We start from the raw sequence: 115,343 nt of genomic DNA, 5'->3' as shown, positions 1-115,343 counted from the left end.
CGACGACCTCCCGGCTGGATTCAATCCACCGCACTGAGATTCTTATAGAACCTTTCGTTTCGTTTAGACATTTTTATTTACATAATTGATACAAATTTGCAGCATAAGTAACATTTCACGAATCATTTATTGGCGAGTGACGGAAACAAAAAACCCGCCGGCCGGCGGGTTCAGTCGTGATAAGCGGGGAACTCAGCGCTTGCGCGGCATCATGCGCAGCAGCGTATTATCTTTCCATAAATAGTGATGCAGCAGCGCCGCCAGCGCGTGCAGGCCAATCACGAAATAGCCGATATTGGCAAGTAAGCCGTGCAGCCCCTTAAGGCTGTCCACCAAAGCGAAGTTGCTCTGCGCCGCAAAGGGCATTGTCAGGCCGAAAGCAAACCACGGGTTACCGCGGTAATACATCATTACCATGCCAATCGCCGGTAGCGCGATAAACAGCAGATAGATCACCAGATGGCCAAGATGGGCGAAACCGGTCATCATCGGCGAGGGTTTAGGAACAATCGGCGGCGCCGGAGACTTCAGGCGCACCAGCAGGCGTGCGATCATCAGGACAAAAATGGAAATACCACAGGAGACGTGGATCATGTTTATCACCGGGCGGTCGCTGCGCGGAAAGAAGCCGCGCAGTTCCATCGCCGCATAGGCGACGATAACCAGTAAAAAGACCAGCCAGTGTATTCCTATCTGCAGGCCAGAATATTTATCGCGCATGAACAAACCTTAATGGAAGTGTGATGTTGTTAACATAACCGCCTTCCCTTAAATTTTCATTAACCTTTACCGAGGATTAAACAACAGCGTTGGCGCGAATTGAAGATCATAGGGCTCTTTTGCAAAGAGCCCAGGGCAATGTTACTGCTCGGTGAGCTGCAGTTCTGCAATGACCGGCAGATGGTCGCTGGCCGCTGACCAGTTAAATTCCGGCGAATTATGCGGGATCTCCAGCTTCTTCACATCCCACTTTTGCCCTTTGAAGGTGAAAATGTGGTCGATATCAATGGCCGGGTTAACGGCAGGCCAGCTACGCGTATCCGTCCCCTGCTTCGACACTTCGTTAAAGAAATAACCGATCTCTTTCACCGGCTGTTCTTCACGGGTTGAATTAAAATCGCCGGCCAGGATCTTAATTGAGGAGGCGATATCTTTAAAATCAGACGCCGCATCGCCAATACTCAAATCGAGCAGATAGCGAGCCTGCTCGGTACGCATGGTGGGGTCTTTTTGCCAGTCAAGATGAGTCACCATGATAATCGGCGCGGAATCAAAGCCAGGTACGTCGACCTGCGCCAGCAGCGCCACACGCTGTTCCGCATTGCCTGATGGCAGCTTCACCACCTGCGAATGCAGGATTTTGTATTTTGACAGCAGCCCCAGACCGTACTCTCCGCCATCGAAATCTAACGCTTTACCAAAGGCATAATGCATGTTGTTGGCATCGGCAATCGTCTTAAGCTGATCGATTTTCTGGCTGCGCTGAGTTTTGTTATCGACTTCCGGGACGGCAATAATATCGGCGTTAATTTTTTTAATCGCTGAATTAAGTGCCGTAAAATCGGCCACATTATCAGAAGCTTCATTCTTGCCGATATTATAGGTTGCTATGCGCAATTTCGGCTGATTTTGGGTATAGACTTTATCTGGCACCCCGCCTTTTTGTACTGCAAGTATTTCATTACCCGCAAGTTTCTCAGCCGCCAGAACGTTAGCCGACAGACACGCCAGCGCCACCATCGTCAGTGCAATGCTCTTTTTCATTGGTATGTTATTCCCCTATTTAAGTATTCTTATATTAGGGTACCGAGTGAAGACATTGATTATCGTGATGTATGGCGCAAACTTATAACGCAGAGTGAATTAAGTATCCCGAAACATTTTAGGTTATCCACAAAACGGGTCAGTATCAGATCGCATAGTTTGTGGATAACTCGCCTCAGACCGCGTCAGCTCTACCCTCACGCCATATGTTCATTATTCAACCACATACGCGTGCATGCAGGATGGACGCCTGCCTAAATACCGTAACGACATGTAGGTAATGTTTACCATTTAACGCCGCATGATGAAGCAGGCAGGGTTATACTTCCTTCGCACCATCTCGCTCCACGTGACAGTGACCGAAGACGCTTAAGGTAGATAACTTAGCCATTGGAACACCGCGGTGAATAGCTAAGTCAATGAAAGGAAGAGATATTTCCTTCCCCACTCTATCTGAAGATAGTTTTAATGTATCAACTTCACCACCAGGAGAGTACCCATGAGTAAACTTGGTATTAATGGATTTGGTCGTATTGGACGCTTAGTACTTCGTCGTCTGTTGGAAGTAAATAGCCCGCTAGAGGTCGTAGCCATCAACGATCTCACCTCGCCGAAAGTCTTAGCCTATCTGCTTAAACATGACTCTAACTACGGCCCTTTCCCATGGAGCGTTGATTTTACAGAAGATGCGCTAATCGTTGATGGTAAGAAAATTACCGTTTATGCGGAAAAAGAGGCCCAGCATATTCCGTGGAAAGCCGCGGGCGCAGAGGTGATTGTTGAATGTACCGGCTTCTATACGTCGGCTGAAAAATCGCAGGCGCACCTGACCGCCGGCGCGAAGAAAGTGCTGATTTCCGCCCCTGCCGGCGAGATGAAAACCATCGTTTATCACGTCAATGACGACACCATGAGCCCGGATGACACCATTATTTCGGTTGCATCCTGCACCACTAACTGTCTGGCGCCAATGGCTAAAGTGCTGAACGATGCTTTCGGCATTACCGTGGGCACCATGACCACTATTCACGCTTATACCGGTACGCAATCGCTGGTCGACGGACCCCGTGGCAAAGACCTGCGCGCCTCGCGAGCGGCGGCGGAGAACGTTATACCCCACACCACCGGCGCGGCAAAAGCCATCGGTCTGGTGATCCCGGAACTCAGTGGGAAACTGAAAGGTCACGCCCAGCGCGTGCCGACTAAAACCGGCTCAGTCACTGAGCTTGTGTCCGTGCTGGCGAAGAAAGTCACCGCGGAAGAGGTTAATCAGGCCATGAAAAATGCGGCGGCGAACAACGAGTCTTTTGGCTACACCGAAGAAGAAATTGTCTCCTCCGACATTATCGGCAGCCATTTCGGCTCAATCTATGATGCGACCCAGCTGGAGATCGTAGAGGCCGGCGGCGTACAGCTAGTGAAAACCGTGGCCTGGTACGATAACGAGTACGGTTTTGTCACCCAGCTTGTCCGCGTGCTGGATAAATTCGCGAAGTAATCCCAGAATCTGCGGATAGCTGCGGCTATCCGCCTTTCTCCCTACCCCAGCGTTCTGGCGTTCAGCGCCTGGCTCAATAGCGTATCTGCACGCAAGCATTGCCACGCCGCGCTAACATCGCGTGGGAAATCGACATGGGCAATAAAATCTTTACCGTTGGGGCCATAACCCTGCGGGTTATCCAGCAAACGCGGCAGCTCGCCAAGCAGCAGTTCCAGATAACGCCCCACCGGCCACAGTCCACTATCATCTCCGCTGAATCTCAGGCCAGTAGCGCTATTTTCGAGCCGCGGCGAACAACCGGGGTAGCTCCACCAGTGCGGCGGCGCCGGAGCATCCTGCCAGACGCGGGCAAACGTCGCCATCGTCCGACGCTGCATGGTCGGATCCTGAATCACCACGCCCGAGGTATGATCCAGCCCACGCTCTTCCAGTAACCGGCGGGTAAACCACGCGTTTTCGCCGCAGTTGGTTGAACGGTCTTCCACCACAATGCGATCGCGCGGTATTTGCCAGAAACGTTCGGCGATATCCGCCAGGATATGTGATTCCGGACGCCCCTCTACCTGCAGCGCCTGATAGTGCGGATGCTTTCGTACAGCGTCATATAAAAAGGTCGTCGAATGACCAATACCGCCGCTTATCAGCAACGGGACCTGCGCCTGCGCCGCCAGGTGACAGGCGGCATCAATCGTCGGGATCACCGCATTGCCGGCCAGCACGACAATTTTCGGCTGTGACTCCTGCGGTAAATCATCCTGCGCCAACCAGGCGCCAATCTGATTGGCCGCCGCTAACGTCTCGAGCGAAAGCGCCGGGAAATGCTCTGTCATACCCTTTCCTTCTTTTGTCCTGGTCCAACGATGGAGTGCCGGGCGACATCATAAACCGCGCTAAGGCGAAAAGGAAAATCCGGCAGCCACGCTTAAGCTGCCGGGTATCATCAGGCGCTGACATTATCCAAAGCCAGTTGCCCTTCGCGCTTCTGTTTCACTTTCCAGAAGCACCATAGCGCGATAAACCACACCGGCGAGGCCATCAGCGCCAGCAGCGTATCCGGGTCGAAAATCATAATGAAGATCGAGAAGGCGAAAAACAGCAGGCTCAGCCAGCACATCACCACTCCCGCCGGCATTTTGAATTTCGACTGCGCGTGCAGGTCCGGGCGTTTATGACGATACACCAGATATGCCACGAGGATCATACCCCAGCTGAAAACCACCATGATCGCCGCCAGCGTCGACACAATGGTAAATAACGTCATCACGTTTGGCACCAGGAACAGCAGTAACGTGCCGCTTAGCATGCAGAAGCAGGAGAACAGCAGGCTACGTACCGGAATGCGGGTATTACGCGACAGAATACGGAACTGCCAGTGCGCATGTTTTTCCACCGACAGGCCGTAGAGCATGCGGGTACTGGAGTAAACGCCGCTGTTCGCCGACGACATGGCCGACGTCAAGGCGACAAAGTTAATTACCGCGGCGGCGGCAGGCAGCCCGGCCTTGGCGAACAGGGTCACGAACGGACTGGCATCCGGCGAGACGCCCGGCCATGAAGCCACGGCAATAATCACCACCATCGACAGCAGATAGAAAATAATGATGCGCAGCGGCAGCGCGTTAATCGCCTTCGGCAGGATGCGCTCAGGATCGCGTGTTTCCGCCGTCATGGTGCCGAGCAGCTCAATACCGGTGAAGGAGAAAATCGCTATCTGGAAACCGGCGAAGAAACCGGTCACGCCGTGGGGCATAAAGGCCGTCGGGTCGGTAATATGGCCTAAAGAAGCCTTCACGCCATCCGGCGAAGTCCAGCCAATAGCAATCATCCACGCGCCGGTCAAAATCAGCGCGATGATGGTGATAACTTTAATCAGCGCAAACCAGAACTCGGCCTCGCCGAACATCTTTACCGACAACAGATTAAACAAGAACAGGATCCCAAGCGTACTCAGCGCGGGCATCCACGCCGACATCTCCGGGAACCAGTACTGCATATAGCTGCCGCAAACCACCACGTCGGCGATACAGGTCACCACCCAGCTAAGCCAGTAGGTCCAGCCCAGATAGAAGCTGGCCTGCGGGCCGAGATAATCGCCGACGAAATCCGCAAACGAACGATAATCCAGGCGGGTCAGCAACAGCTCCCCCATCGCCCGCATCACCATATAGGTAAAGAAACCTACCAGTAGATAAATAAGCAGAATGGACGTTCCGGCGACGGCGATGTTTCTGCCCGCCCCCATAAACAGTCCGGTGCCGATAGCGCCGCCCAGCGCAATCATCTGAATGTGCCGGGCGCCAAGGCCGCGTTTGAGCTGCGACGGGCACTCCCCGTCGGCGGCAGGATGAACCTGCCCCTCACGTTGATGTTCAGTCATGTTGATTCCTTCAAGCAGGCATGGAAAGGCTTGGCGCGGTAGCGGTCAACAGCAGCCCGGCGCGTTGACCGGCGGCGACGCCCGCATTCGGAAACAGGATGTAGGGGGCGTCGGCATTGACCACCCAGGTTTTCTGCGCTTGACGGGCGATTTCATAGCCTGCCGGCAGCGCGGTAAAGTTTTCAATTTTCGGGTCGAGATTAAGGGTGAAACCGTTCTCGCTCTTGATGATGCTCTGCTGCACCACAAAGTATTCGACCGGCGCTTTGCTGCGCGGCGGCATGATGCCATCGGCGATCAGCGCACCGATGGCCAGTTCGGTGGCGGCAAACAAGCGCAGATCATTTTCACCGAATGGCATCACCTTCCCCAGTTCCAGCGTGGCGCTTTGCGCGCCAAACTTCTCGCTGGTGAAGTGGGTAAAGGTGCCGCCCGGTTCGGTATGGCGCACGATGGCGTCCATACCGCTGGCCTGTAACAGCTGATAAAAATCCGCGCCGTAGTCGCCATCATGAGCGGGCAGCAGCGCAAACTGCCGATATTTCGACCCGCGAATGGCGGTATGCAGATCGAGATGCGTGCGCGGCACCTTGCCGTGGACATCGGCGCTACGGAAGAAGGCCTGTACGGCCATCTCCAGTTCAAAAGCGCGCCGCGATTCGTTACCGGGCATCGCCGCCAGATGGCGACCGCCAAACAGCCGGTTGAGATCGTTATGCAGATAGCGACGGCCGGCGCGAATGGCGGGCAGATTGCCGAACACCACCAGTAGCGCGTGGGTCAGCGGCTGTTCGCCATGGCTTAACCCCTGCAGGATCTGCAGCAACATTTCAATCGGCGCGGTTTCGTTACCGTGCACCCCGGCGGAAAGCACCGTCGCCTGTCGCCAGGGCGTTTTTGGCAGCAGTTGCAGAATGCCATCGCCTAACCAACTGGCTTCGATAGTCGGCGGAAAGGTCCATGTCTGCAGTTTACAATGCAGTAAATCGTTGACGTTTTGTTCCATTCCCGGCCCCTTATCGCTGGAAGTCATAAATCGCACCCAGATGTAAAATCTGCGTCAGCTCGTCCAGCGCCTGATAAACCTCGCGCAGTAGCTGCGGGTCGGCGAGATCGCTGGCATGCAGGCGGTCGCGATAATGCTTTTCAACCCACGCGGTCAGCTGCCGGTAGCGTTCGTCATTCATCAGGCTGTGAGCGTTGACCGCCGCGCGCTCAGCATCGTTAAGCACCACCCGCAGACGTAAACAGGCCGGGCCGCCGCCGTTGCGCATGCTTTCACGTAGATCGAATGCCGCCACTTCATCGATAGGCGATGCGCTATCGGCGGCGAGAGCGGAGAGATAACGCCAGACGTTTTCACGCTGACGACACTCTTCCGGCACCACGATCAGCATTTTGCCATCGGTTTTGCTCAGTAACTGGCTGTTGAACAGATAAGAGGCCACCGCGTCATCGAGGCTAACCTGCTCGTCCGGCACTTCAACGCTGGTAAATGGAATATTCAGACTGGCGTTTCTCTCCTTCAGCGTCGCCAGCACCTCCTGCTGTTGCAGGAAGGCGTGTTGATGATGGAACAGTACGTGACGGTTGCTGACGGCGATAACATCATTGTGGAATACGCCATGGTCGATAGCCTGCGGATTTTGCTGAGCGAATACGGTGTACTGCGGGTCGAGCTGATGCAGACGCGCCACCGCTTCGCAGGCCTCCAGCGTCTGGCGTGCGGGGTATTTTGCTGGCGTAACACCGCCGCTGGCGCGCTTACCGTAGACAAAAAACTGCACGCCCTGGCGGTCATAATGCCCGCAGAAACGGTTATGGTTAGCGGCCCCTTCATCACCTAAATCGCCATGCTGCGGCAGTGCCGCGTGATGCGCAAAGTAGCGCTCATCGGCGAAGGTCGCCCTGAGGATGGCCGAGGTGATCGGCGCTTCCTGCATGCGGTGCAGCTTATTGTTGAGGTTCGCCACCGTAAAATGCACTTTTCTATCAGCGCTATCGGCCGACGGCGACACGGTGGCGGCGTTGGCGGTCCACATCGAGGAAGCGGAGCTAAAAGCCGATAATAACTGCGGGGCCTCTTTGGCCGCACGCTGGATCACCTGCTCATCGCTGCCCTGAAAACCAATGCTGCGCAGCATCGTCATATTTGGCCGCGGCTGCGGCGGCAGAATGCCCTGTACAAAGCCACGATCGGCCAGGGTCTTCATCTTATAAAGTCCCTGCAGCGCCGCCTTCTTCGGGTTAGATAAACCGTCACGGTTGTTTTGTGACGCTTCGTTGCCTACCGACAACCCGGCGTAGTGGTGCGTTGGCCCCACCAGGCCGTCAAAATTCGCTTCAAATCCAGACATAGTGTCCTCACAAAAACGGTTATCAGAATGGCAGACCTGGCGACGTCGTCGCCGGAAGCGTCAGCGTTTCGCTGACCAGAGAAGCCATCGGCCAGGCGCAATAATCGGCGGCATACCACGCCGAGGCGCGATGGTTGCCGGAGGCGCCGACACCGCCGAATGGCGCTTTGCTGGAGGCCCCGGTGAGCGGTTTGTTCCAGTTAACGATCCCGGCGCGCGCTTCGTCGGCCAGCTTGTCGAACAGCGCCGGGTCGGCGGAAATAAGCCCGACCGCCAGACCGTAGCGGGTGTTATTAGCAATCGCGATCGCCTCATCGAACCGGTCGTATCGAATCACGGTAAGCAGCGGGCCGAAGTACTCTTCATCCGGCACCGCAATCCCGGTAACGTCGATAATCCCCGGCGTTAACACGGTAGAGTGAGGATCTGGCTGGCTCATGCGCAGCAGCACTTTGCCGCCCAGCGCTTCCAGCTTCGCCTGCGCCGCCAGCATACCCTGCGCGGCGGTTTGCGAAATCACCCCGCCCATAAACGGCTGCGGTTCGGCGTCCCATTTACCGGCGCGGATCTGCCGGCTGGCATCAATCAGTTGTTCGACTAGCGCATCGCCCTGTTCGCCGCGCGGTACCAGTAAACGACGCGCGCAGGTGCAGCGCTGCCCGGCGGAGATAAAGGCCGATTGAATAATCACGTTCAGCGCCGCAACGCTATCGGTAACGTCGGCCACGATCAGCGAGTTATTGCCGCCCATTTCAAGCGCCAACATTTTCTCCGGCTGACCGCCGAGGTAACGGTGGAAGTGGAAGCCAGCGGCGGCGCTACCGGTAAACAGCACGCCGTCGATATCGCGATTTTCCAGCAGCGCCTGGCCGGTATCTTTCGCCCCCTGCACCAGGTTTAGCACCCCATCCGGGATCCCAGCCTGCTGCCATAGCTGAACGGTGAGTTCCGCGGTCGCCGGCGTCAATTCGCTCGGTTTAAATACCACGGTGTTACCGGCGATCAGCGCCGGGATAATATGGCCGTTCGGCAGATGCCCCGGGAAGTTGTAAGGGCCAAACACCGCCATCACGCCGTGCGGCTTATGGCGCAGCAGCGCTTTGCCATCCGGCATAGCGGACTCGCGATAACCGGTGCGTTCGGCGTAGGCATCAATGGAAATCCCGGCTTTGCCGATCATCGCCTGTACTTCAGTGCGGGTTTCCCACAGCGGCTTGCTGGTTTCACGGGAAATTAACGTCGCCAGCGCCTCTTTATTCTCTTCCAGCAGCGCCGCGAAACGCTGAACCACGGCAATGCGTTCGCTTAATGGACGATGCGACCAGCCATAAAACGCCTCGCGCGCGGCGGCGCAGGCGGCCTGCACGTCGGCCGCGCCCGCACTTTGCGCCTGCCATAAAACGGACTGGTCTTCCGGCGCCAGCTTAGTTAACGGCGCGCCTGCGCCCTGCTGCCACTTACCTGCTATAAACTGTGCATTTACCGCCATGATCTGTTTTCCTCTGGATTGAGTGTCACCGCGTGAACCCGGTCGGTGGCATTGACCTGCAGGGCGTCCAGCGCCTGCTGATCGAGCGCTCCCGGCGTCTCTTGCGCGATGAGCACCGCGCGGAAATTATCAAACTGTCCGTTGGCGACGATGGTTGGCGTCGCCTGCGGCGTCATGAGTTGCAGCGCCGGCAGCGAATAGCTCTCTCTGATAGCGCGAATATTATCGGTTTCAGCTTCCAGTACCGGGCCGGCATCGAAGATGTCGACGGACCCGCGCCAGCTAAACCCTTCTTTTTCGAGAATAGCCCGCGCCGGCGCGGTGTTAGCATGAACCTGGCCTATCACCTCGCGGGCATCATCCGGCAGCAGCGAGATGTAAATCGGGTAAGCTGGCATCAGTTCGGCGATAAAGGTTTTCATCCCTGTACCGGTGAGGCGATCGGCATCGGCGAAAGGAATGTCGAAAAAGTGGTGCCCCAACGCATCCCAGAATGGCGAATTACCCTGCTCGTCGCTGCGCCCGCGCAGCTCGGCAAACAGATGAGGCGAAAACCACTCGCGGAACGCGGCAATAAAGACAAACCGCGCTTTGGAGAGCAGCAGGCCGTTGCGGTTCTTCTGGTACTCCGGGTCCAGAAACAGGGTACAGAGTTCGCTATGGCCGGTATGGTCGTAGCTTAAATTGAGCAATTCCTGATGCTTGTATACCCCAAGCTCTTTAGATGCCCGTACCGTCTTTTGAATACGAAAATTGTAGAACGGTTCGTCGAGCCCCACCGCGACCTCAATGGCGCTGACGCCGACAACCCGGCTCAGTTCGGTATCTTCCAGAACAAACAGAAACCCCTGTTCGCCGCGCGTCAGCTTGCCGGCAAAGGTTTCTACGCTGCGTTTGATCCGTGCGGCGAGGCGCACGGCATCATTGGGCAGCGATGTCATTCCCACGCCCGCCCGGGAGGCCAGGCGGACAATATCATCAAGGTCGTTTTCCCGTACGGGACGAAATAACATCATAGGCCGTCTCCCGGATTAGCTGGTTAAGCGGGCGACGGCGCGCTCAAGGCGCACGAAGGCTTCATCAATATCCGCCAGGGGAATATTGAGCGCCGGGGCGAAACGCAGTACGTCCGGCCCGGCTATCAGCGCGATCAGCCCCTCTTCCGCCGCCAGATTGGTCAGCGCTTTGGCTTTGCCGCGCAGATGGCTAGCCAGTTCGGCGCCAATCAGCAGCCCCATCCCACGCACGTCGCTAAAGACATCATATTTGGCGTTCAGCGCATTGAGTTTATCGACGATAAGGGTATGGCGTTCGCCCACGCCCGCCAGCAGCGCGCTATCCATTTGCGCCAGCACGCTATTAGCGACGGTCGCCGCCAGCGGGTTGCCGCCGAAAGTCGTGCCGTGAGTACCGGGCTGGAACACCTGCGCCCAGGCCTCTTTCGCCAGCATCGCGCCAATTGGGAAGCCGCCGCCCAGCCCTTTCGCGCTGGTGAGAATATCCGGAACCACGTTGTAATGCTGGTAAGCATACAGTTGGCCCGTACGCCCGGCGCCGGTCTGCACTTCATCAAAAATCAGCGTTGCTTCATGCTCATCGCACAGCTCGCGCAGCGCCTGCAGGAATTGCGGATCCGCCGGCATGACGCCGCCTTCGCCGATAATCGGTTCGACGATGACCGCGCAGGTGCGGGAAGAGAACGCCGCTTTCACCGCGTCGATGTCGTTATACGGCAGATGGGTGATGTCCTGCGGTAATGGCGCATAGTCGCTGGAATACTTCGGCTGTCCTCCCACGGTGACGGTAAACAGAGTGCGCCCATGGAAAGAGTTCTTGAAGGCGATGATTTCGCTCTTGTCGGCGCCGAATTTGTCGTGCGCATACTTGCGCGCCAGCTTCAGCGCGGCTTCGTTGGCTTCAGCGCCGGAGTTACAGAAGAAAATTTTATCGGCGAAGGTCGACTCCACCAGCGTTTTCGCCAGCTGCAGCACCGGTTCGTTGGTATAGCCGTTGCCGATATGCCACAGCTTATCCAGCTGCGCTTTCAACGCGTTAGCCAGCGCCGGATTCGCATGACCCAGCGCGTTAACCGCAATGCCGCCAGCCACGTCAATGTACTCTTTGCCCCGCTGGTCCCAGACGCGGGAGCCCGCTGCTTTCACCGGGATAAACGGCGCGGGAGCGAAACACGGAACCATATAAGCATCAAAATCTTCGCGAGTGATACTGCCTGACATAACAATTCTCCGGAACGAGGATCGGCGGCATAAATTGGCCAATCGTGAATAGTCGAATTTAACAATTTCCCTTTAGCCGTTTTCAGGGCGCACACGTCCCGCTGCGATGACAAATATTTTCACCACAACTGAAATAAGCCATTTTATTTGTATGGGTATATGTTAATTCACGGTTAATACCTTGTGTATTGCGTGAGCTAATGCTGGGCCCTGACGCGCAACAAAGTCAATACAACCACGAATCATTTTATTCACTTTTAGAGGATCATCAAGATAATGAAAAATATGAAAAAATTATTTCAGTATTCACTTATCTGCATAAAATATGCATATTGATGCATGACATGCAGGCGCCAGAGTGTGCTTATTTATTCAAATGCAACCCCAAAAAACTAACAAAAATGTAAAATTCGGAATAGCCGTCAAATACTGGTTTATAAAATTGGTGATAACATTCATCACACAGATTTTACTGCTGTACCTATTCCACGGTTTTACACGACACAAATAACATTGAGATACAGGACTCTTATGGAAAAGTTATCTTACGCATCTGAAAGTAGTACATCTCCATGGACCACTTACCTGCGCCAGATCGACCGCGTCGCGCCGTATCTGGGCGACCTCGCCTACTGGGTGGAAACCCTGCGCCACCCGAAACGCGCGCTGATCGTTGATATTCCAGTGCAGATGGATGATGGCACCATCCGCCATTTCGAAGGCTATCGCGTACAGCACAATCTATCGCGTGGACCGGGTAAAGGTGGTGTTCGCTACCATCCGGATGTCGATCTTAACGAGGTAATGGCGCTTTCTGCCTGGATGACCATCAAGTGCGCCGCGGTCAATATTCCTTACGGCGGAGCCAAAGGCGGCATCCGCGTCGACCCGTTCTCACTGTCTGAAGGCGAGCTGGAACGTCTGACCCGTCGCTATACCAGCGAAATCGGCATTATCATTGGACCACAGAAAGATATTCCGGCGCCGGACGTAGGCACCAACGGTAAAGTGATGGCGTGGATGATGGACACCTACTCCATGAACCACGGCACCACTATCACCGGCGTGGTTACCGGTAAGCCGATTCATCTCGGCGGTTCGCTGGGGCGTGAAAAAGCTACCGGCCGCGGCGTCTTCGTCACCGGTCGTGAAGTGGCTCGTCGTAACGGTATCGAAATCGAAGGCGCGAAAGTCGCGCTGCAAGGTTTTGGTAACGTCGGCAGCGAAGCCGCTCGTCTGTTCGCCGACGTTGGCGCGCGTATTGTCGTGATCCAGGATCACACCGCGACCCTGTTCAACGAAGGCGGCATCGACATGCAGGCGCTGACCGCATGGCAGGCCGAGAACAAGAAGATCGCCGGCTTCCCGGGCGCGCGTGAAATCGCTAAAGAAGATTTCTGGACCACCGAGATGGATATCCTGATTCCGGCAGCGCTGGAAGGCCAAATCACCCGTGAGCGCGCGGAAAAAATCAGCTGTAAGCTGATCCTCGAAGGCGCCAACGGCCCGACCTATCCGGACGCCGACGACGTGCTCGCCGACCGCGGAGTGATCGTGGTTCCGGACGTTATCTGTAACGCCGGCGGCGTGACCGTCAGCTACTTCGAATGGGTTCAGGATATGGCGAGCTTCTTCTGGAGTGAAGAAGAGATCAACGCCAAGATGGACCGCATCATGACCGATGCTATCGTTCACGTCTGCGATAAAGCCGCCGAGAAAGCCTGTTCTCTGCGTACCGCGGCCTATATCGTCGCCTGTGAGCGCATCCTGCTGGCGCGTAAAGATCGCGGCATCTATCCGGGCTAATGTCCAGGTAATCCAGATACGAAACCCGGGATCGCCCGGGTTTTTTATTTTTTCTCCACGTGTCAGCCGGCCTTTTCCACAAAAAACGCACATTGCGTTAACCTATTTTTATCTTCGTGACTTGAAATCGGTAAATTGCCGCGCCTAAAATCATTAGAGCTCTAATGAATTTGCAGGCGGAACATGGATAACCGACAGCTTAACTTTTCCCATCTCTTATACTTAACCGCGCATCACTGGCGGCTGGCGGTTAACCGGCGGTTGAAAAATCTTGGCATGAGCCAGGCGTCATGGGTGGCGGTCTCAGCCATTGCCCGCAACGAGCAGCCCCTCTCGCAAAGCGAACTGGCGCAGGAGCTCGGTGTTGAAAGCGCCACCATCGTCCCGCTCATTAACCGTCTGGTCGAACTTGAACTGGTGGAGCGCGTTAAACCTGACAGCGATAAACGTAAGCGTCTGCTGGTCGCCACTGCAAAAGGGATGGCGCTTTTCCATCAGGTGAAAGCGGTCGCCGACGACCTGCGCGAGGAGATCCTCACCGCCATCACTGCGGAAGAGCGTGAGCAAACCCACCGGGTACTGGAAAAGCTGCTGCACGAGGTGGAAAAGAAATAATGCCTCGTCGCGAAGCTAATCCTTATGTGCCCCACGACTGGGCGCCGCATGAAAAGCCGGCGATGCTCGGTTCGCCGTCGACGCCAATCCACAGTACGCCGAAACGCGTCGCTTACGGTATCGTCGGGCTGTTGGTGTGTCTGACCGGCGCGCTGGGTAATGCCGTCGTTACCGCCAACCTGCAGCTGCTGCAGGGCACTTTTGCCGCCTGGTCTACGGAAATTGCGTGGCTGCCGGCGGTCTACGTGATGACTAACGTTTCTATCAACCTGCTGCTGGTGAAATTTCGCCAGCAGTTTGGCCTGCGCGCCTTTACTGAAGGCTTCCTGGTACTGTATGTACTGGTCACTTTCTTCCACCTGTTCGTCAACGACCTCAGCTCGGCAATGATGGTGCGCGCGGCGCACGGCATGGTGGCAGCGGCGCTGAGTTCTCTGGGGATTTACTATCAGGTACAGGCCTGGCCGGCGCGCCACCGTCTGAAGGCGTTGACCATTGGGATCACCGGATCGTCGCTGGCAATCCCACTGGCGCGTCTGTTTTCGACTGAACTGCTGCAGATTGACGAATGGCGCGGGCTCTACTTCTTTGAGCTCGGGCTGGCGCTGGTGTCGCTGGCCTGCGTCATCGCGCTGAAACTGCCGCCAAGCGACCGCAAAAAGGTGTTTGAGAAGAAGGATTTTATTACCTTCTTCCTGCTGGCTCCCGGCATGGCTTTGGTCTGCGCGGTGCTGTCGCTGGGCCGGCTGGACTGGTGGTTTGAGGCGCCGTGGCTTGGCTGGTCGCTGGCGGGGGCGGTGGTGCTGATCGTTTCGGCTATCGCCTTTGAACATAATCGAACGAATCCGCTGCTTAACACCAAATGGCTTTCCAGCGGCAGTATCATTCGTCTGGGGCTGATTATGCTGCTGATTCGTATCGTACTGGCGGAACAGAATACCGGGGTCATCGGCTGGCTGCAGTACGTCGGCTTGCAAAACGAGCAGATGACTAACCTGGCGTGGTCGATTTTCGCCGGTATCGTCTGCGGTATCGTCGCCAGTTGTCTGACGCTTAACCCGCAGCGCCTTTACTGGCCCACCGCGACCGCGCTGGCGTTGATCATGATTGCCTCATTGCTTGATAGTCAGTCCACTGCCCTGACCCGTCCGGAACAGTTAATGTTCAGCCAGTTTTTACTTGGTTTCGGCAGCGCCTTCTTCCTCGCGCCGGCCATGCTGGCGGGAATTGGCGGGGTGATTGCCGACCAGCGCAATCTGGTCAGCTTCTCGGTACTGTTTGGCATGAGCCAAAATATCGGTGGCCTACTCGGCTCAGCTATCCTCGGTACCTTTCAGACCTGGCGCGAAAAATTTCATTCCAGCCAGTTGGCCGATCAGATAACCACGCTGAACCCGTTGATCGCCGAGCGACTGCAGCAGTACAGCCAGATGTATCAAAGCCAAATTGGCGACAGCACGCTATTGAACGTGCAGGCTACCACGTTGCTGCAAAACGCCTCGACGCTACAGGCCAATATTCTCGCCTACAATGACACTTATCTCCTGACGGCGGCGATCTCTGCCGCAACGCTGGTGTGGATTTTCTGGCGCTTAATCAGATTGCGAATCACCGCCCGTATCGCGTTAAAACGCGCAACCGGCAACAAATAATAAGATAATTTTTACTCTGGAGTGGTTATGAGTCAGCAGGATGCGGCCAGGCAACAGGCCAATACCCGAAACAACATCCGCGTGGTGTCTATTTTTACCGCCGCGGCGATCGGCATCGTCGGTGTATTGGTTATTCTTTACGCCTGGCAGTTACCCCCTTTCACCCGGCATAGTCAGTTCACCGATAACGCTTATGTGCGCGGTCAGACGACGTTTATCAGCCCACAGGTTAACGGGTATATCACCGCGGTGAACGTCAAAGATTTTGATACCGTTCAGCCGGGACAGGTACTGTTCCAGATTGACGATCGCATCTATAAGCAGCGGGTACACCAGGCGCAGGCGACGTTGGCGATGAAACAGGCGGCGCTGAAAAACAACCAGCAGCAGCGGAAAAGCGCCGAAGCGACGATCGCCAAAAACGAGGCCGCCTTGCAAAACGCCCGCGCGCAGAATCAGAAAACTCAGGCCGATTTAAAACGCGTCCAGGAGCTTACCGCGGATGGGTCGTTATCCATTCGCGAACGCGATTCCGCGCGGGCCAGCGCGGCTCAAGGTGCTGCCGATATCGAACAGGCGAAAGCCACGCTGGAGATGTCGCGCCAGGATCTGCAGTCCACTATCGTCAATCGCGATTCGCTGGAGGCCGATGTAGCCAGCGCCAAAGCAGCGCTCGAGCTTGCCGAAATCGACCTGCAGAATACGCGGATTATCGCCCCGACGACCGGGCAACTGGGGCAAATCTCCGTACGCCTTGGCGCTTATGTCAGCGCGGGGACGCATTTGACCTCGCTGGTACCGCCTCAGCATTGGGTTATCGCCAACCTGAAAGAGACGCAGCTCGCCGAGGTGCGCGTCGGCCAGCCGGTTACCTTCTCGGTCGATGCGCTGAATAGCGAAACCTTCCACGGCAAGGTACAAAGTATTTCGCCAGCAACCGGCGTCGAATTCAGCGCGATCTCGCCGGATAACGCGACCGGCAACTTTGTCAAAATCGCCCAGCGAATTCCTGTCCGTATCGCGGTCGATGAGGGGCAGAAAAACAGCCACCGCCTGCGTCCGGGTATGTCGGTGCAGGTGACGATTGATACCCGCGCGGAGAATAAACAATGATCCGCCCGTTAACCCTTGCCGTGGCGCTGGCGCTGGTCGGTTGTCAGTCTGCCGATGTACCACGCGCGGAGCCCACGCTGGCGATCCCTGCCGCCTGGCGGGCCGATGTGGGTCCATCCAGCCCGGTAGAAGGCGTGTGGTGGCGTAATTTCCACGACAGCGCCCTTAATCAGCATGTCGATCGGGCGTTGCGCTACAACAGCGACGTCCTGATCGCCCGTGAGCGGGTTAACGAGTATCAGGCGCGTGCCTACGCTGCTAATAGCAGCATATTCCCCTCGCTTGATGCCAGCCTGACCGGTACCCGCGCTCGCGCACAGTCCGCCGCGACCGGCCTGCCCATTCACAGCACGCTGTACAAAGGGGGCCTGACCGCCAGCTATGACGTCGATATATGGGGAGCCAACCGCAGCGCCGCCAGCGCCGCCGAGGCCAGCCTTGAAGCGCAGAAAGCCGCTGCCGCCGCGGCTAATCTGACCGTGGCGACATCGGTCGCCGTCGGCTACGTCACCTTGTTGTCATTAGACGAGCAGTTGCGGGTCACCCGCCAAACGCTGAAATCGCGAGAAGATGCGTGGAATCTGGCTAAACGGCAGTATGAAACCGGCTATACCTCGCGCCTGGAGCTCATGCAGGCGGATTCAGAGCTACGCTCCACGCGGGCGCAGATCCCGCCGTTGCAACATCAAATTGCCCAGCAGGAGAACGCCCTGAGCGTGCTGTTGGGCGACAATCCCGGTACGGTGAAACGCAATGAATTCGCGCAACTTACCCCACTACGGCTGCCCTCGCAGCTGCCATCATCGCTAATGAGCCGCCGTCCTGACATTGTACAGGCTCAACGACAGCTGGTGGCCGCCGATGCCACCCTTGCCTCGTCGCAAGCGCAGTTGCTGCCATCGATTAACCTGACCGCCACCGGCAGCCTGCAGGACCGGACGCTGCCGGAACTGCTCGATAATCCGCTGCGGCTCTGGAGCATCGGCGGCAGCATTCTGGCGCCGTTACTCAACCGCCAGGCGCTAAATGCGCAGGTTGATGTCTCGATGGCCCAGCGCAATCAGGCGCTGTACGGGTATGAGAAAACGGTACGCGGCGCGTTCAAAGAGGTGAACGATAGCCTGGATGCCATCAGCCGCTACGGGGAACAGTTAACCGAGCTCAAGGAGCAGGAATCGGTCGCCGCAGAGACGTTGCGTATCGCGCAGAACCGCTATCGTAACGGCTACTCTTCTTATCTGGACGTGTTGGATGCGCAAAGAACGTTGTTCTCCACTCAATTAAGCGTGGTGCAGGTGAAAAATAATCTTCTGCTGGCGCAGATTGATTTGTACCGGGCGCTGGGAGGCGGCTGGTCTGACTCATCAGGGAGCTGAAACGCAAAGCATTCTATGCAACAACGTAGGTTGAAGTAGCCAATTTTGCCTGAGGATAAATCCCCGGACCGATGTTTCCGCATCGGTCCGGTTTAAGTACGTATTATTATTAGCCAAAATTGTCGTTATTGGTAATACGTAAACTTATAGCTCACCCTTTCGGTTTTTGACTGACTCTCGCCAAATACATCTACGCAGTTGCCTCCCCGATCCCAGGCCAGGCATCGGGATTCTCTTTTCCCTGAATAGTCAGTCTGCGTCTCACTTGATAACCAGCGCCCCTGCTCATCCCAGCGCAGCGTCGACGTGGAATCAGAAGAAGAAATACGGCTTAAGTACTTTCCTTTATAATCATAATTAAAAGATAGACTCGCTATCATTCCCCCACGAATCATTCTACTTACCATTTCATGTTGGTCGTTATAGCTATAGACGATCGAGCTCATCGCTCTCGGGGACTCAATACCGGTGATAACCCCACTGGAACTAATAATGCGCCCCAGCTTGTCGGTATCATAACGCTCGGTCATAATTAATTTAGACATTTTCCCGGAGGCACTCCGGGTGAGTCTAATCCATTCTGTAATCCACCCTTTACCTTTTTGCCAGCGGGCTTTATTTCTGAGTGTTTTTGCTTCAGTCGACGTACTACTTTTGCTTTCTCGCTCAAAAGTTCCCAACCTTCCGCACTGGGCAAAATTAATCACGGTAGAAATATTATCCGGCGACTCAATAATGCGTACCGTTTGTACATCCCCTTTAAAAGGGACTATATTCGTCAAGACATAAAAATTGGCGTCGTTGATAGATCGCTGCTTGTCGTCGCAGGGCTGCTGTTGTTCAGAAAAGAGCGGCTTGCAGGATGTCGTGGCCAGGAGAGCTATCGCCACTATTATTTTCCTGTACATATTCATATTCATTAAATAAAGAGGGTTAATTACAATATCAGTATTAATGGTAACAGGATAGAGTAAGCGTACAGGTGAAAACGATATCCTTCCCAAATATGCCACGGCAAGTAAATTATCAAAAAAAGCACGCCGCCTTTTTTTATTTTATTTGCCCCATGAATAACGCCATTTTCATGTGTTTATTTTCCTAAGTTTGCCTTATTGTAATAATAATTCAATATTACCATAAGATTCCCCACGAACAGTGTCCGTGTGGGAATGATGTACAGCAGGAGATAAATGATAAACACAGCTATCGACTGTCCCCGGTGACCATTGCGCCACCGGGGACAGTCAGGCTACGGCGTAATTTGCTCCATCGCCTGCAATACGCGTTTGTCCGAGATCGGATACGGAGTACCCAACTGCTGAGCAAAGAAGCTGACGCGCAGCTCTTCGATCATCCAGCGGATCTCCTGTACGTCGTCATCATCACGGCGATTCGGCGGCAGCTTATTCAACCACTGCTGCCACGCCTGTTGCACGCTCTCGACTTTCAGCATCTGGGCGCGGTCACGGTGTGGATCGATTGCCAGCTTCTCAAGACGCTTTTCAATTGCCTGCAGATAACGCAACGTATCGCCGAGACGGCGGAAACCGTTGCCGGTCACAAAGCCGCGATAAACCAGACCTGTCATCTGCGCTTTAATATCCGAAAGCCCCAGGGCCATCGTCATATCTACCCGCCCTTTCAAACGCTTATTGATGTTAAATACCGCCGTCAGGATCTGCTCGACCTGCTTCGCGATATCGACCACCGTGTCGTTCAGTTCGGCGCGCACTTTATCGTGCAGTTTACTAAAGCCCTCTTCAGTCCATACCGGGCCGCCGGCTTCATCGATAAGCTTGTCAACGCCGCAGGAGATGCAATCGTCAATCAAATCCAGCACCTTGCCATAAGGGTTGAAATAGAGTCCCAGCTTGGCTTTGTTTGGCAGTTTCTCGTGCAGATACTTAATCGGCGACGGAATATTGAGCAACAGTAAACGGCGTAAACCACGCCACATCGCCTGCTGCTGTTCCTGTGGATTATCAAACAGTTTGATGGCTACGCTGTCACGCTCGTCCACCAGCGCCGGCCAGGCTTTCACCTTATAATTACCGCGCTTCTGTTCGTAACTCTCCGCCAGCGTGCCGAAACTCCAGATATGCAGCCCACTTTGTTCAATACCGTCGTCGGCCACCGCCGATAGCGTCTCCTGAACTTTGCCTTTCAGCGCGTCCTTCAACGCCTGCAAAGAGCGCCCTTCCTGCAGTTTCTTATTTTTGTCATCCACCACCCGGAAAGTGATTTTCAGGTGATCGGGCACCTGATCCCACTGCCAGGACTCGCGGTCGATAGTCACGCCGGTCATTTTACGCAGCTCACGCTCCAGCGAATCCAGTAACGGCAACGCCAGCGGCGTCGCGCGGCCTAAAAAAGCCTCCGCATAGTTTGGCGCCGGGACAAAATTCCGTCGTACCGGTTTCGGTAGAGATTTGATTAACGCAATGACCAGCTCGCGACGCAGGCCGGGGATCTGCCATTCAAACCCGGCTTCCTCCACCTGATTGAGCAGCGGCAGCGGGATATGCACCGTTACGCCATCGGCATCCGCACCGGGCTCAAACTGATAGCTGAGACGCAGTTTAAGATTGCCCTGATGCCAGAAGTTCGGGTAGTCCAGTTTACTGACCTGCTCCGCCCCTTCTTTAATCAGCATGCTCTTTTCAAAATTGAGCAAGTCTGGCGTTTCGCGGCTGGCCTGCTTCCACCACTTATCAAAGTGGCGAGCGGAGATGACATCGTGGCTAATGCGCTGGTCGTAAAACTCGAACATCGTCTCGTCATCCACCAGGATGTCGCGACGACGTGACTTATGCTCCAGCTCTTCGATTTCAGCGCGCAGCTTCAGGTTATCGCGGAAGAAAGCATGCCGCGTCTGCCAGTCGCCCTCTACCAGCGCGTGGCGGATAAACAGCTCACGGCACAGCGCCGGGTCAATCTGGCTATAGTTCACCTTACGCGCGGCGACGATCGGCAGACCGTAGACGGTAACTTTTTCTGTCGCCATGACCGCGCCCTGCGACCGTTCCCAGTGCGGTTCGCTATATGAGCGTTTGATCAGATGCTGCGCCACCGGTTCGACCCACTCAGGCTCAATGCGGGCGGCAATACGCCCCCACAGCCGGCTGGTCTCCACTAGCTCCGCAACCATCGTCCACTTCGGCGGTTTCTTGAATAGACCGGAACCTGGGAAGATAGAGAACCGGGCATTACGCGCGCCGGTGTACTCCTGTTTATCGGAGTCTTTCATCCCGATATGCGACAATAAACCGGTCAGCAGCGCGGTATGAATCTCCCGGTACTCCGCCGGCTCACTGTTGATAGGCAGGCCGAGTTCTTTCACGACCTGGCGCAGTTGGGTGTAAATATCCTGCCATTCACGCACGCGTAAATAGTTGAGGAAATCCACCCGGCACTGGCGGCGGAACTGATTCGACGAGAGCGCCTTTTGTTGTTCGCCGAGATAGTTCCACAAATTAACAAACGCAAGGAAATCAGACTCTTTATCGTGGAAACGGCGATGTTTCTCATCAGACGCCTGCTGCTTGTCCATGGGACGCTCGCGCGGATCCTGAATCGACAGCGCGGAAGTGATGATCATCGCTTCACGCACGCAGCCATGTTTCTGCGCTTCCAGCACCATCCGCGCCAGACGCGGATCCACCGGTAGCTGGCTGAGCTGACGGCCCAGTGGGGTTAGCCTATAAGCCGTTGCCTGCTCATCGGTGGTGATGGCGCCGAGCTCTTCCAACAGGCGTACGCCATCCTGGATGTTGCGCTTATCCGGCGCTTCGACAAACGGAAACGCGGCGATATCGCCCAGCCCCAGAGCGGTCATTTGCAGAATGACCGAGGCCAGGTTGGTACGCAGAATTTCCGGGTCGGTAAATTCCGGCCGCGACAGGAAATCGTCTTCCGAATAAAGACGAATACAGATACCTTCCGATACGCGCCCGCAGCGACCTTTACGCTGATTAGCGGAGGCCTGTGATACCGGCTCGATTGGCAGACGCTGCACTTTGGTGCGATAGCTATAGCGGCTGATACGCGCGGTACCCGGATCGATAACGTATTTAATGCCCGGTACCGTCAGCGACGTTTCGGCAACGTTGGTCGCCAGGACAATACGCCGCCCGCTATGCGACTGGAAAACCCGGTTTTGCTCGCTGTTAGATAAACGCGCATATAGCGGCAGCACTTCGGTATGACGCAAATTGAGCTTATTCAATGCATCAGCGGTATCGCGGATTTCCCGCTCGCCGCTCATAAAGATCAGGATATCGCCGGGGCCTTCTCGCCCCAGTTCATCGACGGCATCAAAAATCGCCTGCAGCTGATCGCGTTCGGTATCGTCTGCCTCTTCAACAATGGGACGATAACGCACTTCAACCGGATAAGTCCGCCCGGAGACTTCGATAATCGGCGCATGATTAAAATGGCGCGAAAATCGTTCCGGATCGATGGTGGCGGAAGTGATGATAATTTTCAGGTCCGGGCGCCGTGGCAACAGCTCTTTGAGATAGCCCAGCAGAAAATCAATGTTCAGGCTGCGCTCATGCGCTTCATCGATAATGATAGTGTCATACTGCATCAGCAGGCGATCCTGCTGGATTTCCGCCAGCAGGATACCGTCGGTCATCAGCTTAACCATGGTGTTTTCGCTGACGTGGTCGCTGAAGCGGACTTTATATCCGATACAACCGCCCGGCTCGCTCTGCAGCTCTTCAGCAATGCGGTTAGCGACGGTTCGCGCCGCCAGTCTACGCGGCTGGGTGTGGCCAATCAGGCCTTTCAGGCCGCGCCCCAGCTCCATGCAGATTTTAGGTAACTGAGTGGTTTTACCTGAACCGGTCTCACCGGCGACGATCACCACCTGGTGATCGCGCACCGCTTCGAGAATCTCTTGTTTTTTCTGGCTAACCGGCAGGTTTTCCGGATAGGTAATCGTCGGACGCGCGGCTTCTCGCAGCAGGACTTTTCCTGCTGCTTGTTCTATCTCCTGCGTCATCTCCTGCAGAATGGCCTGCTGAGCATCAGGATTTTTAACCTTCTTTACGCCATGCAGGCGACGGCTGTAGCGCGATTTATCGCGCAGCATCAGGTCATCAAGCCGTGCATAAAGCTGCGAGAAAGTAATTTTTTGTTGTTCTGTCATAGCGTTATCGGGCAGTGCTCTGCCGGAAAAATCTCTTATGAAATATTTCTGTAGATTACCACATCTGTTGAACTCATGCTTTGTTCAAAAAAACTGAACATAGGATTCGATATATTGCGCTATCTCTACGGCATGATTGTGAATACAGTGTCACCAGGCACCAGGGCATTGTCCCGTCAATCACATTAAAAAGGAAACACCCATGAGCAAAGTATTAGTTCTGAAGTCCAGTATTCTTGCAGGGTACTCACAATCTGGCCAGCTGTCCGACTATTTTGTTGAACAATGGCGCGAAAAACACCCGGGCGACGTGGTCACCGTGCGCGATCTGGCGGCAAATCCGATTCCGGTACTGGATGGTGAACTGGTTGGCGCGCTGCGTCCGAGCGATGCTCAGCTGACTGCGCGTCAACAGGAAGCGCTGGCGCTCTCCGATGAGCTGATTGCTGAACTGAAAGCTAACGATGTGATTGTTATCGCTGCGCCGATGTACAACTTCAACATCCCGACTCAGCTGAAAAACTATTTTGACCTGGTTGCCCGTGCAGGCGTCACCTTCCGTTACACCGAGAAAGGCCCTGAAGGTCTGGTTACCGGCAAACGTGCAGTGGTTCTGACCAGCCGCGGCGGTATCCATAAAGATACGCCAACCGATCTGGTCACGCCGTATATCTCTACCTTCCTTGGCTTCATCGGTATCACCGACGTGAACTTCGTGTTTGCAGAAGGCATTGCCTATGGTCCAGAAGTTGCGGCCAAAGCACAGTCCGATGCCAAAGCGGCAATCGACAGCGTGGTTGCAGCCTGATAAAACCAACCTCCCGCACCAGCGGGAGGTTTTATTCTTGCCAATAATTAAACGCTAACGCCATGTGCTGAAGCCAGCGCAGCAAGACCGCCAGCAAATCCCTGACCAACCGCTTTAAATTTCCATTCCGCACCGTGACGATAAAGCTCGCCAAAAATCATCGCCGTTTCCGTTGATGCATCTTCGGATAGATCAAAGCGCGCAATTTCCTGGCCATTATCGTGGTTATACACCCGCATATAGCTGTTCTGCACCATGCCAAAGTTTTGTTTCCGCGTTTCTGCGTCGTAGATGGTGACGGAGAAAACCAGCTTCTTGACCTCAGCGGCCACCTGGGAAAGCGTGATTTTGACCTGCTCATCATCGCCATCACCTTCACCGGTGCGGTTGTCGCCCTGATGTTCTACGCCGCCGCAAGGACTCTTCTTATTATTGAAGAAGATAAAATTCGCATCCGATAGCACCTTGCCATCTTCGCCAACCATAAAGACCGATGCATCGAGATCGAAATCTTGCCCATCCGTTACTCGCGCATCCCAACCCAATCCCACCATCGCAATATTCATCGACGGCGCTTCTTTAGTGAGTGATACGTTACCGCCTTTAACGAGGGAAACAGCCATTTTAAACCTCCTGTTATAAACTACTGTATGGCCCGACGGACGGTCGGGCTGCTCGGTTTTTAAGATGCATTAATGCCATACTGGGCGCAGACGCTGGATAATCCGCCAGCGTATCCCTGCCCAACGGCGCGGAATTTCCACTCGCCGTTATGGCGATAAAGTTCACCAAATAGCATTGCCGTCTCGCTGGAAGCGTCTTCCGTCAAATCGTAACGGGCCACTTCAAGTTGTGAATCGTTGTTGACCAGACGAATAAAAGCGCCTGACACCTGACCAAAACTCTGACGACGCATTTGTGCATCGTGAATGGTAACCACGAAGACGATTTTGGCGACGTTGGCCGGGATCATATCCAGTTTGATGATTAGCGATTCATCATCGCCATCGCCTTCCCCGGTGCGGTTGTCGCCGGTGTGGGTGACCGAACCGTCTGCCGATTTTAAGTTGTTGTAGAAGATGAAATCGCTATCGCTGCGCACCTTTCCCGTCTCTGATAACAGGAAGGCAGATGCATCGAGGTCAAAATCCTGGCCGTCGGTAGTGCGGACATCCCACCCTAATCCAACCAGCACGTTTTTCATTGACGGATCGCTTTTGCTAAGAGAAACGTTACCGCCTTTTGACAGTGATACGCTCATATTAAATCCTTTTTAAAGTGAACATGAATAAGGACAGCGCGAGGAATTAATGCTCCCCTGGCTGTTCCTCGTTTTTATCCTGAAAGACAAAACTGGCGACAATACCAACAATAAGCACCAGTAGAACGACATACAGACTGGCGGTCGCCGAAATACTATAGCCATGGTGCCAAAGATGATCGGTGGCGTTCAGACCAAGCTTAAAGGCAATAAAGAAAAGCAATACGATGACCGCTTTTTCAAGATGCACTAAATAATGTTTGAGTGCCTCCAATACAAAATAAAGCGTACGTAGGCCAAGGATGGCAAACATCATCGCGCTATAGACAATCAGCGGCTCCTGGCTTATTGCAATAATGGCCGGCACGGAATCAAAAGCAAACATCACATCAGAGAGTTCTACTACTGCCACGCATAGCATCAGCGGCGTTGCATATAACGCGACGCGCTTTCCGGTGCTGATAATGAGATCTTTATTTTCCGGCTTCGCCCGTTCACGCTCGACCTCTTTCGCGGTAAGTAAAAAAGCATGCCCCACTAATTTTGGCCAGATAGGGAATACACGTTTTACAAGACGGTAAGCGAGATGCTGCGAGTAATCTTCAATTTCATCGCTCTCCTCCCCGCTTTTTAACATCATGACGGCCGTCCAAAGCACAATTAAGGCAAAGACTATTTCAACATACGGGCCCAGCGCTAATAGTCCTGTGCCAATGGCGACAAAAATAGCGCGGAAAATAATCGCGCCGATCACTCCCCAGTAAAGGACGCGATGGCGATAGCGTTCCGGGATGCCAAACCAGGAGAAGATCGCCATCATCACGAAAAGATTATCGACCGAAAGCACTTTTTCTAAGGCGTAACCAGTAACAAATAAACTAGCCACTTCCGCGCCGTGGTGCACCAGTAGAAACCCGGCAAAAACCATCGCCACCGCAACCCAAAATAGTGACCATAACGCCGCGCTTTTCAGCGATATGACGCTATCGTTACGATGCATTACGAGGTCAATAACGATCGCCCCAATGGCGAGAATAATAAAAACGCTCACCGTTTCAACGGGAAAACCTAAATGAGTGGAGACCATGAAATACCTTTAAGTGCTGTGGTTAAAGACCAAACTCTTCAGCGTTAAAACCGAGCGCAGCGATTATTTCTCGGGTTGCCGCCTGTTCATCCGGGTCGAAATTACCATCGCTTTTACCCACCGCAATTCCTACCCGTACAGCCAATTGCGCAGCTTCTGGCTGATCCTTTAAGGCCAGAATATATTTCATGGTTTCACCTTTGCCGATTTCCATATCGAAATCGAAGCTGGATACCAATTTATTAAAAAAGTCGATTACTTCGTTGGTATCAAAAACTTTCATTTCTTCCGACGAGCGCAGAAAACCCATCATTTTCTGTTTTTCTTCGGCGCTAACACCATCACTGGAAACGGCAATACGAGCACATACCGCAACAGTTCCTTGCATGAATTTCTTATTTTTAAATCGCCCAACCTGTTTGACCAGTTCTACGCGGCTGGCGCTCAATGTCGATTTTACTTTATTGAATAATCCCATCGTTCCCTCACTTGGTTTTCTTTATTTTGAACCGGCTCGCCAGCGGAATCCCCAGCCGAATGCGCGATCCATCTCTTTATGGCCGGTGAAATATTGATTTATACGCTCTACTTTTATGGCGCCGTTATCATTGACTAAGCGAGCAATAGCGCACATTGTTCGACGATTATTGCCTTCGGTCAGTCGGGTTTCGATTGGCGGCTGCCCGGGAACATGTAGCGTGACGACACCATCTGTTTTATCCCAACTGGCGACCCCCTCATAAATAAAGGCATAGATTAATATCTGGTTAATTTTTTGCCATTCGCTACCATTGATCCAGATCCATTCTCCATCGTTAACCGCCCCCGTGCGATCGTCACCCTGAAGCTGAATAAAAGGCGGTTGTTGATATCGCCCAAATGCATTACCCAGTGCTTGTACTACGCTTAAATCGCCATTTTTTAATTCGACAAAAGCGCCCAGATCCAGATCAACGCTGCTGGCGCCTGCCCCTAATAATGAACCAAATAAACCTGTAGCCGAGCTTTGGCGATGCCAATTCAGATTTACGCGTATCTCGCCATAATCGTCACGTTTAGCGAGGCTGATTGCCGGTTTCTCTTTAGTCAAAGTGACCTTACTGAGGTTCACTTTCATGGGTTCATCTGCAGGGGGCAAGGCTTCATCGGCAATATCAACGCCATAGTATTCAGCGAGCGGTTTTAGGCCGCCAGTAAATCCCTGGGCGACAAAACGAAACTTCCACTCGCCATTACGCCGATAAAGTTCGCCCAGTATCAGCGCGGCTTCATTTCGACCGTGAACATCGACCTGACACTCAATCAGCGTAGTACCGTTATGCTCCACCGCGATCGTCAAATGGCCTAATTCACCGATAGTCCTGTTATTATCGCAGGTTGCGGTAAAGGCCACTTTCTGGACATCCGCCTGCAGCAGCCCTAATGCTACCTGAAATACAGTAGCGGTATTATTAGTACTCAGCTCAATGGTATTATCATCATTTCGCGGCTGGCCGTAAAAACACATATCCGCATCGCCTCTTACCTTATTATTGGCATAGAGACGAAATGACGACACATCAATACTACTGCCCGCGCTTATTTTGATACTAAGGTTAGCAACAGGAACCGCGCTATTTCCTCCGGGTAATAGTTTCATTAGCGCACCACAATGCGTAATACGTCACTTTTCATATCGTCGATGGTGCGCCCCTGAGCTGCTTGACCATGGGCGGTAAAATCCCAACTGCCGTTCTGGCGGCTTAATGAAGCAATAATAATGCCGGTATGAGAACCTTGCTCGGTTAGCTGATAGCGGGCCAATTCCTGATTATTTTGATCGAGCACGCGGCAATGGGCATTCTCAACTTCGTTAAACGTTTGGCCGCGAAAACTATTGACGGTAAAGGCCAGATATTCCACGTTAGCGGAAAGTTTCTCCAGATTAACGCGAATGACTTCATCATCACCGTCACCTTCTCCCGTTAAGTTATCGCCGCTATGCACGACAGCGCCACAGCGAGATTTCAGCTGGCCAAACCAAATGGTATCCAGCACGTTGCCATTCTTGTTCAATAGAATGCAGCTTGCATCAAGGTCGATAGAACCTGCGCCACCGGAGAACAACCCGCCGAATAGCCCTTTTTTCTTCGCCCGCAGAGGATCCCAGCCCAGACCAAAAGTCAGCTGCGATAATGCCGGAGATACTTTGCTTAATGATATTGTCTGATTTTTAGTAAGTGAGACCATTTATTCTTCCCTATTAAATACATTTAGCAAATCAATATGCGTTAAAGACTCAAAAAAATCATATCATGATAAAGAACTGACACAAGGCAATTTAGAAAATTAAGAAAAAGAAAAACTCGCCGATGATAAATCATTTTAAAAATCATTACGGAGATATGAATACATTCATTTCATAAATAATCATTCCGAAAACAAAAAAAGCGCCTCATATTATGATTGACATGCCAACATAGCGCTTTTAGACTCCAGTTAAATTTAACGCTGGACGCGTGGAAATAATATCAATGGAAAGAAAAATATGGATTATGGAGGGACTATCCTCCCAACGCGATATCATTTTCGGCATTAATGGTTTCACAATCAATAATAACGAACATCCTATAACCACCTACGCCTCACACAGTCAACCCCGACATGAAATATTATCAACGGCACATTTTTCATTAAGTGAACCCACCGACATCAATTCACGGATGCCATTTATTTCATCAATAGTAAAAGAGTATGGCATTGCCGCAATTCAGGTTGGCAAAGCGTGCCGCTGGTACGAACAGCACCGACGGCAGATTGAAGCGCTGGGCGTGACTCTCACCACGGGCGCCCGCCAGGTGTCCACATTTGATATTGCCGATGACAAAGTCAACTTTGCAAAAGCCATGCAAGCATGTGGGCTTCCCGTGGTGCCATCCATACGAGTCAATGATGCCAACACGCTGGAATATCTACTCAAAGCTTCGCCTTTCCCCGGCAGCCGCCTATGTGTGAAACCCGTTACCGGCATTTATGGCGCGGGGTTTTGGCTATTTGATGAGCACGCGCTTTCTACAGGTATTATTAATCATCCGGAACAGCGACGTATCCGCCCGGAACAATATATTGAAGCCGTTAAGACCAGTGAGACGTTTACTCCACTGGTACTCATGCCCTGGCTTCCAGGTCCAGAATACTCTGTCGACATGCTGCTTAGTCATGGCAAAGTACTGACAGCCATTGGCAGGCGAAAAGAAGGTGCATTGCAGTATCTGGAAAATAAAGGAGCGGCGATCGAACTTGCCTGCGCCTGCGCCGAATCACTGCATGCTGATGGTATGGTAAACGTACAGACTCGTCACAATACAGAGGGCAAACCGCTTTTACTGGAGATTAATCTACGCCCCTCCGGTGGTATTGGGTATACCCGCCACAGCGGCGTGAATTTGCCCGGGTTGTTCGCCGCGCAGCGGCTGGGTTTACTGACGGCGGATGACATTGTGCAGCGCGTAGCGCATCAATTCACCCCTGCAACCATCAGAGTCATGACAGAGAGCTGTCAATATCCTCAGCAACTCAATAATGCGCTTGCGCCTTCGCATAATGCGGAGGTGAAATGATGAAAAACGAAAACTGCTACCTCCGTCAGCTCTCAAGTGGCGAATTACGTGTGTTTCACCACGGCGAGGAAAACGAACTTCATGCACTGTTCGACATCGCTGAACGGCGCAACCCTAAAAGGGCGTTTCTCTTTGTCAGCCATGTTTTAGGTCGGCATATTCCTGTTTCGCCCGCAACCATGCGCGCAGTTTACCAGCGACTTGCCGTAAGTTTCCCCGCCGACCTCGCCGGTCCGGTGTTGTTCGTCGGGATGGCTGAGACTGCCGTTGGTCTCGGCGCTGGCGTGTTTGACGAACTCCGCAAACGCGTTGACCGGGCAATCTATCTCACCTCTACGCGTCATCCGCAAGAGGCGGAACTACTGTGCGAATTTAAAGAAGCGCACAGCCATGCCACGGACCATTTGATTTATCTCCCCCACGATCGAGAGATGCGCCGACGGGTGCTGGAAGCTAAAACTCTGGTGCTCATCGATGATGAAGCCACGACCGGCAATACCTTCATCAATCTCGTGTCCGCGTTACACCCGCACCTGACACATTTGCAAAGTGCTGTCTCCGTGACGCTTACCGACTGGAGCGGCGATGCCTTCGCCAGGCGTTGTAACCTGCCGGTGAGCCAGATCGCGTTAGTTAAAGGACGTTGGGAATGGCATCCGCTGTCCAACGCTACGCCTCCCGACATGCCTGCCGTCAATATCACCTCGCGTGGGGAGTATGCTCTTTCCCGGCGCCAGACGTGGGGGCGTCTGGGAATGATACGTCCCGCGGCAGACCTTGGCATCGAGATCAACGCAACCACAGGAGAGACTATCCTGGTACTGGGCAGCGGTGAGTTTGTCTGGGAACCATTTTTGCTGGCCGAACGCCTTGAGCAACAAGGCGCCACTGTTAAGTTCAGCGCGACCAGTCGCTCGCCGATTGCGCCTGGCATGGCGATCCAATCGCTGTTGTCATTTAACGATAATTACGGGCTGGGCATCCCAAACTTTGTCTACAACGTCGCCCACCAGCGTTTCGATCGCATTATTTTATGTATAGAGACCCCTACGAAAAGCGTTGATCCCCACCTGGTCCACGCGCTGGAGTCGCTTTGTTCGCGACTGGAGATTTTATCTTATGAATAAGCCAGTAGTATTTTCCGATCTCGACGATACGCTATTTCAGACCAGACGAAAAATGGTCAATGAACTTTCTGCGGCCCCCTTTCGTTGCGCCGCGCTGGACAGGGAAATGCGTCCGCGCAGCTATATGAACGAAGCTCAGGCCATGTTCGTCGATTGGTTGCTTGAACACGCCGAACTGATCCCCGTCACCGCCAGAGGGAGTGAAGAGTTGACGCGGGTGCAAATCCCATTTCGCTCATGGGCTATAACCACCCACGGCGCAGTCATCATGACGCCTGAAGGGCTACCGGATACCGAGTGGCAACATCATATGGTAGCTAGCCTGGCGCCCTATGCTGACAGACTTAAAGCCATGCAACACGACATAACTACCCAGATGGCTATTCAAGGTATCGACGGCTGGGCGCGCATCAACGAAGAGTATGACGACGTGCCCGTTTACCTGGTGATGAAACATCGCGACAGCACCAGAATCGCCGAGCTCTACGCTTTTGCCGACTGGCTGACGCAGCGTTTCACGCTGCAGGGGTTTTATCTTCACCGCAACGGCAATAACGTTGCCTGGATACCGGAGCCTGTCGATAAAGGGCTGGCCGTCGGTTGGCTAATAAATAAATTGCAGGCCCAGCGCGGTACGTTCCCGGTGCTCGGGTTTGGCGACAGTCTTAGCGACCATCGCTTTTTGCAACTTTGCCATTGGTTTGCCGTCCCCCAGCAGAGCCAGTTTGCCACAGCTATCAATCACCACATTTTCGCAGGTTCTTAATATGCACAAGCTCCATCACTTTTCCGGCGCTTTTGCGCAAAATGACGTCCGCTTTTTGCTCAATCCTGTGAATATCGCCATGACGTCGGTTGATGAAAAAGAGGCTTTGATTCAATCGGGTAAAGCGCATTATTCCGACTTGCTAAGCCAGGAGCCCGCGCCAAGTCAGTGGCATCTTAATCTTTTTGCCAAAGCCCTACAGCGCGAAACGCCACGTATGGCTAACGAAGTGCAGCAGCTCAGTCACACGCTCATCGCGCAGTTCAACAATACGCCTATCATCCTGGTGAGTTTGGTGCGTGCGGGTGTCCCGCTGGGGGTGATGCTACAGCGGGCGCTGCGCGACGCGGGTAAAACGTCCTTCCACTACGGTATCAGCATAATTCGCGATCGCGGTATTGATAGCGCCGCACTTGAATGGATTGAAAATCGTCACGGTACGCAAGGTATCGTATTTGTCGACGGATGGACCGGTAAAGGCGCCATTCGCTCGCAGCTGCAACGTTCGCTTCACGGCCGAAAAGGCTACCCTGCCGAACCAAAGCTGGTGGTGTTAGCCGACCCCTGCGGCTGCGCATGGTTGTCCGCGTCTGACGATGACTGGTTAATCCCCTTCGGTATCATGGGGGCGCCGGTATCGGGTCTGATTTCTCGCTCACTATGGTCACCGGTCGGCTTTCACGGTTGTGTGCAATGCGATCATTTAGCTGATTTTGAATGCGGCCAACTACTAGTTGATACCGTTGATAATTATCGACAGACGCTAGTTTCTGCCGCGCAGATTAAACCCGATTTAGCGCAGAAAGCCAGACTTCGATGTAAAAGCGAAGCGGTAGTGCTTCATCTCGCTGAACGATATGCCGTCGACAATCTTAACCGCATCAAACCAGGCATCGCAGAAGCAACGCGCGCGGTGCTTCGCAGGGTACCCGATCATGTTCTGGTGCGCGCCATTAACGATCCGGATGTTGCGCTACTGATGGCGTTAGCCCGCGATAAAGGTATTCATATAAGCGAAGTTGGCGATGAAATTGGCCAATACCGCGCCGTCACTATTATTAAGAAGGTATTTTAATGAAAACACGTCTCTCGGCATGGAATCTGGGAGCGACCCTATACATGCCCGCCACTCGCCACGATATTGCCTCTACTATTATTGACGGCAAAATTAAAGGGCTACGCTCATTAGTGATTTGTCTTGAAGATTCGGTTAACGAAAGCGATATCAAACATGCTCTGGTAAACCTCAAAAACCTCTGTATACAGCTAGCCCGAGCCAAAGCAACGCAAGAGCATCATTACTGGCCGCTGGTATTTATTCGCCCACGACATCTAACCATGGCGAAACTGCTAATTGAGAACTTTGATTTGACGGCCATTGACGGCCTGGTCATTCCCAAATTTACGCATCATTCATTGGCTTGCTGGTGGCGCGCGATCGGCAGCACTCCTCTGAGCATAATGCCAACGCTGGAAACCGAAGAGGTGTTTGATTGCGAGAAAATGCGCCAGCTTGCCGGAGAGCTCAGCGCCCATCCGTGTCGGGCCAGGATAATTGCCTTGCGTATCGGTGGTAACGATCTCATGAATGTTATCTCGCTGCGTCGTTCGCGTAATCTGACGCTGTATGACGGGCCAATGGGATACGTTATCAAAATGCTGGTATCCGTTTTCTCCCCCTATCATTTTGCCCTGACGGCACCGGTCTGCGAACATATCGATAGCCAGGAGATCATGGAGCGGGAATTGCAACTGGATATGGCCCACGGCCTGGTCGGAAAAACAGCCATCCATCCCAATCAGTTACTGACTATTGAGCGTGCGCTAATGGTCACGCCCGGCGAACACGCTGATGCGCTACGGATCCTTAACTCCAGCCAGGCAGTGTTTAAATCTCAGGGAACAATGTGCGAACCGGCCACCCATCGCAACTGGGCAGCGGCAATTCTGGCCAGAGCAGCCTATTACGGCATTGTTAGTGATTTCGCCCCTGATGCTTTAGCCCAGGGTTAGATAAATTAATCAACATACCCACTATGGATAATGCGATGGTCTCAGGATGAGATTAAATAGTAAACAAGAGCGCATTTTTAAACTGGCGCTTATTCTCGGCAACGGGCAACCGGTATCCTCAGCGGAACTGCTGGAAAAGCTAGATTGTTCGGATCCAACGTTATCAAGAACGTTGAAAACGTTGCGGGACACCTATGAGGCGGAAATAAAATACAGTAAAGCCGCCCATACCTATCAACTTGTCGCCAGTGGCTCCTTGACTAAGGATATGATGGAGCGAATGGCAGAAGCGCTCCGTGTCAATAGCGGCCTGAAAATGCCGATGCCATCAGGTAAAGTGGTATTGAATAAGGATCAAAAAAAGGCTATTTCGCTGTCGGTTAAACGCTCAGTGCTACGTAAACTGGACCGCCTGGCCTGCCTGGCGATGCTTACCCGTAGCGGCGCTGTAGAGATGCTGGCGCAGAAGTTTATTGATGAATTAATTGATTCCTTTTACAAGCAGAAGCGCTGATTATGACGTTCGCCGCCCCGTGTCCGTGCGGCAACAAACCTGTACCGGAGCGGTCACGCTATAATAAAAACAATAGTCACATTCAGCTCGCCGATTTTGGCCGCAGGTTTTCATCAAATTCCAGACGCTTACGCCCGGCCTCTATCTCTTTTAATGGCTCCACCTGATGCAGCGACTGCTTACAGCGTTCCACCAGCACCTGGTATTCACGGGTACCGTGTTTTTTCCACTCCAGTTCCTGCTCGCTCAGCGTACGAATTGCTTTCGCCGGACTGCCGATAATTAAATGATTGGCGGGCATTTCCGCTTTCGCTTTTACGAAGGCCGATGCGCCGACAATACTGTTTTCGCCAATTACCGCCCCGTCGATAATTACCGCGCTCATCCCCACCAGCGCGTTGCGACCAATCACGCAGCCGTGCAGAATTGCGCCGTGGCCGATGTGACCGTCCTCTTCCACCACGGTATCCTGGCCGGGGAAGCCGTGCATGACGCAGTTATCCTGAATATTGGCTCCGTCTTTTACTACAATACGGCCAAAATCGCCGCGCAGGCTGGCATTTGGCCCAACATAGACCCCTTTTCCCAGGATCACATCGCCAATCAGCACCGCCGTCGGATGAACATAGCTCTCGTCCGGCACCACTGGCGTCAGCCCATCAATCTGATAAATCGGCATGCAACCTCCTTAGACGCCCGGCAAACCGCCAAAGCGTTGAAAATAAAGCGGCCCCGGCGCGGGAAGCTCGCCAACCGAGCTTTCGCCTTTTTCGCCGACAAAGGCCAGCGCGCCGGGCGTCACGCGTTGATAAATATTGATACACAGCTGCCGCGCGGTTTGCCCGGCCCAGTGCGCAGGCAGGAGCTCTTCCGGCAGCAGCGGGTCTTTTAATACCACCCGGCGATAGAAATGGATAAGCAGCAGTTGGATCTGGAAACAGCGCTCCGGCGTCAGCTCTGACGGTTCGCTGTCGCGCAGCAGCGGCAGTAACGGTCGGAACAATGCGATAAACGCCTCGTACATCTCATTTTGTTCGGTGAGATGCCAGCACTCTTCTACGCGGTCACGCAGCGCCGCCCTTGAGAGCGCCAGCGGCGAATGGGCTTCAAAACAGATGACGTTTTCAGCGACGCCCGCTTCATGTAGCAGCGATTGGACATCGGCCAGCTTTTGCGACGGCGAGGCCAGCAGGCTCGGCGCCAGCGCGCCAAATCCCTGCCATAGCAGTTGCTTTTTGACTTCCGCCAGAACCGTTTTTTCTAATCCTTCCGACAGTAGCAGCAGCCAGGTTCCGTCCCATTCGGGAGCGTTCGCCCGATAAATTTTATGTTCCGCGCGCCGGGTCAGACGTAGTCCTTTATCGCTCAGGCGATAAAAGCTGCGCCGGCCGATACGCACGACGTCGAGCCACGCTTCTTTATTGAGACGAAATAGCGCGGTGCGTACAAAGCGCTCGCCGAAACCTAATCCTTCAAGCAGCGCCGCGACGCTACCCAGCCATACTTCCCCACCGCGTTGTAATAAGGCGTCGCCATACAGCGAGGCAATTAATGACGTGCCGCTAATCGGCATCGCCGTTACAGCTTGTTGAATAAAGGCGTCGAGTTTACTCATCTGATTCATTCTGTTGTTATATTTTTCCTTTATGAATCATAGCACAGGAAATTCCCGGCTTACGGCGTAAAGGCCTCAGCCGGGTTACCGGGAGAGATTTAACCGCTAACCACCGCTTTACGCAGATCGAATACCCGGCAAGCTTTTCCTTCAGAGCGAGGAATGCTGCCGCAGTTGACGATAGTAATATCGGTAGAAATCCCGACCATTGACTTAATACGGTGACGCAACTGATGGCAAATCTGGCAGCGTTGTTCATGACTCAGCGCCAGCCCACTCTCTTTCAGCTCAACGCGTACCGCCAGCGAATCAAGATGACCGCGGCGATTCACCTCTAACTGATAGTGCGGCGCCAGGTGTTCAAACTTGAGGATCTCCTCTTCCAGCTGCGAGGGGAAGACGTTAACTCCGCGGATAATCAACATATCGTCGCTGCGTCCACTGATGCGATCCATGCGGCGCATGGTCCGCGCGGTTCCCGGCAGCAGGCGCGTCAGGTCGCGGGTACGATAGCGGATCACCGGCAGCGCTTCTTTGGTCAAGGTGGTAAACAGCAGTTCGCCATGCTCGCCATCTTCCAGCGGCGTACCGTCGTCCGGGTTGACGATTTCCGGGAAGAAGTGGTCTTCCCAGATGGTCGGGCCGTCAACGGTTTCCAGACACTCCATCGCTACGCCCGGACCCATGACTTCCGACAAACCGTAAATATCCAGCGCGGTGATCCCCAGGCGGCGCTCGATTTCCGCGCGCATCGCCAGCGTCCACGGCTCGGCGCCAAACACGCCGACCCGCAATGAACAACCGCGGGCATCGCCGCCCATCTGGCGTTCCAGCTCTTCAATCAGATTCAGGCAGTAGGACGGCGTCACCATGATCATATCCGGCTGAAAATCGCGGATTAACTGCGCCTGTTTCTCGGTCTGACCGCCGGACATCGGGATCACCGTCGCGCCTAAACGTTCCGCGCCGTAGTGCGCGCCAAGGCCGCCGGTAAACAGGCCGTAGCCGTAGGCGACGTGAATTTTGTCTTTCGCTGAACCACCGGCCGCACGCAGCGAACGGGCGACAATATTGGCCCAGTTATCAATATCGTTTTGCGTATAACCCACCACCGTCGGTTTGCCGGTGGTGCCGGATGAGGCGTGAATGCGCACCACCTGCTCCATCGGCACCGCGAAGGTATCGAACGGATAGTTGTCGCGCAGATCTTGTTTGGTAGTACAGGGGAATTTTTTCAGATCGTTTAATTCCCGGAAGTCGTCAGGGTGCACGCCTGCTGCGTCGAATTTGCGGCGATACATCGGCACATTTTCATACGCATGCTTCAGCGTCCATTTCAGGCGCTGGGTTTGCAGGGCCTGCAGTTCGTCACGCGATGCGGTTTCAATCGGATCTAATTTTGTAGTAGTTATCATTGTAGGGTACTCGCAGGTAAATTAGCTCACACTCGCTCAAGGATCATGGCAATGCCCTGACCCACGCCAATACACATCGTACACAGCGCATAGCGCCCGCCCCGGCGTTGCAGCTCAAGGCTGGCGCTCAGCGCCAGCCGCGCGCCGCTCATGCCCAGCGGATGACCTAACGCGATGGCGCCGCCGTTGGGATTCACGTGCGCCGCATCGTCCGGCACGCCGAGTTGTCTGAGCACCCCCAGCGCCTGCGCGGCGAAGGCCTCATTCAGCTCTATCAGATCCATATCGTTAATATTGAGTCCGGCGCGCTCCAGCACTTTACGCACCGCCGGTACCGGCCCCAGCCCCATCAGGCGCGGCTCAACACCCGCCGTCGCCATCGCCACGATACGCGCGCGCGGCGTAAGCCCCTGTACGCTGGCCTGCTGTTCACTGGCGATCATCAGCGCCGCTGCGCCATCGTTAACGCCGGATGCATTCCCGGCCGTAATGACTCCGCCTTTCCGGAACGGCGCTTTTAATAGCGCGAGTTGCTCAAGCGTGGTTTCCGGGCGGGGATGCTCATCATCGCGTACCGCGCTGACCGCGCCTTTCTTGCCGATGATCTGCACCGGCACGATTTCCTGCGCCAGAATGCCATCGCGCTGGGCCTGCGCCGTGCGCTGCTGGCTGCGCCAGGCGAAAGCGTCCTGGTCGGCCCGGCTGATATTTAACAATTCAGCTACATTCTCTGCCGTTTCCGGCATGCTGTCAGTTCCGAATTGTTGCGCCATGAGCGGGTTCACAAAACGCCAGCCAATCGTGGTATCGAAGAGTTCCGCCTGACGCTGATACGGCGTGCTGGCTTTTCCCATTACGAACGGCGCGCGCGACATCGATTCCACGCCGCCGGCAATCAGCAGATCGGCATCGCCGGCTTTGATCGCCCTGGCGGCAAAACCGATTGCATCCAGACCCGATCCGCACAAGCGGTTAATCGTGGTGCCCGGCACGGTATGCGGGTAACCGGCCAACAACGTCGCCATGTGCGCCACGTTGCGGTTATCTTCACCGGCCTGGTTAGCGCAGCCGAAAATCACATCATCAATCGCTGCCGGGTCGAGCCCGGGATTGCGGCTCAGCAGCTCACGCAGCGGGATCGCCGCCAGATCGTCGGCGCGGACGCCGGCCAGCGCTCCGCCGTAGCGGCCAATCGGCGTGCGGATCCCGTCACAAATAAAGGCGTCGCGCATTACACTTCTCCCGTGATTGTGCCGCCGATGCGGTGCGATTTGCCGCGAAACAGGGCCACAATCTTTTGCTGTTGATTAACAATTTCGATGTCGTAGACGCCAGTCAGCTTGCCCTGCTGTTTAACTCTGGCGGTGGCGACCAGCCTGTCGCCGGCAAACGCCGGACGAAGAAAATCAATGCTCGCCGCCGAGGCCACCGCCGCCAGCCCCTGGCTGTTACAGGCGTAAGCGAAAGCGGTATCGGCAAGCGTAAATAGCTGACCGCCGTGACAGGTTTGATGGCCGTTAAGCATGTCCGCCGAGACGGTCATGCTCATCTGCGCAAAACCGTCGTCCATTTCGATAAGTTCGATCCCCATCTTTCTGGCGCAGGTATCTTTTTCGTACATCACGCGCGCGTTGCGCCACGGATCATTGCTCATGGTGCTTCTCCATCAGCGCCTTCTGGCGCAACAGGGAACAGGGGCGATAGCGCTCCTCGCCATAATGGTGTTGCAGGTTCTCCAGCAGTTGCAGCACCCGTCGCCAGCCAAGGCTTTCTCCCCACGCCAGCGGGCCTTGCGGATAGTTGACGCCAAGGCGCATGGCGGTATCGATATCCTGCGCGCTGGCGACCCCTTTTTGCACCGCATCCAACGCTTCGTTGATTAGCATCGCCACCGTGCGCCACACCAGCAGTCCGGGATAATCGGCGATACGTAGCACTTTCTTGCCCTGCTGTTGGAAGTAATGCACGGCCTTATCAGTGGCCGCTGGCGCGTTGGTCGCCGCTGCGGCCAGCACCACCGTATCGCTGGCGCACAGGTCATACACCACCACCGGGCGGTGGTGCTTCACACTCAGCGCCAGCGCCGTCTCACCTTCGGTCTCCAGCAACAAGAGATCATCTAATTCAGTGACGTTGTCACTTACAACCGTAATGGATTGAGCGCCAGTAGATACCGACGGCAGCGCCGCGTCCGGCTGCGTCTCAGCGGGCCAGCGATAGACGCCGTGGCCGCTCTTTTTACCCAGCCGCCCGGCCAGCGCCAGCTCTTGCTGGAGGAGCGACGGTAAGTAACGGCGGTCCTGCCAGAAGGCGTTAAACACCGAACAGGTCACGGCGAAATTGACGTCCTGGCCAATCAGGTCAGTCAACGCCAGCGGTCCCATCGGAAAACCGCCGCCGTCACGCAAAGCGGCATCGATAACCTCAGGGGCGGCAACCTGCTCTTCCAGCGCGCGCCAGGCCTCGGCGTAGAACGGACGCGCTACGCGGTTAACGATAAAACCGGGCGTTGAGCGGCAGTGCACCGGCTGTTTCCCCCAGCCGCTTACGCACTGGCACAGCTGCTCTACCACCTCCGCAGAAGTCTCCAGGCCACTCACCACCTCGACCAGCTTCATCACCGGCGCCGGATTAAAAAAGTGCAGCCCGGCCACCCGCTCCGGGTTTTTGACCCCGGCGGCGATGGCGGTAATCGAAATAGACGAGGTATTACTGGTCAACAACGTTGAAGGCGCGCAGATCTCCGCCAGCTGCGCGAACAGCGCCTTTTTTACTTCCAGACGTTCAGAGGCCGCTTCGATCACTAAATCTGCATCAGCAAGCGCGGCTAAATCGTGGGCCGGATGCAGGCGCGCCAGCAGCGCGTCGGCCTGCTCAGGGGCCAGTTTGCCCCGCGCAACGCGCGACGCCAGACGCCCGGCGATACCCTCTATCGCCTGGCCTACGGCCTTAGGGTTAATATCAAAAATACGCACCGGATGTCCGGCTGCGGCGGCCACTTCAGCAATACCAGCTCCCATGGTGCCGCTGCCGATCACTGCCACCGTGGATAAGGATGTTGTCATGGCCTATTTCCCGCTGAACTGTGGTGGTCGTTTGGCCAGAAACGCGCTGACCCCTTCGCGGTAATCATCGCTGCGCCCGGCCAGACGCTGATAATCGCGCTCCAGGTCCAGCTGCGCGTCGAGACTGTTGGTTTCAGAAGCCAGCAGCGCCTTTTTAATCAGCCCAAGACCAAACGTCGGTTGCGCCGCCAGATGGCGCGCCAGCTGCAGACTGGTATCCGCCAGTTCTGAATCGTCCACTAGCTGCCAGATCATTCCCCACTGCGCGGCTTGTTCCGCGCTTAGGCTATCGCCCAGCAGCGCCAGCCCCATTGCGCGAGCGCGACCGGCCACCCGCGGCAGGAACCAGCTGCCGCCGCAGTCCGGCACCAGGCCGAGCTTACTGAACGCCATCACAAATTTGGCCGAACGCGCGGCCAGCACGATATCGCAGCCCAGCGCCAGGGTAGCGCCTGCGCCAGCGGCCACACCGTTGACCGCGCAGATGACCGGCTTCGGCAGCGCCGCCAGACGGCGCACTAACGGGTTGTAAAAGCGTTCTACCGACATGCCGAGATCCGGCCGCGGGCCGCTGGGGTCGACATTACGGTCGTTCAAATCCTGGCCGGCGCAAAAGCCGCGACCAGCGCCGGTGATCAGCAAGCAACGTATGCCGTCATCGCGCTCGGCCTGCTTCAGACATTCCGCCAGCTGTTGATGCATCAGATCGTTAAAACTGTTGAGGCGGTCCGGGCGATTGAGGGTAATGGTCATGACGCCCTGTTCCACTGCGCTGAGAATGAAAGCTTCCACGATTAGCGTCCTTTAAATTCCGGTGTACGTTTTTGTAAGAAGGCGTCGATGCCTTCGCGGCGGTCCTCGGTGGCGCTCAGCAGGCTAAACAGCTGGCGCTCCTGTTGCAGACCGGCCTGCAGGCTGACTTCCTGCGACAGGCGCAGCGACTGTTTTGCCGCCCGTAGCGCCAGCGGCGAATGGCGGGCGATGGTGGCAGCCAGTTTCAGGGCGTACTCATCGGTTAACGCCGCCGGATGGATATCGCTGACCAACCCGGCCTGCTGGGCCTGGCGGGCGTCAATACTTTCGCCGCTCAGCACCATCCGGCTGGCCAGCGCCTTACCTACGCTGCGGATCAGCCGCTGGGTGCCGCCAGCGCCCGGCATAATGCCGAGGGTAATTTCCGGCAGGCCAAAACGGGCGTTGTCACCGGCGACAATCAGGTCGCACAGCAGGGCCAGCTCGCAGCCGGCGCCCAGCGCGTAGCCGTTGACCGAAGCGATGAGCGGTTTAGTAAAGGCATCGATTCGCCCCCACAACCGTGGGCGAATATCATCAAGGGTGGCAGGCAGATCTTTTTCAGCCATTTCGTTGAGGTCAGCCCCGGCGGCGAAAAAACGCGCGTTACCGCTGATAACGCAGACGCCGACGCTGTCATCAATTGACGCTGCCTCCAGCACCTCGGCAATCTGGGTTAAGAGGGCATTGTTCAGCGCGTTGCGGGCCTGCGGGCGGTTCAGCGTCAGCTGTAACACCCGGCCATGACGGTGGATCAGCAGGTCACTCATGCCATCCCCCGCGCGTCAAAGTCGACTACCACATCGCCGCTGGTCGGTAACGACTGGCAGCTCAGTACGTAACCCGCCGCCAGCTCATCCGCTTCCAGACTGTAATTGGCGGCCATCGCCACTTCGCCACGCAGCACTTTGCATTTACAGGTGGCGCATACCCCGCCCTTACAGGCAAATGGTAGATCCGCGCCCTGACGCAATGCGGCATCCAGGATGCTGTCGTCTTCGGCGCTGAGGGCGATCAGCCGATCGCGCCCGTCCTGGCGGATGGTTACCGTGCGCCCTTCCGCCTGTACGCCGGCGGCGCGCTTCACATTGCCGCCAGGTGTATTAAAGCGTTCGAGATGAATCGATTTCTCCGCTACGCCAAGTTCACGTAACGTTGCTTCCGCGTCGTCCATCATCGCCGCCGGTCCACAGATAAAGGCGTCATCGAAACGGCTGAAATCCAGTAAACGCGCGGAGAGTTGGCGCAGTTTGTCGCCGTCAATGCGCCCCTGTAAAAGATCGCTGTCCATCGACTCCTGGCTAAACAGGTGTATCACCTGCAGGCGCTGCGGATAGCGGTCTTTTAAATCGGCCAGCGCCTGGCGGAACATCATGCTATGGCTGCTGCGGTTGCCGTAGATCAGCGTGAAGCGGCTTTGCGGCTCGGTCGCCAGCGTCGCGCTAATGATCGCCATCATCGGCGTGATCCCGGAACCGGCGGCAATCGCCAGATATTCACCCTGCCGTTCAGCCTGCGGTTGATAACCGAAATGCCCCTGCGGCACCATCACTTCCAGCTCCATACCCTGCTGGATATCGTGCTGGGCGTAGCGCGAAAAGCGCCCGCCGTCGATAGCTTTGACCGCGACGCTAATTTCGCCGGGCGTGCGGCTGCGACAAATGGAATAACAGCGGCGCAGTTCTTCGCCGCCCAGACGGGCTTTTAGCGTCAGATGCTGGCCCGGACGAAAGCAGTACTCCGCCTGCAGGGCTTGCGGAATCGCAAAAGTGATGGTCACCGCATCGCGGGTTTCCGGCTCGACTCTCGCCACCTTAAGCGAATGGAACGTCGTCATGGCAACCTCAAATACATTTAAAGTAATCAAAAGGTTCGCGGCAGCTGTCGCAGCGATAGAGCGCTTTACAGGCCGTGGAACCGAATTCGCTAATCAGCGAGGTATGGGTGCTGCCGCAGCGCGGGCAGCTCACCTCGGTGGGCATGTCCGCATGGCAGGCGTGCCCCTGGGGCGGGCTGATGCCGAACTGGCGCAGGCGCTCGCGGGCATCCTGACTCATCCAGTCGGTGGTCCACGGCGGATCCAGCTGCAGGACGATATGTACCGGCACAAAGCCATGCTCGCTCATGACCGCGCGGATCTCGCCCAGCAGATGCTCCGTCGCCGGACAGCCCGAATAGGTCGGGGTAAAGCCAATCACCCAGCCGTCGCCGTGGCGCGCGACGCTGCGCACCATACCGAGGTCGGTGATAGTGAGTACCGGCACTTCCGGATCCGGGATCGCGCTTAATAATCCCCAGATGGTACGAACCTCTGCTGGAGCGATGTCGGCAAGACGTTGCATAGTCACCTCACTTACCACTGCAGTCCGGGATGCGAACGCTGCAGATACTGCATCTCCGCCAGCAGCGGGCCGAGATGTTCACTGTGCAGCCCCTGTTTGCCGCCGCTGCGGAAGGCCGCTTCCTGCGGGATCTGTAAGCCGGAGTCGAGCAGCGCCGTGTGTACCGCGCTTTGCCATTCGGCCTGAAGCTCGCGCGGATCAACCGCAATGCCCTGCTCAACCAGGAGGAGATCCACTTCATCGGCAAGGAACAGTTCGCCGGTGAAGCGCCACAGATTGTCGACCGCCTGCTGCATTTTGCGATTTGATTCCTCGGTGCCGTTACCGAGACGCTCCAGCCAGCCGCGGCTAAAGCGCTGGTGGTAACGCACCTCTTTCAGCCCTTTAGCGGCAATGGCCGCCAGCTGCGTATCGCGGCTGTTCACCAGACGGCTGAACAGGGCGACGTGCCAGACGTCGATAAAGAACTGACGGGCGATAGTGTCGGCAAAATTGCCGTTGGGCTGCTCCACCAGCAGCAGGTTGCTGAACTGGCGTTCTTCGCGGCCAAAGGCCAGCGTATCTTCGTCGCCGCAGCCGTTAAGTTCGGCGGCATAGCTTAAAAAGTTGCGCGCCTGGCCGAGCAGGTCGAGGCCGATGTTGGCCAGCGCAAGATCGATCTCGAGCTCGGGAGCATGGCCGCACCAGGCGCCTAAACGCTGGGCCAGAACCAGACCATTGTCGCCAAGACGCAGGGCGTAGGTGGCTACGGAGTTAGGGGTATTCATCGCCGCCTCACATATGTTCCATGCCGTCCGGCACGGTATAGAAAGTCGGATGACGGTAGACTTTGCTTTCCGCCGGGTCGAAGAATTCGCCGCGCTCTTCCGGCTGCGAAGCAACGATTTCGCTGGCCTTCACCACCCAAATCGAGCAGCCTTCGCTGCGGCGGGTATAGGCATCGCGGGCGTTCTCCAGCGCCATTTGATCGTCGGCGGCGTGCAGACTGCCAACGTGGCGATGGGATAATCCCTGTTTGCTACGAACGAACACTTCATATAACGGCCAGTAAACTTTGCTCATGTTCTCTCTCCTCATGCCGCGCTGCGGGCCTGCTGTTTTTGCGCATGAGCCAGCGCGGCCTCGCGCACCCACTCGCCCTCTTCCCAGGCCTTACGCTTGGCGGCCAGCCGTTCGTGATTGCAAATCCCACGGCCGCTAATTACCTCGTTAAATTCCTGCCAGTCGATTTCGCCAAAGCGGTAGTGGCCGCTGGCTTCATCAAAGCGCAAATCCGGGTCCGGTACGGTCATGCCGAGGATCTCTACCTGCGGCACGGTGTTATCGACGAAGCGCTGACGCAGCTCGTCGTTGGAGTGCAGTTTGATTTTCCACGCCATGCTGCGGGCGCTGTTCGGCGAGTTGTCATCGTTGGGGCCAAACATCATCAGCGCCGGCCACCAGAAGCGGTTAATGGCGTCCTGCAGCATCTGCCGCTGCGCGTCATTGCCCTGCGCCAGCGCCATGCAGGCTTCAAATCCCTGACGCTGGTGAAAGCTCTCTTCTTTGCAGATTTTGACCATCGCCCGGGCATAGGGGCCGTAGGAGGTTCGGCACAGCGCCACCTGGTTGACGATGGCCGCGCCATCGACCAGCCAGCCGATCACGCCGATATCCGCCCAGCTGAGGGTCGGGTAGTTAAAAATGGAGGAGTATTTCATCTGCCCGTCGAGCATTTTCTGATACAGGTCTTCCCGCGCGCAGCCCAGCGTTTCCGCGGCGCTATAGAGATAAAGCCCATGCCCGGCCTCATCCTGTACCTTAGCCAGCAGGATCGCTTTGCGGCGCAGCGTCGGCGCGCGGGTGATCCAGTTGCCTTCCGGTAGCATGCCGACAATTTCCGAGTGCGCGTGCTGGCCTATCTGCCGAATCAAGGTCTTACGATAGGCATCCGGCATCCAGTCCTGCGGTTCGATGGCCGTTTCCTGCGCGATGCGCTGGTCAAAGCGTTGTTCTTCTGTCACGTCATCACCTTTATGATTCCGATATTCACAACAAAAACATTTATGTGAATCACTTTGTTTATTGAAGGTTACATATTGGTTAAATAAAACCACAAATTTTGTTTGTTCTTTTTGTGATGATAACCGCAAAACCTTTTGTAAATGACAGATAAAACAGCGATATAAGCACAACAACCAATTAACCACCGATCACAATGTTAATAAAATATTAAATACGGGCTTGATTTTTATGATTCATAAAAGAACTATTTATAGATATCACACGTAACATATTTGGAGATTTGCGATGCAGCAGTTAGCCAGTTACTTATCCGGCGCCTGGCAGACCGGCCGGGGCCGCGCCCGTACTATCCATCACGCCATTACCGGCGCGGCGCTTTGGGAGGTGACCAGTGAAGGACTGGATATGGCGCAGGCGCGCCGCTTCGCGATTGAACGCGGTGGCAAAGCCCTGCAGGCGATGACCTTTATTGAACGTAGCGCGATGCTGAAAGCAGTGGCGAAACACCTGCTGGAGCAGAAAGCCGAGTTCTACGCCATCTCGGCGCAAACCGGCGCAACCCGCGCCGACAGTTGGGTGGATATTGAAGGCGGTATCGGTACTTTGTTCACTTATGCCGGGCTGGGTAGTCGCGAACTGCCGGACGATATCCTGTGGCCGGAGGACGAGCTAATTCCGCTCTCCAAACAGGGCGGTTTTGCCGCACGTCACGTGCTGACCTCGAAGTCGGGCGTCGCCGTACATATCAACGCCTTCAACTTCCCCTGCTGGGGAATGCTGGAAAAACTGGCGCCCACGTGGCTTGCCGGTATGCCGGCTATCATTAAACCGGCAACCGCTACCGCCCAGCTCACCCAGGCGATGGTAAAAGCGATTGTCGACAGCGGCCTGGTGCCGGAAGGCGCCATCAGCCTGATTTGCGGCGGCGCGGGCGATCTTCTCGACCATCTCGATAGCCAGGACGTGGTGACCTTTACCGGCTCTGCCGCCACCGGCCAGCAGCTACGGTCGCATCCTAACCTGGTGGCCAAATCCATTCCCTTTACCATGGAAGCTGATTCGCTCAACTGCTGCGTATTAGGCGAAGATGTCACCCCGGAGCAACCGGAATTCGCGCTGTTTATTCGGGAAGTGGTCCGCGAGATGACGGCGAAAGCCGGGCAAAAATGTACCGCTATCCGCAGAATCATTGTGCCACTAGCTCAGATTAATGCGGTTAGCGATGCACTGATCTCCCGCCTACATAAAGTAACCGTCGGTGACCCTGCGCAGGAGGGCGTTAAAATGGGGGCCCTGGTTAATAGCGAACAGCGTCAGGATGTGCAGGATAACGTCAATAAACTGATTGCCGCCGGCTGCGAAGCCCTGCTTGGCGGACAGGCAGATCTTAATGCTGACGGCGCATTCTTCCCGCCGACCCTGTTGTACTGCTCACAGCCAGATGAAACGCCGGCAGTCCACGCCATAGAAGCTTTTGGCCCGGTAGCGACGCTGATGCCATATCGTGACCGCCAGCATGCGCTGACGCTGGCGCGCGCCGGCGGCGGTAGTCTGGCCGGGACGTTGGTCACCGCCAGCGGCGAGCTGGCGCGCGAGTTTATCCTTGGCGCCGCGCGCGCGCATGGTCGTATTCAGATCCTTAACGAGGAGTCCTCGGCAGAGTCGACCGGCCACGGCTCGCCGCTGCCGCAGCTGGTACACGGCGGCCCCGGCCGCGCTGGCGGCGGAGAAGAGCTTGGCGGGCTGCGCTCGGTGAAACACTATATGCAGCGTACCGCGGTCCAGGGCAGCCCAACGATGCTGGCGACCATCGGCCAGCAGTGGGTGCGTGGCGCGCAGGTTAGCGAAGACCGCATTCACCCGTTCCGTAAATACTTCGAAGAAATCCAGCCCGGCGACAGTTTACTGACCCCGCGGAGAACCCTGACCGAAGCGGATATCGTTAACTTCGCCTGCCTGAGCGGCGACCATTTCTATGCGCATATGGACAAAATCGCCGCCGCCGAGTCGATTTTCGGCGAGCGGGTGGTTCACGGCTATTTCCTGATCTCCGCAGCGGCCGGGCTATTCGTCGATGCCGGCGTCGGGCCGGTTATCGCCAACTACGGCATGGAAAACCTGCGCTTTATTGAACCCGTCAAACCTGGAGACACCATTCAGGTTCGCCTGACCTGTAAGCGGAAAACGGTCAAACGTCAGCGCAGCGCCGATGAGAAAGCCACCGGCGTGGTGGAATGGGCTGTTGAGATTTTCAACCAGCACCAGCAGGCGGTGGCGCTGTATTCCATTCTTACCCTGGTGGCGCGCCAGCAGGGAGATTTCCCGGCGTAATCTGCAAAAAAATCGCCCGGCGGCGCTGCGCTTGCGCGGGCCTACAGACAGTCAGACCCGGTTGGGTAGGCCGGGTAAGGCGTCAGCCGCCACCCGGCAAAAAAATCGGCGCACGTTCTCAATGCCTCTACGGAGGCATTTTTTACGTCCGTCTGGCAAAACTGACAAACAAGCTGGCAAAAGCAAACAAACGTTCCTGGGCGGCAGACTGCTAGGGTAAGCGTAACAAAGCCGACATTCGCAGCGGCAATAACAACACAACAATAAGATGAGGTCACAATGGCAAACGGCTTAATGTTTTCCCCTCGTAAAACCGCGCTGGCCCTCGCTGTCGCGGTGATTTGCGCCTGGCAATCACCGGTCTTCGCTCACGGTAGCGAAGCGCACATGGTGCCGTTGGATAAAACGCTGCAGGAATTCGGCGCCGATGTGCAGTGGGATGACTACGCGCAAATGTTTACCCTGATAAAAGACGGCGCTTACGTCAAAGTCAAGCCCGGCGCCAAAACGGCGATCGTCAACGGTAAATCCCTTGATCTACAGGTGCCGGTGGTAATGAAGGAAGGTAAAGCCTGGGTCTCCGATACCTTTATCAACGATGTGTTCCAGTCCGGTCTCGATCAGACCTTCCAGGTAGAAAAGCGCCCTCACCCGTTAAACTCGCTCTCGGCGGCGGAAATCGGTGAAGCGGTGACCATTGTTAAAGCCGCGCCGGAGTTCCAGCCGAATACCCGCTTTACTGAGATTTCCTTACACGAACCGGACAAGGCGGCGGTATGGGCCTTTGCCCTGCAGGGAACGCCCGTTGATGCCCCGCGCACCGCCGATGTGGTGATGCTCGATGGCAAACATGTCATTGAAGCCGTCGTCGATCTGCAAAACAAAAAAATCCTCTCATGGACGCCAATTAAAGGCGCCCACGGGATGGTGCTGCTCGATGATTTTGTCAGCGTGCAGAACATTATCAATGCCAGCAGCGAATTCGCTGAGGTGCTGAAAAAGCACGGAATCACCGATCCCAGCAAAGTGGTCACCACCCCGCTCACCGTTGGCTACTTTGATGGCAAAGATGGCCTGCAGCAGGATGCGCGTCTGCTGAAGGTAGTCAGTTATCTGGATACCGGCGACGGCAACTACTGGGCGCACCCGATTGAAAACCTGGTGGCGGTGGTCGACCTTGAAGCGAAGAAAATTATCAAAATTGAAGAAGGCCCGGTGATCCCGGTCCCAATGGAACCACGACCTTATGATGGCCGAGACCGCAACGCCGCGGCGGTGAAACCGCTGGATATTACCGAACCGGAAGGCAAAAACTATACGATTACCGGCGATACCATCCACTGGCGGAACTGGGATTTCCACCTGCGCCTTAACTCGCGCGTCGGGCCCATTCTCTCGACGGTGACTTACAACGATAACGGCACAAAACGCCAGGTAATGTATGAAGGTTCCCTCGGCGGGATGATCGTGCCCTACGGCGACCCGGACGTCGGCTGGTATTTCAAAGCCTACCTCGACTCCGGCGATTACGGCATGGGCACTCTGACATCGCCGATTGTCCGCGGCAAAGATGCGCCATCGAATGCGGTACTGCTGGATGAAACTATCGCCGATTACACCGGCAAACCGACCACGATTCCAGGCGCGGTCGCCATATTCGAACGCTATGCCGGGCCGGAATATAAGCATCTGGAAATGGGCAAACCTAACGTCAGCACCGAGCGCCGGGAACTGGTGGTGCGCTGGATCAGTACCGTCGGGAACTATGATTATATCTTTGACTGGGTGTTCCACGACAACGGCACCATCGGCATCGATGCCGGCGCCACCGGGATTGAAGCCGTTAAAGGCGTGATGGCGAAGACCATGCACGACCCCAGCGCCAAAGAGGATACCCGCTACGGGACGCTGATCGACCATAATATTGTCGGCACCACCCACCAGCATATTTATAATTTCCGCCTCGACCTCGACGTGGACGGCGAAAACAACACCCTGGTGGCGATGGATCCTGAAGTGAAGCCAAACACCGCCGGCGGCCCGCGCACCAGCACCATGCAGGTGAATCAGTACACAATCAATAGCGAGCAGAAAGCGGCGCAGAAATTCGACCCGGGCACCATCCGCCTGCTGAGCAACACCAGCAAAGAGAACCGCATGGGTAACCCGGTCTCTTACCAGATTATCCCTTATGCCGGCGGCACGCACCCGGCGGCGACCGGCGCCAGGTTCGCCCCGGACGAGTGGATATATCATCGTCTGAGCTTTATGGATAAACAGCTGTGGGTGACGCGCTACCATCCAGGCGAACGTTATCCGGAAGGAAAATATCCCAACCGCTCCGCCCAGGATACCGGCTTAGGCCAGTACGCAAAGGATGATGAGTCGCTGACTAACCACGATGACGTCGTATGGATTACTACCGGCACCACGCACGTCGCACGCGCCGAAGAGTGGCCGATCATGCCGACCGAGTGGGCGCACGCGCTGCTCAAGCCGTGGAACTTCTTTGACGAAACCCCAACGCTTGGCGAGAAGAAAAAATAATCTTAACCCGCGGTGAAATCGAGCAGGATTTTACCGCTTCTTCCCGGCTGGCCTGCGGCGGCAATCGCTTCACGCCAGTCGCACAGCTTTATCACCTGCGCTGCAGGCTGCGCCGTGGTCGACAGCTGGCGCCAGATCGCCGTAAAAGCAGCCTGCCACGCATCGACGCTGAGTGTTGGTAAGGCCTCCCGCAGATGAAATTTGCGTACCGATGCGCTGCCTCGCGTCTGGGTGAGCGGTTTACCGGCTAGCAAGCCGTAAGAGACAAGCGTTGACGACTGCGGCAGTACCGATAGCAGAAAGTCAGCCAGCTCACCGCCCACCGCATCAAACACCAGATCGCTGTACTGACTCACTTGTTCAATCAGCGCCCTGTCACCTTCGAGTAGCGGATAGACGCCATACTGCTGTAAGCGCGGGATGTGCTGCGGCGAGCGAATAATACCGCTTACCGAACGCGCGCCCATGGCGAGCGCCCACTGTCCCAGTAGGCTGGCGCAGGACGATGAAGCCGCGGTCAAAAGCAGATGTTTCCCCGCCACCGGCCAGCGCGTCAGCATCAGCATTGCGGTCAGCGGATTGATATAGCCGCGCGCGGCCAGGATGTCATCTATCTCTTCAGCGACCGGCACCAGCCAGCGCGGGTCAATATCAAGATAACGCTGCCAGGTTCCGGCGCCGCGCAGCGGCAGAACCCGCTGCCCCAGTCGTGGACGCCCACTCGTCGCGTCTTCAATCACCACACCAACACCTTCATAGCCCGCTACCGATGGCAGCGTCGTACGATGGCGGTAAGCGCCGGTAATGGGAATCAGATCGGAAGGGTTGACCGGCGCATAGCGCATTTGCACGCGTACTCGTCCGGGCGCCAGCGGCGGCAACGGCAGGTGATGCAGCGCGAGCACCGTTTCCGGCGCGCCGTACTGCTGATAGCAAAGCGCATCATTCCACATAGCGGGGCAACATCAGAAAAAAAGAGCGCCGATCATAGCAAATCAGCGCTCAGGGGGAAGAGGTATGTCGAACCACCGGGGCGTTTCCCGGAGGCGGCGCGTTGCGCCTTCTCCGGGCTACCAAATCGCAAAGCGCTGTAGCCCCGGAAAGCGGTAGCGCCACCGGGGGGTTTTGAGATCACCAGCACCAGTAGTGTCAGCCAGCGTGGTGAATAAATTAAAGGCAGGCCGCACGAACCGTAGGTCGGATAAGCGTAGCGCCATCCGACAAAAAATCAGTAGCGCACGCACACCGATTTGGTTTCGCACCAGTCGTCCAGCCAATCCGGACCAAAATCGCGCCCGGTACCGGACTGCTTCATCCCGCCGAACGGCAGGTTGGCATCAATCAGCGTATGGCTGTTGACCCATACTGTACCGGCCTGCAGACGATCGGTATAGTTCAGCGCCTGAGTCAGGTCGCGGGTCCAGACGCTGGCGGTGAGGCCAAAATCACTGTCGTTGGCTAAGCGTAGCGCCTCTTCGCCATCGGCGACGCGCACCAGGTTCACCACCGGGCCAAACACCTCTTCGCGATTCAGGCGCAGCCCGGCATCCGGATTAATCACCAGAGTCGGCGCAATATAAAAACCGTTACCATTCGGCCCAACGTTACCGCTGATCAGCTCGGCGTTTTGCTTACGCGCTTCGTCCAGATAAGCGGCCACTTTGGCGCAGTGCGCCTGCGACACCACCGGGTTAATTTGCGTCGTTTCAACCATTCCCGGCCCCACCTGCAGCGACTTGACCGCCTGCTCAAAGCCAGCGACCAGGTTATCAAACAGCGGCGCTTCGATATAGATCCGCGAACTGGCGGCGCATACCTGCCCCTGATTGAGGAAACTTCCGGTCATTAACCCTTCAATCACCCACTGCGGATCGGCATCTTTCAGCACGATGGCCGGGTTTTTGCCGCCGAGTTCAAGGGTTACACGGGTCAGGCGATCGGCCGCCGCGCGGGCAATCTGTTTGCCGGTGGCGGTCGAACCGGTGAAGCTCACTTTCGCCACCTGCGGATGGGTCGTTAAGGCCGCCCCGCACTCGGCGCCGCTACCGGTGACGACGTTAAAGACGCCGTCCGGGATCCCGGCCTCCGTGGCCAGCTCCGCGACTCGCAGCAGGGTTAACGGCGTGGTCTCAGAGGGTTTAATCACAATGGAACAACCGGAGGCCAGCGCCGGCATCACCTTCCACATGCCGATCATCAGCGGGAAGTTCCAGGGAACAATCCCCGCCACCACCCCAACCGGCTCTTTACGGGTCCACGCCTGATAGCGCGCGCCTTCCGGGAACGGAATGGAGACGTCCAGCGTGCGGCCGCTGATTTTAGTGGTCAGTCCGGCGGTATAGCGCATCCAGTTGAGGGTGCAACCGACTTCAAACGCGCGCGAGATATTGATCGACTTACCCTGTTCAAGGGTTTCGAGCTGCGCCAGCTCTTCACCATGCTGTTCCACCAGATCGGCGAAACGCAGCAGGATCCGCTCGCGCTCGGCCGGCGTGCGCCCGGCCCAGCTACGGGCGACAAAAGCGCGCCAGGCGGACATCACCGCGCGGTCAACGTCGGCGGCATTAGCATCTGCCGTCGTGGCAATCGCCTGGCCGGTGGCCGGGTCCCAGACGGTTAAGCGTTTTTCGCTCTGTGCCGCCTGCTGGTTGCCATCAATATATAAGCCATGCTGTCTGTCGAGAAATTGCTGTACGCTGGCGAGCAGCGCGACCTGTGATGTGGACATGCGACTTCCTTATTGTTCGCGGATAGTGCACACAGTCTAGGACGGGTCAGCCATTTGCGCTTTTTTCTCTGTGACAATCATTTTTGCCGCTGTGACAGGTCCCGCAATTAAACACCCTGGCATGCGGCGAAATGTGCCGCAGGTAATAGTTCTTTCATATACTCCACGCTGCGCTCTTGCCACTCACGGCGTAAATGCAACAATACAGAAACATTATTTTTACAGGGTGCAGACGATGGCGACGGTAGAAAACGGGCAGGACTATCAGCGTTGGTTAGCGAAGATTAACCAGGTATGCGGCCATTTTGCCGCCCGTCCGCTGGAAGGCGCGTTCCATGGCGAAATTGATGCAAGCTATACCGGCAGCCTCAAAGTCAGTACCGTCACCGCCCGAGGCGTCAATCTTTACCGCACCCGTAATGAAATTAAACGCGACAACGACGCCTGGTTCTATACCGTTTTTCAGCTCGAGGGCCAGGCGGCTATCGAGCAGGACGAGCGCCAGGTAGTGCTTGAGGCCGGCGATATCACGCTCATTGATGCCTCACGCCCCTGCTCTATCTTTTGGCAACAAACGTCAAAACAGGCTTCGCTGCTGCTGCCCCGCCAGCTCGTGGAAAGCCAGCTGCACGGCAGCGACATCAGCATCGCCACCCGGCTGAATAAAACGCTGCCGATGGTCCAGCTTAGCCAACGGCTGCTGCAAGAAAGTATGCGCAGCCCGGCGCTCTCAGAAAGCGAAGGCGAAGCGGCGCTGGAGGCTATCGTCTGTCTGCTGCGACCAATGCTACAGCAGCATGACGCACCGCCGACGCGTCGCGAGAAGCAGTTTCAAAAAATCATGGCGTTGATAGATGAGTCGATACAGTCAGAGCAGCTGCGTCCGGAGTGGCTGGCCGGGGAAACCGGCATGTCGGTACGCAGCCTGTACCGCCTGTTTGCCGATAAGGGGCTGGTGGTCGCGCAGTATATTAAGAACCGGCGTCTAGACCTGTGCGCACGGGCGTTACAAAACGCCCACGATGAAGAGAAGCTGGCGGGAATTGGCTATAGTTGGGGCTTTACCGACCATAGCCATTTTTCGACAGCGTTTAAGCAGCGCTTCGGCGTATCGCCCGGCGAATACCGTAAGCGCTATCGGTAACTATTTGCGCAGCCATTTGCCGTTAATACCCTGCACATATTCCCCCGGCTGCGCCCGGGCGACCAGCTTCTGCCCGGCCATTTTCGCCACTTCATCCACCGGCAGATTATTGTCATCCGCCAGTTGCTGATAGCTTTCGCTGCGCGCGGCATTAATCTGTTTAACTAACGCCAACGTCTGCGCATCCTGTTTCAGCGGCGCCAGGTAGCCGTTCAGCGTTTCCCCCACCCGCCCCTGCGCCCGCGCCTCATTCAAGGTCAGCGCCAGCGCCGGGCTACTCAACAGCATTAACGCCAGGGTGGCTGTCAGCAGTCGTTTTTTCATTATCGCCTCAGAACAGATCGCTACGCGACTTCAGCAGATTTTCGACGTCCTTATCCACCTTAATATGAATCTCATGCTCAATTTTGACATTCATATTGATGGTGATCGGCTCCTTGGACGCGGCGATTTCAATACGCGGCGTACAGCCTGCCAGCAGCAGGGTCGCCAGCGCCGCGGCGAACAGTTTTATCATTTTGGTTCCTTACATGTATCCGTACAGCGCGGGGCGGGCAGTTTCGCATTCTGCTCAAGCCATGCCTGCAAATTATCGCCGAAGCGCAAGCTGCGCCACAGATCGAAAATATTCTCTTCATGGGTATAGTTTAAATGCACGGTGCTGCTTTTTCCGTCCACCCGGCTGGTGCCGCTAATCGCCGCGCTCATCGTCAGCTTCCCGAGATTATCAAGATTGATACGCGTCCAGGATTTCGAGACTTCCATATAGCGCAGCCAGTTGATCGCCGCGCCGGCGGAAACGTTGTCGGCCACCAGCGCATCGGCGGTATCTTTATCCAGACGCATGGTCATCGGGCCGGGGTTGCTAAACCAGCCGTCTTTAATGATCCACTTATCGTTGTTCAGCCATAACGGTAACGCGCCGTTAAACGCGCCAGACACCGCAAACTGTTTTACTTTGATGGCGCTGATTAATTCACTACTGGAGATATTCTGCAGACGCAGTAGCGCCGGCTGATGCTGCGGCATCCTTAGCTGCTGCATGGTCAGCTTACCGCCAAGGATATCAACATTGACGTTGCTCAATTCCAGCGGATCCTGCTCGCTCCAGGGCCATGTTCCCTGGAGATCGGCGCTGAGATTTTTGGCGGTAAACTGGTTGACGATTTCGCCAATACGCAGCGAAACCGGACGGCGGGTACCGAGCTGCCAGCTTCCGCCGCTGAAGCGGAATGGCAGAACAAAGTCGACGCCGTTGATTTGGTTGTCCGGCATCCAGGCGCTACCGCCTTTTAAGACGCCGTGGCCCCCGGCCTCAAAACCCTGCCCGGCTGCCGCGGAAAATGCTACCTGCGCATACATATCACCTTCACGCAGGGTCATTTTCCAGTCCGGCGGGATCAGCGGCTGGAATACGCTAAGCGACTGTTTCGGCCACCAGGCCTGGCCACGCAGGCGTTCGCCGTCCCAACGGCCGGTCAGACGAATCGGGCCGATTTTCTCCGCGTGTAATGAGCCGTTAAACAGGAACCAGGTCGGATCGCGGCCATCAATATTGAACTTGAGCGTTGACGGCGGCAAAACGCTGCCGCCGCTGAAAGTGGTTTTACCGGCATCAAGCGACAACGCGCCGCTGAATTTTGGATGCTGTTCATTGCGCAGCCAGTGAATGGGTTTATCGAGGGTCAGGCGCGGCGTGCTGACCAGCATGGTGCCGTACTGTAGCTTATCGAACCCGGTCGACAGGCTGTTAAGAATAATGGCGCTGTCCCGCCACTCGCCGGCGCCCTTCACATCCCAGCGCGCCTGCATCGGCGTAAAGTGACCATCTCCCCAGTATCGCCACGACCAGCGACCGCGGTCGGGCATAAAGTTGTCGGCCTGCCCATCCAGGTGCAGGATGAAATCGCCCATTTCCTGTTCGTGGGCGCGCAGTATCGCCTGCAGGCGGCCATCCACCCCCTGCTGAGTCACTTTCACTCCCGCCAACGGCAGGCGGATCTCATCGATATTCAGCGAGTCAATCACCCGCCCGCGCGAGCGCAGCAGCGCGCCGGGATGAAAAGCCAGCTCCGGCGTCGTTAGCGGCCCGCTGAGTTTGGCGGGCAGCACGGCGTAAAAAATCATATCGTCGAGCTTGGCTTCGCCGGTCAGGCTGAGCGGCATGTCGCTGTGATCCATGCTTAGCTTACCTGGGCCAATGTTCAGCACGGCGTTCCCCTTACCGGCTTCACCGTGCGTTAACACATTGAGCCGGCCGCTGATTTCCATCTCTTCGGTGCCTTTTTGCCAGTCGCCAACCGATAGCGCCACCCGCCCGCTAAGCGGATAGCCGGCATAAACCGCGTTCCAGCGCCCGTCGCTGATGGTGATACGTTCAGGGGTTATCTCCCAAGGCAAATCCAGCATCGGCTCAACCTCACCGCGCGGCGTGACCAGCAGCTGGCCGCGATTTTTCTGCCATTCCAGTTCCGCATCCACCAGACCCGGCGTTTGCGGGAATTCGAAAGTGCTGACCAGATGACCATCGACCGGTAAGCCATCCGGCACCAGCGGCATTTCGAATTCACCGACCAGCTTAACCGGCGCCTGATCTTCCACCAGCCGCGCGCTGAAATTGCTGACCGTTAAGGTCTGGCCGCGCAGTTTCGCCTGTAGCGTGACCTCTTTGCCTGAATAACCGATATCCTGCTGCCCAGGCGTCAACGACATCACCAGTTTTCCCTGCCATTTTTCCCACGGCGACAGGCGCAGATTGTCGATAGTTAACCAGCTATACGGCAGCATCGATTGCCACTCGGCGAGGGTTCGCGGCGCGCCGGAGAGCGGCTCGCTGGAGGGGACCTTAGCCAGGCAGGCGCTATTGATATCCAGTTCACTCAGGTGTAACCGCCAGCGGCTGGGACGGGTAAGACGCGCGTTGCTGACGCGAGCAATTTCACAATCGCCCACCAGGTAGCGTAAATCGGGGATAACCAACGAGGAGCGCGTCAGGCGCGGACTTTCGCCAAGCGAGATCCGCGTGCCGACCGGCAGCCAGATACCCGCCAGCGTCGGAACCCAATGCGTTAATGTGGCCAGCAGGGCCAACGGCAGTAAAATTAGAGCTAATAACAGCGCAAGAGCGGCTTTATATTTACCCTTCATGGGCAGTCAAATCCTGATTCTAAGTAAAAGCCGATAAGCGCCTATTGTGGCACGTTCGGCCCGCGAGTGAAAGTTAACGTCCAGATTAAGGATAGCCGCACTCATTTCTGCTGAAAAAATATTTAGTCTTCGTTTAAATTATGCCTGCGACACTTGGAAAAACAGGTAATAAGGAGCCGTTATTCCGTGGAGCTCATTATCTCGCTGATCGAACGCGCGCAGAGCCACTATTCATTGGTATTACTGATTGTTTTCCTGCTGACCTTCAGTAAATCCTGCGCCCTCATCTCTTTTGTGATCCCCGGGACCTCCGGTTTGCTGGTGCTCGGGGCGTTGGCGTCAACCAGTATCGGTCATTTCTTGCTAATGTGGCTAAGCGCCAGCCTCGGCGCAATCGGCGGATTCTGGCTCTCATGGCAAATTGGCCGTCGCTATCAGCATCATCTGCAGCGTCTGCGCTGGCTCAGCGCCGAACGAGTGCTGCGCAGCCAGCTATTCCTGCGCCGTCACGGCGGTTGGGCGGTATTCTTTGGCCGCTTTCTGTCGCCGCTGCGAGCAACGTTACCGCTGGTTACCGGCGCCAGCGGTACGCCGCTATGGCGTTTTCAGGTGGCCAACGTTGCATCGGGTTTACTCTGGCCATTTATCCTGCTGGCGCCGGGAGCATTTAGCCTTAGTTTTTGGTGAAACGTATTGTCTTTTAAAGAGATTTCTTAAGACTGCGATATGCTCTAAAATTAATATCATAACCTGATGATTAAACTAATTTTTAATATTTGTAAGATTATTTTAATTATGCTACCGTGACGGTATTATCACTAGAGGAAAGCCTTATGAAAATCGCTGTTTATAGTACCAAGCAGTACGATAAAAAGTATCTGCAGCATGTTAACGACGCATACGGCTTTGAACTGGAATTTTTCGACTTCCTGCTGACCGAAAAGACCGCAAAAACGGCCAACGGTTGTGAAGCGGTATGTATCTTCGTTAACGACGACGGTAGCCGTCCGGTGCTGGAAGAGCTGAAAGCCCACGGCGTGAAATACATCGCGCTGCGCTGCGCCGGGTTTAACAACGTCGATCTTGACGCGGCTAAAGAGCTGGGTCTGCGCGTCGTGCGCGTTCCGGCCTACTCGCCGGAAGCCGTAGCAGAACACGCTATCGGTATGATGATGTCCCTGAACCGCCGTATCCACCGTGCTTACCAACGTACCCGCGATGCCAACTTCTCGCTGGAAGGGCTGACCGGCTTCACCATGTACGGTAAAACCGCGGGAGTGATCGGCACCGGTAAAATCGGCGTCGCGACGCTGCGGATCCTTAAAGGTTTCGGTATGCGCCTGCTGGCGTTTGATCCCTATCCGAGCGCGGCGGCGCTGGATCTCGGCGTTGAATATGTCGACCTGCCGACGCTGTACGCGCAGTCCGACGTTATCTCGCTGCACTGCCCGCTTACCGACGAAAACTATCACCTGCTCAATCAGGCAGCCTTCGATCAGATGAAAGACGGCGTGATGGTCATTAATACCAGCCGCGGCGCGCTAATCGATTCTCAAGCGGCTATCGACGCGCTGAAGCATCAGAAAATCGGCGCGCTGGGAATGGACGTGTATGAAAATGAACGCGATCTGTTCTTTGAAGATAAATCGAACGATGTCATTCAGGATGACGTGTTCCGCCGGCTCTCCGCCTGCCACAACGTGTTGTTTACCGGCCACCAGGCGTTCCTGACGGCTGAAGCGCTGATCGGTATTTCCGAAACAACGTTGAGTAATCTTCAGCAGGTTGCTAAGGGCGAAACCTGCCCGAACGCGCTGGTCTAAGCTTCTTTCCCCTTTTGTGCTCCCCGTTAGCGGGGGGCACATTCAGACAATCCCCACAGATCCTGCCTGCATTACAGTTACACTGTTTTTCGTTTTATTGATATGACAAATGTTTTGGAGTACGAATGAATAAGTTTGCTGCACTGCTGGCGGCGGGAATGCTGCTATCGGGCTGCGTATACAACAGCAAAGTTTCTACCAACGCCGAACAACTGCAACATCACCGTTTTGTGCTGACCAGCGTTAACGGCCAGGCGCTACCGACAGGCCAGACGCCGCCGCCGGAAATTAGCTTCGGCGAAAAAATGTATGTGTCAGGCACGATGTGCAACGGCTTCAGCGGCCAGGGCAAGCTGTCTGACGGCGAGCTAAAAGTTGAACAGCTGGCGATGACGCGTAAGCTGTGCGCGGATCCACAACGGAACGCGCTGGATAATACCCTCAGCAAAATGCTGCGCGAGGGCGCGCAGGTCGATCTGACGGAGAATCAGCTCACGCTGGCGACCGCCGACCAATCACTGGTGTATAAACTCGCCGATTTAATGTAGCGAGGCGCGTTGCGTATTAGTAGTTTCCGCAGCTTCCGCCCGCTAATGCCTGCTCGCTGCAGCGTTTACCATTCGGTAGCGCGCACATGCCAATAGCGCTGCCATCAAGCTGGCGGGCAACGGATAATGAACCGCCAACCATCGCGCAATTCGCCTGGCCGCTGTCGCTCATCGCCGCGCGCATGCCGGGCGGTACGTGTGCCGCGGTGGCTTGTTGCACCGGCTCGTTGCTACAAGCCGACAGAAATAACGCAGCGCACCCCACTAAAAACGCAGCTCGCATCCTCTCCCCCTTTCAGAAACATCTTAGAATAAACAAACTCAAGAATAATAGGCAGCGCAGCGCCTGCCGTCGAGAGGCGAAATACGTATTTATGCGCCTCATTAACATTTTCTAGCAAATTTTCCGCTTAAAGCTTGATCCCGGCAGGCAAAGCGCCTTACCAGCGCGCTTTTCATCCCAGCCCGAAATATTTTCCCGACGAAAAAATCACGGTTGCAGCGACCGGGCGGCATAGTTTGCACATGATGATTGCGGTGCCGGGTGCCTCCCGGTGAATTAGCCAGTTCGAGCTAATTCGCGTGCTAATTTTCGCCAACAGGGAACTGAACTGAACGCTCCGCCGCAGAGGGGAATTCACCGCAGCAAATAAATAGCACGCGATTGCCGGTTGGCTAAAAGCTATTAAATTTAAAAATATATTTTGCTTTGTTTAAGCGATGCATCGCCGGTATCCGTCACTACCTTTTGAGCTCTCTGGTCAGCCACTTTTCTGTTTTTCCGCCAAAAAATTGATCCAAACATAGATAAGGACATTCCCAAGGACACAAATGCGAAAATGGTCGCGGCGGGCGTTTGCTAAAATATGGAAATAACAACAGGACTCGTCGCCGTTTCACGAGTCCCTTCTTTTTGCGCAATGTAAGGGTGTCTTCTTATGATTACGATTGACGGTAATGGCGCGGTCGCTTCAGTCGCGTTTCGCACGAGTGAAGTTATCGCCATCTACCCGATTACGCCCAGTTCAACGATGGCGGAGCAGGCCGACGCCTGGTCTGGCGATGGGCTGAAAAACGTCTGGGGGGACGTCCCCCGCGTGGTCGAAATGCAGTCGGAAGCCGGGGCTATCGGCGCCGTGCACGGCGCGCTGCAGACCGGCGCCCTTTCCACTTCCTTTACGTCATCGCAGGGCCTGCTGCTGATGATCCCGACGCTGTACAAGCTGGCCGGCCAGTTGATGCCCTTTGTCCTGCATGTCGCCGCCCGTACCGTCGCCACTCATGCGCTGTCAATTTTCGGCGATCATTCCGACGTGATGGCCGTGCGTCAGACCGGCTGCGCGATGCTCTGCGCCAGCAGCGTCCAGGAAGCGCAGGACTTCGCGCTGATTTCCCATATCGCCACACTGCAAAGCCGCGTGCCGTTTATTCATTTCTTTGATGGTTTCCGCACCTCGCACGAAATCAACAAAATCGCTCCGCTGGCGGATGACACCATTCGTTCCCTGCTGCCGCAGGATAAAATCGCCGAGCATCGCCAACGCGCCCTTAACCCGGAGCATCCGGTCATTCGCGGCACCTCCGCCAATCCGGACACCTACTTCCAGTCCCGTGAAGCAACCAACCCGTGGTACGACGCGGTGTACGAGCACGTTGAAACGGCGATGAATGATTTCGCCGCCGCAACCGGTCGCCAGTACAAACCGTTCGAGTTTTACGGTCATCCGCAGGCAGAGCGGGTTATTGTCATCATGGGGTCCGCTATCGGTACCTGTGAAGAGGTCGTTGATGAACTGCTGAGCCGTGGGGAAAAAGTCGGCGTGCTGAAAGTTCGCCTCTATCGCCCGTTCTCCGCCGCACATCTGCTGCAGGCTTTACCGGAAAGCGCCCGCGCGGTCGCCGTACTGGATCGCACCAAAGAACCCGGCGCGCTGGCCGAACCGCTATACCTCGATGTTATGACCGCACTGGCGGAAGCCTTCAACCGCGGCGAGCGCGAAACGCTACCGCGTACTATTGGCGGCCGTTATGGTCTCTCGTCCAAAGAGTTTGGCCCGGAATGCGTACTGGCTATCTTCAATGAATTACAAGCCGCACAGCCCAAGCCTCGTTTTACCGTTGGCATTTACGATGATGTGACGAACCTTTCGCTGCCGCTGGGGGAAAACACGTTACCTGCGGAAGCGAAGCTGGAAGCGCTGTTTTACGGCCTCGGCAGCGACGGTAGCGTCTCGGCGACCAAAAACAATATCAAGATTATCGGCAACTCCACGCCGTGGTTCTCGCAGGGCTATTTTGTCTATGATTCGAAGAAGGCCGGCGGCCTGACCGTCTCGCACCTGCGCGTTAGCGAAAAACCGATCCGCTCGTCGTATCTGATCTCACAGGCCGATTTCGTTGGCTGCCACCAGCTGCAATTTATCGATAAATATCAGATGGTAGAGCGGTTGAAGCCCGGAGGCATTTTCCTGCTCAATACGCCCTACAGCGCTGATGAGGTATGGTCCCGCCTGCCGCAGGAAGTACAGGCCGCGCTGAATCAAAAGCAAGCGCGCTTTTATGTGGTTAACGCAGCGAAAATCGCCCGCGAGTGCAGCCTTGGCGCGCGCATCAACACCGTTATGCAGATGGCTTTTTTCCATTTAACCCAAATCCTGCCGGGCGACAGCGCGCTGGCCGAACTGCAGGGTGCGATTGCCAAAAGTTATAGCAGTAAAGGTCAGGAGCTGGTGGAACGCAACTGGCAGGCGCTGGCGCTGGCCCGCGAATCGCTGGCGGAAGTGCCGCTGCAGCCGGTTAACGCCAGCAGCCCTAATCGTCCGCCAGTGGTCTCCGATGCCGCGCCGGACTTTGTCAAAACCGTCACCGCGGCGATGCTTGCCGGTCTTGGCGATGCGCTGCCGGTCTCCGCGCTGCCGCCAGATGGTACCTGGCCCATGGGCACAACCCGTTGGGAAAAACGCAACATTGCCGAAGAGATCCCTATCTGGAAGGAGGAGCTGTGTACCCAGTGCAACCACTGCGTCGCCGCCTGTCCGCATTCGGCAATCCGCGCCAAAGTGGTCTCACCGCAAGAGATGGAAAACGCCCCTGCCAGCCTGCACTCGCTGGATGTGAAATCACGCGATATGCGCGGGCAGAAGTACGTTCTGCAGGTCGCGCCTGAAGATTGCACCGGCTGCAACCTGTGCGTCGAAGTGTGTCCGGCGAAAGATCGCCAGAATCCTGACATCAAGGCCATCAATATGATGTCGCGCCTTGAGCACGTTGAAGAAGAGAAAGTCAATTATGATTACTTCCTCAACCTGCCGGAAATCGATCGCACCAAACTTGAGCGCATTGATATTCGTACCTCGCAGCTGATTAGTCCGCTGTTTGAATACTCCGGCGCCTGCTCCGGCTGCGGCGAAACGCCGTATATCAAACTGTTGACCCAGCTGTATGGCGATCGGATGTTGATTGCCAACGCCACCGGCTGTTCCTCTATTTACGGCGGCAACCTCCCCTCAACGCCTTATACCACTGACGCTAACGGCCGCGGTCCGGCGTGGGCCAACTCGTTGTTTGAAGACAACGCCGAATTCGGCCTGGGCTTCCGCTTAACCGTCGATCAACACCGCCAGCGCGTAATGCGGCTGTTGAGCGAATTTGCCGATAAGCTGCCGGCTGAACTGAATGCCGCGCTACATGCGCAAGCGTCGCCGGAAGCGCGCCGCGAACAGGTCGCCGAGCTGCGTCAGGCGCTGACGGGCGTCGCCGGAGCCGAAGAGCTGCTCACCGATGCGGATGCGTTAGTTGAGAAATCGGTCTGGCTTATCGGCGGTGATGGCTGGGCCTATGATATTGGCTTTGGCGGCCTTGACCACGTGCTGAGCCTGACGGAAAACGTCAATATCCTGGTACTCGATACCCAGTGTTATTCTAACACCGGCGGGCAGGCATCGAAGGCGACGCCGCTCGGCGCGGTCACCAAGTTTGGCGAGCACGGTAAACGTAAGGCACGCAAAGATCTCGGCGTGAGCATGATGATGTACGGTCATGTCTATGTGGCGCAGATTTCGCTCGGCGCGCAGCTTAACCAGACGGTGAAAGCCATTCAGGAAGCGGAAGCCTATCCGGGTCCTTCGTTGATTATCGCCTATAGCCCGTGCGAGGAGCACGGTTACGACCTGGCGCTAAGCCACGACCAGATGCGCCAGCTGACGGCAACCGGCTTCTGGCCGCTGTACCGCTTCGACCCGCGTCGCGCCGATGAAGGTAAGCTGCCGCTGGCGCTGGACTCGCGCCCGCCGTCAGACGCGCTGGCTGAGACGCTGCTCAACGAGCAACGCTTCCGCCGCCTGAACGCCCAGCAGCCGGAAGTTGCCGAGCAGTTGTGGAAAGACGCGGCCGCCGACCTACAAAAACGCTATGACTTCCTGGCCCAGCTGGCAGGTAAAGCGGAGAAACCGACAACCGAAAGCTAAACCGGCTGACGCAAATCTGGTGCTATAAAAAAAGCCCGAATAGTAAATCTATTCGGGCTTGTCATTTTCCGACGAATTAATCATTCAATATGAATGAGACGGCAACAATATAAGGATTCAATGACAATAAAGGCATATAACGCAGTCAGAATACGATATTCAATCTGTATTGTATAATTTTTATTTTATATATTTACCCGCAAACCATTCATACGGAAAATTATCATTACTGTATATTTATTTACTTTAGAATTTACTTATATTGTAACAATTGATACTTATCATATCAGAATGCGCTCCTTTAGCATGGCCGTACTTCCACCCAGGAAGTTAAAACAAAAATAGTTAAAGGAATATCCAAATGAAAAGAAAAGCACTGGCATTGGTTATCCCGGCATTATTGGCTGCCGGCGCTGCTCACGCGGCAGAAATTTATAATAAAGATGGCAACAAATTAGATCTCTACGGCAAGGTAGACGGTTTACATTATTTCTCCAGCGACTCCAGCAAAGACGGCGACCAGACCTACCTGCGTTTCGGCTTTAAAGGTGAAACGCAAATTAACAATATGCTCACCGGCTATGGTCAGTGGGAATACAACGTTCAGGCCAACAACACCGAAAGCTCCGGCGATCAGGCATGGACCCGTCTTGCATTCGCCGGGATCAAAGCGGGCGACTACGGTTCATTCGACTATGGCCGTAACTACGGCGTCCTGTACGACGTGGAAGCCTGGACCGATATGCTACCAGAGTTCGGCGGCGACTCTTATACCCAGTCCGACAACTTTATGACCGGCCGCGCCAACGGTGTCGCGACCTATCGTAACAGCGATTTCTTCGGTCTGGTTAACGGCCTGAACTTCGCGCTTCAGTATCAGGGTAAAAATGAAAACCAGAATACTGAAGATATGAATGTGGGTACCAATAACCGCAGCACCGATGGCGACATTCGCTATGACAATGGCGACGGCTATGGCCTGTCCGCTACCTATGACTTAGGCATGGGTATCAGCGCTGGGGCAGCATATACTTCATCCGATCGTACAAACGCCCAGCAAAACTATACTGTTGGCGATCGCTACGCCAAGGGCGACAAAGCGGATGCCTGGACTGCAGGTCTAAAATATGACGCCAACAATGTTTATCTGGCGACTATGTATTCTGAAACCCGTAATATGACGCCATATGGTTCTACCAACAGCGATCATGGCGGTGGTATCGCCAATAAGACGCAGAACTTTGAAGTCACCGCACAATACCAGTTCGACTTTGGCCTGCGTCCGGCGATCTCTTACCTGCAATCCAAAGGCAAAGACCTGAGTTATATGGGCCAGTACTCTGATAAAGACCTGGTTAAATATATGGATGTCGGCGCGACCTATTACTTCAACCGTAATATGTCCACCTACGTTGATTACAAAATCAACCTGCTCGACGGCAATGACGACTTCTATAAAGACAACGGTATTTCTACCGACAATATCGTAGCACTGGGTCTGGTATATCAGTTCTAATGCTTGCGCCCGCCTTTCACGGCGGGCGTTTCACTTAAACCAACAATAAATTGCCGGTTGTCGTACCAATTTGTGATTCACGCAGTAGCAGAACCTCAATCCTGATGGCATACTGTTTTGGTGGTTATTAAAACAGGAGGTTTTATGAGTAGAATGATTCTGGTACCCATCGATATTTCTGATAAAGAATTTACTCAACGTGTGATCCGCCACGTTGAATCCGAAGCACGCGTCGATGACGCGCAGGTGCATTTCCTCACCGTTATCCCTTCGCTACCCTACTACGCCTCTCTGGGTATGGCCTATACCGCTGAACTGCCGGCAATGGATGAACTGCGCGCCGAATCGGAAGCGCAACTGCGCGAATTAGCCAAAGGCTTCGCCATTCCGGAAGACAGAATGCATTTCCACGTTGCCGAAGGCTCGCCAAAAGATAAGATCCTGGCGCTGGCTAAATCGCTGCCCGCCGACCTGGTCATTATCGCCTCGCATCGCCCGGACATCACCACTTATCTGCTCGGCTCTAACGCCGCGGCGGTAGTGCGCCATGCCGAGTGCTCGGTACTGGTCGTCAGATAATCGCAAAGCCCGCCGCCCGGCGGGCTTTATTATCTTTACTCCTCGCGGATTAAAGTGCCGGAAAGATGCTGACATTGCCCCCCCGAATCCGTACCATACACGCCACGGTTTTCTATCAGACCTCACTCATTGCTACGCGCCAGCGGGAATTGCTCCAGCGACTGGCACAACGCGTGCTCTTCTGATGCCACACTATGAATTGAGCCACTATTAAATGCTGCAAAATCAAGAAATTAGTAAAAAAGAAAAATACAACATCGACAAGCTGCAGAAACGTCTGCGCCGTAATGTCGGTGAGGCGATCGCCGACTTCAACATGATTGAAGATGGCGACCGTATTATGGTCTGTCTTTCGGGCGGCAAAGACAGCTATACCATGCTGGAAATTCTGCGCAGCCTGCAAAAAAGCGCGCCTATTTCTTTTTCGCTGGTAGCCGTTAACCTCGATCAGAAACAGCCGGGCTTCCCGGAGCACATTCTGCCGGCGTATCTGGAACAGCTGGGCGTTGAGTATAAGATTGTCGAAGAGAACACTTACGGCATCGTTAAAGAGAAAATCCCGGAAGGCAAAACCACTTGCTCACTGTGCTCTCGTCTGCGCCGCGGCATTCTCTACCGTACGGCGACCGAACTGGGCGCGACCAAAATCGCGCTCGGCCATCACCGCGACGATATCCTGCAGACGCTGTTCCTCAACATGTTCTACGGCGGCAAAATGAAAGGTATGCCGCCGAAGCTAATGAGCGATGACGGCAAGCATATCGTTATCCGCCCGCTGGCCTACTGCCGCGAAAAAGATATCGAACGCTTCTCGCAGGCCAAAGGCTTCCCGATCATTCCTTGCAACCTGTGCGGATCCCAACCTAACCTGCAGCGTCAGGTGATCGCCGATATGCTGCGCGATTGGGATAAACGCTATCCTGGCCGTATCGAAACCATGTTTAGCGCAATGCAGAACGTGGTGCCGTCGCACCTGAGCGACGTCAATCTGTTTGATTTTAAATCCATCACTCACGGATCTGCGGTGGTTGACGGCGGCGATCTGGCTTTTGACCGCGAAGAGATCCCGCTGCAGCCTGCGGGCTGGCAGCCGGAAGAAGAAGACGCTCAGTTAGATGAACTGCGTCTGAATGTGGTTGAAGTAAAATAACAGGCAACACGTCTCCGGCAACCGCCGGAGACCATCACTTGTCGCCCCTTACTTCAGCAGACGTACGCGGCAGGACTTGCCTTTAATCTTGCCGTTTTGCAACTGCTTATACGCCTTCTGCGCCACGCCCTGGCGGATAGCGACATAAACATGCGCGGGATGAACGTTGATCTTACCGATATCGGCGCCTTCAAACCCCATATCGCCAGTTAACGCCCCCAGCACATCGCCCGGACGCATCTTCGCCTTCTTACCGCCATCGATACACAGGGTCGCCATCTCCGCCTGCAGCGGCGCAATATGATTACCCGCCGGCGCGTTAACCCAGTTGAGTTTGATCTGCAGCATTTCGGCAAGAATGTTAGCGCGCTGCGCCTCTTCCGGCGCGCAGAAACTAATCGCCAGGCCGCTTTCGCCTGCGCGGGCGGTTCGCCCGATACGGTGGACGTGCACTTCAGGATCCCACGCCAGTTCAAAGTTAACCACCAGCTCCAGCGATTTGATATCCAGACCGCGCGCCGCGACGTCGGTCGCCACCAGTACGCGGGCGCTACCGTTGGCAAAACGTACCAACGTCTGATCGCGGTCACGCTGTTCCAGGTCGCCATGAAGCGACAGCGCGCTCTGGCCGGCAGCGTTCAATGCATCGCACACCGCCTGACAATCGCGCTTAGTATTACAAAATACCACGCAGGAAGCCGGCTGATGCTGGCTGAGCAATTTTTGCAGCAGCTTGATTTTACCGCTTTGCGAAACGTCGAAGAACTGCTGTTCAATAGACGGCAGCGCATCAACGCTATCGATTTCGATCGTCTGCGGATCCCGCTGCACCCGGCCGCTGATCGCAGCGATGGCTTCCGGCCAGGTCGCGGAGAATAGTAAAGTCTGGCGCGAAGCCGGGGCATAACGAATCACTTCATCGATAGCATCGCTGAAGCCCATATCAAGCATGCGATCGGCTTCATCCATAACCAGCGTCTGCAGCGCATCCAGCGACACGGTCCCCTTCTGCAGGTGGTCAAGCAGGCGACCCGGCGTGGCGACAATAATATGCGGCGCATGCTGTAAGGAATCGCGCTGGGCGCCGAAAGGCTGGCCGCCGCAGAGGGTTAATATTTTAATATTTGACAAAAAGCGCGCCAGGCGACGCAGTTCGCCAGCAACCTGATCCGCCAGTTCGCGGGTCGGGCACAGAACCAGTGACTGGGTCTGGAACAGACCGGCGTCAACGTGCTGCAGCAATCCCAGACCAAAGGCCGCCGTTTTACCGCTGCCGGTTTTCGCCTGTACGCGCACATCCTTCCCTGCCAGGATTGCCGGCAACGCGGCGGCCTGCACCGGCGTCATCGCGTGGTATCCCAGTTCGTTAAGGTTGTTCAGTTGAGCTTCGGGCAAAAGGTTCAGTGTTGAAAAAGCGGTCACAATGTTTTCTCGCATTAAAGGGCGGACAATCTGCAGGCGCGTATCCTCGCAGATCTCCGCTCTTGATGCGACAATTTAATCGGGTCATCGTCCGGCGGCGGGTCGGGAAGCGGGTGTGGACGAGGCCGCGGATCGGGAACGGGCACCGGATCGTTAGGCTCAGGGCCGATGGGTATCGACTGCAATGATAGCGCCATTTTACGCATAGTTTATCCCCTCTCTTTACAGGACTATTCTTTAAGCGTAGAAGTTAGCTGGCAGAGGGCAAAAAAAAAGCCGACTCAATAAAGTCGGCGTCGTACGAATCAATTGTGCTATGCAGTAATTCAAAAAAGGAAGTAAGACAATATGGAGCGCAACGCCCATCGCTTGACGTTGCATTCACCTGCGAGAGAGATATTGCCCTGAATGGGTAGAAGGTTTATTGATTTCGCTCAAATATTGCCGGGGTTTCAACGGCAAAATCGCCTGTAAAGACAATTTCTTACAACCATTTACTACGATGTAACCACCAAGTAACACCACCAATTAGAACAACTAACATTACGCAAAAAATCGAAAAACCAAGATGCCAGCTGTTCCCCGGGATACCGCCAAGGTTGACGCCAAACAGCCCGGTCAGGAAGGTGCTGGGCAAAAAGACCATCGCCATCAACGACATCGTGTAAGTCCGCCGCGACAGCGACTCCTGCATAATCTGTGCGATTTCATCGCTCATGATCGCCGTGCGGGCAATACAGCTGTCAATCTCATCAAGCCCCCGTCCAAGACGGTCGGCAATATCCTGCATCCGGCGACGATGATCGTCACTCATCCACGGCAGGCGTTCACTGGCGAGGCGGGCGTAGACATCGCGCTGCGGGGCCATATAGCGGCGCATCACGATAAGCTGCTTACGCAGCAACGCCAGAAAACCGCGCGGCGGCACCTGCTGGTCGAGCAGGTCATCTTCAAGGTCGATAATCCGGTCGTGCAGCTGTTCAATAAACTCGCTGGCGTGATCGGTCAACGCATCGCAGATTTCCACCAGCCAGCTACCGCAATCCGTCGGCCCGTTGCCCTCCTGCAGATCGCCCAGCACATCATCCAGCGCCAGTACTTTACGCTGACGGGTGGAGACGATCAGCCGCTCGTCCATATACAGACGCATCGCCACCAGTTGATCGGGGCGTTCATCGGTGCTGCCGTTAATACAGCGCAAGGTGATTAGCGCGCCGTCGCCGATGCGCGTCACCCGCGGGCGCGTGCTTTCCCCGGCCAGCGCGTCGCGCACGTTATTCGGCAGCAGCGGCGTGGCGGCTAACCAGTCGGCGCTGTCGGTATGGGTATAATTGAGATGTAGCCAGCAGGGATTGCTCTTATCGATATTATCGTTATCAGCCAGCGGCTTTACGCCGCCCTGCCCGTCGAGCACCCATGCAAAGATGGCGTCCGGCACTTTCAGCTCCGAGCCCTTAATCGCGTCCACTGAACCTCCATTAATGCATGCCTGTAAAAAGCGTGAATAATCCATAAGGTACGCTATTCGGCTGAATTTCGCCTCCCGCAATCATCGCAATCGCCTAACAAATAGGCAGCATACCGCTTTTGGCGACAGCTGATCATATTTGTATTACAATTATATCCGTAATTTTAATGAGGTTTTAGTATGAATATTTATCAAGCCCAGCCCCAGGATGTCGATACCGTCCTGCCGCTGTATCTCGCCTATCGTCGTTTCTATCAGGTCGAAGAAAATCTCGTTCAGGCGCGGGAGTTCATCCTTAAGCGCCTGCAACTGAATGAGTCGGTCATTTTCTTCGCAGAAATGGACGGCAAAGCGGTAGGCTTTACCCAGCTCTATCCCCTGTTCTGCTCGCTGGAAATGAAGCGCATCTGGCTGCTTTACGATCTGTACGTTGATGAGTCTGCCCGCCAGCACGGCGTAGCGCAGCAGTTGATTGCCCGTGCCGAACAGCTGGCAAAAGAGAGTGATTCAGCATTTATTATGCTTAGCACGGCAACCGATAATACTAAAGCGCAGGCGTTATACGAGCGTAGCGGCTTCGTACGTGATACGGATTTTTACGTCTATAACAAAATGCTCAAGTAAGTTGGTCAGGCCGTCATAAAGGGAGAACCCGCCATTGGCGGGTTCTTATTAGTTCGTATCAGTCGTCGGCTAATCCACAGTAGTAACCCTTGCCATCGTCTGGGCGGGCACAGGACGGGATTAGCAGCAAGCGTTCATTTTTTCTCTTCCGCATAGCGGCGGGCGTTATCGTGTAAATTGGTGCACATGGTTATTACTCCATTTTTATAAGCAGACTAAGAGCCTATCCCATTAGGGCTATTTTACTTGCCATTTTGAACCAGGGCAGTGCTCGAAATCCTCACGTACTACGTGTACGCTCCGGTTTCTGCGCGCTGTCCGTGTTCAAACTGGCTGCGCCAATTACGCCTACTGGGATAGGCTCTAATCCTAGAAGCTTCCGTCAGATTTGCCACATTCCTGGCTAAAATTTTTCCCAGCCCAGCACCGATGCCCCCAGTAATCCCCCTTCGCGACTAAATTGCCCGGCGACCAGTAGTGGTTCAGCGCTCTTCAGCAGAATCTTTGCCCGCAACGCGGTATCAAGGCGCGCCAGCAACGACGTTTCGCTCGCCAGCCCGCCGCCTGCGACGATTTTATGCGGCCCGAGGATATTTACCGCATGTGCCAACGGTTCGCTCACCAGATCAAGCCATACTTCAAGGGTGAACGCCGCCGTCTCTTCTCCGGTCATGCCCTGCGTCACGATCTCGACACTGCTTAGCGCCTGACCGCTGAGCAGTTGATGCAGCCGCTGCATCCCTTTTGCCCCGCCAAGGGTGTCAAGACACCCCTGCTGTCCGCAGCCGCAGGGCAGCCGCGGCAACTCAACTCCCCGCAGATGAGTGCGCGTAATGGGTCCGTGTCCCCACTCGGCGCCGATCCCCTGATTGCCGTAGAGGATTTTGCCGTTGATGGCAATCCCGCCGCCGATCCCGCTGCCGAGGATCACCCCCAACACCACCGGCAGATCTTTTGCCGCGCCGAAACGCGCTTCGGCCAGGGTAAAACAATCGGCATCGTTAGCCATCGCCACCGGGCGCCCGAGCTCAGCCTGCAGGGATTGGATAATATCGATACCGGCAAACGGCGGAATGTTGCTCGACAGAATACGATCGTTGGCAACATCTACCACTCCGGCGCAGGAGAGCGCCAACGGACTCCGTCCGCTAATCGCATCGCCATATTGCGCGATAATCTCCTGTACGGCGTCGATGAATGCCGGCCAGGAAGTCAGCGGCATCGCCCGCTGACGCGGCATTACTACCTGGCCAGGCGCCGGAGAGATAGCGCTTTTAATAAAGGTTCCGCCAATATCCAGGCACAGCACGCTATTACTCATAGGCGAGAGTCCATGATGTCACGCAGGCCATCGCCCAGCAGGTTGAAGCCTAATACCGAAAAGACAATAGCCAGCCCCGGCCACAGCAAAATCCCCAGGCTGATGCCAAGGAAGTTACGCCCGTCGCTCATCATCGTTCCCCACTCCGGCATCGGCGGTTGCACGCCCATGCCGAGGAAGGAGAGCGAAGCGGCGGCCAGGATCACCGAGCCGCCGGTCAATGTCGCCTGCACGGTAATCGGCCCCAGGGTATTACGCAGAATGTAGTGAATTATCTGTCGGCGATAGCCAATTCCCAGCGCCCGCGCCGCTTCCATGTACTCCATATTCTTGATACCCAAGGTCAGGTTACGGCTGAGGCGCGCGTAAACCGGCACGGAGAAGATAGCGATCGCCAACAGCATATTCAGCAACCCTGCGCCGAGGACGCTGACCAGCAGGATAGCCAGCACGATGCCGGGAAAAGCGAAAATGACATCCATCACCCACATAATCAGGTGATCGACACTTTTCCCGCACAACGCGGCGATGATGCCCAGAGGCAGCCCCATCAGTAGCGACAGCGCCACGCTGACCACCACTTCAATCAGTGAGATCCTGGCGCCGTAAATAGTGCGGGAAAAGATATCGCGGCCATAGTCATCGGTGCCCAACCAGTGGTCGGCCGACGGCGCGGAGAGAATATTCAGCAGGTCCTGCGCGTAGGGATCGTAGTGGCTTAACCATGGCGCGAAGATGGCGCATATCAGGATTAAAGCGACGATGATGCCGCCGAGGGTCAGCGAGGGATGCTCCATCCCCCAGCGCAGGCCGCTGAGTACGCCGCTGCGCGATTTGGCGAGTGAAATTTCCGACATATCAGTCAAACCTTATTTTCGGGTTGATTCTGGCGATAATCATCTCGCCAACCAGGTTCATCACCACCACGCTTGCCACCGTAATCATCGTCACGCCCTGGATAACGGGATAATCGCGATAGCGCACCGAATCCACCAGATAGCGGCCTATCCCCGGCCAGTTAAACACCGACTCGGTCACCACCGCGCCGCCGATCAGGCTGCCGAAATTAAGCGCGATAATGGTCACGATGGGGATCAGCGCATTGCGCAGCGCATGTTTAAAATAGACCTGAAACGGCGCCAGCCCTTTGGCCCGCGCGGTGCGGATATAATCTTCGCCTAACACGTCAACCATACTGGAGCGGGTCATCCGCGACATTACCGCCATTGGGAAAATCCCCAGGCAGACCGACGGCAGGATATAGCTTTTCCAGCCATCCGCGCCCAGCAAAGGCAGCCAGCCCAGCTTCACCGAAAAAGTATCCATGGCGATCAGCGCCAGCCAGAAGTTGGCTATCGACGCGCCGGCAATCGCCACCAGCATCAGCACATGGTCGGCAACATGATTGCGGTAAATGGCCGCGCACATCCCCATGGGAATACCGAGGATCACCGCCATCATCCACGCCAGCAGCGCCAGGCCTAAGGTATAAGGAACCCGCTCGCTCATTTCGGTGGAGACCGGCTGGCCGGACTTCAGCGAGGTGCCAAAATCCCCCTTCAGCATTCCGCTGACGAAATGGCCATACTGCACCGCCAGCGGATCGTCCAGGCCGAGGCGCGTATGCATACGGCTGACATCATCCTGGGTGGCCTGCGGCCCTGCCATCAGGCGGGCCGGGTCACCGGGGAGCATCCTGATCGCCAGAAAGACAATCAGCGATGCGCCCAGTAGGATCAGCGGCAAAGAAAGCAGTTTTTTAATCACATAAGCTTTCATAACAACTCCACCCTGACCCCAGCGTTACGGTTTTTGCGCTTCGGTGACGATAATTTCGCCGCCCGGCTCCATCCGCACGCCTTTAATGGTGGCGCGGGTGGCGTACAGATCGTCCTGGAAATAGAGCATCACATGCGGCGCGTCCTGCATAATGGCCTTTTGCGCCGCCACATATTCGGCGATACGCGCGTTGTTATCCATGGTGGTCGCGGCTTTATCTAACAGCTCATCTACCTGCGGGTTGCGGTAGAAACCAAGGTTAGCCCCGGCCGGCGCGGCGCTCTGTGAGTAGTACAGCGGGCGCAGTTGCAAATCAGAACCATTAAGGCCGGAAGACCAGGAGGCCAGCACCGCATCGGTACGGTTGGCCAACTTTTCCGCCGCCGGGGCAAACGCCGCTTTGCTCCAGACGCCGCTCTCCATCTGCTGGATGTTAAGTTTCACGCCAACTTTGCCCCACATCGCCTGCAGGATTTGCGCGGTACGCGCATCCGGTCCCTGCACGGCGATGTTCATCTCAAAGCCCTGCGGGTACCCGGCCTCTTTTAATAGCGCTTTCGCTTTATCGAGATCCCACGGATAGTCGTTGAGGGTTTTATCATATCCTTCGTTCACCGGCGCCAGCGGCGAGTTGGCGGCAGAAGCAAAACCAAACATCACCGCCTTCAGCAGCGCTTCTTTGTCGGTCGCCAGGTTCAGCGCCTGACGCACGCGGACATCATTCAGCGGCTTTTGCTCAACGTTGAGCGCTACCCAGAATACCGACGCTCCCTGCCCCTGCTCCAGCTTCACCTGCGGGTTGCTTTTCAACTGCAGACCAAACTGCGGCGGTACCGGGTTAATCACATCGACCTGGCCGGAAAGCAGCGCCATGTTCATCACCGACGGCTCCGCGCTCCAGGTCCACTTAATCTCATCCGGGCCGTGATTCTCGCCCCAGTATTTCGGGTTTTTCTTCTCCAGCACATATTCACCGGTTTTATACTCCTGCAGCATATATGGGCCGGTACCGTCCGCTTTACGGCCAATGGTGCCGGCTTTCGCCGCCGTGGGGCTCACCATCTTCGCTGAGCCGCCGGTCAACAGATTGAGGAAAGAGGGATAGACCTTTTTCAGCGTAATCTCGACGTTGTCATCATCGAGCTTCTTCACGGAAGCGATCACGTTGCGCATCCGCGAACTGGCTGCCAGTCCGCCTTTCGGGTCGATATGTCGTTCAATATTGGCGACGACCGCATCGGCATTGAACGGCGAGCCGTCATGGAAAGTGACGTTTTTACGCAGGGTAAAAGTCCAGACTTTACCGTCATCGCTGACCTTCCAGGCGGTGGCCAGCGCCGGGGCGATTTTGAAATCCGGCGACAAATCCACCAGACCTTCATACATCGGTTTTAAAACGGTATCGGTAAAGGTCGCGGTTTGGTCGCCCGGATCCATGCTACGCGGAGGTTCGTTTTGCATCACGTTCAGCGTCGCTGCCTGCAGCGCCGTCGCCCCGCCGGTTGCCAGTAAGCCTGCCAGAATGGCAAGTCGATATTTATTAATAATTGCCTTCATCCGTTAACCCCTACCTGTCTGTTATGTCGCCAGTTGTGGCTGTTATGTTGCGATTAGGTTTTCTTTTTACCCAAAACAGAGTCCCATAAATGTGATATTAGCCATGATTAACGCTTAATTAGGTAATAAATTTAACTTATATGTGATTGTTTAGTTATTTTTGAAAATAAACTGGTTGCTAAAGCGCCAGCCCGCGATTATGTTCAGAAAAAAGCGTTATGGCTGAGTAACTATGCTGAACAAACTCCACCAACAATTGATTCATTTGGTCTGTAGCGAGGAAGGCGCCAGCCGCGCAGACCTCGCCCGCCTGACGGGTATGAGTAAAGCGGCCATTGGCGCACTGGTAAAAGAGATGCTGGCCGATGGGCTGCTAGAGGAGAGCGATATGGCCGCTTCCGGCGGCCAGGGGCGCCCCTCCGTCACCCTTTCGCTGGCGCCGGACGCCGCTTACGCTATCGGCATCTCGCTGATTGATAATCAGCTGGTGTTGGTACTGATGAATGCCAGCGGTGAGAAAATCGCCGAGCGGCTGCTCACGCCGCTGCTTGAAATCCCCGCCTTAATCCAGCAACTGGCGGATGAAATCCGCAGTTTGTTAAACGATACGCTTATCGAGCGCCAACGGCTGGTCGGCATCGGTTTTGCTCTGTCTGCCTTTGTCGACGCCGCGCAATCGGTCTGCGTACAGTCGGCGCTGCTGGGCTGGCATCAGGTACCGCTAGCTGAACTGTTAAGCCGCGCGACCGGCGGGATCCCGGTATTGATTGAAAACGACACCCGGGCGCTGGCGAACTGGGAGAAAACTTTTGGCCATCTACGCAAGCTGGAGAGCGCAGTGGTGATTTCTCACGGCAGCGGCATCGGCAGCGCGGCGGTCATCTGTAACCGAATCTGGCGCGGCGCCCACGGCGGCGCGGGAGAAATAGCCCACTGCACCATCGTACCAGCGGGCACGCCTTGTCGCTGCGGGAAGCGTGGCTGTCTCGACACCATTGCGTCTCTCACCGCCATCTTTGAACAGGCGCGTATGGCCGGTATCGACACTGACCAACTGGATGAACTGGAAGCCATGGCGCGTAAGGGCCACAGCGCCGCCATCCAGATCCTGCATCGGGCCGGCGATGCCTTAGGGTTAGCCATTTCACATCAGATCCAGACTCACGATCCGGCGGCGATCATGCTTGCCCACCAGCCGGAAAGCTTTAACGGTTTACTGAATACCGTGATGCAACAAGCCATTGAAACCAACCTGCTGCCGGGGATGGCGGGAAAAACGCCGCTTATCTATCGTCCGCTGGCTCAGGACAGCTGGGCGCTCGCCGCGGCGAGCGTCGCGCTGACTCACGTTCTCTTTCCAGGATAATTTCGAGGTCCTTATGCGCATTGCCGTTGGCGGAATACATATTGAATGCAGCACGTTTAATCCGGTCCTGACTCATGAAGCGGAGTTTCGCACCGTCAAGGGCGAAGCCCTGCTGGAAGCGCCTCACTTTCAGTTTTTACGCGATTATCCGGCGACATTTCTGCCGACGCTGCACACCCGGGCGATTCCCGGAGGCCCGGTGGCGCGAGAGACCTATGAGCAGTTCAAGGCCGAATTCTTAAGCCGGCTGCAGGCGCAACTGCCGATCGACGGCCTGTACCTGGCGATGCACGGCGCAATGTACGTTGAAGGTATGGAAGACGCTGAAGGCGACTGGATCACCGCCGCCCGCGCCTGCGTCGGCGATGACTGCCCGATTGCCGTCAGCTACGATCTTCACGGTAACGTGACCCAGCGCATCATCGACGCCATCGATATCTACTCAACCTATCGCACCGCGCCGCATATCGATATCGAAGAGACCATGCGCCGTTCGGTCAGTATGCTGGTGAATAGTCTGCAAAGCGGCGTGCGCCCGGGCATAGTGTGGGCCCCTATCCCGGTATTACTGCCTGGCGAGCGAACCAGTACGGAAGATGAACCGGCAAAAAGCCTGTACGCCATGTTGCCGCACAGCGACCAGATCGACGGCGTACTCGATAGCTCATTAATGGTCGGCTACGTGTGGGCCGATGAACCGCGCGCCACCGCCGCGGCCATTTTTACCGGCACCGATCGCGCGGTACTGGAGCAACAGGCCGCCAAACTGGCGCAGGCCTATTGGGACGCGCGGGAAGATTTTGTTTTCGGCTGCCGGACGGGCAGCGTCGCCGAATGCGTCGCTCAGGCCATCACCAGCGCCACGGGCCCGGTGATCCTGGCGGATTCTGGCGATAATCCAACCGGCGGCGGCGTCGGCGATCGCGGCGATGTGCTCGCCGAGCTGCTACGCCAGCAGGCGCAAAATACCCTGGTGGCCGGCATTACCGACGCGCCGGCGACGCGTGCGGCCTTTGAGGCCGGCATTGGCGCAGAACTGCAGTTGACTATCGGCGCCAGCCTCGATCCGGCGGGCGTCAGCGCGAGCGCGCGTTTTACCGTCACCGGTCTGCTGGCGGCGGATCCGCAGCGCCCGGCCAATCAGGCGGTGCTACAGACAGGCGGTGTTACCGTGGTGGTAGCCGACCGCCGACGCCCGTATCACGATATCGCTGACTTTAGCGCGTTGGGGCTCAACCCGCGGCAGGTGAAAATCCTGGTGGTCAAATCCGGCTATTTATCGCCGGAGCTGGCGCCGTTGGCCAATCCGAACCTGATGGCGCTCTCGGAAGGGGTGGTCGATCAGGATATTGAACGGGTGGCGCGTCTGCGGATGCTGACACCGACCTGGCCATTTAAGCGTGATCTCGAATTCACCCCACTGGTGCGGGTTTCCGCTCGCGCGCCCTTTGCCGGGGAGTGCTGACTCATGAACCGCGAAACGCCTGCGCCAGTGCTGGCCGTCGACAATCTGAGCGTCGCATTCCGCCACGGCGATAGCTGGCAGAAAGTGGTGCGTAATATGTGTTTTAGCCTCTATCCAGGTAAGACGCTGGCGATCGTCGGCGAATCCGGCTCGGGTAAAAGCGTGACGGCGATGGCCATTATGCGCCTGCTTTCTGCCCGGCATAGCCGTACCGAGGGACGGGTGCTGCTCGGCGGCAAATCCCTGCTCGACCTTCCTGAAGAGGAGATGCGTCGCGTGCGCGGCGCCGAGGTGGCGATGATTTTTCAGGAGCCGATGACCAGTCTTAACCCGGCATTTACTATCGGCAATCAGATAGCGGAAGTTTTTATCCGCCATCAGGGCTTATCGGCGCGCCAGGCGAAGCAGGAGGCCATCGCCCTGCTGGAAAAAGTCCGCATTCCGCATGCCGCGCAGCGTTTCGATGAATATCCGCATCAGTTCTCCGGCGGTATGCGCCAGCGTGCGATGATCGCGATGGCGCTGGCCCTGAAGCCGAAACTGCTGATCGCCGATGAACCCACGACCGCGCTGGACGTCACTATCCAGGGGCAAATCCTCGATCTGATTAAAACCCTGCAGGCAGAAAACAATACCGCGGTGCTGTTTATTACCCATGATATGGGCGTAGTCGCGGAAACCGCCGACGATACGCTGGTGATGTTTCGCGGCGATGCCATCGAATGCGAGCGTACGCCGACGCTATTCGCCACCCCGCAGCAGCCCTATACCCGTACGCTGCTGGCCTCGGTACCCGCGGCAGGTGAAATGGATATAAGCTCGACCCCCTGTAAGTTCCCATCGGTGAACCTGCAAACCGGGGAAATCCGTCGTTACCCGCCAGAGCCTGACCTCAGCCTGACCAGCAACGAGCCGGTATTATCGGTCAAAAATCTGGTCACCCGTTTTCCAGTTAAAAAAGGCTTTTTTAATCAGTTAGCCGGGCATATCCACGCCGTAGAAAACGTTAGCTTTGATCTATGGCCCGGAGAAACGCTATCGCTGGTGGGCGAATCAGGCTGCGGTAAATCGACCACCGGTCGCAGTCTCATTCGCCTGGTCCAGGCGCAATCCGGCCATGTTCGCCTTAATGGCTATGACGTCCTGCAAGCCGGGCGCCAACAGCAAAAGCGGATGCGTCAGGATATCCAGATGATTTTTCAGGATCCGTTCGCCAGCCTGAATCCACGGCTGAAAATCCAGGAAACGTTGATTGAACCACTGCTGGAAAATGGCCTCGCCACCCGCCAGCAGGCGCTGGCGCGCGCCCATGAATTGATTGAGAAAGTGGGACTCAGCGTCGCGGTGCTTAACCGCTATCCGCATGAATTTTCCGGTGGTCAGCGCCAGCGCATCTGCATTGCCCGCGCGCTGGCGATGAATCCCAAGGTGATTATCGCCGACGAGTCGGTGTCGGCGCTGGATGTGTCGGTCAAAGCGCAGGTGGTCAACCTGATTATCGAACTGCAACGAACGATGAAAATCGCCTTTCTGTTCATCTCTCATGATATGGCGGTGATTGAACGCATCAGCCATCGGGTGGCGGTCATGTATCTCGGTGAAATCGTCGAAATTGGCCCGCGGCAGGCAATTTTCGCCAATCCGCAACACCCCTATACGCAGAAGTTAATTGCGGCGATCCCGAAAACCGATCCGTCTCGCCGACATCTTCTGCGCGAAGCCAATAACGATGAACTCCCCTCGCCGTTTCGCGATAAAGACTGGCAGCCGCCGACGCGCCGCTACGAACAAGTCGGTAATCAGCACTGGGTAATGCGCTGAGCGGAGTACCTTTAAATAGACCGGCTTAACGCTCTGTAGTCTGCGCTGAGCCGGTCCCCCTTCCCAAAAAGCGATGCACAATCCCCCCTTTTAGCTGGCAACGCATTTTTTGCTGCTTTTTGCGATTCACATTCTCACTTCATGCTGTATCATGCGGTTTATTGCAGTCTTTTGCAGGAACAGCGATTATGCATAAAACCGCCCGACAACAGTTTTTACTCGAACTACTGAGCGAAAACGGTCAAATTAGTATCAGCGAACTGGTCGAACGATTGCAGGTCTCGCCCGATACCGTTCGCCGCGATCTTAGTGACCTGGAAAAACGCGGACTGGTACAGAAAAACCATGGCGGCGCTATCGCTCTCGATCTTCCAGCTATGAATCGTCAGGCGCGCAATGCGCTGCTGCCCGAGACTAAGCAACGCCTCGGCGCGCTGGTCGCCCGTGAGATTCCTCCAGGATCAACGCTATTTTTAGACGCCGGCAGCACGGTACTGGCCGTCGCCGCTCATCTAAAAGGACCGCTGACGGTCATCACCCCTTCGCTGGATATTGCCCAACTATTTAGCGAACGGCCCGATATCGAGTTGGTTTTACTTGGCGGAAAATGGGATATGCGGCAGCGGCTGTTTGCCGGTAGCGCCACGCTGGCGCTGCTTTCTCGTTACCGCGCGGATATCGCCATTCTCGGCGCCTGCGCGATCCATGCGCAACAAGGGCTTAGCGCCAGCCAGGAAGCGGATGCGGAGGTAAAGCGCGCGATGCTGGCAGCCAGCGTCGAGCACTGGCTGGTGGCTGACCATCTGAAACTTAATCGCTGCGAGCCATACCTGGTCGCCGAACTGAAACACATCGATCGTCTGTTCCTCGACAAGCCATGGCTCGCGCTTGGCGAAGACAATTCAATGCAGGTCAGCATTGCTGACGCTGAATAACGTGGAGAAAGTCATGCATAAAGTTATTACCGGCGCAGGTAAACCTATTAACATTGCGCTGATCGGCTATGGATTTGTCGGCAAAACGTTTCACGCGCCGCTCATTAACTCGGTCGATGGGTTAAAGCTTGCCGTCGTCGCCTCCCGCGACGAAGCCAAAGTGAAGCAGGACCTGCCAGATGTCACGGTAATCGCTTCTCCGGAAGAGGCCATTCAGCATCCGGACGTCGATCTGGTGGTACTCGCTTCGCCGAACGCCACCCACGCCCCGCTGGCTCGACTGGCGTTGAACGCCGGTAAGCACGTGGTGGTGGATAAGCCCTTCACTCTCGATATGCAGGAAGCGCGCGAGCTGATCGCGCTGGCGGACGAAAAGCAACGACTGCTTTCTGTCTTCCATAACCGCCGTTGGGATAGCGATTATCTCGGCGTCAAGCAGGCCATCGAGCAGGGGCTGATCGGCAAGGTTAAGCATTTCGAGTCGCATATCGACCGCTTCCGCCCGGAAGTACGCGTTCGCTGGCGCGAGCAAAACGTGCCGGGCAGCGGCCTGTGGTTTGACATCGGCCCGCACCTGATCGACCAGACGCTACAACTTTTCGGCCTGCCGCAATCGGTACAAGGCAATATCGCTACCCTCCGACAGGGCGCGGAGATCAACGATTGGGCGCACGTGGTGCTGAATTATCCGCAGCACAAAGTGGTTTTGCACTGTAGCATGCTGGTGGCCGGCGGCGTCTCGCGCTTCACGGTCCACGGCGATAGCGGCAGCCTCGTTAAACTGAAAGCAGATCAGCAAGAGAGCCAGCTGCTGGCTGGGGTCATCCCAGGGAGCGAAAGCTGGGGCCAGGATGACGACAGCATGACGCTGTTCGACGCCAGCCTGCAGGCGCACACGCTCGCCACGCCGAAAGGCGATCAGCGTCAGTACTATATTCAGGTTCGCGATGCCCTGCAGGGCAAAATCGCCAACCCGGTGCCGCCGCTACAGGCGCTGGCGGTGATGGCGGTGCTGGAAGCCGCTGTTGCTTCAGCAGAAAGCGGCAGCGTGCAAAAGCTGGCGTTAACCACCGACGAACTGACCGGGCTTCAGTAATCCCTTGATGGAATAGCGGCTGCAGCTCCGCGCGGCCGCTACGCTTATCTCTCCTGTCGGGCGTATAAATAGGCGGTCGCCCGCGAAATGCCAAGATGCTGCGCGACCATTTCCATCGATTTGCGCAGATCTAATAGCCCCTCTTTACGCAATTGTCGAATCACCGTTTTACGATCCGCCGCACTCAGCGCCCTGGCTGTTGTCGCCCGCTCGGCGGCGAATGCATCAATTCGTTGGCGAATGGCCGCTGCGCCGCCCGGTTCAAGATGTTCAACCACCGTGGCGCTTTCCGTGGCGGTAAAGCGCGCCAACGCGCTCTGCATACCGCGAAACAACGTCATATCGACGTTAAGACAGAGGGCGGCAACATATTCACCGTTATCGCCCTTAATACCGATGGAGGTACTTTTCACCGCACGTCCGTCAGCAAACTGATTGGCATAGTTGGCAACGACGGCCGGGAACTCGGCGCTGGCAATCCGCGCTAACCCCATCTCGGTCGCCGGCTGACCAACCTCTCTGCCGGAGAGATTATTGTGGATAGATAAAATGGCCTGTTGAGGATGCGTCAGGTCATGGACGACCACTTCACAAAACGGCGCGAAGGTTTCGCTTAACCCCTGGGCGATGAGATCAAGCTGTGCCAGCAAGGGCGACATCTCGCTACTCATAATTCGTTCCCGGTGGCCAATAAAGCGCTGTAACGACTCATATCCACATTACCGCCGCTGATAATAATGCCGACTTTTTTACCCCGCAGATGCGCCATGGCGCCCCGTGCGGCAGCGAAGCCCAGACAGCCGGTTGGTTCGACCACCATTTTCATCCGCTCGGCGAGAAATTTCATCGCTGCGACCAATTCATCGTCACTCACGGTCAGGATATCGTCGACGTGTTGCTGTATTAGCGGAAAAGTATATTGCCCAAGATGCTGGGTCTGCGCGCCGTCGGCGATGGTTTTCGGCGTCTCAATATGCACAATGCTGCCGCAACGAAAAGATTGCTGGCCGTCATTGCCAGCTTCGGGCTCTACGCCATAGATTTTACACCCCGGAGACAGATGACGCGTCGCCAGCGCCGAGCCTGACAACAGCCCACCGCCGCCGAGGCAGACAAATAGCGCATCCAGCGGACCGACCTCTTCTATTAGCTCTTTCGCCGCCGTCCCCTGCCCGGCAATCACGTGCGGATGATCGTAAGGAGGGATAAGGGTTAGCCCATTCTGTTGCGCCAGATCGCGACCGATCTGCTCGCGATCCTCCGTGTAACGGTCATAAAAAACGACTTTACCGCCGTAGCCCCGGGTGGCGGCGACTTTAGCCGCAGGCGCATCGTGTGGCATGACGATAGTCGCCGGAATGTCCAGTAGTTTAGCCGCTAGTGCAATGGCCTGCGCGTGATTGCCAGAAGAAAACGCCACTACCCCGGCCCGTTTTTGCATTGGGCTAAACTGTTGCAACGCGTTCATCGCGCCGCGGAATTTAAATGCCCCCATGCGCTGATAATTTTCACACTTTAAAAACAGCTGCGCTGAGTATTGCTCATCCAGGGTACGGGAGGTCATCACAGGAGTAGAGTTGGCGTAACCGGCAATCCGCCGGGCGGCCGCTGCCACGTCGCGATAATCGGGAAGTTGTAGAGTCATTGTTTCGCCTTGTTGTTCAATGAGCAATCAGGATTTAATACAATTAGTCTAATTAAATACATTATGTGTGATCAATATTCAACCGCAAATGGCATCGATCGCAACCAGAAGAAAATGTGCTCCGCTTGCCTATTGCCTGCTGGAAATTTCCCACATTTGGGAGCAGGATATAATCAAATACCTGATTATTGTGGTAACGCCCCATCAGCTTCTGCGGACGCAACCCGACACACTGGACAGGAGAATGTCATGTATTACACGTTAGGAGAAAAGACCCTCCACTTTTATCGCTATCAGTGCCGTTACTACGTTGCTCATTGGGACGGCGGTCACGTGATGGCCGAGCAGTTCAAGCCGTTTATCGCCGGGATCAGCGAAAAGACCGGCCTGGAAGCAAAGCGTGTGGAAGCCGTCGCTCGCGATTACTTTACTAACGTGGATTAACACAACCCTTTGATATCGCCAGAAAAGACTAAACGGCACCTCAAAGGTGCCGTTTTATATTCACTTTGGTGAGAACCAATCAGGCGGTGGGGATTTTTGAAATAATATATTCGAGTGATTCATCAATATTCTCACCTGCCAGCATTTTCTTCCGCACGCTAAACGCCCGGCCTGTACGTAAGAATTTTAGGGAGACAGTGTCATTAGTAACACCTTTTCCTGTTAATACGATTTCATTCAGCGGTACGATAAAAGTATCTGAGTACAATTTTGGTTTAACTATCAATTTATCACCAGAAAGACCAATCATAACGCTCTCCTTGAGGCGTACCCCATTCCAGATATTGAGAATGCCTACTGCGACCAATAAATAGCCAATTCCCACGCCCATCACCAGCACAATAACTCCCATGCATAAAGCAATAGCACCAGTAGGCGCAAATCGGGATGTATCGCATGTTAATTTATAGTTTTTATCTTCAGGCTTAGATATATCAACCTCTGCTTCAGGGTTATAAACATCAAGGTTTGCATTGCAGTATCTTTCGTAGCTAAAAATATAACCGATTAAAAACAACAAACCAATCGGCACCATAGCAATCCCACCGATATAAGCAAACACAATACCAACACGCGGGGCTTTCGGTAATAAAAAAACGCTTACCACCTGAACAACTATAGCAAGGGGAAGTACAATTGTGACCAAATCTTTAATCAAACGCAGCGTTCGATCGTAGCCATAATAATCTGAAAGCGAGTTGACCTCATTGAGCACCAAAAGAAACATGGCTAAGTTAATTATAATACCAATCAATGTCAGACGGTGAATTTTATTCATTCATACTCCATTATGCTTACTCATCGTAACATATTAATTTAATTAATAGGTTTACACTATGCCGCCAATAACAAAAGGCATTTTTAACACCTGGCGCCGTTCAACAATTCGAAATATCCGAATATATTCTCGCATGTAAAAAAGACAACACACACATAAGATAAAGAATATATCCCAAAGATTCGCACGCCAATAAAAAGAGCCAGCCGATATTAACAAATACACCCTCCCCGTCAACAAAAAAAGCAAAACGCAATATTCAGGCGTCATTTCTTTTTAATGTAAACTTCCCTGGTGCGGAATTTAATTCATGCGTTAAATTTATTTCTCTTGATCCGATACATCAGGTCTATATTTTATCGACATTGCTGCTTTCATTCTTATTCATGCATTAACCATTGGCATTATTCATTTTACCAGGCTATACCTTAGGCATCATTATTCATCAAGGATCTGTTGCAATGGGCAAGAAAATTTTAATGCTGGTGGGTGATTACGCTGAAGATTACGAAACCATGGTCCCGTTTCAGGCATTACAGATGATTGGCCATCAGGTCGATGCTGTCTGCCCGGATAAAAACAAAGGCGACTATATTATGACGGCGATTCATGATTTTGACGGCGCACAAACCTATAGCGAAAAACCCGGTCATCGCTTCGTACTGAACGCTGACTTCGATAGCGCCAATGAGCAAGACTACGACGCACTGCTCATCCCCGGCGGCCGTGCGCCAGAATATCTGCGCCTGAATGAGCAGGTGATTAAGCTGGTACAGGCTTTTGACGCTGCGCGTAAACCGATTGCCGCCGTCTGCCACGGCCCACAGCTTCTCGCGGCCGCCGGCATTCTTAAAGGCCGTACCTGCAGCGCTTATCCAGCTTGCGCTCCCGAAGTTCGCCTCAGTGGCGGACATTACGCCGATATCGGTATCGACCAGGCGCACGTTGATGGCAATCTGGTTACTGCTCCCGCCTGGCCCGCCCACCCGCAGTGGCTTGCTAAATTTGCCGAGGTGTTGCAGCGGTAAGCGCCTTTTCCAGGGCTGGAGTCGCTACGGTACGATATGCCCCCCAGCCCTTACTCCTTGCGCGAAGCTATTCCACGGTTTTATTTTTTACTAGTGCATAAGAGACTATCAGCTGCTGCAGGTGCTGTTCCGCTTGTTGCTGCTGCGCGGCGCGGCTGATTTGCCCTTCTGTCATCGCCGATAGTTGGCGTAACTGTTCTTCAGCCGGAACGGTTCGATTAAGAGACTGAGTAATGGCGAACACCGCGGATTTCAGTTCACTGACCGTCAGGTATTTTCCCTTCTGCTCATCCAGGGCATTCAGACGCTGAGTTAATTGCTGCAGTTGCTGCATTCCCTGATACCACCCGGTGAGGTTTTCCGCTGGCAGCGCGGCAGCTGTGATCTGCTGCCGCCACTGCGAGGACAATGTTTTCGCCTGCTCCGGCCATAGCGCCAGTGCCTGTTGTACCAGTTGATCGCTATAGTCGATGGCCCAATTAGGTTTGAGTTGAGCCAGATGTGTAAGCTGCTGCCGGGTCTGCTTTATCCCACTGTCTGCTGACGGTGCGTGCAGAGAAAAGGAGCGTAACTGATCTGGCGAAAGTACCGTCGGCAATGGCGCCAGACTGAGAGCGAATTGCTGCTGTTCCGGATCTGGTTGATTCATCGCCTGCCACCCCCACCCTGCCGCTGCGGTCAGCGCCAGCATCGTCAGCATACCGGCCATAAAAGGTCGCCATCGTTTTTCAGAGTTCTGACGCTCATTGCCGACTTGCACGTTTGGCAGCGTTTCCGGCGGCGCAATATAAACCCACTTTGTTCGCTCAACCCGCTCATCCAAATGGGTGGACGCGTTCTCCATCGTGACTACGTGCGGTAGGGTATCAGCGCTGGTCACGCCATCGCTATTCTCCAGCCGTACTGCCGCGTTATGCATCAAATTGAGCAACGCATCAAACTGACTGACGTGCTTTAATTCCAGACGCTGCAGCGCAGCATCCAGCGCTTTCAGATGCACTTCCGCCTCATAAATCAAACTAAGATCGACATAGGCTAGCGTCAGCGTCCGCAGCGCTTGCAGTAGCCGTTTACCCAAACCGCTAAGGATTTCCAGCCGCGCGTGTACCGGCTGTGGCCAAAGGCTCCCCCACTGACGAGTAATCAGCGTTTCCAGGATAGCCAGTCCTTCATTCAGCCCGCATAAGCCGGTTAACTGCGTACGGGCAAGCGTATACCAAGCCGCGGTCTGCAGCTCTACGCCGTTACGGTCAAATAATGACAGGCAAAGCCGTTCTGCGTATAGCCAGTCAACGTCGGGGCGCGCCGGGTGGCTGAGTTTGTGCATTTCTTCACGCAGCTTTGCGTAGTCTGCCAGCGTGCGCGGGTCGCCGCCGGTAGTCAGGTGACGCTTAGGATAAGTTGTCATAGGGGTAACCAGAGTGAGGGCTAAATAGCGGTGCGGGCATTCAGATACTGTTGCTGTTTCAGATGGCGAAGGAGAACCCTGCCTTCAGGCATAAATTCCGTGCCATAGCGTACCAGACCAATTTCCTTCAGTTCCGCGTCGATGGCATAACGCAGTTCGCCTGGCTGTGTCTGTTCGAGCATCTCCACACGGAGGCTGTTCAGCCGCGGTTCGTATTTGAGCAGTACCGCGGACAGCGTGGTCATTAACTGGTGCGCGCTACCCGGCATCCCCTGGAGAATTTTTGTCATATCCGGCAGACCGTAATCCGGAAGATGCGCCAGCGTGCCAGCCCGGCAGTTGAGGATACGCTGCATATTATCAAGCACCGATAAAATAACCTGATTTTCTTCACCGATCTGATGCAGATCGAGACCGCCGGAGAAATTACCAAACAGGGTGTCGTAAAGTGAGGGGCGCGGCATTGTTTTTCTCCTGACTAATCGCACAGCACCACCGCTCGCGCAGGCTCAATGGCAATAAGCCCCGCGAGCAGTTGTTCCATTTCCGCTTGCAGGCGTTTTTTTTCCGCTTCGCTACGTCCGGCCTTCATGCGTAATAGCTTTAATCGCCGCGCTTTAACCTCGAACAGCAAATCCGGCTCCCATTGCGAGAGCGTAACGCAGGCGGCGTTCCTGTCCAGCTCACCCAGCAGGTGCAGCGCAAGCTCATTTTTACCGTTTTGTTCTGCAATACGCGCCATCAGCAAGCGCAGCAGCCAACAATGGCGGGGAGTGTTAGCATCAGGACGATTTTGCAGCCACGTAAGCGCTGCTTCGGTTCCCTCACGGTCGGCCAGGGCGAGCGCCTCCGGCTCCAGTTGCAGGATATCGTTCTCACCGGACGCCGTGGTGGCAGGCTCGTCCTGCCAGTTGCCAGGCTCATCCATGACCTGCAGTTGTATCCAGTTAAGCGTCACTTCATCAGCGAATGGCGTACCATCGTTAAAGGCCAGTGTTTCCAACCCTCTTAGCCGTGAAAGCAGCCCTTTCAGATCGGCCTGAATAATGGCCGCCTCGGCTTCCTGCCCGGATTTCATCAACGCCTGATGCAGATACCATTGCACGTCCAGCCACAGATGATTTGACCCGCGCGCCAACAGGCTGTCCGCTTCCTCTAGCAGCTCCCGCCAACTCTGCTGCAGATAGAGCCGCTTGAGCTGCGCCCGCTGTTCAGGTTTAGGTGGTTCAATGCGGGTCTTACCCTCGACCGTCAACAACGGTAGCAGGTGCAGGGTGTCGTGACGAAGATTTTTTATCAGTCGGTGAGCGGCGAGCCAACCATCTGATTGGTTTCTCAAATATTGCGCCAGGGTGCGCGCCTGAGCGAGGAGCTCCTGGCCCGAGGAAATACCTTTCAGTGCGGGTACATCCCCCGGTACCGACGTTTGGCCCGAGGGTTCACCGATGCTCTGTGGCACCAGGGCATCCATGCCGCCAGATTTCAAAACCCGCGACTCCAGTGCGGCATAGAGACTATTAAGCTGGGGCCGTTCTTTACTTTCCCTGTCTGCCAGGCGCTTTTCTATCTCCCATAACGCCGCGGCAATACGGCCAGTCCCCTCTTTTGTCACTTCCGGATAGAGTGACAGGCTGTCCAGCATACGACCGCTGCACAGCCATTCCAGCGCCGCGATTCTACTGCGCTCCCGCTGGGGATGAAGTTTCATGCCGAAACGCTGTAGTAATCCAGCCAGTAACGCCAGTCCCTCCGCAAGCCCTGCTTCGCCATCGCGATGTAGTCTCGCCCATACGTAGTAGGTGGCGACACGAATATCCTTAGCGGTGGCGGTCAGCAGTTTTTCCGCCAGCAGCAGAATGCGTTCGGTATCCGCGCCAGAAAGTTTATTCACTTCCTCGCGTATTTGCTGGAAATCATCATCGTAACCCGGCTCCTCTCCGACGGGCTCACCATCTGCAATCGGCTGCAGCCAGCGTTCCCACAGGATAATATGTGACTGTGCCAGCCTCTCCAGCTCATTAACCTGCAGCTGGCAGGCAGAAATCAGGGCTTCAATGGACGCCATTACTCGCATCCTTCCTGAATAGCTAAACCAGGCGCGTTTTCTCCCGTTTTAAAGACCAGTGAAATCCCCTCTTCTTCATCCCAATCCAGAGCCAGATGTAGTGGTTTCAACCCTGCCGCCAGATGGCTCAACAGTTGCTGACTCAGCACCGGTAGAATTTGTTGATTAAGCAGGCTGTCAATGTTACGCGCGCCGGTATCCGGCAGCAGGCAGGCGTCCGTCAACGCGTCGTACAAGCTTTCGGCAATATCGGTTGTCATACCGTAGTGACGATACAAACGCTGGCTGACCTGGTTGAGTTTCATGTTGACAATTTTGCGCATCGCCAGTTGGCTGAGCGGACGGTAAATAATGGTCTGGAAACGCGCGAGCAGCGCTGGTTGAAAATGTTCTCGCAGCACAGGGCGCAACAGGTCATGTAAATCGGATTCTGTCGCTTCCGGCCGCTCCTCCAGCCTCTGCATCAGCCGATCGCTGCCGAGGTTTGAGGTCATCAGGATCACCGTATTGCGAAAGTCGATTTCGCGTCCCTCGCCATCGCGCATAAAGCCACGGTCGAACACCTGGTAGAACACATTCATCACATCACGATGCGCTTTTTCCACTTCATCAAGCAGTACCACGCTGTACGGGCGTTTGCGTACCGCTTCGGTGAGAATCCCCCCCTGACCGTAGCCGACATAACCGGGAGGCGAACCTTTCAGTTGGGACACCGTATGCGGCTCCTGATATTCGGAAAGGTTGATGGTAATCAGCGATCTCTCACCACCGAACAGCTCATCAGCCAGCGCCAGCGCGGTTTCCGTTTTTCCAGTGCCGCTCGGACCGACAAGCAGAAATACGCCCTGCGGGCCGTTATCCGGTGCAAGCCCGGTTTTGGTCGCCCGCAGTCTCTTGGCAATGGCGTTTAGCGCCATATCCTGCCCCACCACTCTTTTATCCAAATGAGATTCGAGACTCAGCAGTTCCGTCTGCTCGTCCTTCAGCAATGAAGAGAGCGGTACCCCGGTCCAGTCGGCAATCACCGTTGCTACGGTACGTAAATCGACATCTAGCCCCAGCAACGGATGGTTATTCTGGACGCTGGCAAGTTGGCTCTGTAATGCGCCGATCTCCTTGCGGCGGGAAGGATCGGCTCGGCAGCTCAGCAGTTGCTCGGTCAGCTTCAGTTCCAGGCCGTACTGCGTTTCCAGATCACCAAGCTGTAAAATAATACGCGATTCTTCCAGCTCAATTGCCGCCAGCCGCGCTTCGTCGCTACCGCTACCGACCATGGCATCTTCCAGCAACGCCTGTTTTTCCATTTCCAGCGCCGTGATTTGCGCTTTCATACGCGTCAACAATTCCGGCACCGTATCGATTCCCATGCGAATGCGGGCCGATGCGGTATCCAGTAGGTCCACCGCTTTATCTGGCAACTGGCGGCCGGTGAGATAGCGTCGGGAAAGTGTCACGGCAGCGCGAATGGCTTCATCGGTGATATGTACCCCGTGATGCTGAGCATAGCGAGATTTTAGCCCGCGTAGCATCAGACAGGCGGTGTCATCGTCCGGTTCGTCGACTTTGACCATCTGGAAGCGGCGCTCCAGCGCGGCATCACGCTCGAAGTACTGCTTATACTCACTCCAGGTCGTGGCGGCGATAGTTCGCAGTTCGCCGCGCGCCAGGGCCGGTTTGAGCAAATTAGCGGCATCCGCGCCACCGGCCTGGTTGCCTGCGCCGATGATAGTATGAGCTTCATCGATAAACAGCAGCACCGGAACAGGAGACTGCTGTACCGCTTCGATAATGTTCTTAAGCCGCTGTTCGAATTCCCCTTTAACGCCTGCGCCGGCCTGCAGTAAGCCGAGATCCAACGTACGCAATGAAACCGGCTTCAGACTGTCCGGCACGTTGCCCTCCGCGATACGCAACGCCAGCCCTTCGACCAGCGCAGTTTTGCCGACTCCGGGTTCGCCAACCAGGATTGGGTTGTTTTTTCGCCTGCGCGACAGGATATCCACCATTTGACGAATTTCGTTATCGCGACCAAAGACCGGGTCGATTTTGCCTTCGCGGGCACGAGCAGTGATATCAAGGGTAAATTTGTCCAGCGCGTTCTGTAACGCAGGGGTCATCTCAGCGGACTTCACGGCCGATTCCACGGGGCGGCCGACAAACTCCACATCGCCAACGTGGCCTGGTTCATCTGGCTGTAATTCCGGGCGCTCATCAGACTGCATATCTAATAGTGGTCGCAGGTGTTCAAGCTGCGCTTGTCCCAACGTTAACAGCGGCCACAGACTGTCACAGCGCACCCGCGTTGGGTTGCTGACTAACGCCATCAGTAGATGAACACTGCGTAGAGAGGTCTCGCCCGCCAGTGAGGCCCTTAACCACGCCTCCTGCATCAGGCTCTGGATGCTGCCGGACAGCTGCGGCCGGCTGTGTACCGAGCGCGGAAGCGTTTCCAGAAAAGAGAGCAGATCCTGCCAGATAGCGTCCATATCCCACTCATAACGCCGCGCTAATACGGTCAGGTCTCCCTCGCCCTGCTCCAATAGTTTTAGCAGCCAGTGTTCGGGAAGGATTTGCGCATGCGCGCGGGCCTGGCACAACGAAGCGGCGCCTTCCAGGGCGCGGGCGCAATAAGGGTTTAAACGGCGTAACAGAATGGCTGGGTTTTCCATGAGGCTCTCTCTTTGTCGATTCCGGACACGCTACCGCCCATCGCCGTTTCCCGTGATGCAGGAGACCAAAGCGCACAAGGTCGGGCAGGCTGATTATTTTTGCTAAAAGCCAACGGTCACTGGCGCTTAGCAAAAAAGCAGACGGCGAACCGCCTGCTTCGGGCGTCAGGCTGTCGTTCGTTCATTCCATGAATCGGAATGAATGATGTTGCCGTCTTTATAGGTCCAGGTGATTTTTTCGTAGCGCAGTTCAATCTGCTCAAGATGGCTGTGTTTCTCGTAGGCTGGGTTCTTGATGTCGTGCATCAGCGGATTGACCTTCACCACTTTCACGTTTTCCAGTTTGGTGTTGAAGTATTCCACTTCCTGACCAGCATCATTGATTTTGTACCACTTGAATTCGGCAGACTTCAGCGTCTGGCCGGTAGTCACCGCCTTGTAGAGATAGGGGCTTGAGGAGTCGATTTCCTTGGTAAACAGAAACGGCGTGTGGATACGCGTGCCGGTTAGCTTTCCGGTGTTGTTGTCGGTCGGGATGTACAGGTTATGCTCCTGCGCCACTACTTCGATGCTGCCTTCACGATCTTTCACATCTACGGAACCTTTAATGTCCGCCCCGCCGTCGTCTTTCAACCATAAATAGACTGGTATTGCCATGTTAATTACTCCATTTCATTTTTTAACACGCCATCATCCTGAGATGGCGCAGGTGTGTTGTCTCTCGCCAGACAGGCTGTAGCCTGTCGAGCCAGACGACTTGGATAGTGACAGGCGTGTTACCCTTTCGCCTTCGGCATCTGGCTAACCAGAGACAAATTGACGTCCATGCCTTCCACCTGGAAGTGCGGCACCGCGAACAGCTTGACGCGGAAGAAGCCAGGGTTATCCTCGATATCTTCCACTACCACTTTCGCATCACGCAGCGGATGTGAGGCCTGCAGCTCGTCGCCCGGATCGGTCATTTCCGTAACCAGGCCACGAACCCAGGTATTGAGCTCCAGCTCAAGCAGGCGGCGATCTTTGGTGGTGCCGATGTTCTCGCGTTGGATCAGTTTCAGGTAGTGGGCGATGCGCGATAGCAGGAAGATGTACGGCAGGCGGGCGTTGATACGGCTATTGGCTGTCGCATCCGCGGTGTCGTACTGCGCGGGTTTCTGAGTTGAGTTAGCCGAGAAGAAGCAGGCATAGTCACGGTTCTTATAATAAGACAGCGGAATAAAGCCCAGATTGGCGAATTCGAACTCACGGGTTTCCGGGATCATCACCTCGGAAGGGATTTTCACCTGATTTCCTGTGCCGAGATCATAGAGGTGGATGGGAAGATCTTTCACCGCGCCGCCCGCCTGCGGGCCACGGATTTGCACGCACCAACCGTTTTGAATAAAGCTGCGTACCATGTTCGAGGCGAAGGCGAATGACGCGCTGGTCCACAGATACTTTTCGTGATCCGGCCCCTTTACCTGCTCAATGTAGTTAAAGCTGCGCACCGGAACCGTGTCCGGCCCATACGGCAGACGGCCCAATACCCGCGGCATGACCAGGCCGATATAGCGCGAGTCATCGGTATCGCGGAACGATTTCCATTTAATGTACTCAGCGCGATCGAAATAGTTGCCGATATCTTTAATTGCCGCGACTTCTTCCATTGAATCCTTGAGGAAAAATTTCGGCCCTACGGCGCCGATAAATGGCATATGCGCCGCAGCGGAGACTTTCGAAATATTACGCAACAGCGCCATGTCCTGCGGGCTGGCGTCAAACTCGTACGCCGATATTACCGATCCTATCGGCTCGCCGCCGGGGGTGTCGTATTCGGCGGTGTAAGTATGCCAGTACAGGCCGCTCTGTATCAGCTCTGGCGCATCTTCAAAATCCTGACGTAAATCGTCTTTGGACACATCGAGGATTTCGGTTTTCACGTTCTGGCGATAGTCGGTGTTATCTACCAGTTGCTTCAGGCCGCGCCACAGAGATTCCACCTTCTGGAACTCCGGGTGATGCATAACAGCATCAAGTTGACGGCTTATACGAAAATCCAGGTCCGCGATGTGGTGGTCAATAAGCGTTTTATCGAGTTTCTCCACCTGCTGGCCGGATTGACGAATGCAGTCCATAAAAACCTGCATCGCCGCGGTCAGGCGTTCCCCCGCCGTGGCCTCTGATAGCGCCGTGTCGTCCAGAAAGACATTAATATCGCCAAGGCTTGATGCCGGGCTCAGATTGATTTTTTCAAAAAGAGAAGCGTAAACGCTTTCTTTGTTCATTACGGCAGTTTGCCCCTGTGCGGGGTTCGTTTCAGTATTTACAGACATCAGCATATTCCCGGTTAATCCATTAAAAGAGATGACCGCCGTTTACTTCCCGGCAAGGGCACTCATTTCGGCGCGTAATTCGCTGGACAGAGCTGGATCTTTAAGGATTCTCTCAAGCTCTTTTCTGAAAGTAGCGTTATCAAGCAGGTTCGATTTGAGATCGCGTAATAAATTACGCATCGCCAGCATGGCGCGGAGTTGAGGGATTTGCCGGGCAACCTGTTCGGGCTCAAAGTCTTTTATATCGGAAAAACGCAGTTTAACATTGTCTTCTGAGTTATCCCCAGCCAGCGTATTCTCAACGGTGAGATTGATCTCTGGGTTAAATTCAGAAAGCACACTATTAAAATTATTCTTATTGATATCTATTTTCTGGCGCTCGGCCAATGGTCGATGCTCTTTTCCATTACTGAAATCACCAACGGTGAGCAGTTTAAGCGGTAGTTCAACCTTCTTCTGCGCCCCCCCGGTATGTAAGGATAATTTTAAATTAATACGTGCCTTCGGCACCTCATTCTGGAATGAATCAGCCATAGCGGTCCCTTTTCCTTAAGGAATGATTGTGGAGTAAATTTCGTTTTATTCACAACGTTATGTTTAAAGAAATCAGGGCAATATATCAACCAGCAGATACGAAGATCCAGAGATAACAAGTCATTTAATTGGCATAGATCAATATCGCCGGCAAGCAATCATTTCAACCAATAACTTATGCAATCTCAACACGATAACCAATATATAATTCACTCAATCACAGATGAAAACTATTTAAATGTGATAAATTCAACTTTCAGCGTCGAAATAAAATCATTCCTTTTAATAAATGAATTATTAAAAGGAACTATTAATAGAGACGTTAATAAAATAGCATTCTGGGTGTCAAAAACTACCAGACTGGCGTAGGCCAGTCTGGTATTCCCGTAAAAAACATTCTCTCAGAACCAGGCCTCAAACATACCGCCGATGTTCAGCGAATCCAGCCGCTCGTCGCTGGTGCCGTCTACTTTCGCGGTGTGCTCGTTATCCACCTGGCCGCCGGTAACATAGAAGCGCAGCATCGGGCGGAACTCCGGCCCCATGCCGATGGCGATGTTCTGCGACAGCGTCAGCTTCCAGCCGTGGTTATCCCCGCCCTGGTCGTAGTCAACGCGCTGGTAGCCCGCTTCCAGCCAGGTCGAGTGCACGTCGTTCCAGAAGTACATCGGCCGGACGATCGCACCGTAGTTTTTACGGTTATCGGTATTGTCCTTGCCGTTGTCGTAATCGTGGAAGGCCAGCAGATACTCGATCTGCGCCTGCTGAGTGAATTTATGGCTGCCCTCGAAGCTGGCATAAACCGTGGTCAGGTCGTCGGTCTTGTTATAGACGCTGTTATCCGAGTTGTCGGAGTAACGCAGAATAACTTTGTTCACCCCGCTGTCGTTGCTATGGCTCAGCACCAGCCCGCCCTGCCAGGCATCGAGGCGCGCGTCGCTGTCCACCGCTTTTGAGTCAAAGCCGTAGTTGGCATATACTTCGACGTCGATCGGCCCGGCCTTGATGTTGTGGGTTTTGGTGGTCAGCGCGTAGTGGCCGTTGTCGCCGGTATCGGAGCTGCCGGTACAGGTGATGCGCGACGGGTTGGTCTCGTCGGCCATCACTTCCGGACTACAGGATTTCACCTGCGACACCGTCGCCACGTCGAACTGCACGCCGCCGATATCGAAATTCTTCACCCCGGCGCCCTGGCCGTCGTGGTTCATCCAGAAGTAGTCGTTGATCCCCTGTTGTGGGCGCTGGTGGAAGTCGCGACCGGCCCAGATATAGGCGTTGGGGTTAGATTCGAGGACGTTGGTGACGCCGACGTAGGCTTTTTTCAGGTTAACCTCGTCGCTCCAGTGGTCAAACATGACGTTGAGATCCCAGATGGCCCCCTGCGCGCTTTTGAACGCTTTGCTGATCTGGAATTCGCCGCCGTTGCTTTCGTTGCCGAGACGGCCGATCGCCGAGGCGCCGTTATAGGAGCCGTCGACGCCGACATATTTCTGGTCGCCGGTCTGGAAGTGGGCGCCATAGCGGGCGTAACCGCTAAATTTCAGGCCGAAAGGGATCGCCAGATCCGGCGAAGCCGCGGTGGTTTGCGGGTTGGTTATAACATCGACCTTCTTATTAGCCGCGGCGTCGATTTTGGCCTGGCGGTCGGCCAGCGCTTTATCGACGGCTTTCGCGACGATGGCGTCGATCTGCTCCTGGGTAAATTCTTGGGCTGTTACAGAGGTAAGCGGAGAAAACACGGCGATGACCGCCATAGTTAATGGAAGCTTTCTTATCATTGTCATCATTATCTCAATAGAGGTTAATTTTATTCAGGCAATAACAATCTCACTCTGGCCACGCAGAATATGTTGCTACTGTGAGAACAATTTAATTTTTATTTTGTTCGACTACAGAGGTTTTATACGAATAACGTTCTCCTTTCCCACAATTAAATTAATGATTAGCGCTAAAACAAGCAACGCCGCAGAGACTTGCCAGTTGAATTTCATTGTATGGTGAACAAAACCATTAATCGCGCTGCACTTGACCTAAGATTGCATGAACACTCCAATATTGGTGGATGTAAGAAATGTAACAACTATGACACATCCTGTATTCTATAAACCGGCTGCTCAATTACGTTATTTCACTCAGCGATTGAGAAAACACTCAAATGTGAGCCATCTCGCAAATATCACTTTCATATATTCAACATCATAAAATCCATATAGAGTACAGAGATAATGCCAAACGGCCTTTGCTTTGAGGATCACAGAAGTAAAAAAACATAATTAATTAATTTAAAAACGTAATAGATTCTTCGCGATCTTTTGTGTCAGAAAGTGTTTCACATTCACACAACAAACCGGAGTCTGCTCAGAATGAGTAAAAACATAATGCAAAATCGCAATGATGAATATCATAAATTAACTCGCGGGGAACGTATTGGCTACGGTATGGGCGATTTTGCGCAAAACCTGGTTTTCGGCACGATCGGCGGCTTTCTTGCTCTACATATGTTGACGGTAAATACGATCAGTACAGCCACTGCGGGGTTCATTTTTCTTTTTGTCCGAATCATCAATGTTTTTTGGGATCCGATGGTTGGAACCTATGTGGACAAAAGGACCTCCGCGGCAGGGAAATATCGTCCCTGGCTATTAAGAGCCGGAGTGCCGCTAGTGATCCTTTCCGCTTTGCTTTTTGCCCCCATTCCGGGCGTCAGAGGCTCCGTACCGTTTGCTTTTATCATCTATTTAGCGCTGGATTTAGTCTATTCCCTGGTCAATATTCCTTACGGTTCTCTTAATGCCTCGCTAACCAGAGATCCCGAATCCATTGATAAATTAACCAGTACGCGAATGATGCTGGCTAATAGCGCCAACCTTTTGGTCTATACCCTGTTTCCGATGTTCGTACAAATGGCTTCACCAAAAGATCGTAGCCTCAAGGATACTGGTTTTTTTGGCATTGAACTCAACCTTGGTAACTATACCGACCCATCAGCGAATTACGCCTGGTTTGGCGTCTACTCCGTTTATATGTTATTAGGCGCGGTGGCACTTTTTATTTGTTATAAATTCACCAAAGAACGCGTCGTTGCAACCGCAGAACAGACGGCGAATGTCAAAACAACCGATCTGTTCCTTGAGCTCAAAAATAACCGTCCTCTTGTCATTCTTGGACTATTTTTCATGCTGGCCTTTACCTTCATGTTCTTTATGAACACGGTAAATGGCTTTTTCAATCAGTATGTGGTTGGTCACTCTGAGTGGATGGGCGCCGTCGGTCTGGTCGCCTCAATACCGGGTATTGCGTTCCCTATTTTTTGGCCAAAACTTAAGAAAATTTTTGGTAAGAAAGGCTTCTTCCACATTTTCCTGGGGATGTTTATTGTCGGTGAGTTATTAACCTATGTCTGGTCACGGGAAGGTATGCACGATGCGCTGTGGCTTGCTTATATCGCCACATTTATTAAACAGTGGGGCTTAACCTCAGCCACCGGATTTATGTGGGCACTGGTACCTGAAGTGATTGCCTATGGCGAATTAAAGTCTGGTAAGCGAAATGCGGCAATCATCAACGCGATTATGGGACTCTTTTTCAAGATTGGCTTTACCATCGGGGGCGCTATTCCTCTGTGGTTGCTGGCCGTCTATGGTTTTAATGAAACCGGCGCGCAACAAAGCGCGAGCGCTATCGACGGGATCATGATGACAGCGGTCTGGATCCCCATCGCCTTAGCGATTGTCTCGATGATCATCATGCAAATTTATCCTATCTCAGACAAACACGTCAGCGACATTAACCGCCAACTTGATGAGATTCGGGTGTAAAACCAATACGATTAAATTTATAAAGGTATAATGATATGTCTCTTATCCAAAACCCTATTTTGCGTGGCTTTAATGCCGACCCCAGCATTATCCGTGTTGAGGACACCTACTATATAGCCAACTCGACGTTTGAATGGTTTCCCGGCGTCCGTTTGCATGAGTCAAAGGATTTGCAGCACTGGAATCTGCTGCCGTCACCATTGTCGACCACTACTCTTTTAGATATGAAAGGCAATCCGTCTTCAGGCGGCATCTGGGCTCCGGCGCTCTCTTATGCGGATGGCAAATTCTGGTTAGTGTATACCGATGTGAAAGTCACCGAGGGTGCCTTTAAAGACATGACAAACTACCTGACCACCGCAACTGATATTCGCGGCCCGTGGAGTTCGCCGGTCAAACTTAATGGCGTAGGTTTTGATGCTTCACTTTTTCATGATGATGATGGCCGTAAATATATCGTGCAGCAAACGTGGGACCATCGAGAGTACCATCATCCTTTTGACGGCATTACCTTGACTGAACTCGATACTAAAACGCTAAAACTGATGCCCGAAACAGCAAGAACCATTTATCGCGGTACCGCAGTGGCGCTCGTTGAGGGGCCGCATCTCTATAAACTGCACGGCTATTACTATCTCTTTGCCGCTCAGGGGGGAACGGTATTTACTCATCAGGAGGTGGTGGCGCGTTCCACGACATTAAACGCTGATAGCTTTGAAACTGAGCCTGGGGAGGTATTTTTAACTAACGTTGATACCCCTGACAGCTATATCCAGAAACAAGGACACGGGGCTTTGGTTTCGACGCCCGAAGGCGAGTGGTATTATGCTTCGCTGTGCGCTCGTCCATGGAATCGCCCTGGTGAGTCAATTTATGATCCACGCGGTTGGTCCACGCTTGGCCGGGAAACGGCTATCCAAAAGGTGTACTGGGATGACGATGGCTGGCCACGAGTGGAAGGCGGTCACGGCGGTAGAACGTTTGTCGAGGGACCAAAAGACGCCATTTATACCGAAAGCACGAAAGACAACAGCCAACATGATGAATTTACAACGCCAGCGCTCAATCTCAACTGGAATACCCTTCGGGTACCTTTTAGCGAAAAAATGGGTAGCACAGGCAACGGAAAGCTAACCTTAATCGGCCAGGGGTCATTAGCGAACACCCATGACCTGTCGTTGATTGCCCGCCGCTGGCAAGCCTTTTACTTTAATGCTGAAGTTAAAGTAGCCTTTAATCCCTTTAGTTACCAACAAATGGCCGGGTTAACAAATTACTACAACGATCGCCACTGGAGTTTTGCTTTTATCACCTGGAATGAAATTAACGGCAGAGTCATTGAGGTCGCCGAAAACAACCGTGGAAAATATACTTCATATTTGAAAGATAATGCGATTAAGGTTCCTGAAAACGTCGAATACGTATGGTTACGGACGAAAGTCAGGAAGCAGACCTATAGCTATGAGTATAGTTTTGACGGCATCGCGTTTATTGAAATCCCGGTGATATTAGATGCCGCTGTTCTTTCTGATGACTATGTCCTGCAGAGCTATGGCGGTTTCTTTACTGGGGCATTTGTAGGTCTTGCTGCAGTAGACTACTCCGGTTATGACGTCAGCGCCGAGTTTTACCATTTCGATTATCAGGAACTGGGCGACTCATTAATTGGCGATGATGTTTATAGCTGGGAGGCTGGCGAGCTACGTGCTGGTTAGTTTGATGAACATCTTTTATAGTCAACCTGGCGCAGATTAACCCGGTAAGATGAAAGCGAAGATCTGTGGATTGGCAATGTTTATATCAGGACGGTGGGTTCCCCCACCGTCTCATTATGACTTTTCTACTGCTTTTTAACGCCCAGACAACCGCGAACAAATTCAGGATTAAAGTGTTTCACCGCTTCACCCACATAGCCTAAATCCAGTGCGCTGATTTGCGCCATTTCGCTGTCAGTCAGTGAGAAATCCCAGATTGCAAAGTTCTCTGCAATCCGTTCCTGCCGAGTGGATTTAGGAATCACCGTGACACCGCGCTGCACGTTCCAGCGCAGGACAACCTGAGCAATGGTTTTTTGATGAGCAGCGGCAATCCCCTGAAGCATTGCATCTTCATAAGGTTTATATCTGCCGCCGCCTAACGGCGCCCAGGCTTCAGGCTGAACGTTATAATGCTTCATGGTTTCCAGCGATGCGGGTTGCGCAAAGTAAGGATGCAGTTCGACTTGATTGACCATAGGTTTAATTCTGACGGTTTCGCAAAAGTTGGCTAAGACATGCGCATAGAAGTTGGACACGCCAATGGCTTTCAATTTACCGGCTTCATAAGCCTGTTCCAACGCGCGCCAGGCGCTGAAATAATCGCCCATGGCCTGATGCAATAAATAGAGATCGAAGTAATCCAGGCCCGATTTTTTCAGTGACGCCTCGATACCGGCTTTGGCCATATCGCCGTTGGCCATGTCCTGAACCCACAGTTTTGAGGTAATAAATAATTCCTCACGGGTACACAGCCCTTCGGCGATAGCTTCACGAACCGCCTCGCCCACGGCGTCTTCATTGCCATAGACGGCAGCGGTATCAATCAGGCGATAACCGGTACGAATAGCGCTTAATACCGACTGCTTACACTCTTCTTTATCGGTAACCTTAAACACGCCAAAACCGACCATCGGCATGTTGAGGTTGTTACTTAAAACTGCGTATTCCATGAAAAGGCTCCCGTCATGTGAAAACATCATTTTAGGACCGGAATGCCAACATGATTAGTCTGTCATTTCTGATTTGACCTATGCATTGAATTCATAAATACAGGTAGGTTGATTGGCGCAACGCTACAGAGCGGAGAACGTATTGAATTAATGCCGGATATGAAACGATGATTAAGACTGAACCACAAAATATTGCTGCTATTTACCCTCATGCTCTTCACCCAACGTTAATCGTCAGGGCCGCAATTGATTATTAGATAGTCTTTTTAAGTAACTCTGATAACATGCCTGTAAAAAATGGGCCACCCTGGCGACCCATTTTTTACTCGTGGCGATTAGAACAGAATGCAGAAATAATATATGTCGCAAAAACAATAACATTCTATTATCACATTGTATTGTGAACGCGACATCAAGTTACGACATGCCATTATGCATATATCTAACTAATCTTAATATCATCGAAGTTGATATCTTCCTCTTCTTGATCGTTATTAATAACAACATCGCGAGGAACATCTTTTTTGATGACAGCATAGATGGTTGCTGTTACTAAAATATTAACTATTAATGCCATAATACCTGCCATAGGATTTGACATTGTTGGGAGCATTAATACCCCGCCAAAAGGTACAGTTGCATCCGCACCATAAACCATGGTGATTGCACCACCACAAGCACCGCCGATTGCCGCTGCTGCAATACCGCGAACGATATCATTCATCACTATAGGGATAGATCCTTCAACAATATTCACTACCCCCATAGGAACCGCCGACTTCAACATTTCGATTTCTTCGTTATTATAGATATTTTTGCGAAGCAGCTTAGCGATAAAAAATGCAAGCCCAAAACCGATAGGTGTTGCCGTGTTGACTAACTGAAGGGCCGTAACTGGCTCATTTATACCCTGTGCCTGGAGGGTTAAGACGAATGCAAAGCACGTTTTATTGATCGGCCCACCAAAGTCAACGATACACAACGCCCCAATAACAGCACCTAACACTAAATTAGATGAAGTTCCCATACTTCTCAGGAACGATGTGAGTGCATCGGTAAAAATACCAATAGGCGTGCCGATGATATAGACCATGAGCAGAGCACTGAAAATGGATGCAAAAAATGGCACAATCAATGTCGGCATTAAACCCCGAGCCCAGCCAGGAACCTTCACATTTTTAATGATAGCAAGAGCAATATACCCGGAAATGTAGCCGCCGATCATTCCCCCGATAAAACCCGCACCAATAGCATTAGCGGCCAGACCGACAACAAAACCAGGGGCAATACCGGGCTTACCTGCGATCGAACCGGAAATTCCGATAGCAATAACGACGGGTAATAGTCCGAGTGCCTTAGCTCCCATGGTAGCGAAAGCCTGCCACAGATCAAATTGACCCGATACTAAAGTGTCCTGAACCGTCCCGCCAAAACCCATACCGATGGCAATAATAAACCCAGCGCCACAGACAATCGGAATCAAGAATGAGATGGCAGTCAGCAGATGACCTTTAGGGTTTGCTGCTTTCCATATTTCTTTTATATTCATAAATTACGCCCTTTATTTTATATAGGATACGCATAGGTAGGGGTTATGAATTGACTAATTCACCAAGCTTTTCAATAAGCTTATTTGGTGATTTAACTGCCATTTCCGTTGGTACTTTGACGACTTTCTTTCCGGCAAACCTTTCTTCACCGGAAACTTTAACATCGGCGGCTAACAGAACAATGTCGGCTTGTGCAATTTCTTCAGCGGTCAAGGCATTCTCAATACCTATAGTGCCTTGCGTTTCGATTTTGACATTGTGACCGGCCTTTTTTGCAGCTATTTCAATTTTCTTTTGCGCAATATAGGTGTGTGCAATACCTACAGTGCAGGCTGTAATTCCAACAATATTCATAACTATTCTCCAGAATGGTTTTTTAGATACTATGGCAGATCTGACAATTAATTTAAGCGCTGGCACCTTCAGCATTTAAAAGATCAATAATTTTTTGAGGGGAATCTTCCATCAGCAATTTTTCTACTATCTCTTCATCGGCAAGTGAACCTGAAACCTGGGATAATAATCGGATGTGGGTAGTATTTTGATCCACCAGGCATACAGCAAATAAAATAATACAACGAACGTCACTACCATCCATCGTTTCCCAGGGGATATGATGTTGGGTTCGTCCAATGGCCAATGCCGTACGGGCTACGCCTGAGGATTTACCATGCGGGATCGCTATATGATTTTCGAATCCAGTGGAGCCCTGTTCTTCACGTAACCAAACATCTTTCAGAAAAATATCTTTATTAATAACTGCTCCATCACGTACTAATAAGTCAGCTAATTCTTCAATTGCTTCTTCTTTACTCTTAGCCATCATGTTCAATTTGATATTTTTTACGTTCAGTACACTCGAAATGTCCATAAGTTACCTTCGTTAATATAAATAATCATTATTAATCAGCGATACCAGCTTCTGCCACCATGCAGTCTGCCAAACCTGTCGGGGCGCCTCGGTGGTCGGACAGCATAAATAGATAGCATCCGCAAGCGTGCGACGAGGCGCCGCACGCGAACTCCAGATATAAAAAGGGTTACAGCGCTCTCAACCATATAAATCTAACGCGAAGGCAAAAAGACAGACCGGTTAAATAGACTCTTTGCACCGCACAATGGCTCAATACGGCTGAGCGCGCTGCAATTTTCAGGCAGCGATTTCGCGTTGATAGATATCGACCATTTTATCCCATGCATCGCTGACATTATCCGCCAGGGAGAACAGGCCCGAGGTTCCCACAATAAAGACGTCAACGCCCGATTGGGAGATAACATTAAAAGTTTTCTCGTTACAGGAGCCGTCAATTTCGGTCAGATAGTGGTACCCATGCGCTTCGCGCATCGCGATCAGCTGTTTAATTTTATTGAGCGACTCCGGGATAAACTTCTGACCTGCGTAGCCTGGGTCAACCGACATGACGGTCACTTTATCCAGCAGGTGCGCGTACTCTTTAATAGCATCCGCCGGTGTAGCAGGGTTCAACACCACGCCGCAGCGACGACCAGCGTCTTTAATCTGGTTCAACAGACGGAATATTTTGTTATTCGCCGTCTCAGGGTGGAAGCTGATAATATCGGCCCCGGCATCAATACACATTGGAATTATATCTTCCGGGTGATTCACCATTAGATGTACGTCGATCGGCACATCGGTAATTTTTTTCAGGTTTTCGATAAAAAACGGTGATAGCGTAATATTCTTCACATAGTTACCGTCCATAATATCGACGTGATAAAAATCAGCCCGACCGTTCATTGCCGTAATTTGCTCTCTGAATTGCGTTAAATCCATACACATTAACGAGGGCGAAAATTTAGCTGCCATACCTCACCTCTTTAAAATTAGTTAGTTAAACAGTGACACGACATGCCCAAGAATGATGCCAACAACGCCAAAGTCCGCATCGCCAAAGGTGGTGGATGCAAAGCCAAGGTCGCCCATCAGGGGCAGCAAAATCGCGGGCAAAAAAGAAATCAACAGACCGTGGGCGAATGCCCCCACCACCGCGCCGCGACGACCGCCGCAGATGTTGCCGTAAACGCCCGCCGTCGCGCCGCAGAAAAAGTGTGGCACCAGGCCGGGAACAATGACGCTCAGGCCAAGCAGCGGACACAGGAACATACTCACCAGACCAGCGGCAAAACTTGACAGGAAGCCGACGATCACCGCGTTCGGGGCGAACGGAAAGACGGTTGGACAGTCGAGCGCCGGTTTCGCGTCTTTCACCAGCTTGTCGGCGATGCCTTTAAAGGCCGGAACAATTTCGGCAATAATCATGCGAACACCCGCAAGGATGATCCACACGCCCGCCGCGAAGGTCAGCGATTGGATAATGGCGAAGATGATAAAGTTCTGACCACCACTGATGCTGGTCTCAACAAACTCTTTACCTGCGACCAGTACCAGAATCAGGAACAGAATCATCATCGTCAGCGAGATGGCTACCGAGGAGTCACGCAGGAAGTTCAGCGTTTTCGGCACTTTCAGCTCTTCAATCGACGGGCTGCCTTTACCGATCGCCTTCCCCACCAGCGCCGACAGCAGATACCCGGTTGAACCAAAGTGGCCCAGCGCCAGGTCATCAGTGCCTGTAATTTTGCGGGTAAATGGCTGCAGAATAGCCGGAGAGACCACCATCATGATACCGAGGATTACCGCCCCCACCAGTACCACCCAGAACGGCGACAGACCGCCGACAGAAAGAATGACAGCCAGCATCGCCGACATATACAGCGTGTGGTGGCCGGTCAGGAAGATGTATTTCAGCGGCGTAATACGGGCAAGGACGATGTTAAACAACATCCCCAGCACCATGATCATGGCTGTCGCAGTACCGTAGTTTTTCTGCGCCAGCGCCGCCATGGCGTCAGTATTGGGTACAACCCCCTGAATATGGAAGGAGTGCTCAAACAGCTGGCTAAACGTCGTTAACGTCGTGGCGACAATCGCCGCCCCGGATGTTAATATCACAAACCCCATAATGGTTTTGAGGGTTCCGGAAATAACGTCGGAAACTGCTTTTTTCTGCAATAATAAGCCGATCAGGGAAAACAGACCGACCAGTATTGCTGGTGTGCCCAACACATCATGAATAATAAACTGCAGCATAGAATGACTCCGTAAGGCCGCAAATAATTAATCAGAGATTCTCGGAAAGAATTTCTTTGATTTTATTGTTATCCAGCAGGTTAGATAAACCAAAAACCTGTGCAGAATGGCTGGACAGATGTTCAGCTATATCCCTGGCGCTAAGAATAATATCGGCAGTTTCGCTTTTTGCTGAAGTCAGATCGGTATGGGAAACCTCTGCTTCTTTATTCAACTCTGTAATGATTTTTTTTACGTTCATTTCAACGATAAAGCTACTACCTAAACCGTTACCACAAACAATCAGAATCTTTTTCATCTCTACCTCATTATCCATTGATAACGGCTTGAATTGTTTTCATTGATGATGCTTTCAGCAGTGCTGAGAGTCGTTCATCATCGCTAAAAATGTCCGCCAGTGCTGTAATCATATTGATGTGTTCATCTCCCGAAAGCGCACACAGCATAATCACGACGTAAATAGGGTCATTATCTTCCGAATCAAAAGAAACGCCTTTTTTAATATGTAATAGCGATAGCCCGTTTTTAATAGCCCCTTGCTCCGGGCGAGCATGTGGCATCGCCAGACCAGGCGCTAAAACATAATAAGGACCAAGTTTTTGGTGGCTGTTAAAAATGGCCTGAATATAATTTTCAGTAATCGCCTCTTTCGCCAATAAGGGTTGGGCCGATAATGTAATTGCCTGTTTCCAGTCACTAATTGAATCTATAATCTGGATATTTTCCGTGGGTAGCCAGGTCGTAATCATAAATACCCCGATGGCGTTGAAGGTGCGCCTACTATAGTGGAATGCCTTTACGGCTTACCGTGATCTCCCTCGCAAAGTTAGCGCTAACATGGTAGCTATGTTAAAATTATTGTTACCGCTAACTTGATAAACCATACTTATCATTACTTTGCTGTTGGGCAATGCGCAAAGCGCTAAATATCATTTACAATGGCTGCCCAGTCAGGCGAAAGGAGGAAATCAGTGCAGACGTTAGAAGCGGACGATGGCGCGAGAGAAAAACGCAGAAAAAATACCGGTAAAATTACGCTCGCTGAAGTAGCAAAACTGGTTGGCGTTAGCACAATGACCGTGTCTCGCGCGTTACGGATGCCTGAAAAAGTGAACCCTGAACTGCGCACACGCATAGAAGCAGCGGTAAGCGAACTGGGTTATGTGCCAAATCTGCAGGCCCGCAACCTTGCCTCCGCTGACTCTAGCCTGGTGATGGGCGTGGTTCCCTCTTTTTCCTCCCCGGGCTTTCTTGCCGTCTCCGAAACACTGCAGACCGTGCTCGCGACCCAGGGCTATAGCATGATGTTTATCGAATCCGGCCAGGGTGGACAGAGTGAAGAAAAAGCTTTTGCGCAAATGCTCGCTTACAACCCGGCTGCGATTGTTCAATTCAATATTGATAACATCAGCAGTTGTTCGCAAATGATAAGTAATACCGGCGTGCCGGTGGTTGAGATTGGCGCCATCAATCGTGATGCGAGCTGGGTTAGCATTGGTGTTGACTATGCTGCAGCCATCAAAAAGTTGGTCACCTCGCTTGTACAGGCCGGATATAAAAATATCGGCCTGCTTTGCACGGCTTCCAATAACATTATGTTTCGCCAGGTACTGAGCGGCTGGAACAGCGCGATGCTCTCCGTTAACCACTCTCCGCATCGCGTGGTGACCTCTCACCTGGCGGCAGGTATTACGACCGGCCTGAACCTGCTCGGCGATATTCGTATCACCTGGCCCGAACTGGATGCGCTGATTTGCACATCCGATGAAATCGCCTGCGGTTGCATTATGGCCTGCCATGGCGCGGGGCAAAAAGTGCCCGACTCTCTGGCACTGGCAAGCCTGAGCGGGGGGACTCTTGCCGCCGTTTGTTCACCGGCGCTGACTGCCGTCGAATTTCCCTGGAGTGAAACGGGAACCCTCGCAGGACAGACATTGCTGGAGCTCCTGGCGGGTAATTCGACGGATAAATTCATTGAATTACCTTCAGCGTTACAAGTTCGCGCCAGCACCAGAAAGCCATAGTTTTAGTGACATATTTATTGATTTGTTATCCCGCCAAATACGGCAGGATAACTATGAGTCAGAAAAGTGATGTTTTCATCTGCGGCGGGAAATGGTCAGAAAGAGAGACTGGCGCTGTAAGCCGCGCCAGTTCTGGGGTTAGTGATGGTTGCCTGACGCCATCAGGCAACCGGTACTGATTAATGCTTCACAATATACATCGTGCGGCTGTAGGCCACGTCTTCCGGATTGGTGATCGGGTATCCTTTTAACCACGGCTTGATCAGGCGGCCATTGGTATACTGATAAATCGGCGCAATAGGCGCTTTGGCCATGATGATTTTCTCTGCCGCATTGTAATCATCGTTACGCGCTTTTTCCGAGGTTTCCTGCGCCGCCTGAGCGAGGATCTTATCGTATGCCGGATCGTTAAACCGCGAGATATTACCGCTATGAGTAGAAGTGAGTAGCGACAGGAAGGTCGACGGCTCGTTGTAGTCCCCTACCCACGACGCGCGGATAACGTCGAAATTACCGGTATTACGACTATCGATGTAGGTCTTCCACTCCTGGTTTTGCAGTTTCACGTCGACACCGAGGTTTTTCTTCCACATTGACGCCACGGCGATGGCGATCTTTTGGTGATTTTCCGACGTGTTGTACAGCAGCGTCAGCTTCAGCGGACGGTCCGGGCCATATCCTGCCGCCGATAGCAGCGCTTTAGCCTGGGCATTAAGCTCGGCCTGGCTCATACTTTCAAACTGCGAAGGCTGCGGGGTAAAGCCTGCGGTGACATCAGGGGTGAATCGCCAGGCCGGTTTCTCGCCGGTGCCGAGGATCTTCTCCGCCATAATCCGCCGGTCGATGGTCATGCTTAACGCCAGGCGCACGCGCTCATCGGCGGTTGGCCCTTTCTGCGTATTGAAGGCGTAATAATAGGTACCTAACTGCGGCGGCGTGTAGACCTGTCCGGGAATATCCTTCAGCAGCTTCTGATACATATTTTTCGGGAAGGATTCGGTGATATCAATATCCCCCGCCAGATAGCGTTTGGTCGCCGAGGATTCCTGGTTAATCGGCACGAAAGTCACCTGCTTAATCACCGTTTTGGCGTTATCCCAGTACTGTGTATTCGGCACGACAACCAGTTTCTCATTCACCACCCGGTCTTTCAGCACATAGGCGCCGTTGCCGATAAGGCTGCCCGGGCGCGTCCAGCTAGCGCCGCTTTCAACGTTGGCTTTCTGCACCGGGTAGAACGCAAAGCTGGCGGTCAGGTTGCTGAACCACGGCAGCGGTTTATCCAACTGCACGCGCAGCGTGTGGGCATCTACCGCCGTCACCCCGAGGGTGTCTGGCGCCGCTTTACCATCAATAATATTTTGCGCATTACTGATACCCGCTAAGGCGGCAAACCAGGCAAATGGCGAGGTGGTTTTCGGATCGACCAGCCGCTGCCAGCTATAGACGAAATCCTGCGCCGTCACCGGAGTGCCGTCGGACCAGCGCGCATTATCGCGCAGGGTAAAGGTCCAGACGCGGTTATCGTTGCTCTGCCAGCGGGTCGCCACACCAGGGATGATATTGCCCTTCGCATCCTGGTTCACCAGCCCTTCGAACAGATCGCGGATAACCTGAATTTCCGGCAGGCCGACGGCTTTAGCGGGATCTAATGAAGCGGGCTCGTCTTTGATATGGCGTACCAGCTGCTGTTTTTCAGCTAATACGGTTCCCGGAGGCACGTCAGCCGCCCAGGCAAGAGAAGAAACGCTGGCTAACCACAGCGCGCCGCATGTCAATGTGACAGGATACTTCATGAGATCCCCTTTTAAATGAACAAACCAGTGCTGGCAGAGCGATAATTATTTGTTTCCCCAGCTGAAATTGCAAACAGCTTATGATAGAAAATTGACATGACGAGTTTTTTCGCCAGCCATGGAAACTATTTGATTCCGGGGCGCTTTTCTACAACACTGCTAACAATAACCTGATGACAGGATACCCTATGCCCGTTTCACGCCCTCGCCCCTTGCGCGGCGCTTTCCCGCCAGGCACGCAACGCTACGGCCAGTCGCATCTCGGCGCGCCGCTGCTGTGGTTCCCCGCTCCGCTGGCCGATAGCCGCAGCGGTCTGATTATCGCCGGCACGCACGGCGACGAAAACTCGTCGATCGTCACCCTATCCTGCGCGTTGCGCACGCTGAAACCGGAGCTGCGTCGCCACCACGTCGTTCTCACAGTCAATCCCGATGGCTGTCAGTTAGGGCTACGCGCCAACGCCCGCGGCATCGATCTCAACCGTAACTTTCCGGCCGCTAACTGGAAGGCGGGAGAAACGGTGTATCGCTGGAATAGCGCCGCGGAAGAGCGCGATGTAGTGCTGCTGACCGGTGAAAAGCCAGGTTCGGAACCCGAAACCCAGGCGCTGTGTCAGCTGATCCACCAGATCCACCCGGCGTGGGTGGTCTCCTTCCACGATCCGCTAGCCTGCATTGAAGACCCCGGCCACAGCGAGCTTGGACAATGGCTCGCCGGGGCCTTTAATTTACCGCTGGTGGGCAGCGTCGGTTACGAAACGCCAGGCTCTTTCGGCAGCTGGTGCGCCGATATCGGCCTGCCGTGCATTACCGCCGAATTCCCACCGGTCTCCGCCGACGAGGCCACAGAAAAGTACCTCGCGGCGATGACCGATTTACTGCACTGGCACACTCACAGATGAAGCAGGCCGGTGCTGAACTGCAGCGCCGGCTCGACATCCACCGCCAGCCAGGTCGGTCCATCAAGGTCCGCGAAACGGGCCAACGGCGCCAGCGGCAGCGCGGCGGAAATGGCCCGTGAAGTACAAAGCATACAGCCCAGCATCCGCGTATAGCCCAGCCGTTCAGCCTCCTGCGCCAATAGCAATGCCTCGGTCAAACCACCGGTTTTATCCAACTTAATGTTGACCATTTCGTAGCGGCCCGCCAGCGCCGGCAGGCTTTCCCGCGTATGACAGCTCTCATCGGCGCAGATCGGCAGCGGATGAATAAAGTTTTCCAACGCCTCATCCGCGCCGGCCGGCAACGGCTGCTCCAGCATCGCCACGCCAAGATCGGCCAGCAGCTGGCAGCGAGCCGCCAGACCCTCGCCACGCCACGCTTCGTTAGCATCCACGATCAAGGTCGCCTGCGGCACCGCGTCGCGAATAGCAACCAGCCGCTCGCTAATCAAATGATCGTCGAGCTTGACCTTCAGCAGCCGCGCGCCTTTCTCCCACAGCGCGGCGGCGCTGGCCGCCATCTGTTCCGGCGTGCCGATTACCACGGTTTGCGCCGTCACCACTTCGCGCGGCAGATTGACGCCAAGCAGCTGCGGCAACGTTTTCCCCGCGCGGCGCGCCTCCAGATCCCACAGCGCACAGTCGACGGCGTTGCGCGCGGCTCCTGCCGGCAGTAGCTGTTGCACCTGCTCGCGGGTAGTGCCGCGCTCAAGCTGCTCGCCGATCGCCATAATCTGCGCCATCACCGAGGCGATGCTTTCCCCGTAGCGCGGATAAGGCGTACATTCTCCGGCCCCTTTTACCCCATCCTCTTCTATTTCCACCACGACAACTTTGGCCTCGCTGCGGCTGCCGCGAGAAATAACAAACGGCGTGTGTAGCGGCCATGATTCTTCAAAAACTCGAAGGTTGCGCATTCCCTGGGCCTCTTAGGTAAATGTTAAATAGAGTTTGCCGTGTTGCTGGCTGATGTCATACACTAACTACGACGTTAACTATATGTAAACAGGAAGATAACCATGTCGCAAACCGTACATTTCCAGGGTAACCCAGTGTCCGTTCAGGGCTCCATTCCGCAGGCTGGCGCGAAGGCGCAGCCGTTTACGCTGGTCGCCAAAGATCTCTCTGACGTCACGCTGAGCCAATACGCTGGTAAACGTAAAGTACTGAATATTTTCCCAAGCATCGATACCGGCGTCTGCGCGGCATCGGTTCGCAAATTCAACCAACTGGCTTCTGAGCTGAACAACACCGTGGTGCTGTGCATCTCCGCTGACCTGCCGTTCGCGCAGTCCCGTTTCTGCGGCGCAGAAGGCCTGAGCAATGTGGTCACCCTGTCCACCCTGCGCGCGCCGCAGTTCCTGGCAGATTATGGCGTTGCTATCTCCGCAGGCCCGCTGGCTGGTCTGGCAGCACGTGCAGTCGTCGTTATCGATGAAAACGACCAGGTGGTTTACAGCCAACTGGTTAACGAAATCACCGAAGAGCCGGATTACGATGCGGCGCTGGCTGCGCTGAAAGCGTAATCGCCCTCCTTCTGTTATCAAGCCTCCTTCAACGGAGGCTTTTTTCTTTGCGCGGCGCATAGCGCGAAATCAACCGCGCGGTGGCCGGGCCGGTGAGCAATATGGTAAACAGGCGCAGCGTTTGCATCGCCATGATAAAAGACATATCCGCCCGGGTCCCGACGGCGATTATCGCTACCGTATCCAGGCCGCCGGGGCTGGTCGCCAGATAGGCGGTGAGAAAATCCAGCGGCAGCAGGTGCGTTAACGCTAAAGCCATCAGCGCGCACAGCGCGATCAAGCCAACGATGGCGGCGATGATTTGCGGTAGCGTCTTCAACGCCAGCAGAAAAATCTCGCGATTAAACTGCAGGCCAACCGTCCAGCCGAGCGCGGTATACGCCAGCACCAGTAACCATTCCGGTAGCTCCAGCAACAGCATGCCCTCGCCCTGCGCCAACGCGCCGGCCAGCATCGGTAATAACATTGCCCCGGACGGGATGCGTAAACGTAACCCCAACCAACCGGCGACCGCGGTCAATAGCAGCGTTAACGGTAGATTAAAAGTCAGCGGCGGGAACCAGACGATATGCTGGGTCATCTCCTGCGCCTCGCCGCCAAGCGCCAAACGCACCACCATCACCGCCGCGCCGACCACAAAGAGCACCCGCAGATACTGCATCAGAGCCACCAGCCGAACATCGGCTCCATACTCCTGCGCCATCACCACCATCGCCGATGCGCCGCCCGGCGAGCTTCCCCACGCGCCGGTTGCCCCGGGTAGCGAACTGTAGCGCACCAGCAGCCAGCCGGTCAGCGCGCTGATGGCTAGCGTGGAAAAGAGGATAATCAACACCAGCGCCCAGTTGGCGGCCAGAACGCCGAAAATAGACGGCGTGAGCGCACGGGCGATCATGCAGCCGATGATAGCCTGAGCGGCGATAAAGAAGGGACGAGGGAGACGAATCGTGGCGCCGCGCAGGCTGAGGATTATTCCGGCGATCAGTGGGCCAAGCAGCGGCGCGGCAGGGAGATGAAAGCGGAACAGCACAAAGGAGAGCACGGCGGAGAGTACCAGTAATATCATCCACTGAGGCCAATCCCGTTGCAGCACCAACCGTCACCTTCCCGGAAAAAAGAATAATAAAATAAGTATATACAGAAATATCGCTAAAAAAACGCAGTTAATTGCGGCCGCGCCGAGCCGGCCGCAACCTGTGACTTACTCGTCGCCCTTCTTCTGGCTCAGACCATACTCGCGCAGCTTGTTAGCAATCGCGGTATGCGAAACGCCGAGACGTTTGGCTAATTTACGCGTGCTGGGGAAACTGCGATACAACTGCGTCAATACCGAACGCTCAAAGCGGCGGGTAATATCGTCGAGCGATCCTTCCATCGCCTCTTCGCCAACCGGCAGCGACGACACATCGTGATCTGGCAACAGGATATCCTGCGGGCGCAGTTCGAAGCCATCAAGCTGGGTTAACGCCCGGTACACTGCGTTTTTCAACTGACGCACGTTGCCCGGCCAGCTATAGCGGGTCAACACGGTATTAAGGTCGGCAGAGAGTTTGGGCCGCGGGATGCCCTGCTCATCGGCAAAGCGCGCGACGAACAGTTCGGTGAGCGGCATGATGTCCTGCGGACAATCACGCAGCGGCGGCAGATTCAGCGTCAACACATTCAGACGATAATAAAGATCTTCGCGGAACAGCCCTTTCTGCACCAGTTCGACGAGATTTTTTTGCGTCGCGCAGATAACGCGGACATCGACATGCACTTCGTGATCTTCACCGACGCGACGGAAAGTGCCATCGTTGAGAAAGCGCAACAGCTTCGTTTGCATGCCCGGCGACATTTCGCCGATCTCATCCAGCAGCACAGAGCCGCCGTTGGCCTGCTCAAAGAAACCTTTTTTCCCCTGCGACGCATCGCCGAATAGCTCGCTCTCCACCGCGTTTTCCGGAATCGAACCGCAGTTCAGCGCCAGATACGGTTTGCTGGCGCGCGGGCTGGCCAGATGGCAGGCATGGGCCAGCAAATCTTTACCGGTACCGGTATCGCCGACAATCAGCAACGGGGCGCTAAGCATCGCCAGCTTGCGGGCCTGTTCAACGACGTGGCGCATTTTCGGCCCAACGGCGAGGATCTGGCTAAAGGCGCTGGTATCCTGGGTCGTCAGCGTTTGCAGTTGACGCCCCATACGTACGGTGGAGCGTAACATCACCACGGCGCCGGTTAGCACACGTTCGGCGTGTTCGCCTTCC

The 115,343-nt window shown here is 54.6% G+C and carries 102 protein-coding genes (1 of these 102 running past the window's edge); 36 read left to right on the top strand and 66 right to left on the bottom strand.

The window, feature by feature from the left end; translation table 11 throughout:
* Nucleotides 1-192: 192 nt before the first annotated feature.
* Nucleotides 193-720: a cytochrome b561 gene (gene cybB / locus PGR23_RS04830; RefSeq protein WP_213797143.1), complete on the bottom strand. Its 528-nt coding sequence runs from the start codon at nucleotides 718-720 to the stop codon at nucleotides 193-195.
* 141 nt (nucleotides 721-861) lie between these two features.
* Nucleotides 862-1,764 (bottom strand): endonuclease/exonuclease/phosphatase family protein, encoded by a 903-nt coding sequence (locus tag PGR23_RS04825; protein ID WP_052766971.1) that lies wholly within the window; start codon nucleotides 1,762-1,764, stop codon nucleotides 862-864.
* A gap of 499 nt (nucleotides 1,765-2,263) precedes the next feature.
* Here PGR23_RS04825 and gap point away from each other — a divergent pair, with 499 nt between their 5' ends.
* Nucleotides 2,264-3,262 (top strand): type I glyceraldehyde-3-phosphate dehydrogenase, encoded by a 999-nt coding sequence (gene gap, locus PGR23_RS04820; RefSeq protein ID WP_045393926.1) that lies wholly within the window; start codon nucleotides 2,264-2,266, stop codon nucleotides 3,260-3,262.
* Nucleotides 3,263-3,303: 41 nt separating this feature from the next.
* On the opposite strand, the gene PGR23_RS04815 is transcribed toward gap, so the two are convergent.
* The 7 genes from PGR23_RS04815 to PGR23_RS04785 form a co-directional block, all read right to left on the bottom strand.
* A complete protein-coding gene (locus PGR23_RS04815) occupies nucleotides 3,304-4,095 on the bottom strand; it encodes a YdcF family protein (protein WP_213797142.1) in 792 nt (263 codons plus the stop codon).
* A 110-nt stretch (nucleotides 4,096-4,205) separates the two neighbouring features.
* A complete protein-coding gene (locus tag PGR23_RS04810) occupies nucleotides 4,206-5,642 on the bottom strand; it encodes an amino acid permease (protein WP_047048834.1) in 1,437 nt (478 codons plus the stop codon).
* A gap of 10 nt (nucleotides 5,643-5,652) precedes the next feature.
* Nucleotides 5,653-6,648, bottom strand: coding sequence for a succinylglutamate desuccinylase (astE, locus tag PGR23_RS04805; RefSeq protein WP_045393920.1), 996 nt, complete (start codon nucleotides 6,646-6,648; stop codon nucleotides 5,653-5,655).
* A gap of 10 nt (nucleotides 6,649-6,658) precedes the next feature.
* On the bottom strand, nucleotides 6,659-7,999 hold the full coding sequence (astB, locus tag PGR23_RS04800; protein WP_396279637.1) for an N-succinylarginine dihydrolase: 1,341 nt from the start codon (nucleotides 7,997-7,999) through the stop codon (nucleotides 6,659-6,661).
* A gap of 22 nt (nucleotides 8,000-8,021) precedes the next feature.
* Nucleotides 8,022-9,488 (bottom strand): succinylglutamate-semialdehyde dehydrogenase, encoded by a 1,467-nt coding sequence (gene astD / locus PGR23_RS04795; protein WP_396279636.1) that lies wholly within the window; start codon nucleotides 9,486-9,488, stop codon nucleotides 8,022-8,024.
* Nucleotides 9,479-10,501, bottom strand: coding sequence for an arginine N-succinyltransferase (gene astA / locus PGR23_RS04790; RefSeq protein ID WP_161801935.1), 1,023 nt, complete (start codon nucleotides 10,499-10,501; stop codon nucleotides 9,479-9,481). Before astA ends, astD begins: the two co-directional genes overlap by 10 nt.
* Before the next feature lie 18 nt (nucleotides 10,502-10,519).
* Nucleotides 10,520-11,725: a bifunctional succinylornithine transaminase/acetylornithine transaminase gene (locus PGR23_RS04785; RefSeq protein WP_396279635.1), complete on the bottom strand. Its 1,206-nt coding sequence runs from the start codon at nucleotides 11,723-11,725 to the stop codon at nucleotides 10,520-10,522.
* A gap of 531 nt (nucleotides 11,726-12,256) precedes the next feature.
* Between PGR23_RS04785 and PGR23_RS04780 the strand changes: the two genes are divergently transcribed.
* The 5 genes from PGR23_RS04780 (at nucleotide 12,257) to PGR23_RS04760 (ending at nucleotide 18,287) form a co-directional block, all read left to right on the top strand.
* A complete protein-coding gene (locus PGR23_RS04780; protein ID WP_015366353.1) occupies nucleotides 12,257-13,531 on the top strand; it encodes a Glu/Leu/Phe/Val family dehydrogenase in 1,275 nt (424 codons plus the stop codon).
* A gap of 183 nt (nucleotides 13,532-13,714) precedes the next feature.
* Nucleotides 13,715-14,146, top strand: a complete 432-nt coding sequence (locus tag PGR23_RS04775; RefSeq protein ID WP_045382685.1) for a MarR family winged helix-turn-helix transcriptional regulator — start codon at nucleotides 13,715-13,717, stop codon at nucleotides 14,144-14,146.
* A complete protein-coding gene (locus tag PGR23_RS04770) occupies nucleotides 14,146-15,798 on the top strand; it encodes an MFS transporter (RefSeq protein ID WP_059355880.1) in 1,653 nt (550 codons plus the stop codon). The genes PGR23_RS04775 and PGR23_RS04770 overlap by 1 nt, the downstream gene beginning before the upstream one ends.
* 27 nt (nucleotides 15,799-15,825) lie before the next feature.
* Entirely contained in the window at nucleotides 15,826-16,911 is a 1,086-nt protein-coding gene (locus PGR23_RS04765; RefSeq protein WP_020078647.1) for an HlyD family secretion protein, read from the top strand.
* Nucleotides 16,908-18,287, top strand: coding sequence for an efflux transporter outer membrane subunit (locus PGR23_RS04760; protein ID WP_396279634.1), 1,380 nt, complete (start codon nucleotides 16,908-16,910; stop codon nucleotides 18,285-18,287). Before PGR23_RS04765 ends, PGR23_RS04760 begins: the two co-directional genes overlap by 4 nt.
* Nucleotides 18,288-18,412: 125 nt before the next feature.
* Here PGR23_RS04760 and PGR23_RS04755 read toward each other — a convergent pair whose 3' ends face one another.
* Complete coding sequence (locus PGR23_RS04755) at nucleotides 18,413-19,177, bottom strand: hypothetical protein (protein ID WP_396279633.1); 765 nt, start codon at nucleotides 19,175-19,177, stop codon at nucleotides 18,413-18,415.
* A 359-nt stretch (nucleotides 19,178-19,536) separates the two neighbouring features.
* Nucleotides 19,537-23,439 carry an ATP-dependent RNA helicase HrpA gene (gene hrpA, locus PGR23_RS04750; RefSeq protein WP_045393902.1) on the bottom strand — a complete coding sequence of 1,301 codons (3,903 nt, stop codon included), beginning with the start codon at nucleotides 23,437-23,439 and terminating at the stop codon, nucleotides 19,537-19,539.
* Nucleotides 23,440-23,641: 202 nt separating this feature from the next.
* On the opposite strand from hrpA, the gene azoR reads away from it, so the two are divergent.
* Nucleotides 23,642-24,247, top strand: coding sequence for an FMN-dependent NADH-azoreductase (azoR, locus tag PGR23_RS04745; protein WP_396279632.1), 606 nt, complete (start codon nucleotides 23,642-23,644; stop codon nucleotides 24,245-24,247).
* A 47-nt stretch (nucleotides 24,248-24,294) separates the two neighbouring features.
* Here the strand turns inward: azoR and PGR23_RS04740 are convergent, their stop codons facing one another.
* Genes PGR23_RS04740 through PGR23_RS04715 form a run of 6 tightly spaced genes read right to left on the bottom strand, consistent with a single transcriptional unit; the run spans nucleotide 24,295 to nucleotide 28,824 of the window.
* The gene (locus PGR23_RS04740) at nucleotides 24,295-24,870 is read right to left on the bottom strand and encodes a TerD family protein (protein ID WP_047048861.1); all 576 of its coding nucleotides are present in this window, start codon (nucleotides 24,868-24,870) and stop codon (nucleotides 24,295-24,297) included.
* 59 nt (nucleotides 24,871-24,929) lie between these two features.
* Entirely contained in the window at nucleotides 24,930-25,508 is a 579-nt protein-coding gene (locus PGR23_RS04735) for a TerD family protein (RefSeq protein WP_045393893.1), read from the bottom strand.
* Nucleotides 25,509-25,554: 46 nt separating this feature from the next.
* On the bottom strand, nucleotides 25,555-26,595 hold the full coding sequence (locus PGR23_RS04730; RefSeq protein WP_045393891.1) for a TerC/Alx family metal homeostasis membrane protein: 1,041 nt from the start codon (nucleotides 26,593-26,595) through the stop codon (nucleotides 25,555-25,557).
* Nucleotides 26,596-26,617: 22 nt separating this feature from the next.
* Nucleotides 26,618-27,073 carry a tellurite resistance TerB family protein gene (locus PGR23_RS04725; RefSeq protein WP_045393888.1) on the bottom strand — a complete coding sequence of 152 codons (456 nt, stop codon included), beginning with the start codon at nucleotides 27,071-27,073 and terminating at the stop codon, nucleotides 26,618-26,620.
* Nucleotides 27,074-27,094: 21 nt separating this feature from the next.
* Nucleotides 27,095-28,234 carry a TerD family protein gene (locus tag PGR23_RS04720; RefSeq protein WP_396279631.1) on the bottom strand — a complete coding sequence of 380 codons (1,140 nt, stop codon included), beginning with the start codon at nucleotides 28,232-28,234 and terminating at the stop codon, nucleotides 27,095-27,097.
* On the bottom strand, nucleotides 28,234-28,824 hold the full coding sequence (locus tag PGR23_RS04715) for a TerD family protein (RefSeq protein ID WP_045393882.1): 591 nt from the start codon (nucleotides 28,822-28,824) through the stop codon (nucleotides 28,234-28,236). The genes PGR23_RS04720 and PGR23_RS04715 overlap by 1 nt, the downstream gene beginning before the upstream one ends.
* Nucleotides 28,825-29,108: 284 nt before the next feature.
* Here PGR23_RS04715 and PGR23_RS04710 point away from each other — a divergent pair, with 284 nt between their 5' ends.
* From PGR23_RS04710 to PGR23_RS04685, 6 genes are read left to right on the top strand one after another with little or no spacing between them, the layout of a single operon-like run.
* Nucleotides 29,109-30,194 (top strand): ATP-grasp domain-containing protein, encoded by a 1,086-nt coding sequence (locus PGR23_RS04710; RefSeq protein WP_047079070.1) that lies wholly within the window; start codon nucleotides 29,109-29,111, stop codon nucleotides 30,192-30,194.
* A complete protein-coding gene (locus PGR23_RS04705; protein WP_226473728.1) occupies nucleotides 30,191-31,321 on the top strand; it encodes a phosphoribosyltransferase domain-containing protein in 1,131 nt (376 codons plus the stop codon). The genes PGR23_RS04710 and PGR23_RS04705 overlap by 4 nt, the downstream gene beginning before the upstream one ends.
* Nucleotides 31,314-32,087 (top strand): hypothetical protein, encoded by a 774-nt coding sequence (locus PGR23_RS04700; RefSeq protein WP_047079069.1) that lies wholly within the window; start codon nucleotides 31,314-31,316, stop codon nucleotides 32,085-32,087. Before PGR23_RS04705 ends, PGR23_RS04700 begins: the two co-directional genes overlap by 8 nt.
* A 1-nt stretch (nucleotide 32,088) precedes the next feature.
* The gene (locus PGR23_RS04695) at nucleotides 32,089-33,162 is read left to right on the top strand and encodes a cysteine protease StiP family protein (RefSeq protein WP_396279630.1); all 1,074 of its coding nucleotides are present in this window, start codon (nucleotides 32,089-32,091) and stop codon (nucleotides 33,160-33,162) included.
* The gene (locus PGR23_RS04690; RefSeq protein WP_396279629.1) at nucleotides 33,162-34,100 is read left to right on the top strand and encodes an HpcH/HpaI aldolase/citrate lyase family protein; all 939 of its coding nucleotides are present in this window, start codon (nucleotides 33,162-33,164) and stop codon (nucleotides 34,098-34,100) included. Before PGR23_RS04695 ends, PGR23_RS04690 begins: the two co-directional genes overlap by 1 nt.
* A gap of 46 nt (nucleotides 34,101-34,146) precedes the next feature.
* A complete protein-coding gene (locus tag PGR23_RS04685) occupies nucleotides 34,147-34,614 on the top strand; it encodes an HTH domain-containing protein (protein ID WP_047050846.1) in 468 nt (155 codons plus the stop codon).
* 82 nt (nucleotides 34,615-34,696) lie between these two features.
* Here PGR23_RS04685 and paaY read toward each other — a convergent pair whose 3' ends face one another.
* The 13 genes from paaY to paaA form a co-directional block, all read right to left on the bottom strand.
* Nucleotides 34,697-35,293, bottom strand: a complete 597-nt coding sequence (gene paaY, locus PGR23_RS04680) for a phenylacetic acid degradation protein PaaY (RefSeq protein WP_047048885.1) — start codon at nucleotides 35,291-35,293, stop codon at nucleotides 34,697-34,699.
* Nucleotides 35,294-35,302: 9 nt separating this feature from the next.
* On the bottom strand, nucleotides 35,303-36,229 hold the full coding sequence (paaX, locus tag PGR23_RS04675) for a phenylacetic acid degradation operon negative regulatory protein PaaX (protein WP_320482362.1): 927 nt from the start codon (nucleotides 36,227-36,229) through the stop codon (nucleotides 35,303-35,305).
* 98 nt (nucleotides 36,230-36,327) lie between these two features.
* On the bottom strand, nucleotides 36,328-37,644 hold the full coding sequence (gene paaK, locus PGR23_RS04670) for a phenylacetate--CoA ligase PaaK (protein ID WP_004224503.1): 1,317 nt from the start codon (nucleotides 37,642-37,644) through the stop codon (nucleotides 36,328-36,330).
* A 26-nt stretch (nucleotides 37,645-37,670) separates the two neighbouring features.
* Nucleotides 37,671-38,876, bottom strand: a complete 1,206-nt coding sequence (gene pcaF, locus PGR23_RS04665) for a 3-oxoadipyl-CoA thiolase (protein WP_396279628.1) — start codon at nucleotides 38,874-38,876, stop codon at nucleotides 37,671-37,673.
* The gene (gene paaI / locus PGR23_RS04660; RefSeq protein ID WP_023279988.1) at nucleotides 38,876-39,298 is read right to left on the bottom strand and encodes a hydroxyphenylacetyl-CoA thioesterase PaaI; all 423 of its coding nucleotides are present in this window, start codon (nucleotides 39,296-39,298) and stop codon (nucleotides 38,876-38,878) included. Before paaI ends, pcaF begins: the two co-directional genes overlap by 1 nt.
* The gene (locus PGR23_RS04655) at nucleotides 39,288-40,709 is read right to left on the bottom strand and encodes a 3-hydroxyacyl-CoA dehydrogenase (RefSeq protein WP_396279627.1); all 1,422 of its coding nucleotides are present in this window, start codon (nucleotides 40,707-40,709) and stop codon (nucleotides 39,288-39,290) included. Before PGR23_RS04655 ends, paaI begins: the two co-directional genes overlap by 11 nt.
* Before the next feature lie 3 nt (nucleotides 40,710-40,712).
* Nucleotides 40,713-41,501: a 2-(1,2-epoxy-1,2-dihydrophenyl)acetyl-CoA isomerase PaaG gene (gene paaG, locus PGR23_RS04650; protein WP_045393862.1), complete on the bottom strand. Its 789-nt coding sequence runs from the start codon at nucleotides 41,499-41,501 to the stop codon at nucleotides 40,713-40,715.
* Between the two features lie 2 nt (nucleotides 41,502-41,503).
* Nucleotides 41,504-42,271, bottom strand: coding sequence for a 2,3-dehydroadipyl-CoA hydratase PaaF (gene paaF, locus PGR23_RS04645; protein WP_038422444.1), 768 nt, complete (start codon nucleotides 42,269-42,271; stop codon nucleotides 41,504-41,506).
* On the bottom strand, nucleotides 42,268-43,338 hold the full coding sequence (gene paaE / locus PGR23_RS04640) for a 1,2-phenylacetyl-CoA epoxidase subunit PaaE (protein WP_213292497.1): 1,071 nt from the start codon (nucleotides 43,336-43,338) through the stop codon (nucleotides 42,268-42,270). Before paaE ends, paaF begins: the two co-directional genes overlap by 4 nt.
* A 7-nt stretch (nucleotides 43,339-43,345) precedes the next feature.
* Nucleotides 43,346-43,843, bottom strand: a complete 498-nt coding sequence (gene paaD / locus PGR23_RS04635) for a 1,2-phenylacetyl-CoA epoxidase subunit PaaD (RefSeq protein WP_396280098.1) — start codon at nucleotides 43,841-43,843, stop codon at nucleotides 43,346-43,348.
* Nucleotides 43,844-43,854: 11 nt separating this feature from the next.
* Entirely contained in the window at nucleotides 43,855-44,610 is a 756-nt protein-coding gene (paaC, locus tag PGR23_RS04630; protein WP_396279625.1) for a 1,2-phenylacetyl-CoA epoxidase subunit PaaC, read from the bottom strand.
* 7 nt (nucleotides 44,611-44,617) lie between these two features.
* On the bottom strand, nucleotides 44,618-44,905 hold the full coding sequence (paaB, locus tag PGR23_RS04625; protein WP_004224492.1) for a 1,2-phenylacetyl-CoA epoxidase subunit PaaB: 288 nt from the start codon (nucleotides 44,903-44,905) through the stop codon (nucleotides 44,618-44,620).
* 11 nt (nucleotides 44,906-44,916) lie between these two features.
* Nucleotides 44,917-45,846: a 1,2-phenylacetyl-CoA epoxidase subunit PaaA gene (paaA, locus tag PGR23_RS04620; protein ID WP_025713674.1), complete on the bottom strand. Its 930-nt coding sequence runs from the start codon at nucleotides 45,844-45,846 to the stop codon at nucleotides 44,917-44,919.
* Between the two features lie 286 nt (nucleotides 45,847-46,132).
* On the opposite strand from paaA, the gene paaZ reads away from it, so the two are divergent.
* A complete protein-coding gene (gene paaZ / locus PGR23_RS04615; RefSeq protein WP_348874632.1) occupies nucleotides 46,133-48,178 on the top strand; it encodes a phenylacetic acid degradation bifunctional protein PaaZ in 2,046 nt (681 codons plus the stop codon).
* 279 nt (nucleotides 48,179-48,457) lie between these two features.
* The gene (gene tynA / locus PGR23_RS04610; RefSeq protein ID WP_396279624.1) at nucleotides 48,458-50,725 is read left to right on the top strand and encodes a primary-amine oxidase; all 2,268 of its coding nucleotides are present in this window, start codon (nucleotides 48,458-48,460) and stop codon (nucleotides 50,723-50,725) included.
* A gap of 2 nt (nucleotides 50,726-50,727) precedes the next feature.
* Here the strand turns inward: tynA and PGR23_RS04605 are convergent, their stop codons facing one another.
* Complete coding sequence (locus PGR23_RS04605) at nucleotides 50,728-51,678, bottom strand: zinc-dependent alcohol dehydrogenase family protein (RefSeq protein ID WP_396279623.1); 951 nt, start codon at nucleotides 51,676-51,678, stop codon at nucleotides 50,728-50,730.
* A 275-nt stretch (nucleotides 51,679-51,953) separates the two neighbouring features.
* The gene (locus PGR23_RS04600; RefSeq protein WP_047048918.1) at nucleotides 51,954-53,453 is read right to left on the bottom strand and encodes an aldehyde dehydrogenase family protein; all 1,500 of its coding nucleotides are present in this window, start codon (nucleotides 53,451-53,453) and stop codon (nucleotides 51,954-51,956) included.
* Between the two features lie 235 nt (nucleotides 53,454-53,688).
* Between PGR23_RS04600 and feaR the strand changes: the two genes are divergently transcribed.
* Nucleotides 53,689-54,597, top strand: coding sequence for a transcriptional regulator FeaR (gene feaR, locus PGR23_RS04595; RefSeq protein ID WP_047048921.1), 909 nt, complete (start codon nucleotides 53,689-53,691; stop codon nucleotides 54,595-54,597).
* Here the strand turns inward: feaR and PGR23_RS04590 are convergent, their stop codons facing one another.
* The 3 genes from PGR23_RS04590 to PGR23_RS04580 are packed head-to-tail and all read right to left on the bottom strand — an operon-like array spanning nucleotide 54,598 to nucleotide 57,744.
* Nucleotides 54,598-54,921 (bottom strand): YdbL family protein, encoded by a 324-nt coding sequence (locus tag PGR23_RS04590; RefSeq protein ID WP_047048925.1) that lies wholly within the window; start codon nucleotides 54,919-54,921, stop codon nucleotides 54,598-54,600.
* Nucleotides 54,922-54,928: 7 nt separating this feature from the next.
* Nucleotides 54,929-55,114 (bottom strand): YnbE family lipoprotein, encoded by a 186-nt coding sequence (locus tag PGR23_RS04585; RefSeq protein WP_015366326.1) that lies wholly within the window; start codon nucleotides 55,112-55,114, stop codon nucleotides 54,929-54,931.
* The gene (locus PGR23_RS04580) at nucleotides 55,111-57,744 is read right to left on the bottom strand and encodes a YdbH family protein (protein WP_047048928.1); all 2,634 of its coding nucleotides are present in this window, start codon (nucleotides 57,742-57,744) and stop codon (nucleotides 55,111-55,113) included. Before PGR23_RS04580 ends, PGR23_RS04585 begins: the two co-directional genes overlap by 4 nt.
* A gap of 186 nt (nucleotides 57,745-57,930) precedes the next feature.
* Between PGR23_RS04580 and PGR23_RS04575 the strand changes: the two genes are divergently transcribed.
* The 3 genes from PGR23_RS04575 to hslJ all read left to right on the top strand — a co-directional run bounded on the left by PGR23_RS04575 (nucleotide 57,931) and on the right by hslJ (nucleotide 60,115).
* Nucleotides 57,931-58,431: a DedA family protein gene (locus PGR23_RS04575; RefSeq protein ID WP_032708230.1), complete on the top strand. Its 501-nt coding sequence runs from the start codon at nucleotides 57,931-57,933 to the stop codon at nucleotides 58,429-58,431.
* Nucleotides 58,432-58,577: 146 nt separating this feature from the next.
* Nucleotides 58,578-59,567, top strand: coding sequence for a 2-hydroxyacid dehydrogenase (locus PGR23_RS04570; protein ID WP_032711778.1), 990 nt, complete (start codon nucleotides 58,578-58,580; stop codon nucleotides 59,565-59,567).
* A 125-nt stretch (nucleotides 59,568-59,692) separates the two neighbouring features.
* Nucleotides 59,693-60,115 (top strand): heat shock protein HslJ, encoded by a 423-nt coding sequence (gene hslJ, locus PGR23_RS04565; RefSeq protein ID WP_047048931.1) that lies wholly within the window; start codon nucleotides 59,693-59,695, stop codon nucleotides 60,113-60,115.
* Between the two features lie 16 nt (nucleotides 60,116-60,131).
* Here the strand turns inward: hslJ and PGR23_RS04560 are convergent, their stop codons facing one another.
* A complete protein-coding gene (locus PGR23_RS04560; protein ID WP_396279622.1) occupies nucleotides 60,132-60,398 on the bottom strand; it encodes a DUF333 domain-containing protein in 267 nt (88 codons plus the stop codon).
* A gap of 655 nt (nucleotides 60,399-61,053) precedes the next feature.
* Between PGR23_RS04560 and nifJ the strand changes: the two genes are divergently transcribed.
* The 4 genes from nifJ to ttcA all read left to right on the top strand — a co-directional run bounded on the left by nifJ (nucleotide 61,054) and on the right by ttcA (nucleotide 67,826).
* Nucleotides 61,054-64,581 (top strand): pyruvate:ferredoxin (flavodoxin) oxidoreductase, encoded by a 3,528-nt coding sequence (gene nifJ / locus PGR23_RS04555; protein WP_047067839.1) that lies wholly within the window; start codon nucleotides 61,054-61,056, stop codon nucleotides 64,579-64,581.
* A gap of 361 nt (nucleotides 64,582-64,942) precedes the next feature.
* Entirely contained in the window at nucleotides 64,943-66,097 is a 1,155-nt protein-coding gene (ompC, locus tag PGR23_RS04550; protein ID WP_047048936.1) for a porin OmpC, read from the top strand.
* Between the two features lie 144 nt (nucleotides 66,098-66,241).
* Nucleotides 66,242-66,676, top strand: coding sequence for a universal stress protein UspF (gene uspF, locus PGR23_RS04545; RefSeq protein ID WP_015366316.1), 435 nt, complete (start codon nucleotides 66,242-66,244; stop codon nucleotides 66,674-66,676).
* Between the two features lie 214 nt (nucleotides 66,677-66,890).
* Nucleotides 66,891-67,826: a tRNA 2-thiocytidine(32) synthetase TtcA gene (ttcA, locus tag PGR23_RS04540; protein WP_015366315.1), complete on the top strand. Its 936-nt coding sequence runs from the start codon at nucleotides 66,891-66,893 to the stop codon at nucleotides 67,824-67,826.
* A gap of 48 nt (nucleotides 67,827-67,874) precedes the next feature.
* On the opposite strand, the gene dbpA is transcribed toward ttcA, so the two are convergent.
* From dbpA to zntB, 3 genes are all read right to left on the bottom strand, one after another.
* Nucleotides 67,875-69,248 (bottom strand): ATP-dependent RNA helicase DbpA, encoded by a 1,374-nt coding sequence (dbpA, locus tag PGR23_RS04535; protein ID WP_047049019.1) that lies wholly within the window; start codon nucleotides 69,246-69,248, stop codon nucleotides 67,875-67,877.
* A gap of 14 nt (nucleotides 69,249-69,262) precedes the next feature.
* Nucleotides 69,263-69,445 (bottom strand): hypothetical protein, encoded by a 183-nt coding sequence (locus PGR23_RS04530; protein ID WP_071596126.1) that lies wholly within the window; start codon nucleotides 69,443-69,445, stop codon nucleotides 69,263-69,265.
* Between the two features lie 287 nt (nucleotides 69,446-69,732).
* On the bottom strand, nucleotides 69,733-70,716 hold the full coding sequence (gene zntB / locus PGR23_RS04525) for a zinc transporter ZntB (protein WP_045397470.1): 984 nt from the start codon (nucleotides 70,714-70,716) through the stop codon (nucleotides 69,733-69,735).
* 180 nt (nucleotides 70,717-70,896) lie between these two features.
* Between zntB and PGR23_RS04520 the strand changes: the two genes are divergently transcribed.
* Nucleotides 70,897-71,340 carry a GNAT family N-acetyltransferase gene (locus PGR23_RS04520; RefSeq protein WP_047079062.1) on the top strand — a complete coding sequence of 148 codons (444 nt, stop codon included), beginning with the start codon at nucleotides 70,897-70,899 and terminating at the stop codon, nucleotides 71,338-71,340.
* A 403-nt stretch (nucleotides 71,341-71,743) separates the two neighbouring features.
* Here PGR23_RS04520 and PGR23_RS04515 read toward each other — a convergent pair whose 3' ends face one another.
* Genes PGR23_RS04515 through PGR23_RS04500 form a run of 4 tightly spaced genes read right to left on the bottom strand, consistent with a single transcriptional unit; the run spans nucleotide 71,744 to nucleotide 75,997 of the window.
* Nucleotides 71,744-72,661, bottom strand: coding sequence for an ROK family protein (locus PGR23_RS04515; RefSeq protein ID WP_316422417.1), 918 nt, complete (start codon nucleotides 72,659-72,661; stop codon nucleotides 71,744-71,746).
* Nucleotides 72,658-73,518, bottom strand: coding sequence for an ABC transporter permease (locus PGR23_RS04510; protein WP_396279620.1), 861 nt, complete (start codon nucleotides 73,516-73,518; stop codon nucleotides 72,658-72,660). The genes PGR23_RS04515 and PGR23_RS04510 overlap by 4 nt, the downstream gene beginning before the upstream one ends.
* A gap of 1 nt (nucleotide 73,519) precedes the next feature.
* Nucleotides 73,520-74,440: an ABC transporter permease gene (locus tag PGR23_RS04505; protein WP_045397480.1), complete on the bottom strand. Its 921-nt coding sequence runs from the start codon at nucleotides 74,438-74,440 to the stop codon at nucleotides 73,520-73,522.
* A gap of 24 nt (nucleotides 74,441-74,464) precedes the next feature.
* Complete coding sequence (locus PGR23_RS04500) at nucleotides 74,465-75,997, bottom strand: ABC transporter substrate-binding protein (RefSeq protein WP_396279619.1); 1,533 nt, start codon at nucleotides 75,995-75,997, stop codon at nucleotides 74,465-74,467.
* Between the two features lie 232 nt (nucleotides 75,998-76,229).
* Here PGR23_RS04500 and PGR23_RS04495 point away from each other — a divergent pair, with 232 nt between their 5' ends.
* The 5 genes from PGR23_RS04495 to PGR23_RS04475 all read left to right on the top strand — a co-directional run bounded on the left by PGR23_RS04495 (nucleotide 76,230) and on the right by PGR23_RS04475 (nucleotide 82,680).
* On the top strand, nucleotides 76,230-77,363 hold the full coding sequence (locus PGR23_RS04495; protein WP_213292490.1) for an ROK family transcriptional regulator: 1,134 nt from the start codon (nucleotides 76,230-76,232) through the stop codon (nucleotides 77,361-77,363).
* Between the two features lie 13 nt (nucleotides 77,364-77,376).
* A complete protein-coding gene (locus PGR23_RS04490; RefSeq protein ID WP_396279618.1) occupies nucleotides 77,377-78,828 on the top strand; it encodes a M81 family metallopeptidase in 1,452 nt (483 codons plus the stop codon).
* A 3-nt stretch (nucleotides 78,829-78,831) separates the two neighbouring features.
* Complete coding sequence (locus PGR23_RS04485; RefSeq protein ID WP_396279617.1) at nucleotides 78,832-80,649, top strand: ABC transporter ATP-binding protein; 1,818 nt, start codon at nucleotides 78,832-78,834, stop codon at nucleotides 80,647-80,649.
* 188 nt (nucleotides 80,650-80,837) lie between these two features.
* Complete coding sequence (locus tag PGR23_RS04480) at nucleotides 80,838-81,584, top strand: DeoR/GlpR family DNA-binding transcription regulator (RefSeq protein WP_396279616.1); 747 nt, start codon at nucleotides 80,838-80,840, stop codon at nucleotides 81,582-81,584.
* Between the two features lie 13 nt (nucleotides 81,585-81,597).
* A complete protein-coding gene (locus PGR23_RS04475) occupies nucleotides 81,598-82,680 on the top strand; it encodes an oxidoreductase (RefSeq protein ID WP_396279615.1) in 1,083 nt (360 codons plus the stop codon).
* 44 nt (nucleotides 82,681-82,724) lie between these two features.
* Here the strand turns inward: PGR23_RS04475 and PGR23_RS04470 are convergent, their stop codons facing one another.
* Nucleotides 82,725-83,351 carry a transcriptional regulator gene (locus PGR23_RS04470; RefSeq protein WP_396279614.1) on the bottom strand — a complete coding sequence of 209 codons (627 nt, stop codon included), beginning with the start codon at nucleotides 83,349-83,351 and terminating at the stop codon, nucleotides 82,725-82,727.
* Nucleotides 83,348-84,325 (bottom strand): threo-3-hydroxy-L-aspartate ammonia-lyase, encoded by a 978-nt coding sequence (locus PGR23_RS04465; protein WP_213292485.1) that lies wholly within the window; start codon nucleotides 84,323-84,325, stop codon nucleotides 83,348-83,350. The genes PGR23_RS04470 and PGR23_RS04465 overlap by 4 nt, the downstream gene beginning before the upstream one ends.
* 249 nt (nucleotides 84,326-84,574) lie before the next feature.
* Here PGR23_RS04465 and PGR23_RS04460 point away from each other — a divergent pair, with 249 nt between their 5' ends.
* Nucleotides 84,575-84,769 (top strand): hypothetical protein, encoded by a 195-nt coding sequence (locus PGR23_RS04460; RefSeq protein ID WP_045397506.1) that lies wholly within the window; start codon nucleotides 84,575-84,577, stop codon nucleotides 84,767-84,769.
* Nucleotides 84,770-84,848: 79 nt separating this feature from the next.
* On the opposite strand, the gene PGR23_RS04455 is transcribed toward PGR23_RS04460, so the two are convergent.
* Entirely contained in the window at nucleotides 84,849-85,607 is a 759-nt protein-coding gene (locus tag PGR23_RS04455; protein ID WP_045397509.1) for a hypothetical protein, read from the bottom strand.
* 461 nt (nucleotides 85,608-86,068) lie between these two features.
* Between PGR23_RS04455 and PGR23_RS04450 the strand changes: the two genes are divergently transcribed.
* Nucleotides 86,069-86,635 (top strand): DJ-1/PfpI family protein, encoded by a 567-nt coding sequence (locus PGR23_RS04450; RefSeq protein WP_045397511.1) that lies wholly within the window; start codon nucleotides 86,069-86,071, stop codon nucleotides 86,633-86,635.
* 67 nt (nucleotides 86,636-86,702) lie between these two features.
* On the opposite strand, the gene PGR23_RS04445 is transcribed toward PGR23_RS04450, so the two are convergent.
* From PGR23_RS04445 to PGR23_RS04410, 8 genes are all read right to left on the bottom strand, one after another.
* On the bottom strand, nucleotides 86,703-88,043 hold the full coding sequence (locus PGR23_RS04445) for a VasL domain-containing protein (protein ID WP_396279613.1): 1,341 nt from the start codon (nucleotides 88,041-88,043) through the stop codon (nucleotides 86,703-86,705).
* A 20-nt stretch (nucleotides 88,044-88,063) separates the two neighbouring features.
* Nucleotides 88,064-88,507 carry a type VI secretion system baseplate subunit TssE gene (gene tssE, locus PGR23_RS04440; protein WP_015705635.1) on the bottom strand — a complete coding sequence of 148 codons (444 nt, stop codon included), beginning with the start codon at nucleotides 88,505-88,507 and terminating at the stop codon, nucleotides 88,064-88,066.
* 14 nt (nucleotides 88,508-88,521) lie between these two features.
* The gene (gene tssA / locus PGR23_RS04435; protein ID WP_396279612.1) at nucleotides 88,522-90,108 is read right to left on the bottom strand and encodes a type VI secretion system protein TssA; all 1,587 of its coding nucleotides are present in this window, start codon (nucleotides 90,106-90,108) and stop codon (nucleotides 88,522-88,524) included.
* The gene (tssH, locus tag PGR23_RS04430; protein ID WP_396279611.1) at nucleotides 90,108-92,777 is read right to left on the bottom strand and encodes a type VI secretion system ATPase TssH; all 2,670 of its coding nucleotides are present in this window, start codon (nucleotides 92,775-92,777) and stop codon (nucleotides 90,108-90,110) included. The genes tssA and tssH overlap by 1 nt, the downstream gene beginning before the upstream one ends.
* Before the next feature lie 165 nt (nucleotides 92,778-92,942).
* Nucleotides 92,943-93,434, bottom strand: coding sequence for a type VI secretion system effector Hcp (gene hcp, locus PGR23_RS04425; RefSeq protein ID WP_015366299.1), 492 nt, complete (start codon nucleotides 93,432-93,434; stop codon nucleotides 92,943-92,945).
* Between the two features lie 119 nt (nucleotides 93,435-93,553).
* Nucleotides 93,554-95,089 (bottom strand): type VI secretion system contractile sheath large subunit, encoded by a 1,536-nt coding sequence (gene tssC / locus PGR23_RS04420; protein WP_047047433.1) that lies wholly within the window; start codon nucleotides 95,087-95,089, stop codon nucleotides 93,554-93,556.
* A gap of 42 nt (nucleotides 95,090-95,131) precedes the next feature.
* Nucleotides 95,132-95,623: a type VI secretion system contractile sheath small subunit gene (gene tssB, locus PGR23_RS04415; RefSeq protein ID WP_015366297.1), complete on the bottom strand. Its 492-nt coding sequence runs from the start codon at nucleotides 95,621-95,623 to the stop codon at nucleotides 95,132-95,134.
* A 401-nt stretch (nucleotides 95,624-96,024) separates the two neighbouring features.
* Complete coding sequence (locus PGR23_RS04410; protein WP_165430699.1) at nucleotides 96,025-97,407, bottom strand: carbohydrate porin; 1,383 nt, start codon at nucleotides 97,405-97,407, stop codon at nucleotides 96,025-96,027.
* A gap of 594 nt (nucleotides 97,408-98,001) precedes the next feature.
* Between PGR23_RS04410 and PGR23_RS04405 the strand changes: the two genes are divergently transcribed.
* Both PGR23_RS04405 and PGR23_RS04400 read left to right on the top strand, forming a co-directional pair.
* A complete protein-coding gene (locus tag PGR23_RS04405; protein ID WP_161801886.1) occupies nucleotides 98,002-99,441 on the top strand; it encodes an MFS transporter in 1,440 nt (479 codons plus the stop codon).
* Nucleotides 99,442-99,476: 35 nt separating this feature from the next.
* A complete protein-coding gene (locus PGR23_RS04400) occupies nucleotides 99,477-101,156 on the top strand; it encodes a glycoside hydrolase family 43 protein (RefSeq protein ID WP_047078481.1) in 1,680 nt (559 codons plus the stop codon).
* 125 nt (nucleotides 101,157-101,281) lie between these two features.
* On the opposite strand, the gene PGR23_RS04395 is transcribed toward PGR23_RS04400, so the two are convergent.
* The 8 genes from PGR23_RS04395 to PGR23_RS04360 all read right to left on the bottom strand — a co-directional run bounded on the left by PGR23_RS04395 (nucleotide 101,282) and on the right by PGR23_RS04360 (nucleotide 107,559).
* Nucleotides 101,282-102,148 carry an aldo/keto reductase gene (locus PGR23_RS04395; RefSeq protein WP_320482708.1) on the bottom strand — a complete coding sequence of 289 codons (867 nt, stop codon included), beginning with the start codon at nucleotides 102,146-102,148 and terminating at the stop codon, nucleotides 101,282-101,284.
* A 442-nt stretch (nucleotides 102,149-102,590) separates the two neighbouring features.
* A complete protein-coding gene (locus PGR23_RS04390) occupies nucleotides 102,591-103,697 on the bottom strand; it encodes a PTS fructose transporter subunit IIC (RefSeq protein ID WP_015366291.1) in 1,107 nt (368 codons plus the stop codon).
* 43 nt (nucleotides 103,698-103,740) lie between these two features.
* Nucleotides 103,741-104,052 (bottom strand): PTS fructose transporter subunit IIB, encoded by a 312-nt coding sequence (locus tag PGR23_RS04385; protein WP_001028229.1) that lies wholly within the window; start codon nucleotides 104,050-104,052, stop codon nucleotides 103,741-103,743.
* A 52-nt stretch (nucleotides 104,053-104,104) separates the two neighbouring features.
* Nucleotides 104,105-104,569, bottom strand: a complete 465-nt coding sequence (locus PGR23_RS04380; RefSeq protein WP_047078483.1) for a PTS sugar transporter subunit IIA — start codon at nucleotides 104,567-104,569, stop codon at nucleotides 104,105-104,107.
* Between the two features lie 279 nt (nucleotides 104,570-104,848).
* Nucleotides 104,849-105,526, bottom strand: coding sequence for a D-allulose 6-phosphate 3-epimerase (gene alsE, locus PGR23_RS04375; RefSeq protein WP_032711805.1), 678 nt, complete (start codon nucleotides 105,524-105,526; stop codon nucleotides 104,849-104,851).
* 21 nt (nucleotides 105,527-105,547) lie between these two features.
* Nucleotides 105,548-106,810 (bottom strand): PTS ascorbate transporter subunit IIC, encoded by a 1,263-nt coding sequence (locus tag PGR23_RS04370; RefSeq protein ID WP_015366288.1) that lies wholly within the window; start codon nucleotides 106,808-106,810, stop codon nucleotides 105,548-105,550.
* A gap of 31 nt (nucleotides 106,811-106,841) precedes the next feature.
* Complete coding sequence (locus tag PGR23_RS04365; RefSeq protein ID WP_045393078.1) at nucleotides 106,842-107,108, bottom strand: PTS sugar transporter subunit IIB; 267 nt, start codon at nucleotides 107,106-107,108, stop codon at nucleotides 106,842-106,844.
* Nucleotides 107,109-107,118: 10 nt separating this feature from the next.
* Complete coding sequence (locus tag PGR23_RS04360; RefSeq protein ID WP_049059487.1) at nucleotides 107,119-107,559, bottom strand: PTS sugar transporter subunit IIA; 441 nt, start codon at nucleotides 107,557-107,559, stop codon at nucleotides 107,119-107,121.
* A gap of 222 nt (nucleotides 107,560-107,781) precedes the next feature.
* Here PGR23_RS04360 and PGR23_RS04355 point away from each other — a divergent pair, with 222 nt between their 5' ends.
* Nucleotides 107,782-108,834, top strand: a complete 1,053-nt coding sequence (locus PGR23_RS04355) for a LacI family DNA-binding transcriptional regulator (RefSeq protein ID WP_072251429.1) — start codon at nucleotides 107,782-107,784, stop codon at nucleotides 108,832-108,834.
* Between the two features lie 179 nt (nucleotides 108,835-109,013).
* Here the strand turns inward: PGR23_RS04355 and PGR23_RS04350 are convergent, their stop codons facing one another.
* Complete coding sequence (locus tag PGR23_RS04350) at nucleotides 109,014-110,630, bottom strand: peptide ABC transporter substrate-binding protein (protein ID WP_063416258.1); 1,617 nt, start codon at nucleotides 110,628-110,630, stop codon at nucleotides 109,014-109,016.
* A 188-nt stretch (nucleotides 110,631-110,818) separates the two neighbouring features.
* On the opposite strand from PGR23_RS04350, the gene mpaA reads away from it, so the two are divergent.
* Nucleotides 110,819-111,532, top strand: a complete 714-nt coding sequence (gene mpaA, locus PGR23_RS04345) for a murein tripeptide amidase MpaA (protein ID WP_015366282.1) — start codon at nucleotides 110,819-110,821, stop codon at nucleotides 111,530-111,532.
* Here mpaA and ycjG read toward each other — a convergent pair.
* The gene (gene ycjG, locus PGR23_RS04340) at nucleotides 111,523-112,488 is read right to left on the bottom strand and encodes an L-Ala-D/L-Glu epimerase (protein WP_430915607.1); all 966 of its coding nucleotides are present in this window, start codon (nucleotides 112,486-112,488) and stop codon (nucleotides 111,523-111,525) included. The two genes, mpaA and ycjG, sit on opposite strands and share 10 nt — an antisense overlap.
* A gap of 102 nt (nucleotides 112,489-112,590) precedes the next feature.
* Between ycjG and tpx the strand changes: the two genes are divergently transcribed.
* Entirely contained in the window at nucleotides 112,591-113,097 is a 507-nt protein-coding gene (tpx, locus tag PGR23_RS04335; RefSeq protein ID WP_015366280.1) for a thiol peroxidase, read from the top strand.
* A 28-nt stretch (nucleotides 113,098-113,125) separates the two neighbouring features.
* Here tpx and PGR23_RS04330 read toward each other — a convergent pair whose 3' ends face one another.
* Nucleotides 113,126-114,163, bottom strand: coding sequence for an AbrB family transcriptional regulator (locus PGR23_RS04330; RefSeq protein WP_047047297.1), 1,038 nt, complete (start codon nucleotides 114,161-114,163; stop codon nucleotides 113,126-113,128).
* Nucleotides 114,164-114,298: 135 nt separating this feature from the next.
* Nucleotides 114,299-115,343: the 3' portion of a transcriptional regulator TyrR gene (gene tyrR / locus PGR23_RS04325; RefSeq protein WP_045393099.1), read on the bottom strand. It continues 497 nt past the right edge of the window; the window shows 1,045 of its 1,542 coding nt (coding positions 498-1,542); its start codon lies beyond the right edge, outside the window — the gene reads right to left on this strand; it ends in the stop codon at nucleotides 114,299-114,301.

Origin of the sequence: Klebsiella sp. 141162 (assembly GCF_050600755.1) — a bacterium.
Classification (GTDB): domain Bacteria; phylum Pseudomonadota; class Gammaproteobacteria; order Enterobacterales; family Enterobacteriaceae; genus Klebsiella; species Klebsiella aerogenes.
This window is presented reverse-complemented; position numbering and strand designations above follow the sequence as displayed.

What these genes read in the sequence shown, in the direction of transcription:
- nifJ (WP_047067839.1), top strand. Translation starts at nt 61,054, where the DNA reads ATGATTACGATTGACGGTAATGGCGCGGTCGCTTCAGTCGCGTTTCGC.
- PGR23_RS04775 (WP_045382685.1), top strand. Translation starts at nt 13,715, where the DNA reads ATGGATAACCGACAGCTTAACTTTTCCCATCTCTTATACTTAACCGCG.
- PGR23_RS04580 (WP_047048928.1), bottom strand. Translation starts at nt 57,744, where the DNA reads ATGAAGGGTAAATATAAAGCCGCTCTTGCGCTGTTATTAGCTCTAATT.
- PGR23_RS04705 (WP_226473728.1), top strand. Translation starts at nt 30,191, where the DNA reads ATGATGAAAAACGAAAACTGCTACCTCCGTCAGCTCTCAAGTGGCGAA.
- PGR23_RS04740 (WP_047048861.1), bottom strand. Translation starts at nt 24,870, where the DNA reads ATGGCTGTTTCCCTCGTTAAAGGCGGTAACGTATCACTCACTAAAGAA.
- tssA (WP_396279612.1), bottom strand. Translation starts at nt 90,108, where the DNA reads ATGGCGTCCATTGAAGCCCTGATTTCTGCCTGCCAGCTGCAGGTTAAT.
- PGR23_RS04450 (WP_045397511.1), top strand. Translation starts at nt 86,069, where the DNA reads ATGGGCAAGAAAATTTTAATGCTGGTGGGTGATTACGCTGAAGATTAC.
- tpx (WP_015366280.1), top strand. Translation starts at nt 112,591, where the DNA reads ATGTCGCAAACCGTACATTTCCAGGGTAACCCAGTGTCCGTTCAGGGC.
- astB (WP_396279637.1), bottom strand. Translation starts at nt 7,999, where the DNA reads ATGTCTGGATTTGAAGCGAATTTTGACGGCCTGGTGGGGCCAACGCAC.
- PGR23_RS04510 (WP_396279620.1), bottom strand. Translation starts at nt 73,518, where the DNA reads ATGTCGGAAATTTCACTCGCCAAATCGCGCAGCGGCGTACTCAGCGGC.
- astA (WP_161801935.1), bottom strand. Translation starts at nt 10,501, where the DNA reads ATGTTATTTCGTCCCGTACGGGAAAACGACCTTGATGATATTGTCCGC.
- hslJ (WP_047048931.1), top strand. Translation starts at nt 59,693, where the DNA reads ATGAATAAGTTTGCTGCACTGCTGGCGGCGGGAATGCTGCTATCGGGC.
- PGR23_RS04730 (WP_045393891.1), bottom strand. Translation starts at nt 26,595, where the DNA reads ATGGTCTCCACTCATTTAGGTTTTCCCGTTGAAACGGTGAGCGTTTTT.
- PGR23_RS04765 (WP_020078647.1), top strand. Translation starts at nt 15,826, where the DNA reads ATGAGTCAGCAGGATGCGGCCAGGCAACAGGCCAATACCCGAAACAAC.
- tssE (WP_015705635.1), bottom strand. Translation starts at nt 88,507, where the DNA reads ATGCCGCGCCCCTCACTTTACGACACCCTGTTTGGTAATTTCTCCGGC.
- PGR23_RS04715 (WP_045393882.1), bottom strand. Translation starts at nt 28,824, where the DNA reads ATGGTCTCACTTACTAAAAATCAGACAATATCATTAAGCAAAGTATCT.
- tssH (WP_396279611.1), bottom strand. Translation starts at nt 92,777, where the DNA reads ATGGAAAACCCAGCCATTCTGTTACGCCGTTTAAACCCTTATTGCGCC.
- PGR23_RS04810 (WP_047048834.1), bottom strand. Translation starts at nt 5,642, where the DNA reads ATGACTGAACATCAACGTGAGGGGCAGGTTCATCCTGCCGCCGACGGG.
- gap (WP_045393926.1), top strand. Translation starts at nt 2,264, where the DNA reads ATGAGTAAACTTGGTATTAATGGATTTGGTCGTATTGGACGCTTAGTA.
- PGR23_RS04400 (WP_047078481.1), top strand. Translation starts at nt 99,477, where the DNA reads ATGTCTCTTATCCAAAACCCTATTTTGCGTGGCTTTAATGCCGACCCC.
- PGR23_RS04455 (WP_045397509.1), bottom strand. Translation starts at nt 85,607, where the DNA reads ATGAATAAAATTCACCGTCTGACATTGATTGGTATTATAATTAACTTA.
- PGR23_RS04365 (WP_045393078.1), bottom strand. Translation starts at nt 107,108, where the DNA reads ATGAAAAAGATTCTGATTGTTTGTGGTAACGGTTTAGGTAGTAGCTTT.
- PGR23_RS04465 (WP_213292485.1), bottom strand. Translation starts at nt 84,325, where the DNA reads ATGACTCTACAACTTCCCGATTATCGCGACGTGGCAGCGGCCGCCCGG.
- paaX (WP_320482362.1), bottom strand. Translation starts at nt 36,229, where the DNA reads ATGAGTAAACTCGACGCCTTTATTCAACAAGCTGTAACGGCGATGCCG.
- PGR23_RS04605 (WP_396279623.1), bottom strand. Translation starts at nt 51,678, where the DNA reads ATGTGGAATGATGCGCTTTGCTATCAGCAGTACGGCGCGCCGGAAACG.
- paaK (WP_004224503.1), bottom strand. Translation starts at nt 37,644, where the DNA reads ATGATAACTACTACAAAATTAGATCCGATTGAAACCGCATCGCGTGAC.
- PGR23_RS04520 (WP_047079062.1), top strand. Translation starts at nt 70,897, where the DNA reads ATGAATATTTATCAAGCCCAGCCCCAGGATGTCGATACCGTCCTGCCG.
- PGR23_RS04785 (WP_396279635.1), bottom strand. Translation starts at nt 11,725, where the DNA reads ATGTCAGGCAGTATCACTCGCGAAGATTTTGATGCTTATATGGTTCCG.
- PGR23_RS04385 (WP_001028229.1), bottom strand. Translation starts at nt 104,052, where the DNA reads ATGAATATTGTTGGAATTACAGCCTGCACTGTAGGTATTGCACACACC.
- PGR23_RS04460 (WP_045397506.1), top strand. Translation starts at nt 84,575, where the DNA reads ATGTATTACACGTTAGGAGAAAAGACCCTCCACTTTTATCGCTATCAG.
- PGR23_RS04825 (WP_052766971.1), bottom strand. Translation starts at nt 1,764, where the DNA reads ATGAAAAAGAGCATTGCACTGACGATGGTGGCGCTGGCGTGTCTGTCG.
- PGR23_RS04475 (WP_396279615.1), top strand. Translation starts at nt 81,598, where the DNA reads ATGCATAAAGTTATTACCGGCGCAGGTAAACCTATTAACATTGCGCTG.
- mpaA (WP_015366282.1), top strand. Translation starts at nt 110,819, where the DNA reads ATGCCCGTTTCACGCCCTCGCCCCTTGCGCGGCGCTTTCCCGCCAGGC.
- azoR (WP_396279632.1), top strand. Translation starts at nt 23,642, where the DNA reads ATGAGCAAAGTATTAGTTCTGAAGTCCAGTATTCTTGCAGGGTACTCA.
- PGR23_RS04515 (WP_316422417.1), bottom strand. Translation starts at nt 72,661, where the DNA reads ATGAGTAATAGCGTGCTGTGCCTGGATATTGGCGGAACCTTTATTAAA.
- hcp (WP_015366299.1), bottom strand. Translation starts at nt 93,434, where the DNA reads ATGGCAATACCAGTCTATTTATGGTTGAAAGACGACGGCGGGGCGGAC.
- PGR23_RS04410 (WP_165430699.1), bottom strand. Translation starts at nt 97,407, where the DNA reads ATGACAATGATAAGAAAGCTTCCATTAACTATGGCGGTCATCGCCGTG.
- paaI (WP_023279988.1), bottom strand. Translation starts at nt 39,298, where the DNA reads ATGAGCAATGATCCGTGGCGCAACGCGCGCGTGATGTACGAAAAAGAT.
- PGR23_RS04770 (WP_059355880.1), top strand. Translation starts at nt 14,146, where the DNA reads ATGCCTCGTCGCGAAGCTAATCCTTATGTGCCCCACGACTGGGCGCCG.
- paaB (WP_004224492.1), bottom strand. Translation starts at nt 44,905, where the DNA reads ATGAGCAAAGTTTACTGGCCGTTATATGAAGTGTTCGTTCGTAGCAAA.
- PGR23_RS04480 (WP_396279616.1), top strand. Translation starts at nt 80,838, where the DNA reads ATGCATAAAACCGCCCGACAACAGTTTTTACTCGAACTACTGAGCGAA.
- PGR23_RS04530 (WP_071596126.1), bottom strand. Translation starts at nt 69,445, where the DNA reads ATGGCGCTATCATTGCAGTCGATACCCATCGGCCCTGAGCCTAACGAT.
- PGR23_RS04445 (WP_396279613.1), bottom strand. Translation starts at nt 88,043, where the DNA reads ATGACAACTTATCCTAAGCGTCACCTGACTACCGGCGGCGACCCGCGC.
- tssC (WP_047047433.1), bottom strand. Translation starts at nt 95,089, where the DNA reads ATGTCTGTAAATACTGAAACGAACCCCGCACAGGGGCAAACTGCCGTA.
- tynA (WP_396279624.1), top strand. Translation starts at nt 48,458, where the DNA reads ATGGCAAACGGCTTAATGTTTTCCCCTCGTAAAACCGCGCTGGCCCTC.
- astD (WP_396279636.1), bottom strand. Translation starts at nt 9,488, where the DNA reads ATGGCGGTAAATGCACAGTTTATAGCAGGTAAGTGGCAGCAGGGCGCA.
- PGR23_RS04350 (WP_063416258.1), bottom strand. Translation starts at nt 110,630, where the DNA reads ATGAAGTATCCTGTCACATTGACATGCGGCGCGCTGTGGTTAGCCAGC.
- PGR23_RS04330 (WP_047047297.1), bottom strand. Translation starts at nt 114,163, where the DNA reads ATGATATTACTGGTACTCTCCGCCGTGCTCTCCTTTGTGCTGTTCCGC.
- PGR23_RS04395 (WP_320482708.1), bottom strand. Translation starts at nt 102,148, where the DNA reads ATGGAATACGCAGTTTTAAGTAACAACCTCAACATGCCGATGGTCGGT.
- paaC (WP_396279625.1), bottom strand. Translation starts at nt 44,610, where the DNA reads ATGAATACCCCTAACTCCGTAGCCACCTACGCCCTGCGTCTTGGCGAC.
- paaF (WP_038422444.1), bottom strand. Translation starts at nt 42,271, where the DNA reads ATGAGTGACCTGCTGATCCACCGTCATGGCCGGGTGTTACAGCTGACG.
- PGR23_RS04695 (WP_396279630.1), top strand. Translation starts at nt 32,089, where the DNA reads ATGCACAAGCTCCATCACTTTTCCGGCGCTTTTGCGCAAAATGACGTC.
- hrpA (WP_045393902.1), bottom strand. Translation starts at nt 23,439, where the DNA reads ATGACAGAACAACAAAAAATTACTTTCTCGCAGCTTTATGCACGGCTT.
- PGR23_RS04585 (WP_015366326.1), bottom strand. Translation starts at nt 55,114, where the DNA reads ATGATAAAACTGTTCGCCGCGGCGCTGGCGACCCTGCTGCTGGCAGGC.
- alsE (WP_032711805.1), bottom strand. Translation starts at nt 105,526, where the DNA reads ATGGCAGCTAAATTTTCGCCCTCGTTAATGTGTATGGATTTAACGCAA.
- paaD (WP_396280098.1), bottom strand. Translation starts at nt 43,843, where the DNA reads ATGCAACGTCTTGCCGACATCGCTCCAGCAGAGGTTCGTACCATCTGG.
- paaY (WP_047048885.1), bottom strand. Translation starts at nt 35,293, where the DNA reads ATGCCGATTTATCAGATTGATGGGCTGACGCCAGTGGTGCCGGACGAG.
- PGR23_RS04760 (WP_396279634.1), top strand. Translation starts at nt 16,908, where the DNA reads ATGATCCGCCCGTTAACCCTTGCCGTGGCGCTGGCGCTGGTCGGTTGT.
- astE (WP_045393920.1), bottom strand. Translation starts at nt 6,648, where the DNA reads ATGGAACAAAACGTCAACGATTTACTGCATTGTAAACTGCAGACATGG.
- paaE (WP_213292497.1), bottom strand. Translation starts at nt 43,338, where the DNA reads ATGACGACGTTCCATTCGCTTAAGGTGGCGAGAGTCGAGCCGGAAACC.
- PGR23_RS04655 (WP_396279627.1), bottom strand. Translation starts at nt 40,709, where the DNA reads ATGACAACATCCTTATCCACGGTGGCAGTGATCGGCAGCGGCACCATG.
- PGR23_RS04815 (WP_213797142.1), bottom strand. Translation starts at nt 4,095, where the DNA reads ATGACAGAGCATTTCCCGGCGCTTTCGCTCGAGACGTTAGCGGCGGCC.
- paaZ (WP_348874632.1), top strand. Translation starts at nt 46,133, where the DNA reads ATGCAGCAGTTAGCCAGTTACTTATCCGGCGCCTGGCAGACCGGCCGG.
- tssB (WP_015366297.1), bottom strand. Translation starts at nt 95,623, where the DNA reads ATGGCTGATTCATTCCAGAATGAGGTGCCGAAGGCACGTATTAATTTA.
- PGR23_RS04380 (WP_047078483.1), bottom strand. Translation starts at nt 104,569, where the DNA reads ATGGACATTTCGAGTGTACTGAACGTAAAAAATATCAAATTGAACATG.
- PGR23_RS04505 (WP_045397480.1), bottom strand. Translation starts at nt 74,440, where the DNA reads ATGAAAGCTTATGTGATTAAAAAACTGCTTTCTTTGCCGCTGATCCTA.
- cybB (WP_213797143.1), bottom strand. Translation starts at nt 720, where the DNA reads ATGCGCGATAAATATTCTGGCCTGCAGATAGGAATACACTGGCTGGTC.
- PGR23_RS04685 (WP_047050846.1), top strand. Translation starts at nt 34,147, where the DNA reads ATGAGATTAAATAGTAAACAAGAGCGCATTTTTAAACTGGCGCTTATT.
- PGR23_RS04590 (WP_047048925.1), bottom strand. Translation starts at nt 54,921, where the DNA reads ATGAAAAAACGACTGCTGACAGCCACCCTGGCGTTAATGCTGTTGAGT.
- PGR23_RS04560 (WP_396279622.1), bottom strand. Translation starts at nt 60,398, where the DNA reads ATGCGAGCTGCGTTTTTAGTGGGGTGCGCTGCGTTATTTCTGTCGGCT.
- PGR23_RS04405 (WP_161801886.1), top strand. Translation starts at nt 98,002, where the DNA reads ATGCAAAATCGCAATGATGAATATCATAAATTAACTCGCGGGGAACGT.
- PGR23_RS04725 (WP_045393888.1), bottom strand. Translation starts at nt 27,073, where the DNA reads ATGGGATTATTCAATAAAGTAAAATCGACATTGAGCGCCAGCCGCGTA.
- PGR23_RS04780 (WP_015366353.1), top strand. Translation starts at nt 12,257, where the DNA reads ATGGAAAAGTTATCTTACGCATCTGAAAGTAGTACATCTCCATGGACC.
- feaR (WP_047048921.1), top strand. Translation starts at nt 53,689, where the DNA reads ATGGCGACGGTAGAAAACGGGCAGGACTATCAGCGTTGGTTAGCGAAG.
- PGR23_RS04570 (WP_032711778.1), top strand. Translation starts at nt 58,578, where the DNA reads ATGAAAATCGCTGTTTATAGTACCAAGCAGTACGATAAAAAGTATCTG.
- PGR23_RS04495 (WP_213292490.1), top strand. Translation starts at nt 76,230, where the DNA reads ATGCTGAACAAACTCCACCAACAATTGATTCATTTGGTCTGTAGCGAG.
- PGR23_RS04360 (WP_049059487.1), bottom strand. Translation starts at nt 107,559, where the DNA reads ATGATTACGACCTGGCTACCCACGGAAAATATCCAGATTATAGATTCA.
- PGR23_RS04735 (WP_045393893.1), bottom strand. Translation starts at nt 25,508, where the DNA reads ATGAGCGTATCACTGTCAAAAGGCGGTAACGTTTCTCTTAGCAAAAGC.
- ompC (WP_047048936.1), top strand. Translation starts at nt 64,943, where the DNA reads ATGAAAAGAAAAGCACTGGCATTGGTTATCCCGGCATTATTGGCTGCC.
- PGR23_RS04720 (WP_396279631.1), bottom strand. Translation starts at nt 28,234, where the DNA reads ATGAAACTATTACCCGGAGGAAATAGCGCGGTTCCTGTTGCTAACCTT.
- PGR23_RS04710 (WP_047079070.1), top strand. Translation starts at nt 29,109, where the DNA reads ATGGAAAGAAAAATATGGATTATGGAGGGACTATCCTCCCAACGCGAT.
- uspF (WP_015366316.1), top strand. Translation starts at nt 66,242, where the DNA reads ATGAGTAGAATGATTCTGGTACCCATCGATATTTCTGATAAAGAATTT.
- PGR23_RS04600 (WP_047048918.1), bottom strand. Translation starts at nt 53,453, where the DNA reads ATGTCCACATCACAGGTCGCGCTGCTCGCCAGCGTACAGCAATTTCTC.
- ttcA (WP_015366315.1), top strand. Translation starts at nt 66,891, where the DNA reads ATGCTGCAAAATCAAGAAATTAGTAAAAAAGAAAAATACAACATCGAC.
- PGR23_RS04700 (WP_047079069.1), top strand. Translation starts at nt 31,314, where the DNA reads ATGAATAAGCCAGTAGTATTTTCCGATCTCGACGATACGCTATTTCAG.
- ycjG (WP_430915607.1), bottom strand. Translation starts at nt 112,488, where the DNA reads ATGCGCAACCTTCGAGTTTTTGAAGAATCATGGCCGCTACACACGCCG.
- PGR23_RS04500 (WP_396279619.1), bottom strand. Translation starts at nt 75,997, where the DNA reads ATGAAGGCAATTATTAATAAATATCGACTTGCCATTCTGGCAGGCTTA.
- PGR23_RS04470 (WP_396279614.1), bottom strand. Translation starts at nt 83,351, where the DNA reads ATGAGTAGCGAGATGTCGCCCTTGCTGGCACAGCTTGATCTCATCGCC.
- PGR23_RS04370 (WP_015366288.1), bottom strand. Translation starts at nt 106,810, where the DNA reads ATGCTGCAGTTTATTATTCATGATGTGTTGGGCACACCAGCAATACTG.
- pcaF (WP_396279628.1), bottom strand. Translation starts at nt 38,876, where the DNA reads ATGCGCGACGCCTTTATTTGTGACGGGATCCGCACGCCGATTGGCCGC.
- PGR23_RS04485 (WP_396279617.1), top strand. Translation starts at nt 78,832, where the DNA reads ATGAACCGCGAAACGCCTGCGCCAGTGCTGGCCGTCGACAATCTGAGC.
- PGR23_RS04490 (WP_396279618.1), top strand. Translation starts at nt 77,377, where the DNA reads ATGCGCATTGCCGTTGGCGGAATACATATTGAATGCAGCACGTTTAAT.
- PGR23_RS04390 (WP_015366291.1), bottom strand. Translation starts at nt 103,697, where the DNA reads ATGAATATAAAAGAAATATGGAAAGCAGCAAACCCTAAAGGTCATCTG.
- PGR23_RS04690 (WP_396279629.1), top strand. Translation starts at nt 33,162, where the DNA reads ATGAAAACACGTCTCTCGGCATGGAATCTGGGAGCGACCCTATACATG.